The sequence below is a fragment of the Micromonospora sp. DT44 genome (assembly GCF_049841635.1).
Classification (GTDB): Bacteria; Actinomycetota; Actinomycetes; order Mycobacteriales; family Micromonosporaceae; genus Micromonospora.
The window spans coordinates 1-94,521 of sequence record NZ_JBNCKS010000027.1; the positions used below are offsets into that span (position 1 = coordinate 1).

Below are 94,521 nucleotides of genomic sequence, written 5' to 3' on the forward strand. Positions count from 1 at the left end.
AACTGGCACACCGGCCAACCGGTCATGCGATCCCTGACCGCCTACGACCACTGACCCCTTGGAATCGATCATCTAGGACTCAACAAGATCCAGGGGATGGGAGTGCTCACCCGCCTGCGGCTAGCAAGTACCGAGTTTGCCAACGGCTGACCCGGCAGCTCCCATTAGGGGCGTAGGTCGGACAGGAGGTTCTCCACCTCCTTGTATGCCTCTGGGGGGAGGGGGCCCAGCTTCAGGGTTTCCAGGTTCTCGTCGGCTTGGGTTACGGTGCGGAGGCCGGGGATCGGCACGGTCCGTGGGCTGCGGGCCAGCAGCCAGCCGAGCGCGCCCTGGGCGAGGGTCCGTCCGTCGGCGGTGAGCGCCGCACGGACCTGCTCGACCCGGGCCGCCCACTCCGGCGTCGGACGGCCGTCGGTGTACCACCGCAACCACTCGGGCGCGCGACCGCGTACGTCGTCCGCGCCGGGCGCCCGGGTCGAGCCGGTGAGCAGCCCCATCGCCAGTGGCCCCCGGTTGAGGCTCGCCAGGTCGTGGCGGTCGCAGACGGCGAGGACCGCCGCGTTGTCGTTCAGCACCGATTCGTCGTGCTGGATGGCGGCGCAGTGCGGTCCGCCGGCCGCGAACGCCTCCGCGGAGGCCGCGTTGTCGGTGCTCCAGCCGTACGCCCGGATCTCGCCCTGGTCGACGAGCCCTTCGAGGGTGTCGACCAGGTCGAGCGCGGCGGACGTCGGCAGTTCGTTGATGTGCAGTTGGTAGAGGTCGACGTGGTCGGTGCCGAGGCGGCGCAGCGACTCTTCCAGGCTGCGGACGGCGAACGTCGGACTGGCGTCGGTGCCGCGCCACCGTCGGGTGTCCTCGTCGCTGACGTTGCCGAACTTGGTGGCGATCACCGCCTCGGACCGGCGGCCCGCGAGGGCCCGGCCGAGGACGCGCTCGCTGTGCCCGGCGCCGTAGTTGCTGGCCGTGTCGAAGAGGGTCACGCCGAGGTCGAGAGCCCGGTGAATGGTACGGATCGACTCGTCGTCGTCGACCTGGCCCCAACCGAACGGCTGCCCGCCGCCACCCCAGAGCGGACCGCCGATCGCCCAGCATCCCATCCCGATCGCGCTCACCTCGATGCCGCTGCGTCCCAGCGTGCGTGTCGTCGTCATGCGGACCAGCCTCCAATCTGGAGTGCGCTCCAGGTCAAGGGCTGGCTAGCATCCGGGGCATGACCGGTTACGCCCCCGCCGAGGCCGCCCGGCGCAGCGGCTTCAGCCTGGACACACTGCGGTACTACGAGAAGATCGGCCTGCTGGCCGACGTGGGTCGTACGCCGGGTGGCCAGCGCGTCTTCACCGACGACGACCTGAGCTGGCTGCTGCTGTTCCGCTGCCTGCGGGACACCGGGATGCCGATCGCCCAGATGTGCCGGTACGCGTCGCTGGCCCGCGCCGGCGAGCACACCGTCGACGAGCGGCGTGAGCTGCTGCAACAGCACGCGGCGCAGGTGGAGGAGCAGATGCGCCTGCTGCGGCGTCAGTACGACCATCTGCGGGAGAAGATCCGCTTCTACGAGCGGCTGCCCGGCGCGCCCGCCCCCGACGGAGGCCGGTGATCGCGGGGGACCAGGTCGGCGCGTTCCGCCGACGTGCGGCTCAGCTCGGCGCGGTCAGGCCGAGCAACTGCTCGGCTGTCCCGGGCCGGCCGGCGAGCGCGTTCAACGCGCTGACCAGCCGCTTCTCCTCGTAGCGGAAGTGTGTCTCCAGTAGGGCGGCCAACCCGTCCAGCTCGGCGCGTACCTGAGCGGTCGGCAGCGGCCGGTCGTCGCCCAGCAGCTCCTCGACCCGGGCGAGGATCCCCGCCACCACCTCGTGGTCGACGATCAGGTTGGCCAGGACCGGGCGTAGCTCGGGCACCTCGTCGGCCAGGACCCGGAACGCGCCCGCGTCCTCGCGGGTGTGGTGGCGGCCGAGCGCGGCGCAGAAGCTCAGGCAGTGGGCCCGTAGGTCCCGCGAGGGGGTGTCGAGGTCGGTCCGGAGGCGGGCCAGTTCCGCGCGGAGCCAGAGGTGGATCTCGATCATCTGATTGCCGACGGCGGCGAGCCGGTCGGCCGGTGAACCGGTTGGGTGCACGTACATCCCATGCTGTCCCGCGCCTCCATGCCCTCGGCGGCCATCGTGCCGGGTACACCGCGACGCTGTGCGCAGTCTAGACGAGCGTCGTCAGGGCGTGGTCGGCTCGTCGGGCTCCCGGACGTCGTGCCAGCGCGCACGCCAGGCCGCCTCGTGCGCCTCGTGCGTCGTCCGTTCCTGAAAGACGGCGGCCCGCAACGCGTGCCGGGAGCCCGACATCGTCAGCACCTCGACGGCCACCAGCCCGACGCAGATCACGGTGGCCAGGGTGAGAACTCCCAGCGCCGGCAGGTGCAGGCCGATCGGCAGGGCCGCCGTGAGCGTCAGGATGACTCCCACGCGGGTCCAGGTGACGGTGTGCAGGGTCCGCATCTGGAACAGCATGTTGACGGCGAAGTAGGTGATCAGACCGCCGAAGAGCATCGGCACGGCCGGTCCCTCGATCTTCTCCGCGATACCGCCGGCCGGGTCGGTGATCTTGTGCAGGACCTCCTCGTTGCCGATCGAGAAGAGGATCACCCCGGCGATCATCGGCAGGTAGAGGTACGCGTACGCGTCGCGGGCCATCGCCACCCGGGGAGCGCCCTCCGCCGCGTGCAGGGCGATCCGGGCGGCGGGGCCGACGAAGTCGAAGTGTGCCCACCAGAGCGCGGCGGTGATGACGATGCCGAGCGCGGCGGCGGCCACCGCCGGCCAGGTGACCGGCTTGCCGAGCAGGTTGCCGCCCACTCCGGTGGAAATGATCGACTCGCCGAGCGCGATGATCAGAATGAGGTCGTAGCGCTCGGTCCAGTGCTCCGCGCTGGTCACCCCCCAACCCCAGGTGCCGACGATGAAGCCGGTGGCGTACTGCACCACCACCACGGTGATCCACAGCCCGTCGCGGACCAGGGCGGCCCGGTCGGGGTCGGTGATCTGCGGCGGGATCAACGCGGCGGCGAGCAGCAGCAGGATGCTCACCGCCAGCTCCGGGGCAAAGCGTCGGAGCTGGCGTCGCTCCTGCGGGCTGTCCCGCACCACGTGCTGGTACAGGATCCAGTGGATGCCTCGCACCACGACGTAACTGATGGCCACCAGCATCGGCCCGGCGGCGCTGCCCTTCGGGTCGCTGAACGCCTGCGGCAGCCCCAGCGCGAACGCGAACAGCGCGACCATCGAGATCACCATGAGCGCCGGCACGTAGCCCTCGCCGAGCCGGACCCGGGTGGCGACCAGGCTGTGCACCACCCAGATCCACCAGAGCACGGCGAGCACCAGGGCGGCGTGCAGCAGCTGGCGGCCGGAGATGTTCGCGGCCGTCGCGCGGGTGATGATGAAGAACGAGAAGACGAAGACCAGGTCGAAGAAGACCTCGAACTTGTCCACCCGGGCGCCGGGCGCGATGGGGACGGCGGGTCCCAGTTGTCCGCGCCCCCGGTTACCGCCCACGGTCCCACTCTGGCAGCGTCCGGCCTGGTCGGAGGACGGAACGGGTCAGCCCGCGTCGCGGGAGCGCAGCCCGTCCATCAGCAGGTCCAGCAGCCGGTCGGCCTGGGTGCGCTCGCCGGCGGCCAGGGAGATGCCACTGAGGCCCGCCAGCACGTCACCGGCGGCGACGTCGGCTCGGACGGTGCCCGCCGTGACCCCTGCGCCGAGCAACTGGCCGAGCGCCGCCAGCAGCAGGTCGCGGCTCTGCGCGTACGGGTTGGCGCCGGACGCGATGACGAGGCGCAGCGCGTCGGCCATGCCCCGCTTGGTGGTGAGGTAGTCGGTGAAACGGGACATCCACTCCCGCAGTGCCCGGTCGGGCGGCAACTGGTCGAGTAGCTGCGGCGCGGCGTCGCAGAGCCGGGCCAGCTCGTTGCGGTACGCCGCCTCGACCAGCGCCTCGCGGGTGGGGAAGTGGCGGTACAGGGTGCCGATGCCCACCCCTGCCTCGCGGGCGATGGCGTCGAGCGTTACCTCCGGCCCGGGGCGGGAAAAAGCCTGGACCGCGACCCGAAGCAGGCGTTCGCGGTTGCGCAGCGCGTCCGCCCGCAGTGGGCGGGGGCTGGACTCTGACACCCTCTCCTCCTCGCTGAGCGGGTGTAACGCACAGGACATGGCAAGCGGAGGGAACTCCGGTTAGTCTCGACCGCAGCGGAGGATCCTCCGCTTCCATCGTACCGGCGGGCCGACCGGCCCGCCCCAGCCTGGACAAGGATGGATCATGACGACGAGCAACCCGATAACCACGTCGTTCGCTCACGACTCCACCGCGATGGACGTGATCCGGGGCGTGGACCTGGTCGGCCGACGGGCCATCGTCACCGGCGGGTCGTCCGGCATCGGCGTGGAGACCGCCCGTGCCCTGGCCAGCGCCGGCGCAGAGGTCACCCTGGCCGTCCGGAACCCCGACGCCGGCCAGAAGGCCGCCGACGACATCACCGGCACCACCGGCAACGACCGCGTCCTGGTCGCCCCGCTCGACCTCGCCGACCAGAATTCGGTCGCCGACTTCGTCGCCAACTGGGACGGCCCGCTGCACATCCTGGTCAACAACGCCGGCATCATGGCCGCGCCCCTGAGCCGCACCCCGCAGGGCTGGGAGATGCAGTTCGCCACCAACCACCTCGGGCACTTCGCGCTCGCCACCGGGCTGCGCCCGGCGCTCGCCGCCGCCGACGGGGCCCGCATCGTCTCGGTCAGCTCCGCCGCCCACCTGCGCTCACCCGTCGTCTTCGAGGACATCCAGTACGACCGCCGCGAGTACGAGCCCTGGCAGGCGTACGGGCAGTCGAAGACGGCCAACGTGCTCTTCGCCGTGGAGGCGACCCGCCGCTGGGCCGACGACGGCATCTACACCAACTCGCTGATGCCCGGCGCGATCCGCACCAACCTTCAGCGCTACGTCAGCGAGGAGGGGCTGAACCGCCTGCGCGCCGGCAACGCGGCGGCGTGGAAGACCGTCGAGCAGGGCGCCGCCACGTCGGTGCTGGTGGCCGCGTCCCCGTTGCTCGACGAGGTCGGCGGACGCTACTTCGAGGACTGCCAGCAGGCCGCGCCCGCCCGACCCGACACGCGCACGGGCGTCGCGGACTACGCGCTGGACCCGGAGGCGGCCGAGCGGCTCTGGAAGGTCTCGACCGACCTGCTCAAGGGCTGACCCGTCAATACGGAAAGGGCGCCCCGGTCGACGACCGGGGCGCCCTTTCGGCGTTACGGAGGATCAGGCCAGGCCCAGCTCCGACTCGAAGTTGCCGGCCTCCAGCCGCTCCTTGACCGCGCTCAGGAAGCGGGCCGCGTCGGCGCCATCGATCAGTCGGTGGTCGTACGACATGGCCAGGTAGACCATCGACCGGACCGCGACGACCTCGCCCAGGTCCGGGTCGTTGACCACGACCGGCCGCTTGACCACGGCACCCGTGCCGAGCATCGCCGACTGCGGCTTCGGCACGATGGGGGTGTCGAAGAGCGCGCCCCGGCTGCCCGTGTTGGTGAGCGTGAAGGTCGCCCCGGCGATCTCGTCCGGGCTGATCTTGTTGGTCCGGGTCCGCTCGGCCAGGTCGGCGACCCGCTTCGCGATGCCACCGAGGTTGAGGTCACCGGCATTGTGGATGACCGGCACCACGAGGCCCCGCTCGGTGTCCACGGCGATGCCGAGGTGCTCGGCGGCCGGGTAGGTGATCGTGCCGCCGTCTAGGTCCAACTGGGCGTTGACGATCGGGTAGGTCTGCAGCGCCTCGACGGCGGCGAGAGCGAAGAACGGCAGGAAGGACAGCTTGACGCCGTGCCGCTGCACGAACGAGTCCTTCGCCTGCGCCCGCAACTTCGCGACCCGGGTGACGTCCACCTCGACCACAGTGGTGAGCTGCGCCATCTCGTGCAGCGACTCCTGCATCCGGTTGGCGATCGCCTTCCGGATCCGGGGGAGCTTCTCGGTGGTGCCCCGCTTGCCGCTCGGCTGCGGCTTCGCGGCCGGCTTGGCCGGGGTCGCCGCGCTGGCGGCGGGCTGTGCCGCCGGAGCCGGCGTGGCCGCCGCCGCCTTGGCCTTCTCGGCCGCGTCGAGGACGTCCTGCTTGCGGATCCGGCCACCCACGCCGGTGCCGTTGAGCGCGGCCAGGTCCACGCCGTGCTCGTTGGCCAGCTTGCGTACCAGCGGCGTGACGTACCCGGCCGCCTCCTCGCCACCCTGGGCCGGCGCGGACGGGCGCTGCGGCGCGGCGGTCGGCGCGGACGGCTGGGCGGCCTGCTCGGCCTTCGCCGGCTGCGCCGACGTCTCCGCCTCGGCGGACGGCTCGTTGTACGACATGCCCGGGGTGGGCTCCTCGACCTTCGGCTCCGGCTCCGGCTTCGGCTCGGCCTTGGGCGCGGGCGCCGCCTCCGCCTTCGGCTCGGGCTTCGGCTCGGGCTTGGCCTGGGCACCGCCGGCCGCGCCGATGACCACGAGGTCGGCGCCGACCGCGGCGGTCTCGTCCTCGGCGACCTTGATCTCCAGTACGGTGCCGGCGACCGGCGACGGGATCTCCGTGTCGACCTTGTCGGTGGAGACCTCCAGCAGCGGCTCGTCCACCTCGACGGTGTCGCCGACCTGCTTGAGCCAGCGGGTGACCGTACCCTCGGTGACGCTCTCGCCCAGGGCCGGCATCTTGACCGCGGTGCCCTCGCCCGACGACGCGGCGGCCGGAGCCGGCGTCTCGGCCGGGGCCTCGTCCTGCGCCACCTGGTCCGCGGTGCCCTCGGCGGCGGCGGTCGGCTCGGCGGCGGGCTCGACCGACTCGGCCGGCGCCTGCTGCTGCTCCTGCGGCGCGGCCTCGCCACCGCCGGTCGACTCGCCCTCACCGGCGATGACGGCCAGCTCGCTGCCGACCTCGGCGGTCTCGTCCTCGCCGACCACGATGCGGCTCAGCACGCCGGCCGCGGGCGACGGGATCTCGGTGTCGACCTTGTCGGTCGAGACCTCGAGCAGGGGCTCGTCGACCTCGACCGTGTCGCCCTCCTGCTTGAGCCAGCGCGTGACGGTGCCCTCGGTGACGCTCTCACCGAGCCGGGGCATGGTGACCGATACCGGCATGTTCTCCAGACTCCTTCATTCCCCTGGGGGATCTTCGCCCGTCGCCGGACGCCGCGATGTGGGTGATCAGGCGTGTACGTGCAGCGGCTTACCGGCGAGGGCCAGGTGCGCCTCGCCCAATGCCTCGTTCTGGGTCGGGTGGGCGTGCACGAGCTGGGCGACCTCGGCCGGGTAGGCCTCCCAGTTGTAGATGAGCTGCGCCTCACCGATCAGCTCACCCACCCGGGCGCCGATCATGTGGACACCGACCACCGGGCCGTCCTCCACCCGGACCAGCTTCACGAAGCCGGTGGTCTTGAGGATCTGGCTCTTGCCGTTGCCGCCCAGGTTGAAGTTGAAGGTCTTGACCTTGTCGGCGCCGTACTGCTCCTTGGCCTTCGCCTCGGTCAGGCCCACCGACGCCAACTCCGGGTCGCAGTAGGTGACCCGCGGGATGCCAACCTCGTCGATCACGGCCGGGGTCTGCCCGGCGATCTCCTCGGCGACGAAGATGCCCTGCTGGAAGCCCCGGTGCGCGAGCTGGAGGCCGGGCACGATGTCGCCGACCGCGTAGACGTTCGGCACGCTGGTGCGCAGCCGCTCATCGGTCAGCACGTAGCCGCGGTCCATCTTCACGCCCTGCTCCTCGTACCCGAGGTTGGCGGTGTTCGGGCCGCGACCGACGGCGACCAGCAGCAGCTCGGCCTCGACGGTCTCGCCACCGGAAATGGTCAGCTTGACGCCGTTCTCGGTCTTCTCGACCTTCTCGAACGGCTTGCCGACCTTGAAGTTGATCTTCCGCTTGCGGAACGCCCGCTCCAGCGCCTTCGACGACTCCTCGTCCTCGGCGGCGACCAGCCGGGGCAGCGCCTCGACGATCGTCACGTCCGCACCGAAGGACTTCCACACGCTGGCGAACTCGACGCCGATCACGCCGCCACCGAGCACGATCACCGACGACGGGACCCGGTCCAGGGTCAGCGCGTGGTCACTCGTGATGATCCGCTCACCGTCGACCTCCAGGCCGGGCAGGCTCTTGGCGTACGAGCCGGAGGCCAGGACGATGTTGCGGCCGGTGTAGCGCTTGCCGTCCACCTCGACGACGTTCTTGTCGATTAGCTTGCCGGCGCCCGCAACGAAGGTGATGTTCTTCGAGCCACCCACCAGGCCCTGCAGACCCTTGTACAGGCGGGAGATGACCCCGTCCTTGTACGAGTTGACCCCGGCCATGTCGACGCCGACCAGCTCGGCCTTCACGCCGAACTGCTCCGATTCGCGGGTCTGGTCGGCGATCTCGGCCGCGTGCAGCAGCGCCTTCGTCGGGATGCAGCCGTTGTGCAGGCAGGTGCCGCCGAGCTTGCCCTTTTCGATCAGCGCGACGGAGAGGTCGAGCTGGGCGGCGCGCAGCGCCGCCGCGTAGCCGCCGCTGCCACCTCCGAGGATGACAATGTCGAAGGTTGCGTCGTTCGGCTCGCTCACGCTCAACTCCCAGGTCGCGTCACTGCATCGGGGGTCACGGAGGGGTCAGACGGGCACACCCCACCTCGGTCATCTTGTCACCACCTGGCACAGGGTGCGTAGTGAGGTGCCCAACGACACGTCATCGACACGTACCCTTGGCACCGTTGTCGATGACGTCACGTGGGGGAGAAGTCCGGTGGGGTTGTTCCGGCGCCGCAAACAGGCGCGTGTGGCGAGCCACGACCGTGCGGCCGATCGTGGCGATCTGGCCCATCTGGAGAACTTTATCCGGAGCCGGCGAGGTGTCGAAGCGTTCATCGAGCCCCGGACGACGGTCACCGAGACCACCGTCATCCTGATCGCCGACGACGGGGAGTGGACCCGCCGGCGCATCGACGGTCCGGACGGCGCGCGTCGCTTCGCGTACCGGATGGGCATCCCGGTGTACGACGTCCGGCTGATGGGCTACCCGCAGCGGATGCGCGACTTCAACGAGCGCCGCAAACGCCGTCCCGAGCTCTACTGACGTGAAGAGAGGCTCCCGGCAGCCGGGAGCCCCTCTTTCAGCGTGTGCGGTCAGCCGTTGGCGGCGACGTCCTCGACGAGCTGCACCAGGGTACGGACCGGCACGCCGGTGCCGCCCTTGGTCCAGTAGCCGGTCGGCTCGCCCGAGTGGTAGCCCGGGCCGGCGATGTCGATGTGCGCCCACGCCACGTCGTCGGTCACGAACTCGCGCAGGAACACGCCGCCCTGCAGCATGTGCCCGGCCCGGTCCATCCCGGCGTTGACCTGCGAGATGTCCGCCACGTCGGAGTCCATGCCCTTGCGTACGTCGTCCGGCAGCGGCATCGGCCAGGCCGGCTCGCCGACCGAGTCGCCGACCGTGCGGACCCGCTCGCACAGCTCGGGGGTACCCATGACGCCGGCGACCCGCTTGCCCAACGCGATCACCTGACCGCCGGTCAGGGTGGACGTCTCGAACAGGTAGTCCGTGCCGTCGGCGCAGGCGCGGGCGATGGCGTCGGCCAGCACCATCCGGCCCTCGGCGTCGGTGTTGAGCACCTCCACCTTCTTGCCGCTGAACATGCTGATCACGTCGCCCGGCCGGTAGCTGGTGCCCGACGGCATGTTCTCGGCCATCGGCAGGTACGCGCTGACCGCCACGTTCGGCTTCAACGCGGCGATCGCCAGCATCGCCGCACCCACCGCGGCGGCGCCCGCCATGTCGGACTTCATCTCCCACATGCCCTGCGCCGGCTTGATCGAGATGCCGCCGGTGTCGAAGGTGATGCCCTTGCCGACCAGCGCGACCCGCTTGCCGTTGCCGGCGTCCTGCGGCGTGTAGGTGAGCTTCACCAGGCGCGGCGGGGCCTCGGAACCCTGCCCGACCGCGATGATGCCGCCGTACCCGCCGGCGGCCAGCGCCGCCTCGTCCAGCACCTCGACGCCGAGACCGGCGTCACGGGCGGCGGCGGCCACGGCGTCGGCGAACGACGGGGGACGCAGCTCGTTCGGGGCGGTGTTCACCCAGTCCCGGCTGGTCCGGACCGCGCCGGCGACCGCCTGCGCGCGGGTGATCTCCGCCTGGGCGCCCGTGTCGGCGGCGTCCGGAACGGCGATGAGCACCTCGGCCACCGGCTCCCGCCGGGCCGGCTGCGGCCGGGTCTTGTAACCGGCGAAGCGATAGCCGCCGAGCAGCGCGCCCTCGGCGACCGCGCGCAGCGCCGCCAGCGCGTCCGCGTCGTCGGGCAACGGCAGGCTGAGCGCCACCTTCGGCGCGCCCGCCAGGGCCCGCACCGCGGCGCCAGCCGCGCGACGCAGCGTCTCCGGCGCCGGGGCGGCGCCCGTCGGCTCCGGGCCGAGCCCGACCGCGACGACCAGTGGAGCCGTGACGGTACCCAGCGTGGCCAGCTTGATCACCTCGCCCGGGCCACCGGTCGCGCCGAGCAGCGCCAGCGTCTCGGTCAGCTTGCCGTCGAACGCGACGGCGATGCTCTCCGCGCCGCTGCCGAGCAGCAGGGTGCCGGCGAGGCCGCTGGTGGCGTCCCGCTCTCCGGTCTGGCTGTGCACGCCGATCACGATCGCGTCGACGGCGAGCTCCGCCGGGTCGGTGTCGACCAGGCTCAGGGTGGTCGTGCGGGGGGTTGTCACTGAAGCTACTCCGGGCGGGCCGGGCCGGTCGCGTCGTCGCGTACCAGCGGTGAAGGTCTCCGGCGGAACCTACCCGCCGGACATCAGGGCTGTCCCGTCGATCACGCAACGGGGTCCCGCCGATGCTAACCAGCGGCGTAACCCCCGGTAAGTTGCCACCCATGACCGACGTGACCTCCGCCGCCGCCGCGACCCGGCTGCGACGTTCCCCGCTGCACGAGCGGCACACCGCCGCCGGCGCCAAGTTCGCCCCCTTCGGGGGCTGGGAGATGCCGCTGGAGTACGCCGGCGGCGGGGTGCTCAAGGAGCACACGGCGGTGCGGACGGCGGTGGGCGTCTTCGACGTGTCGCACCTGGGCAAGGTCCGGGTGACCGGTCCCGGAGCGGCCGAGTTCGTCAACTCGTGCCTCAGCAACGACCTGGGCCGCATCGGGCCGGGCCGCGCGCAGTACACGCTGTGCTGCGACGACGCCACCGCCGGTGTGGTCGACGACATCATCGCCTACCTGTACGCCGACGACCACGTCTTCCTCATCCCGAACGCGTCGAACACCGCCGAGGTGGTACGCCGGTTGCGCGCCGCCGCGCCGGAGCGGATCACCGTCACCGACGAGCACGAGGCGTACGCGGTGCTGGCCGTGCAGGGCCCCCGCTCGGGCGACCTGCTCGCGGCCCTCGACCTGCCCACCGAGCACGGGTACATGAGCTTCGACGCCGCCAGCCTCGCCGCCGTGGAGTTGACCGTCTGCCGTACCGGCTACACCGGCGAGCTGGGCTACGAGTTGGTGGTGCCGGCGGAGCAGGCGGTGACCGTGTGGGACGCGCTCTTCGCCGCCGGCGAGGCGTTCGAGCTGCGCGCCTGCGGCCTCGCCGCCCGGGACACGTTGCGCACCGAGATGGGGTACCCGCTGCACGGGCAGGACCTCTCGTTGGACATCACCCCGGTGCAGGCCCGCTCCGGTTGGGCGGTCGGCTGGGACAAGCCGGCGTTCTGGGGCCGTGACGTGCTGCGCGCCGAGAAGGCCGCCGGCCCGCGTCGTACGCTGCGTGGCCTGGTGGCCGTCGACCGGGCCATTCCGCGCCCCGGCATGACCCTGCACGTGGGCGACCAGCAGGTCGGCGTGGTGACGAGCGGCACCTTCAGCCCCACGAGGAAGCAGGGCATCGCCCTGGCCCTGGTCGACACGGACGCCAACCTCCCCGAAGGCGCCGAGGTCGAGATCGACATCCGCGGCCGCCGCGCCCCCCTGACCGTAACCAAGCCCCCCTTCGTAACCCCCTCAACCCACTAACCCAACCCCACCCCACCCCGGACCCACCCCACCGCGCTGCCCCCACCCCACCCGCACTCGTTGATCAAGAGGTTCGCGTCAAAATCCCGCCGGAAAATGACGCGAATCTCTTGATCAACGGGGGTCGAGCGGGGGCCGGGTGGGTGGGTGGGTGGGGCAGGGGTTAGGGGGTTGGGGTGGGGGGTTCGCCGGAGTCCAGGACTGCCTGGGTCCAGCCGCCCTCGATGACTCCCGTCGCGTCCAGGACCGCCCAGTCGACGACGTCGGCGGACTCCACGACCACCGGTGCGCCGATCCGGACGCTCTCGTCGGTGTTCGCGTCGCTGGCGCTGACGCCGACGATCCGCTCCGGGGTCTCCCACGAGGTGACGCCCGCCCAGACGTACTCCGGGCCGTCGTCGCCCGGCAGGCCGTACTTGACGACGAGCTGCGACTCGGCCGGTAGGTGGCCGGCGACGAAGCGGGCCCGCGCGTCGTCCAGCGCGGCGCGGGCGGTGGCCACCGCCCGGCTCATGGCGTCACCGGAGCGGGCGTAGCGCACGTCCGGCTGGATGCCGGAGAACAGGGTCGCGCAGGCGGCGGCGTAGTAGCGACCGTCCGGGCCGGGGTGCCCGGCCGGTGGGCGCAGGCTCAGGAACGAGTCGGCCTCCGGGTCGGTCGCCGGGTCCAGCTCGAGGCGCAGCAGCACCGGGGCGGTCGCGCCGTGCTGCTCCGGGTTGCCGTACGCGACGGCGATGTCGTGCCCGGTGACCGTGGCGAGTACCGGTAGCTGCACGAAAGCGGGCACCTCCTCGCCGTTGAGGCCGTCGGTCCAGTCCCGCAGCAGCCGACGGGCCGCCCCGGTCATGACCGCGCCCCAGGCCCGGGTGAGGTGGTCGGGCACACCCTGGGTCTGCAACTCCAGCAGCCCGAAGCGTCGCAGCCCCTTCGTGGTGAACCACAACCCTTCGGCGTCCGACGAGTACGGGACCAGCACCCAGTCGACGAGCCGGATCCGGCCCTGCTCGTCGGGGAGGGAGCGCAGCGCGGTCGCCGGGTCGAGGAACTGGAGGCCGAAGACGTCCACCACGTCGCTGTCGACGGACTCGGCGACTGCCGCCGCGACCGCCCGTGCCGCCCACTCGTGTGCCGGCGGCCAACCGGGCCGGTACTCGGCCTGCACCACCACCAGGTGCGTCGCCGCCGCCAGCCGGGCCAACTGCTCCGGCGTGGCGCCGAACGCGGTGAGCAGATCCGGCGGAAGCGCGGGGAACTCGGCGATCGGCCGGGTGTCCACGCTCATCAGCGGGCTGTCCAGCATCTGTGTGGCGAGCCCGTGCACCGGTTCGGCGAGCCGCCCGGTCAGCGACGCCACCGCCGTCTTCGCGCTGACCTTCGGCAGCCCCGCCATCGGCACCAGGTAGGTCGCGCTGAGCGACTCCGGCACCGGTACGGGCAGGAAGTCGTCCGTGATGAGCATGTTCGTTTCCCCCGGTGGCCGCGCCGGTGTTGTCGAGCCGAACGCTACCCGGCCCGGCGTGCCGGCTTCAGCCGGACAGCACCACACCCAGGTAGACCAGCGTGGTGACCACCTCGACGGTCGCGCCGAGCACGTCGCCGGTGATCCCGCCGAGCCGGCGTACCACGTGGGTCAGCAGCGCCACCGCGACGGCCAGGGCGGCGACGACGGCGAGTGGCCCCTGCCACGGGCGGTCCGGCACCGCGGGCGCCGCCAGCAGCACGACGGCGACCGCGCCCACGGTCAGGGCCGCCGGGCCGACCGTGCCGGCCACCAGCGCGCCCAGGCCGTCCGGGCGGGCGGCGGGCACGCCCCGCCGGCACGCCACCGTGACGCCCAGGCGGCCGGCCGCCGTCGCGGCGACCACCGCCGCGAGGCACGCCGGCCACGACCGCCCGGCCAGGTCGGCGAGGGCCGCGGCCTGCACCAGGAGTACGACCACCAGCGCCACGACACCGAACGGTCCGACGTCCGGCTTCTTCATGATCGCCAGCGCGGCGGCGCCCCGGCGGTACGAGCCGAGCGCGTCCACCGTGTCGGCCAGCCCGTCCAGGTGCAGCCCTCGGGTCAGCAGGGCGGCGACCCCCACCGTCACGCCCGCCGCGACCAGCGGGGGAGCGAGCAGGCCGGCCAGGAGCAGGACACCACCCAGGAGTACGCCGAGCAGCGCGCCGACGGCCGGGGCGAGCGCCATCGCCGTACCCGCCACCGGGCGGTCGATCCGTCCGGCGCGTACCGGCAGCGTGCTGAAGGTGGTGACGGCGAGCCGGACGCCCGCGACGAACCGCGACTCAGCCGGCACGCCAGCCCGACGCCGGCTGCTCGTCGGCCCCGGTGCGGGTGGGGCCCGGCCCGGCCGGCTCCGGCTCGACGAACTCCGGCTCGGTGTAGTCGGGCTCGGTGTAGGCCGGCTCGGTGTAGGCCGGCTCGTCGTCGGCGTAGTCGGGCTCCGGCTCGTCGGTGCCGTCCGGGTCGGCGTCGCCGCCGAGCGACGGATGGACCGGCAGGGCGGCGGCCAGCGCCAGCACCGAGCGCAGCATCGGGAGCGCGACCAGGGCGTTCGCGCCCTCGCCGAGGTCCAGGCGGAGGTCGAGCAGGGGGGTTAGGCCGAGCACGTCGGCCGCCAGCCGCACCGCGGGGTGCTGGCCGTGGTCGGCCAGCAGGCACCAGTGCCGGGCCTGCCCGGCCAGGTCGCGGCTGATCATCCCGGCCGCCAGGCCGACCGGCCCGTCCAGCAGCACCGGCACCCGGCGGGCGGTCGCGCCCAGCAGCACGCCGGTGGCCACCGCCACATCGCCGCCACCCAACTCGGCCAGCACGTCCTTGGCGGAGCGCGGCGAGCGGCGGGTGCGGTGCAGGGCGTCCCGCACGGCGGCGCAGCGGACCATCCAGGCCGCGTCGTCGATCTCACCGGAATCGGTGATCACCCGACCCAGCACCGACGGCGGTTCCGCGCCCGCGGTGGCCGCCAGCACGGCCGCCGCCGCAGCTTCGGTGCCCGCGCCGCAGGCGCCCAGGACCAGCAGTTGTACGCCCGCGTCGGCCGCCTGCTCGGCCAGCCGCCAGCCGTAGCGCAGCGCCGACTCGACCTGCTCGCCGGCCAGCGCCGGCTGGGTCTCCATCGGGGCGGCGGCCGGCGTGTCCACGACCTGGAGGCTCGCGCCGGCCTCGGCGGCCAGCCGGGCCAGCGCGCCCCGGCCGGCGCGGGCCTGGGCGGCGCGGCGTGCCGACTCGCCGGCGACGGTGCCGGCGGACGCGCCGCCCGCGTGGTCGCCGTTGAGCAGCAGCACCCGTACCGAACCCCAGGCGGACGGGGTCGACGTGCCCTGCGTGGCGGCCGCGAAGCCGACCACCCGGTCCAGGACGCCCAGCCCGGCGCCCGGCACGTCGAGGCTGGCCAGCCGGTCCACCGCCTGCGGGCCCGCGTACTCGTCCGGCATCGGCAGCTCCATGCCCGGCTGGATGACCAGCCCGGTGGCCACCATCGGCAGCGCCATGGTCGGCGCGGCCCAGGGGTTGCCCGGCTCCTGGTTCGGCGCGACCGGCGGGGTGTGGGTCAGGACCTCGGGGAGCTGCACCTCGGGCGTGGGCTCGGTGTCACCCAGGCTCGGGGCGGCCGGGCCCGGGGTGCCCAGCCCGGTGGCGACGGAGTGCCTGCCGGTCGCGGCAACCGGCGTGGACGCAGCCGAGGTGGCGACCGCTGCCGGCTTCAACCAGGCCGGCTGGCCGGCGACCACCAGCACCACGGCGTCGCAGGCGTCCGCGACCGCGCGGTTGGCCGCGCCGAGCGCGTCGGCGAACGCCCGCCCCAGCGGGGTCGTCGGCACCAGCGACAGTCCCACCTCGGGGCTGACCAGCACCACCCGCGCCGTGCAGGTCCGGAGCGCCTCGGCCAGCTCGGCGATCGTGGCCAGGTCGTCGGCGGGCTGGTGCTCCGGGTCGAGCAGCACGGTCACCCAGCCGCCCAGGTCGTCGACGAGGAGCGTCTCGTTCGGCTCGGCGGACGCGAGCACGTCCGCCAACCGACGCGGCTCCCCGGCGGTCTCCTCGGTGGTCCAGCTACCGGGGCGCCGGGCGCGGTGCGTCGCCAGTCGGGTGGCCCACTCGGTGTCCTCCGGGTCGCCCTCGGGCGCGGTGGCGACGTAGCGGACCACCGGCGCGTCGGCGACCAGGGACTCGGCGAACTCGGACTTGCCGGACCGGATGCCGCCGAGCACCAGGACCGTGTTCCACCCGTCAACGGACATGCCCGTACCTTAAGGCCGCCCGGGGTGGCTCTGCCTGCCGGCCCGGCGCTCGCGCGACGGGTGAGGGGCCGTCGCTCGTCGGGCCGACTACGCTGGCGGGGGTTCGTCCCACCGGGACTTCAGCGGCGAGGGGAGACGCGGCATGGCGTGGAGCTGGCGGTACGAGGGCACGGACGGCCAGACGGTCGAGGGACCGGCGGAGTCGTTCGGCAGCCAGGCCGACGCCGAATCCTGGATCGGTCAGACCTGGCGTGAACTCGCGGCGTCCGGCGTCACCTCGGTCGCGCTCGTGGAGGACGACCGGGTGGAGTACCGGATGAGCCTGCTGCCCACGGCCGAGTGATGGCGTACGACCGGCCGGGCGACAAGCTGGTGCTCGGCGTGCCCAGCGCGGCGTTCCGACCCAGCCCGGTCTTCCTCGGCCTGGTCGCGCTCTTCGCGGTCAGCGGGGTGCTGGCCTGGAACGGCTACGGCAGCGTCCGCTTCGACGTGTTCCTGTTCGTGGTCTCCGGCTGGCTGGTGTCGCTCTGCCTGCACGAGTACGCCCACGCGGTCGTCGCCTACCGCGCCGGTGACCGGGACATCGCCCACCGTGGCTACCTGACACTCAACCCGTTCAAGTACACCCACCCGCTGCTGTCGATCGTGCTGCCGGTGGTGGTGGTGCTGCTCGGCGGCATCGGCCTGCCCGGCGGCGCGGTCTGGGTGGACCGGCACGCGATCCCGGGGCGGCTGCGGCACACCCTGGTGAGCCTCGCCGGCCCGGCGACGAACGTGCTGTTCACGTTGCTGCTGGTGCTCGCGGTACGACTCGGCGCGACCTCGGGCGGCCCGGTCGAGTTCTGGGCCGGGGTGGCGCTGCTGGCGTTCCTGCAACTCACCGCGAGCGTGCTCAACCTGCTGCCGGTGCCGGGCCTGGACGGCGGCAACATGATCCAGCCGTGGCTGAATCCACAGTGGCGCAGGATGTACGACCTGTTCGCCCCGTACGGCTTCATCCTGCTCTTCGCGCTGCTGTGGAACCCGCGCATCGGCGGCTGGTTCTTCGACGCGGTCTTCACGGTCGGTGACCTGCTCGGCCTGCCGTCCTGGCTGTACGCCGCCGGGCTCGACCTGATCCGGTTCTGGCAGAGCTGAGCTGCCGGGCCGGCCTGACGGCCGGCTGAGCTGACCGGCCCGGTCGGCGCGAACCTGTCGCGCCGACCGGGCCGGACCCGCGTCAGGGCCGCTGCGCGGGAGACTCGGTCTTCGCCGGGCTCCGCTCGACGACCGGTTCGACGATGTCGTCGATGGCCTTGAGCAGCTCGGCATCGAGCGTCACCCCGGCCGCCTTCACGTTGTCGTGCACCTGCTCGGGGCGGGACGCGCCGATGATCGCCGACGAGACGTTCGGGTTCTGCAGCACCCACGCGACGGCGAGCTGGGCCATGCTCAGGCCGGCCTGCTCGGCGAGCGGCTTGAGCTGCTGCACCCGGGTGAGCACGTCGTCGTTCATGAACCGGGCGATGAAGTTCGCGCCCGACTTCTCGTCCGTGGCGCGGGAGCCGGCGGGCGGCGGCTGCCCCGGCAGGTACTTGCCGGAGAGCACACCCTGCGCCATCGGCGACCAGACGATCTGACCGATGCCCAGCTCCTCGCTGGCCGGTACGACCTCGGCCTCGATGACCCGCCACAGCATCGAGTACTGCGGCTGGTTGGAGACCAGCGGCACGTGCAGCTCGCGGGCGAGCGGGTGGGCGGCGCGCAGTTGCTCGGCGGTCCACTCGGAGACACCGATGTAGTGGGCCTTGCCCGAGTGCACGACGTCGGCGAACGCCTCCATCGTCTCCTCCAGCGGCGTGCTGTGGTCGTACCGGTGGGCCTGGTAGAGGTCCACGTAGTCGGTACGCAGCCGGCGCAGCGAGCCGTTGATCGACTCCATGATGTGCTTGCGGGACAGGCCACGGTCGTTGCGACCCGGCCCGGTCGGCCAGTAGACCTTGGTGAAGATCTCCAGGCCCTCGCGACGCTCGCTCTCCAGCGCCCGGCCGAGCACGTCCTCGGCCCGGGTGCCGGCGTACACGTCGGCGGTGTCGAAGGTGGTGATCCCCGCGTCGAGGGCGGCCCGCACACATGCGAACGCCGCGTCCTCCTCGACCTGAGAACCGTGGGTGATCCAGTTGCCGTACGAGATTTCGCTGACGAGCAGGCCGGAACGGCCCAGGTGTCGGAATTCCATGTCCCGACCCTAACTCCGGTGGATCACGATCGCCGAGTGGCGACTCAGAGCACGGGATTGGCGTCGGTCAACAGTCGGTCGATCTCCTCCAGCACCGCCCCGCGATCGGGATGCACCAGGTCGATCAGGGACGCGCCACGACGGTCCAGCGCGCCCCACCGACCGCCGCCGCTGACGAGGAACGCCACCGGGTGGATGACCACCACCGGGTACGACGGTGGCACCAGCACCGTGCCGGTGCGATCCACCACACCGCGCCGGCCAGCCACGTCGACGACCGCGAGACCCTCCTCGGTGAAGCCGTCGACCGGCCCCGCGTCGGTCAACTCGGTGACGAAGGCGTGGTAGCGGGTCGGCACCACGATCCGTCCGGTCCGGTCGACCGCCCCCCAGCCCTCGCGCTTCACCGTGGCCAGTCCGCGGCGGAACGGTCGTACGTCGGCGAAGTTCGGTGGGACCTGCACCGCGCCCGTCGGGTCGATCGCCGTCCATCCGCCGTCGGTGACCACCCAGGCCAGACCGTCGCTGAACGGGCGCACCGCCCGGTACGTCGGCGGGATCACCGTCGTACCCAGCATGTTGATCAGCGACCACCGGTCGGTGTCCGGCCGCCGCACCCAGGCCAGCCCGTCGTGGAACGGCTGCGCCTCCGCGTACCGGGCGGGAACGGCAACGTCCCCGGCCTGGTCGGTGTAACCCCACAGAGGCCCGTCGCGGTCCGGCTGCGGGGGCCGGTCGCGGTCCAGCACCTCGTCCCGACCCCGGGGGTACGGCCCGAAGCCGTCCGCCGCGCGCACGGTGACCGCGTCGAGGGCCACCCGCACCCGGTCCAGCAGTTCGGCGTCGGCCGCGCCGCGCAGATCGAGCGCCCGCTCGAAGTGCTGGCAGGCCTCCATCAGGCGGCCCTGGTCGTAACAACAGCGTCCGGCGTGCTCGTGCAGGGCGGCGCGCAACCGGTCGGGCAGCTCGACCGAGTTGGCCTCGGCGAAGAGCTGGTCGGCCTCGGCGAAGTCACCCCGCCACCGCAGCACGTGCGCCAGCCGCGCCTGCGCGAGCGCGGTCCGGCGCAGCTCACCGGTGGCCTCCGCGTACGTGAGGGCGAGTCGTCCGTCGGCCAACGCGTCGTCGAGGTCGCCGAGGATCCGCGAGGCCACCGCCCGGAGGCTGAGCAGCCGCGCGCGGGCCCGGTTGTCGATGGACGTACCCAACTTCTCGGTCAGCCGCCGCCGGATGGCCCGCATGCCGTCCGGTTCGGTCAATTCCTCGCGCAGGGTCACCGGGTCCAGCCGCCAGCGGTATGCGGCCAGGACCTGCTCCGGGTCGCCCTCGTCGGACAGCGACGGACGCACCGGCCCCGTCGCCGTGTCCGGCGGCGAGGACACGGGCGCGTCCGCCTCGGACGGGTCACGCGGCCCCGGGATGACGACGGCCGGTACGGCGGAGGCGGCTTCTGCGGTGACGGTCTCTGGGGTGACGGTCTCTGCGGAGGCGGGTGGCGCGGGCGTGGGCGGGGACGCCGCCGGCGGCCCGGAGACGGGCTCGGTGGCGGCGGGCGCGGTAACCGGTTCGGTGGCGGCGGGTGGCGCGGAGACGGGTTCGGGGGTGGCGGGCACGGGTTCCGCCGCAGCCGGTGGCGGGGAAGTGGGCTCGGGGGCGGCCTGTGCTGTGGTGGGTTCGGGGGCGGCGGGTGGTCCGGAGGCCGGTTCGGGCGCGGGTGACGCGTAGGTGCGTTCCGGCGGGGCATCGAACGTGGAGGGTGCCGTGGTGGTGCCCGCCGCCGTGCCGTCCGGTGCGGGAACGGGTTCAGGCGCGGCGGCGGGTGGTGCGGAGGTGGGCGCCGCGAAGGCGGTCGTGGGCGCGGCCGGCGGTGCCGAAACGGACGCGGCCGGCGGTGCCGACACGGGCGCGGTCGGTGGTGCCGACGCAGGCGCGGTCGGTGTGCTTGCCGCGACGGAGTCCGCGTCGGCGGACCACGCCGTTGCGGGCTCGGGTGTCGTGCGATCCGCCTCGGTCGACGGCGCGGGCCCCGCGTCGGTGCCCCGCGTGGTGGTCGACGGGGCCGCGGCGTTCGGCCCCGGCGACGACGACGGCCGGTCCGACGATTGCGGGCCGGCGGCACCGTCGACGGACGGCGTGCTTCTCCGGACGGCCACCTCGTCAAAGTCGTCCGCAGTGGACTCGCTCTGCCACTCCGACGGCTCGCCGGAGACCGGTGGCGCGGAGACCGGGGGCGCGGAGACCGGTGCCGCGACGGCCTCGCCAGCGTCGGGTCGCTGGTCGGTGGCCGGGCGGTCGAGCAGCGGTTCGGTCGACGCGATCGTGTCGTGCGTGTCCCCGGTCCCGGGCGGTGACCCTGCCGGTACGTCGACGACGGCCCGGTCGTCGTCTGTGGCGGCGGCCGTCGACGCCTTGTCGGTTGCCGCCGGCGCGTCCTGATCCGGCTCGGTGGCGGGGCTGAACCAGGCATCGGGTCCCCGCACCGGTGTCGCCGCCGGCTCCGGGGTGGTTGGCGCGGACGTCTCGGTGGGCGTCGGAGGCACGTAGCGACGCGGCACCCCCGGGGCGACCGGAAGCGACGGCTCGGCGTCGGGTGTGGAGGACCTCGGCGTCGCCGGTGTGGCGGGCGGCTCCGGTCGCTGCCAGGTCGGTGGCGGCGCGACGGGCGGGCGGCTGTCCTGGCCGGGGTAACGCGGCGCAGTGGTGTGCCGGGCCTCAGCGGTCGGCGCGGCTTCGGTAGGCCGGTGCTCGGGCCGGGGCGGCGACCCCGACTGTTCGTCCGACGACGGGGGATCCACCGGGGCGGGCAGGAACTCCACCCGGAGCCGCGCGGCCGGCGGACCGGAGATCGGAGCGTCCACAGCCGGCGAGACCGGCAGGCCCGACACCGGCCGGTCGTACTCCGGCCGGCCGGACGAGGTGGGCGGTCGCCGCTCGTGGTCGGCGGGCGCGGGGGAGACGGGCGTCGCCGACAGCGGTTCCTCCCACCCGGCGGCGGGCGAGACAGGCCGGTCCCGCCCGCGAGCGGCGGGGGAGACGGGTGCGTCCCGCCCGGGGGCGGCGGGGGAGATGGGCGCGTCCCGTCCGGGGGCGGCGGGGGAGACGGGTGCGTCCCGTCCGGGAGCGGCGGGGGAGACGGGCCGGTCCGGAGGCACCCGGTCGGTGCCCGGCGCGGCCGGGGAGACGGGTGTGGGCGGGACCGGGGTGGCCCGACTGTAGGTGGGTGACGCGCTCGCGGCGGGGCGAACCGGCCGCTCGTCGTACCGGCCCGGCTCTGCCGGTGGCCGTGTGGGGGCGGTCGGCGGCCGTGTGGGGGCGGTCGGCGGCCGCGACAACACGCGCGGCTCGGTGTCGCGGTACGGCTCGGGCCGGTAGCCCGGCTCCCGGGTGCGGTCCGGATGCACCGGGCCGGGCGCCGGCCAGGGCAGGCCGCCACCCGAGCGGGGCTCGCGGTAGGCCTCGTCGCGGCGGCTCTCTTCGCGGTACGGCTCCGGTCGGGCCGTCTCGCGCGGACGACGGTCCGGGTACGCCTCGGCGCGCGCTGCCGCCTCGCGGGGTTGCTGGCGGTGCGGTTCGACGTCGGGACGGCGGCGGTCGTCGTCGCGGCGGGGCTGCTGCTGCGGCGCGTCCGTTTCGGGGCGGCGTCGCCGTCCGCCCTCGGATGTCTGGGGCGGCCCGTACATCTCGTCCGGGCGGCGCTGCCACTCGCTGGACCCGCCGGGGCCAGCCTCCACCCGGGACCGCTCGTCGGCAACGCCGCGCTCCGGCCGGCGGGCGTCGTCGGGCCGGCGCTCCGCACGGCGGGCGTCGTCGGTAAGGCCGCGCTCCGTACGGCGGGCGTCGTCGTCCGGCCAGCGATCCGACCGGCGGGCTTCGTCGGGGCGACGGTCGGGCTGGCCATCGGCCCGGTAGCGGTTGCGACCGTCGATGGGCGCCCACTGGCCGGCGCCCTCGGCGGCCCAGCCGTCAGTCGGGCGGCTCTCGGGGTTCCGGGTCGGCCGGACGCCGTACCCGTCCACGGGCTGCCGGTCGTGGGCGGCGGCCGGTCGCTCCGACGTGCCGCGTCGGCGCGGTGGCTCGTCGGGCTCGGACACCCAGCCCGAGTCACCGCGGGGCGCCGGGGAGTAGGGCCCGGGGGAGACCGGCGGTGACGTCGGGTACGCCCGGTCCCGGTCGGTCGGCTCGGGTCGGCGACGGCGGCTGTCGTACCCATCGAAAACGGGCTGCTCGCGGTGCCACGCGGCCTCGCGGCCGGGCGTCCGGTCGTCGCCGGGGCGTCGGTCGGACCAGGCGGTACGGCGGTCCGACTCGGGCGAGCGGCGCTCCTCGCGCCGGGGCGGCTCGGGGAGCGGGCGGCGGTACGGCTCATGGTCGTAGTACGCGGGTTCGGAGCGGCCTTGTCGCGACGCGTCGGGCGTCCGCTCGTCGCCGCGTGGCCAGCCGTAGGACTGGTCTGGCTCGTCGTCCGCCCGCCACCGGCCCTCGGGTTCGGCCGGAGGTTCGTCGGCCCAGGAGCGGCCGAGGTAGGTGCCGTCCGGGCGGGTGGGCGCGAGCGGGGGCACCTCGGCACGACCCACCGCGCTCGCCCGTCCGCGCGGTGGCGGGGACTGGTGGGTGGCGCCGATGTCACCGGGGTAGCGCTGGCCGGGGAACTGGGGTTGCCATTCGGTGGTCGGTTCGACCACCCAGGACGGTTCGTTCGGATCCCGCCACCGGTCGGTGTAGCGGCCGTTCATCCGTCGAGCCCGTCGCCACACCCGACCGCTCGGCCGCTCCCCGTCGACGGTGAGGTGGCGCTCGTGTCCCGCTGGCCGTTGGGCGTCCGGTCGCCGCCTGCCACGCTCCGGTGGCCGGCTCGCGTCCGCTCGCTCACGGCGTTGTCACCTCGTTGCACATTGTCGCGCTGGGGCCTCGCGTGCCGGTCGGGTCGCCCGTTCCGGCAGGGCGTGGCTGCGGATGGAGGGTAACGGCGCGGGCTCGTTCACCGCCACTGTGGCAGCGCCCACGAGCGCAAACGTTATCCGATGGTTCCGGACATTTAGGTCGATAACCGAATCTGACCTTCGACGATACCCCACCCGCCGCCCGAACGGACCGGAGCACCGGGTCAGGGATGCTCCATGACGAGGACGGCGAACGTCCCCGGGACCAGCGCCTCGTACCGGTGTGGCAGGTCGCCGGGGAACGTCGCGTAGTCACCCGGGCCGAGGTCGACCACGTCGCTCTCGGGGCCCACCCGCAGCCGTCCGGCGGCCACCACCACATGCTCCACGCTGTGCGGCGTGTGTCCGTCCGCCTCCCGGACCGCGCCTGGCTCCAGCTCGATCAGGTAGATGTCCCGGCGTACCCGCGACGTTCCGGCGCTGAGCAGCGTCCCGGTGAAGTCGGCCCGCTCGGAGCGGACCCGGGGGCCCTCGCCGGCACGAATCACCCGGAGGTTGTCGGCCGCCGGCTCCACGAGCCGGCTGAACGGCACGCCCAGCGCCACGCCGATCGCCCACAGCGTCTCCACGCTCGGGTCACCGGTCCCCGACTCCAGCGCCGACAGCGTGGACTCGGGCGTCCCCGCCCGGGCGGCCAGCTCGGTCAGCGAGACTCCGGCCCGCTCGCGTTCGCGGCGCAGGGCGGCGGCGACGCTGGCCGATGGTTCTCCGGGCATGCGTGTTCGCTCCACTGGATCATCGTTCGCGGTCACGAACAACGGGGACCTGTTCACCGTGCGGGACTACGCGCACGGTACAACGAACGGCAACCGCCCGACGTCCTTTGCCACCAACGCGGCCGGAGCGGGTGTCCCGGCGACGGGTCGCCGGGATCAGACCTTGTCGCCGAGCTTCACCGCGGGCGCCGGAGTGCGCATCCGCCGGAAGGTGATCGAGCGCATCACGGCGTACAGGTAGAGCGAGCCCATCCGCTGGTCGGTCTTCGGGAAACGCTGCCGGACCAACTTGCTGATCTTGCGGCAGATCAGCACCGAGTCGACGACCACGCCGAGGGCCAGGGCGCCCCAGAGCACGTTGGAGATCAGCCGGACCACCGGCGGCATCGCGGCGTTCGAGCCGATCAGCACGATCAGCGCGCCGCCGAAGAACCAGGTGCCGACGGTACGACGGGAGTCGACCACGTTGCGCGCCAGCAGCCGCTCCGGGCCCCGGTCGCGCGGGCCACCCTCGCGGCGGAAGTCGGCGGCGGCCTCGGTGCGCAGTTGACGACGCCGTTCCCGCTCCTCCTCCTTGGTGAGGGGGCGGCTCGGGCCGGCCGGACGCCGGCCGACCGTCGGCCGCTTCGGCGTCTCCCGGCCCTTGGCCGGGGTGTAGCCCCGGGGACGGTCGGCGGTCTCCTCGGGGGTCACCGAGGAGACGGCCTCGTCGACGAGGTCGGTGGACTTGCGGCGAAAGAGCGACGGCACGCGGCAAGGGTAGCCAACGGTTCGCGCCCGGTGCACATCGCGGTGCAACGGGCGACGGCTCCAGGTCGCAGCGCGACCTGGAGCCGTCGGAATCGAACAGTTGGTGAGGGAGGTTACGGGCGCTCGGCGTGCGCGCCCAGGTCGGCGAGCTTCGCCTCGAAGTCCTCGTAGCCCCGGTTGATCAGGTCGACGCCATACACGCGGGAGGTGCCCTCGGCCGCGAGCGCCGCGATCAGGTGGCTGAACCCGGCCCGCAGGTCCGGGATGACCAGGTCGGCGGCGTGCAGCTTGCTCGGCCCGGCGATCACCGCCGAGTGCTTGAAGTTGCGCCGGCCGAAGCGGCACGGGGTGCCGCCGAGGCAGTCCCGGTAGACCTGGATGTTGGCGCCCATCGAGTTCAGCGCCTCGGTGTAGCCGAGCCGCTGCTCGTAGACCGTCTCGTGGACGATCGACAGGCCACGGGCCTGGGTCAGCGCCACGACCAGCGGCTGCTGCCAGTCGGTCATGAAGCCCGGGTGCACGTCGGTCTCCAGCGCCACGGCGTTCAGCTCGCCGCCCGGGTGCCAGAAGCGGATGCCGCCCTCCTGGCCCGGGTCGCCCAGCTTCGGCGCGCGGGCGTCGGTGACCTCGTACTCGCCGCCGACGGACCGGAAGATGTTCAGGAAGGTCATCATGTCGGCCTGCTGGGCGCCGAGGACCTCGACGTGACCACGGGTGGCCAACGCGGCGGCGGCCCAGCTCGCGGCCTCGATCCGGTCCGGGATCGGCCGGTGGGTGTACCCGTGCAGCTTCGGCACGCCCTGGATCTCGATCACCCGGTCGGTGTGGACCTTGATGATCGCGCCCATCTTCTGCAGGATGCAGATCAGGTCGATGATCTCCGGCTCGACGGCGGCGTTGCGCAGCTCGGTGACGCCCTCGGCCATGACCGCGGTCAGCAGCACCTGCTCGGTGGCGCCGACGCTCGGGTACGGCAGGGCGAACTTGGTGCCGTGCAGCCCGTTCGGCGCGGACAGGTGCAGCCCCTCGGGCCGCTTGTCGACGGTCGCGCCGAACTCCCGCAGTGCCTGCAGGTGGAAGTCGATCGGACGCGGGCCGATGTGGCAGCCGCCCAGGTCCGGGATGAACGCGTGCCCGAGACGGTGCAGCAGCGGCCCGCAGAACAGGATCGGGATGCGGCTCGAACCGGCGTGCACGTTGATCTGGTCGGTGCTGGCGCTCTCCACGTTCGCGGGGTCGAAGACGAGTTCACCGTCCTCGGCGCCGTCGGTCACCTTGACGCCGTGCAGACCGAGCAGACCCCGGACCACCTCGACGTCGCGGATCTTCGGCACGTCGAACAGCCGGCTCGGGCTGTCGCCCAGCAGTGCGGCGACCATCGCCTTCGAAACCAGGTTCTTCGCGCCGCGCACGCGGATCCGCCCTTCGAGCGGAGTGCCTCCATGCACGACCAGGACGTCGTCGGTCAACGCAACCTCCAGCGCTTCGGTGCTGCTGTGTTGATGGTGGGGAGCGTGAACCTTGTCGCTACCCCGGATGCGGCCATCTCGAAACGGCCCGCTCGCGTCGTCGCTCCGGCAGCATAGCCCTCGGTGACGAAAAAGGACTCGGTCAGACCGGCGTGTGTGGCATTAATCGGTGATCCGGCACTTTTGTGTACCAGGGACGTCACGCATCGTGATCATGCGCCGGGCAGGGCGAGCATCTGGTCCAGCGCCACCCGCGCGTGGTGGGCGGTGTTGGCGTCCACCGTGATCTGGTTGACCACCCGGCCCGCGACCAGCTCCTCCAGCGCCCACACCAGGTGCGGCAGGTCGATCCGGTTCATCGTCGAGCAGTAACAGACCGCCTTGTCGAGGAACATGATCTGCTTGTCGGGGTGGGCCAGGGCCAGCCGGCGGACCAGGTTCAGCTCGGTGCCCAGCGCCCACGCCGAGCCGGCCGGCGCCGCCTCGATGGTCTTGATGATGTACTCGGTCGAGCCGACGTAGTCGGAGGCCGTGACCACCTCGTGCCGGCACTCCGGGTGGACCAGCACGTTGACGCCCGGCACCCGCTCCCGTACGTCGTTGACGCTGTCCAGCGTGAACCGGCCGTGCACCGAGCAGTGCCCCCGCCAGAGGATCATCTTGGCGTCGCGCAGCTGCTCCGGCGTGAGCCCGCCACCGGGCTTGTGCGGGTCGTAGAGCACGCAGTCGTCCAGCGACAGGCCCATCTCCAGTACCGCCGTGTTGCGGCCCAGGTGCTGGTCCGGAAGGAAGAGCACCTTCTGTCCCTGCTCGAACGCCCAGTCCAGGGCCCGCTTGGCGTTGGACGAGGTGCAGACCACGCCGCCGTTGCGCCCCACGAAGCCCTTGATGTCCGCCGAGGAGTTCATGTACGTCACCGGCACGGTGTCGCCCGCGATGCCCAGCTCGGTAAGCGTGTCCCAGGCGGCCTCGACCTGACCCAGCACGGCCATGTCCGCCATCGAGCAGCCGGCGGCCAGGTCGGGCAGGATCACCCGCTGGGTGCCGGTGGTGAGGATGTCGGCGCTCTCGGCCATGAAGTGCACGCCGCAGAAGACGATGTACTCCGCCTCCGGACGGGCCGCCGCCTCCCGGGCCAGCTTGAACGAGTCACCGGTCACGTCGGCGAACTGGATCACCTCGTCGCGCTGGTAGTGGTGCCCCAGCACGAAGACCTTGCTGCCCAGCTTCGCCTTCGCCGCCGTGGCGCGGGCCACCAGGTCGGGATCGCTGGGCGCCGGCAGGTCGCCCGGACACTCGACGCCGCGCTCGGTGTCGGGGTCGCTGCCCCGGCCGAGCAGCAGCAGAGCCGTCGCCGTGTTGGAGGGTTCCACCCAGGTCGAAGTCACGTAGCCCATGGTCCCACAGCGCGAGCGCGCCGCAGCTCCGCTCGGTGTGTGCTGCCACACTGCTCGCCATGCGCGTGCTGCTCTGCCCGGACAAGTTCGCCGGCACCCTGTCCGCACCGGAGGTGGCCGCCGCGGTCGCCGCCGGTTGGCGCACCGTCACCGACGAGGATGACCTGCTGATCCGGCCCCTCGCCGACGGCGGGCCGGGCTTCGTCCAGGTGCTCGCCGAAGCGCTCGGCGGCCGGCGGCTGCCGGTGTCGACGGTCGATCCGCTGGGCCGTCCGGCGGCGGGTGAGATCCTGCTCACCGCCGATGGCGCGACCGCCTACCTGGAGAGCGCCCAGGCGTGCGGACTGCACCTGCTCGCCGCCGACGAGCGCGACCCGAAGGCCGCCACGTCGTACGGGCTGGGTCTGCTGGTGGCCGCCGCCGTGGAGAGCGGGGCCCGGACGGTGGTGATCGGGCTGGGCGGCTCCGCCACCAACGACGCCGGCGCGGGCATGCTCGCCGCGCTGGGAGCGACTCCGCTGGACGGGACCGGCGCGGCGATGCCGTACGGCGGAGCCGCGCTGGCCGCGGTGGACGCGCTGGACGGCGTACCCCGGTTGCGGGACGCCCGGCTGGTCGCCGCCACCGACGTGGACAACCCGCTGCTCGGCCTGCACGGCGCGAGTAACGTCTTCGGTCCGCAGAAGGGCGCCGACCGGGCCGACGTGCTGCTGCTCGACGCCGCCCTGGAACGCTTCGCGGCGGTGCTGGAACGGGACCTGCCCGGCTGCCCGGCGGGCCTGGGCGCGCTGCCCGGCGGCGGGTCCGCCGGCGGCCTGGGCGCGGCGGTCCTCGCGCTCGGCGGCACCGTCGAGTCCGGTATCGGTCTGGTCACCCGCGCCAACCGGCTGGACGCCGCCCTGGACGCCGCCGACCTGGTGATCACCGGGGAGGGGTCCTTCGACCACCAGTCGCTGCGCGGCAAGGTCGTCGCCGGGGTGGCCGGGGCCGCCCGGGACCGTGGGGTGCCCTGCGTGGTGGTCGCCGGCCAGGTCAGCACCGGCCGGCGGGAGGCCGCCTCGGCCGGAGTGACCGACGCCTACAGCCTGGTGGAGCACTTCGGCGGCGAGGAGACCGGCGGGCTCGCCGCCGCGCTGAGCCGCCCCGCCGACGGGCTGCGCGAACTGGGCGCCCGGCTGGCCCGGCAGTGGAGCCGCTGAGCGCGCGCCACCGTCCCACCTGGGCCGGGGGCCCGCCACGCGGGTACGCCCGGCCGGGGCGGCGTACCATCGGAACTGGACCACAACCGGGAATCACTGGACGGCGCGCGACGTTGGCCAGTGCGTCCGGACCCAAAACCGCGCAGGGAGACTTCCACGTGACCACGCCAGCGCAGACCGAGTCGACCGAGGCCCAGGCCCCTACTTCCGTCGTCCTCACCGACGTCGCGGCGCAGAAGGTCAAGGCCCTGATCGAGCAGGAGGGCCGCGACGACCTGCGGCTCCGGGTCGCGGTGCAGCCGGGCGGCTGCTCCGGCCTGCGGTACCAGCTCTTTTTCGACGAGCGCTCGCTCGACGGTGACGTCGTCACCGACTTCGGTGGCGTCGAGGTCGTCGTCGACCGCATGAGCGCCCCCTACCTGGCCGGCGCGACGATCGACTTCGCCGACCGGATCGACGCCCAGGGCTTCACCATCGACAACCCCAACGCGGGCAACTCCTGCGCCTGCGGCGACTCGTTCAACTGAGTCACGCACCACACCAGCGAGAAAGGGGCCGTCCTTCGGGGCGGCCCCTTCGTCGTGACGAGCTGGTTTCCGTTGCCCGACGGACCGGGCACGCCCCGGTTACGGGGCCGGTAGGCTGACCGCGCCCCGCTCCCGACCCTGAGGTTGACATGAAGATCGCCGTGACCGGCTCGATCGCCACCGATCACCTGATGAGCTTCCCAGGTCGCTTCGCCGACCAGCTCATCGCCGATCAACTGCACAAGGTTTCGCTCTCCTTCCTGGTGGACGACCTGGTGCTCCGACGCGGTGGGGTGGCGGCGAACATCTCCTTCGGCATGGGGCAGCTCGGGCTGCGCCCGGTGCTGCTCGGGGCGGTCGGCGCGGACTTCGCCGACTACCGCTCCTGGCTGGAGCGGCACGGCGTGGACTGCGACTCCGTGCACGTCAGTGAGGTCGCGCACACCGCGCGGTTCGTCTGCACCACCGACACCGACATGTGCCAGATCGCCTCGTTCTACGCCGGCGCCATGAGCGAGGCGCGCAACATCGAACTGGCCCCGGTCGCCGACCGGCTCGGCGGGCTGGACCTGGTGCTGGTCAGCGCCAACGACCCGGCGGCGATGCTGCGGCACTCCGCCGAGTGCCGCACCCGCGGGTACGCGTTCGCCGCCGACCCCTCCCAGCAGCTCGCCCGCATGCCGGGCGAGGACGTGGTGGCGCTTATCGAAGGCGCCGAGTACCTCATGACCAACGACTACGAGAAGTCGCTGCTACAGAGCAAGGCGCAGCTGAGCGACGACCAGTTGCTGGACCTGGTGAAGGTGCGGGTCACCACGCTGGGCAAGGACGGCGTCGAGATCGCCGGTCGGGGTATCGACCCCATCCACGTACCCATCGCCCGGGAGATCCGGGCCGTCGACCCCACGGGTGTCGGCGACGGCTTCCGGGCCGGTTTCTTCACCGCGCTCTCCTGGGGTCTTGGCCTGGAGCGCGCCGCCCAGGTCGGCTCGCTGCTGGCCACGCTCGTCCTGGAGACGGTCGGCACCCAGGAGTACGACGTACGCCGCGACCTGTTCGTCAAGCGCCTCGCCGAGTCCTACGGCGACGTGGCAGCCGAAGAGATCCGCCCCCACCTCCTCCCGTAACCCCCACCCCGGTCCCCGCGCCGATCTTGCACTTTGTGGCGCCGTTTTGCGGCTGGTGTCCGCTCTTGTCGCCACCGAAAGTGCAAGATCGCGGGGGAGAGGGATGGCCGCGGGTCAGTGGGTGCGGCGGATGTCGTAGGCGGGGCCTTCTGGGCCGGTCACCGCGCCGAGGTACTCCTGGCCGCGCATGCGGCACCACGCTGGCAGGTCGACCGCCGCCGCCGGGTCGTCAGCGAGCACCCGGACGACCGTGCCGACCGGCACCTGCGGCATCCGCCGGGCCGCCGCGATCACCGGCAGCGGGCAGCGCTGACCCCGGCAGTCGATCACCTCGTCTGGCATCGTCACAGCCCGACCACCCCGGCGTCGGCCCGCAGGCCGGCGACGATCCCGGGCAGCTCGGTGAGGAACCGCTCGACGTCCTCCTCGGTGGTGTCTCGGTGCAGACTGACCCGCACGTTGCCGTGCGAGAGCACCCCCATCGCCTCCAGCACGTGCGACGGCCGCAGCGTGGACGACGTGCAGGACGAACCGGACGACACCGCGAACCCCCGCCGGTCCAGCGCGTGCAGCAGCGTCTCGCCGTCGACGTACAGGCAGGAGAACGTCACCAGGTGCGGCAGGCGAAGCACCGGATCGCCGACCACCTCCACGTCGGGCACCTCCGCCGCGACCCGCGTCCGGATCCGGTCCACCAGCGGGGACAGCCGGGCCGCCTCGGTGGCCGCGTCGGCCGCCGCCGCGCGCAGGCTCGCCGCCGCCGCCACCACCGCGGGCAGGTTCACCACCCCGGGGGTACGACCACCCTCCCGCTCGTCGGCCGGCCACGGTGACTCCCAGCGGGTGCCCTTGCGCACCGCCAGCAACCCCACCCCGGGTGGCCCGCCCCACTTGTGGGCGCTGGCGCTGAGCACCGACCAGCCGGCCGGCAGCGGCACCCGTCCGACCGACTGCGCCGCGTCGACGTACAGCGGCACCCCGACCTCCGCGCAGACGGCCGCCGCCTCGGCGACCGGCTGCACGGTGCCCACCTCGTGGCTGGCGCTGATCAGCGCCGCCAGCGCGACGCCGGGAGCACGGACGGCGTCCGACCAGCCGGCCAGGTCCAGCCGGCCCACCCGGTCGACCGGTACGGCGGTGGCGGCGCCGCCGGCCGCGACGTGCCGCTCGGCGGCGTGCAGGACGGCGGAGTGCTCGATCGCCGAGTGCACCAGGGTCGCCCCGACGCGACGCCGTCCGGCCAGCGCGCCGAGCACCGCGCCGTGGGCTGCCGTCGTACCGCTGGGGGTGAAGGACAGTTCGTCGGCGCGGACGCCGAGCGTCTGCGCGGCGGCCTCGCGGGCGGCGTCGAGCAGTTGTCGCGCGCGGCGTGCCTGGCTGTAGAGCTTCCCCGGGTCGGCCCAGCCGTCCTCCAGGGCCGCCAGCAGCGCCTGCCGGGCGACCGGATGCAGCGGCGCGGCCGTCGCCGCGTCCAGGTAGACCGGGGATGCGCTCACGGGTCCCCACGCTGATGCGCTCACGGGTCCCCACGCTATCGCGGCGTTATGCCCAGGATCCCCCCGATGGGGGCGGACAGTGACCCCACCACGGCCGAGTCCGTCATGGTCGAGTAATCTGCGACCGTCGGTGACGCCTTTGCCGTCGGTGCTGACGAACGACGCACCGCGGCGCGCTAGGGAGGCAGGACCAGGTGGTCGCAAGGAGTTCGGAGGTACGGCCGTCGGCCGTACGGCACGGTGCTGCCCCACGGGTCGGTGGACGCCGGGGACGTGGTGCCGGTCGGCTGGCCGGGCTCGGTCTCGGGGGCGTGGCGCTGCTGGTGCTGCTCACGGGCTGTGACGTCGGCAAGACGTTCGGCGGCTTCGGTTGGCCCCAGGGCGGCATCACGCCCGAGTCGCACCGGATGTACGACCTGTGGATCGCCTCCTGCGTCGCCGCCCTCGCGGTCGGCGTCTTCGTGTGGGGCCTGATCTTCTGGTGTGTCGTGCGGTACCGCAAGCGTGGCAACGCGCTGCCGGTGCAGACCCGCTACAACCTGCCGATGGAGTTCCTCTACACCATCGCGCCGATCCTGATCGTCTCCGTGCTCTTCTACTACACGGCGATCGTGCAGACCGACGTCGACAAGCTGTCGAAGAACCCGGACGTCACGGTCGAGGTCGTCGCGTTCAAGTGGAACTGGCAGTTCAACTACCGCGACGGTCAGGGCACGGAGGCCAAGACCACCGCGTCGACGCTGGGCACCAGCGAGGTCATCCCGGTGCTCGTGCTGCCGACCAACCGGTCCATCCGGTTCGAGGAGACGAGCCGCGACGTCATCCACTCCTTCTGGGTGCCGGAGCTGCTGTTCAAGCGGGACGTCATGCCGGGCAAGATCCGTAACGTCTTCGAGGTCTCCAGCCTGGACGCGGAGGGCGCGTACGTCGGCCGCTGCGCCGAGCTGTGCGGCAGCTACCACGCGTTCATGAACTTCGAGCTGCGGGTCGTCTCGCCGGAGAAGTACGACCAGTTCCTCGCGGCCAAGCAGGGCGGCAAGTCCACCCAGGAGGCGCTGGCCCAGATCGGCGAGGAGCCGTACGCCGAGACCACGAAGCCGTTCGACACCCGACGGACGCAGAGCAACTTCAGACCGGACAAAGCTCCGGCAGGAACGGGAAGCTGAGGCAGCCGCATGAAGACCGAGTGGCGTATCTTCCTGATCATCGCCGGGTTCCTCTTCGGCGCGACCATCCTCTACGGCGCCTGGACGCACGGTGAGTCCGGCAACATCGAGTGGGTGGGCACGGTTGCCCTGGCGCTGTCGTTCCTGCTCTGCTCGATGTGCGGTGGCTTCTTCTGGTTCGTCTCCCGCCGTATCGACCTGCGCCCCGAGGACCGGGCCGACGCCGAGATCGCCGACGGCGCCGGTGAGGTCGGCTTCTTCAGCCCGGGCAGCTACTGGCCGTTCGGTCTGGCGCTGGCCGCCGCGATCGCCGCGCTGGGCATGGTGTTCTGGCAGTTCTGGCTGATCGGTCTCGGCCTGGTGGCGGTCGTCTTCGCCGCCTGCGGCCTGCTGTTCGAGTACTACAGCGGCACCCGGCGCACCGCCGAGCACTGATCGTCCGACCGAACGAAGGCCCGCTCCCCCGGGGAGCGGGCCTTCGTCGTTCGGTGCGCTTGATCGACCCGGGTTCCTGGAATTCGGGGTGTCCCGGCGGCCCGGACACCGCGCCTTCGGTGATGTCGAGTGGATCTTGCAGCACGGGGGGCGGGCGCGGAGATTTGTCGGACCCGCGTGGGAAACTACAGGCGAGTAGTTCTCCGCTTCCGTTGTGCGTCGTTGTCACGCTCCGGGGGCGGTCGCCTGGAGTGAGAGGAGACGCCCGATGTCGCACCGCGATCTCTACTGCGACGTGTGCGAGGGCGTGACGCCGTTCGAGGCGCCACCCTGCGTCGACGGCCACGGCAGCGACTGTCCCGAACTGGTCTGCACCGGTTGCGGCGCGGCCGTGGTGATCACCACGTTCGTCGCGCCCGTCACCCGGCTGGCCGAGCGCCGCCGCCGCCAGCCCACCCGCCGCCACGCCGCCTGACCACGCCGCCTAACCCCCGCAGCACGCTTCGCGGCGCCTCGGGAGAGCGGATCAGGCGGTGGTCGCGGCCTCGGCCGTGGTGGTCGCGATCTCGATCCAGCGCTCCAGGACGCCCGCCGCCGCGCCCGAGTCGATCGACTCGGCGGCGCGGTCCAGGCCGGCGCGCAGCGCCTCGGTCAGGTCGCCGTCGAGTGGCCCCTGCGTCGCGAGCGCCGCCGCCGCGTTGACCAGGACCGCGTCGCGTACCGGGCCGGTCTCACCGGCCAGCAGGCGACGGGCGACACCGGCGTTGTACGCCGCGTCACCGCCGCGCAGGTCACTCAGGGTGGCCCGGGGTACGCCCAGGTCGCTCGCGTCCAGCACGGCCTCGCGTACGGTCCCGTTCTGCGCCGCCCAGACGCGGGTCGGCGCGGCGGTGGTGAACTCGTCCAGCCCGTCCTCGCCGCGCATGACGATGGCCGAGTCGCCGCGCGCGGCGAACACGCTTGCCATGACCGGCGCCATCCGGGAGTCGAAGCAGCCGACGGCGCCGGCCCGGGGGCGCGCCGGGTTGGTGAGCGGGCCGAGGAAGTTGAAGAAGGTGGGTACGCCCACCTCGCGGCGAACGGGTCCGGCGTGTCGCATCCCGGGGTGAAAGCGAGCCGCGAAGCAGAACCCGATGCCGGCCTCCTCGACGCAGCGGGCGACCTGCTCGGGGCCGAGATCCAGCGGGATGCCGAGGAACTCCAGCAGGTCGGCGGTGCCGCACAGGGATGAGGCGGCCCGGTTGCCGTGCTTGACGACGCGTACGCCCGCGCCGGCGACCACCAGCGCCGTCATCGTGGAGATGTTGACCGTGTGGGCGAGGTCACCGCCGGTGCCGACGACGTCGAGCGCAGTGCGGCGCAGCTCCTCCGGGAGGACGACCGGCACCGAGCGGCCCAGCATCGCCTCCACGAGACCCGCCAGTTCGGCAGGGGTCTCGCCCTTGGCCCGGAGCGCCACCGCGAACCCGGCGATCTGCACCGGGCTCGCTGAACCGGTCATGATCTCGTCCATGGCCCAGGCGGTGTCGGCGGTGGACAGCTCCTCGCCGCGCAGCAGCGAGTTGAGCAGGTGCGGCCAGGTCCGATCGCCCATGGCGGGCCTCCCGAGCGTACGAAGTGCGGGTGGGCTGGAACCGGCGCAGGCTCGGCCGGCGCCGTGTCGGTGCCGGTGACGCGGGGACGTCAGGCGGGTGCGTGCGTCCGCAGCAGCTCGGCGACCGTGCCGCCGGTGGTCACCGGGTCGAGCGGGTGCACCAGCGTCGCGTCGACCTCGGCGTACGCGGCGAGCCATCGGTCCGCGGCGCGGGCGATCACGAGGCAGGTGGGAGGCGCGTCGTCCCGGTCGTCCTTGATCTGCCGGGCGATGCCGATGCCGCCGCCGGGGCTGGCCTCGCCGTCGAGCAGCAGCAGGTCGATCTCGTAGTCGTCGACCAGCCGGATGGTCTCGGCGTAGGTCGACGCGTCGACGAACTCGATCCGCAGGCCGGGCGCGGGCCGGGTGCCCACGGCGAGCCGCATCCGGTCACGGACCTGCGGGTCGTCGCTGTAGAGCAGGACGGTGCACAGACGCTCACTCATGCCGACACTCCGCTTCCAACCTCGTAGCTGCCCGCCGATCGTACCGGCCGACGTGACGTACCTGACACGCCGCCCGCTTCCCGCACGTCGGGCGTGCCGTCTGCGCAGCTCAGGCCGTTGTGGCTTCGGCCGCGCGGTCGCGCGCCTCCTGGCGGTCCAGCTCGCGGTCGACGCGGCGGGCCTCCCGCTCGGACTGCTTGACCCACTGCACGACCAGCACCGCGAGCATGGTGACGCTGACGAACTCGCCGCCGGCCCAGAGGATGCCGCCGGCGACCACCTGGTCGGCCTTGGGGTCGGACCAGCTCAGGTTGAGCGACGGGTACCAGTCGCCACCGAAGAGCGTGGTGCTCTGCATGATGGTGAGCCCGAGCACGGTGTGGAACGGCACGGAGAGCAGCATCAGCAGCGCCCGCGCCGGATACGGCCAGCGGCCCGGCAGCGGGTCGAGGCCGAGCAGCGGCCAGAAGAACACGCAGCCGGTCATGATGAAGTGCGCGTGCACCAGCTCGTGCGCCCAGGCGTGCTCCAGCGTGAAGCGGTACAGGTCGCTGAAGTACAGCGCGAACGGGTTGACCACGAAGATGGCGAACGCGACCAGCGGGAAGCTGTAGACCCGGGCGATCCGGCTGTGCACGATGGCCAGGAGGCGTTTGCGTGGCCCGACCGGCAGGGTCCGCAGGGCCAGCGTCATCGGCGCGCCCAGCGCCAGGAAGATCGGCGACACCATGGAGAGCACCATGTGCTGGACCATGTGCACCGACAGCAGCGCGGTGTCGTAGGCGTGCAGCCCACTGACCGTGACGAGCGCGATGCCGCCGAGGCCGGGGCCGAGGAAGAAGACGGTACGGGCGACCGGCCAGCGGTCGCCTCGGATGCGCAGCCGGTGCACCCCGTACAGGTAGAGGCCGGCGGCGAGCACCAGGCCGAGGGCCAGCCAGCTGTCCAACCGGGTCTCGGTCAGGACCGCGCCGATGGTGAACGGTGGCGGGGTCGCCTCGGCCCCGGCGGCCAGCGTCGACGGGCCCGCCGAGGTGGCCGCGAGCACATCGGCCGGGACGACCGAGGTGGCGGCGAGGATGGGATCGACGTGCAGCACGCTTTTCAGGCTAGGCCAGGCGAACCGGACCCTGACGCCCGGGCCACGGAAGGCGCAGGTTTGCCACCCCGCTGATCGCCGGCCCCGGTCAGGGGCAATAATGACGGCGTGACTGCGGCCCCAGCCATTGACAAGAGCCGGATCCACTCTCTGACGCGACCCAACATGGTCAGCGTGGGGACGATCGTGTGGCTCTCCAGCGAACTCATGTTCTTCGCGGCGCTCTTCGCGATGTACTTCTCGATCCGCGCGGCTGCGCCGGAGCAGTGGGAGAAGCACACCGAGTCGCTGAACATCCCGTACGCGACCACCTTCACGGTGATCCTGGTGCTGTCCTCGGTGACCTGCCAGCTCGGCGTCTTCGCGGCGGAGAAGGGTGACGTGCACGCGCTGCGCCGCTGGTTCACCGTCACCTTCGTGATGGGCCTGATCTTCGTGCTCGGCCAGGTGAACGAGTACCGCCACCTGGTGGAGGACGGCGTCAGGATCAACGCCGACGGCTACGGCTCGATGTTCTACCTGACGACCGGCTTCCACGGCCTGCACGTGACCGGCGGTCTCATCGCCTTCATCATCTTCATGGTCCGCACGACCATGGGCCGGTTCACCCCGGCGCAGGCGACCTCGGCGATCGTCGTGTCGTACTACTGGCACTTCGTCGACGTCGTGTGGATCGGCCTGTACGCCATGATCTACTGGCTTCAGTGATCTTGGCGCGTCACGAACCGCGCCGCTGCTCCGTCCCCTGAGACAAGGTCCAACCGGTTAAGGACACAGCTCATGACTTCTGACAACGACCGCCGACGCGGCCTGCTCGCGCGGTTGCGCGGGCGGCCCGCCGCGCGCAGCAGGGGCCGCCGCCGGCTGGGCGCCGCGGTCCGGCTGATCGCGGCGCTGATGCTCGCCGGCGGCGCCTACACCGTCTTCGCGCCCGGTGCGCAGGCGCAGGACAATCCGCCGCTCACCGGCGCCGCCGCCGAGGGCAAGGCGCTGTTCGACGTGAGCTGTGTGACCTGCCACGGACGCAACGCCCAGGGCGTCGAGGGCCGCGGGCCGAGCCTGATCGGCGTCGGCGCGGCCTCGGTCGAATTCCAGGTCAGCTCGGGCCGTATGCCGCTGGCCCGCCAGGAGGCCCAGGCGCACCGCAAGCCCCCGGTCTTCACCGACGAGCAGACCCGGCAGCTCGCCCAGTACATCCAGGAACTCGGCGGCGGTCCGGTCGTCCCGGGCACCGAAGAGGACCTGCACGAGAACGGCAACGTCGCGGCCGGCGGCGAGCTGTTCCGGATCAACTGCTCGCAGTGCCACGCCTTCGGCGGTGGCGGCGGTGCGCTCTCCTCGGGCAAGTTCGCCCCGAGCCTGCACCCCGCGACGGACCGGCAGATCTACGCGGCGATGCTGAGCGGCCCGCAGAACATGCCGGTGTTCGGCGACAACCAGATCACTCCGGAGCAGAAGGCCGACATCATCGCCTACATCCAGGAGACGCTGAAGACCGACCAGGACCCGGGCGGGTTCAACCTCGGTCGGTACGGGCCGTCCACCGAGGGCCTGGCGATCTTCCTGGTTGGCATCGTGGCGCTCGTGTTCGCTAGCCTGTGGATTGCGGGTAAGTCGTGACCGAGCGGATCTTCAGTTCCACCGCCGTGGTGCCGCTCGGCGCCACCCGTAGCGAGGTGACGGCATGAGCACGCACACCGAGCACCAGGCCTCGCAGGGCCCGGAGCCGCTCGACGTGAACGACCCCAGGCTGAGCCGGTTCGACATCGTCCGCGAGGGCGCGCGCCGGGACGACATCGAGATCGTCCACTACGAGCCGCAGGTGCTGCCGGGCACCAAGGCGGAGCGTCGGCTGACCCGCGTGGTGGCCGGGTTCTTCCTGATCACCGGTCTGGCGGCGACCGCCTTCCTGGCCATCTACATCTGGTGGCCGTGGCAGTACGAGCCGGGTCGCGGCGGCGACAAGTTCTACACGCCGCTGCTGGGCGCCACCCTCGGCGTGGCCCTGCTCGCCGTCGGCTTCGGCATCCTGACCTGGGGCAAGAAGTTGTTGCCCAAGGAGGTCTCGATCCAGGACCGGCACGAGGGTCAGGTCGACTCCGAGGGTCGCACCATCACCGGCCAGACCATGCTCTACCTGGCCGATGAGATGGGCATCAAGCGTCGTCCGCTGCTCGGCATCTCGCTGCTGGCCGGTCTCGCGCCGGTCGCCGCGGTCGCTGCGGCGCCGCTGGTCGGTGGCCTGATCTCCCAGCCGCACAAGAACAACCAGATGTTCACCACCGGGTTCGCCCCGACGGAGAACGGGCAGAAGATCCGGCTGGTCCGCGAGGACGGCCGCCCGGTCCGCCCGGCGGACATCAGCGCCGGTGGTCAGCTGACCGTCTTCCCCGGCATCGAGCACGGTGTGAGCAACCGGCACGCCGACTCGCCGACGTTGCTGATCCACCTGCGCGACGCGGACGCCCAGAAGTCCCGCGAGGCCAACTCGCGCCCCGGCGTGAAGCACCACAAGGACTACATGTGGGGCAACTACGCGGCGTTCTCCAAGATCTGCACGCACGCCGGCTGCCCCGCCAGCCTCTACGAGCAGCAGACCAACCGGCTGCTCTGCCCGTGCCACCAGTCCCAGTTCCTGATCACCGACAACGCCCGGCCCGTGTTCGGCCCGGCCAGCCGGTCGCTGCCGCAGCTGCCGATCGAGTTGGACTCCGAGGGTTTCTTCGTGGCGAAGTCCGACTACACCGAGACCGTCGGGCCTGACTTCTGGGAGCGGCCATGAAGCGTCGAAAGTTTGACCTGGCGGCCACGCCGGGCAAGGCCGCGGCGGGGGTGGACGACCGCTTCGCGGTGGCCACGCCGCTGCGCAAGCTGCTGAACAAGGTCTTCCCGGACCACTGGTCGTTCCTGCTGGGCGAGATCGCGCTGTTCTCGTTCATCGTGCTGCTGCTCACCGGTGTGTTCCTGACCTTCTTCTACGAGCCGGCGATGACCGAGGTGGTCTACGACGGCAGCTACGCGCCGTTGCAGGGCACCCCGATGTCCGCCGCGTACGCCTCCAGCCTGGACCTGTCGTTCGACGTCCGGGGCGGTCTGGTGATGCGGCAGATGCACCACTGGGCGGCGCTGCTGTTCATGGCCGCGATCGTCGTGCACATGCTGCGGGTGTTCTTCACCGGCGCCTTCCGCAAGCCGCGCGAGACCAACTGGATCATCGGTTCGCTGCTGTTCTGGGTCGGCTTCCTGGCCGGCTTCACCGGCTACTCGCTGCCGGACGACGGCCTGTCCGGCACCGGTCTGCGGATCGCCTCCGCGATCATGCTGTCCATCCCGGTGGTGGGCTCGTGGGTGACGTCGTCGGTCTTCGGTGGCGAGTTCCCCGGCACGATCATCATCAGCCGGTTCTTCATCGCCCACGTCCTGTTGATCCCGGGCCTGCTGCTCGCGCTGATCAGCGCCCACCTGGGTCTGGTCTTCAAGCAGAAGCACACCCAGTGGCCCGGCCCCGGCCGGACCAACAACAACGTGGTCGGCGAGCGGATGTTCCCCCGCTACGCGCTGAAGCAGGGCGGCTTCTTCATGGTCGTCTTCGGCGTCATCGCGCTGCTGGGCGGTCTGTTCCAGATCAACCCGATCTGGCTGTTCGGGCCGTACGAGGCGTGGGTGGTCTCGGCCGCAAGCCAGCCCGACTGGTACGTCATGTTCCTCGACGGCTCGACGCGACTCATGCCGGCGTGGGAGATCAACATCCCGATCGGCGACGGGTACGTCATCCCGCCGCTGTTCTGGCCCACTGTCGTGCTGCCCGGCATCCTGGTCGGCCTGTCGACGATGTACCCGTTCCTGGAGGCCCGGCACCTCAAGGACCGCAAGAGCCACAACCTGCTCCAGCGGCCCCGCGACGTTCCGGCCCGTACGGCCGTGGGCGCCATGGCCGTCGCCTTCTACATCGTGCTGACGCTCTCGGGCGCCAACGACGTGATCGCCGACAAGTTCCAGATCAGCCTGAACGCGATGACGTGGGCGGGCCGGGTCGGTCTGCTCCTGGTTCCGCCGCTGGCGTACTACGTCACCTACCGGCTCTGCCTGGGTCTGCAGCAGCACGACCGGGAGGTGCTCGCGCACGGCGTCGAGACCGGCATCATCCGGCGTCTGCCGGACGGTCGGTTCGTCGAGGTCCACCAGCCGCTCAGCGCGTCGAACGGGCACGCGGACGGCCACGGTGAGCTCGAGTACGTCGGCTGGGTGGTACCGAAGAAGATGAACCGGCTCGGGGCCCTCGGCCCGGCGGTCCGGGGCTTCTTCTACCCGATCGAGAAGCCGGTCGAGGCGCCGGTCTCGCCGGGTCACCCGCCGGTCGAGCCCCGGGGAGATCGTGCGGAGATCGGCAGCGGCGAGAGCCGCCGCTGACCTCCCGACAGCACCGTCACGTGACGCCCGCCGGACTTCCGGCGGGCGTCACGCCGTTTCCGGTGTCCGGTCGCCCAACCGAGGAGGAGTCGGACGGGCACGGCGGGACCGGCCGACCCCGCGCGCCGGGCGATCGCAGGAATAACCCCCGTGAGTCGGGTATCCGTGCGATCCAACGTCTCTAGGGGGGGAAGCATGTTGGGTCTCAAACGCCTCGGCCTGTTGGCCGCGCTGGTGCTGGTGGGTGTCGCGCCGGCAGCAGCCGCCCAGGCAGCGGCACAGCCGTCGACGCAGGACACCCAGTATCTGCAGGCGGTGCACCAGGTCAACCTTTTCGAGATCACCGCCGGTGACCTGGCTCAGCAGAAGGGCCAGAACCAGGGGGTCAAGGACCTGGGCGCGATGTTCAAGACCGACCACACCCAGCTGGACCAGACGGTGCAGCAGACCGCGTCGCAGCTCAACGTCCAGCTGCCGAACGAGCCCACGACCGATCAGCAGGCGGTCATCGACAAGCTGAACAACGTCAGTGGCGCGGAGTTCGACCGGCTCTGGGTGACCAGTGAGCTGGCCGGTCACGTCCAGGCCATCCAGGCCACCCAGACGGAGATCTCGCAGGGCTCCGAGCAGTCGGTGGTCCAGTTGGCCCAGACCGCCCTGCCGACGCTGCAGGCGCACTACGACGAGCTGGTCCAGCTGGCCAACCAGTTGGGCATCCCGGTCCCGCAGACCAGCGCCAGCGGCACGCCCAGCCCGGGCACCTCGTCGCCGGCTCCGGGTGGCGTCACCGAGTCGCCGGCTCCGAGTGGTGGGATCACCGAGTCGCCGGAACCGGGCCTCGGCACCACCGAGCGGCCCGCTCCCAGCGAGAGCTGATCTCGCGGTAGCGCGACGGCCGGTCCACCCGTGCGGGGTGGGCCGGCCGCGGCACGTTCCGCCCTGGCCGCGCACGCGGCCCGCGCGTCAGTCGGCGTCGGCGAGGCCGATCGCGAACGTCTCCTCAAGGTCGAGCTTCGAGTACGCCCGGAACGCGATGTGCGACTCGGTGTTCAGCACGCCCGGCACCTTGGAGATGCTGCCCGCGATGACCTGCGCGATCTGGTCGAACTCGCGGACCCGGACGATGGCGATGAGGTCGACGTGCCCCGCCACCGAGTAGACCTCGCTGACGCCGGGGACGTTGGCCAGGGCATCGGCCACCTCGGGGATCGCGTCGGTGGCGCAGTCGATCAGCACGATCGCGGTGATCACGGGGCATTTCTCCGTTCGTCGGCGTCGTCGCCCATGCTAGACCTGCACCGTCCCGTCGTCGCCGAAGCGGATCACGTTCCGCAGACGCTCGTCCTCTCGTACGGTCGCGCCCGGCCAGATCACGCTGCGCCGGACGTCGCCGTCCACTCGGGCGTGGGCGCCGACCACCGATTCGACGCAGTTCCCGGGCACTGTGGCGGACTCGTCGACGAGCACGCCGCCGGCCGCCGCGTGCAGGTTGGCCGCCAGGTAGTCGGCCGGCGTCCCGGTGTCGTAGAAGGTGCCCGCGTACGGCACCACGTCGAGCGCCCCGGCCGCCTCCGCCGGACGCCACACCGCGCGCACCAGGTCGGACATGACCACCGGCAGGTCGCGGACCAGTCGCCACGGCAGCAGCGAGAAGCCGGTGAAGCAGTGCCCGGCGAAGGTACCCGGCGCGTGCGGGTCGGCGGCGGGCTGCCCGAGCAGGCGTACGGAGTCCCGGTCCCAACCGTCGAGCAGCGCGGCCACGTCGGGGCCCGGCGCGGTGGCCGGATCGGCCAGGTACGCGTCGGCGTTGCCGACCAGGACCGGTCGGCCGTCGATCCAGTCCCGCAGGTTCGCCACCCCGCCCGCCGTGCCGAGCGGGTCGCCGGGCTCCACCGACAGGTGGGCGCGGTCGCCGACGTGCGCGACCACCTGGTCGGCGAGGTAGCAGGCGTTCACCGCGACCCGTGCGGGACTCCTCAGGCCCAGACCGGCCAACCGATCCAGGGCCCGATCCAGGAGCGGCACGTTACCGACCGGGCAGAGCGCCTTGGGCACCCGTTCGGTGAGTGGGCGCAGCCGGGTGCCCTCGCCCGCGGCGAGCACGACCGCGCAGACGTCCACCGGCCAGCTCGCCCTGGTCATGGCGCGGTGTCGGGCACCGGCGGCGGGAACTGCCCGGCCAGCGGCCCGATGTCGTAGTAGGCGAGCAGCCGCGCGGTCGGCCAGGTGAGCTTGGGCAGGTCGTCCAACCGATGCCAGGCGGCCTCGAAGACCTCCCCGCCGTCCACCACCAGTTCGGTGCTGGACGCCGGCACCTCCGCCTCGAAGACCATGTCCACCCAGCCCTTGGCGTGCACGATCGCGTTCGGCACGGCGGGGCGCAGCCGGGACGGCGGCAGCCGTACGCCGGACTCCTCGAACAGTTCGCGGGCCGCGCCCACGACCGGGGGCTCACCCCGGTTCAGCAGGCCGGCGGGGAGCGACCAGCCCTTGCCGGGAGGCTGGCGCAGCATCAGCAACCGACCCGCGCCCGTCGCCTCGGTGTCGCGGACCAACGTGACCGCGCCGACGATGTACTTCGGTACGGCGAGCCGGACCAGACGCCGGCGCACCGGCAGCGGCAGCCGGTAGAAGGCCTGGTAGAAGACGGCCCGACCGGTGGCACGGGAACGGGGGATCATTCCTTGAGGCTAGTGGTCACGAATGTCCCTCGGACGAGCTGGGGCACGCCGGAGTCACTGTCGATGGTCGACCAGTTCGATGAGCTGGCGTACCACGGCGTCCGGTTCGATCACCCGGTCGAAGACCGCGACGAGCAGGGTCTCCAGGTCGGGGTAGCCCAACTCCTCGGAGAGCCGCAGCAGCGGCAGGTCGCTGGCGAGGCCCCGGTTGTGCTGGCGCAGGGCGAGACCGATGGTGGCCCGACCGAGGCGCACCTTGTCGCTGATCGTGATGCCCGGCTCGGTGTGCTCGGCGAACCACCTGTTGATCTGCATCTGCGCGTGCGGCGACTTGACGAAGTCCAGCCACTCCTTGCGCGGGCCGCGCGGGGCGGCGGCCTCGAAGCCGTTGTCGGCGTCGTTCTCGGTGAAGATCTCCACCACGTCGCCCTCGTCCAGTTCCGAGCTCAGCGGCGCGAGCCGGCCGTTGATGCGGGCCGCGAGGCAGTGGTCGCCGCGATGATTGCCCAGCTCGTACGCCAGGTCGACGGGTGTGGCGCCGGCCGGCAGCACCACCTGACGGCTGTCGGCGAAGACCTGGATCTGGCCCTCGGCGAGGTCGCAGCGCAGCGACTCGTAGAACTGCGCCGGGTCGGCGGCCTCCGGCTCCCAGTCGAGCACGCGGCGTAGCCAGTCCAACTGCTCGGCTCGGGCCGCCGCGCTGCGGCTGCCCGAGCGCGGGAAGCGGAAGTCGGCGGCGATGCCGTACTCGGCCGCGCGGTGCATCTCCTGGGTACGGATCAGCACCTCCACCGTACGGTCCTGCGGGCCGCAGACGCTGGTGTGTAGCGAGCGGTAGAGGTTGTTCTTCGGCGAGGCGATGAAGTCCTTGAAACGGCCCGGTACCGGCCGCCACGTGCCGTGGATCGCGCCCAGCGCCGCGTAACAGTCGGTGGCCGGGCCGTCGACCACCACCGAGATGCGGGGCAGGTCGTACGGCGCGGTGTGGCCGCCGGCGACGGTGTCCTTCCAGATGGAGTAGAGATGCCGGGGACGGGGGCTCACCTCGGCGTCGACCCGGCTGCGCTTGAGCGCGGCCCGGGCGCGGTTGACCACGGCGTCGAGGTAGGCCTCCCAGCCGGGCCGGTCGTGCACGTGCCGGGCCAGCCGGGCGTGCTCGTCGGGCTCCAGGTGCAGCAGCACCACGTCGTCCAGCTCACGTTTGAGGGTCTGGATGCCCAACCGGTCGCAGAGCGGGACCAGGACCTCCTGCGTCTTGCGGGCGATCCGCTCCCGGGACGCCGCCGAGCGCACCCCGAGCGTACGCATGTTGTGCAGACGGTCGGCCAGCTTGATGATCAGCACCCGGACGTCCTTGGCCGCCGCGACGATCATCTTGCGGACCGTCTCCGCCTCGGCGGCCTTGCCGTAGAACGCCTTGTCGAACTTGGTCACCCCGTCGACCAGGTGGGCCACCTCGTGGCCGAAGTCCTCCGAGAGCGCCTGGAGGGTGTAGCGGGTGTCCTCGACCGTGTCGTGCAGCAGCGCCGCGACCAGGGTGGTGGTGTCCATGCCCAGCTCGGCGCAGATCTGCGCCACCGCGAGGGGATGGGTGATGTACGGCTCGCCGCTCTTGCGGAACTGCCCGCGGTGCATGTTCTCCGCGATCGTGTACGCCCGGCGCAGCACCGCCGGATCGGTGCCGGCGTGGATGCCCCGATGGGTGCGGACCAGGTGGGTGACCGGGTCGGAGTCGGTGGTCGGCCAGGTGAGCAACGACCGCAGTCGGCGGGTCAGGGGCAGCTCGCCCGACTGGGTCGGCAGGGCGCCCCCCAGGGCGGCGCCGTGTCCGGCGTCGACGTCCACGAGGGACACCTCCTCACCCCGGCTCCGCGATCACCGGACCCGGTGAACGGAGCAGGCCCACGAAACGGGCAGGACTGCACTTCCTTAACAGCCTAAGCGAGTCGACGTAGTCCGATCGGTCAGTTGGTCATGAGCGTTCGGTCGAGAGTTGGTGCGACGCCCCGCTCTCGGCCTTCGCCAGCAGGTCACGGAAGCGGCCCGCGCCGCCCGCCGGTGAGGACCAACCGGACGACATCTCGACCAACCGGGTCTCCGGCCGCTCCAACCAGGACAGGATGCGCTCGGACTCCTCGGCGGTGGCCGACGGCACCGGCCCGTGCCCACCCGACACCGTCTCGGCGGTGGCCCGGATGGCGTTCAGCGTGGGTCTCGGGTGGACGCCCGGCGGGGACACCCCGGCGCCGGCCAGCCGACCGTGGCGTACCAGGGCCAGCTCCCAGCCGCCCTGGGCGGTCGGTCGGGCCGCCGCCAGCTCGGCGATCCCGGTCAGCGCCGCCAACCGCTGCATCCGCACCGTGGCGCGCAGCACTGCGGCCAGCCGGTACCGCACCACGGCGGCCTCCTCGTAGCGCTGGTCGGCCGCGAGCACGTCGATCCAAGCGAGCAGCGCGTCCACCACCGGCTGCGGGTCGCTCGTGGTGGCCGTCCGGAATGGCTCGACGGCTCTGTCGTCGTACTCCTCGGGGGTGATCCGGTGCTCGCAGGGCGCCGGGCAGCGACCCAGCTCGGCCAGCGCGCAGGCCGGCGTGACGGTGCGCAGCGAGAGCCGGTGCGTGCACTGGCGCAGCGGGACCGCGTCGTGGAAGCCGGCGGCGGCCAGCTCGGCGGCCCGCCGGGAGGTGAACGGCCCGAGGTAGGCGGTGTCGGTGGGGGAGATGTCGCGCACGATCGACAACCGGGGGTACGGCCCGTCGGTCAGCTTGAGCCAGACCATCCGCTCCGGGTACTTCGACCGCCTGTTGTACGGAGGGGCGTGCGCGGCGATCAGCCGCAGCTCGCGGACCTCCGCCTCCAACGAGTGCGCGCACTCCACCGCCTCGACCCGCTCGGCCGCGGCCAGCATCTCGGAGATCCGGGCGCGCTTCTCGCCGGCGGTGAAGTAGCTGCGCACCCGGGTGGCGATGTCGCCCGAGGTGCCGACGTAGAGCGGCCGGTCGTCGGCGGCCCGGAAGATGTAGACCCCTGGGACCCTGGGCAGCCCTTCGGCCAGGTGACGCTTGCGGCGCTGCGTCGGGGTGACCGCGCGGGCGAACTCGATGGCGTCGCCGACGGTGTCGACGCGGTGCCCGCCGAGGCGGCCGATCAGACCGTGCAGCACGTCGACGGTGGCCTTGGCGTCGTCCAACGCCCGGTGGGTGGGTTGGGTGGCGGTGCGGAAGTACGCCGCGAGGGTGCCGAGCTTGCGGTTGGGCACCTCGTCGCGGGTCAGCACCCGCCGGGCCAGCGCCGCCGTGTCCAGCACGCGGGGGTTGGGCCAGCGGTAGCCGTGCCGGGCGCAGGCGGCCTTGAGGAAACCCACGTCGTACGGAGCGTTGTGGGCCACCAGCACGGCGTCGGCGATGAACTCCAGAAAGCTGGGCAGCACCTCCTCGATCGGCGGGGCCGGCAGCAGCATGGCCTGGGTGATCCCGGTCAGCACGGTGATGAACGGCGGGATCGGCTGCCCCGGGTTGACCAGGGTGGCCAGCACCCCCAGCTCCTCGCCGCCGCGCACCTTGACCGCGCCGATCTCGGTGATCCCGCCGCCGTCCGGCGCGCCGCCGGTGGTCTCCAGGTCGACGACCACGAAGGTGGTCGCGTACAGCGGCAGGGCCGGGTCCACCCCGCCCACCGCCGGGTCGAGACCGGCCAGTGACTCCTGGACGTACTCTGCCTGTGCCATCGGCGGCACGCTAGCGCCCCGGTCCGACACTCCCGTCGCAGAGGTCCCAGCAGTCACGATGGGGCTAGGATGAGAGATCGGCTCACTCACCAGGCGGTGGGCCCGCCAGCGGTGGGAGACTTGCCACATGCCCCTCGCCGAGCCGCACGACGACCACCTCCCGCAGGAGGATCCGGTCGCCCGCGACGGCGCGGTGAGCGATCCGGACGCCGGTGACAATCGCGCCGATTCGAGCGGTGATCCGACGATCGAGCCGGAGCCGACGCTGCCCGAGCCGGTCCGGCAACGGATCGTGGCGCTGACCGCCGCCGTGCTGCCCAGCCTCCCCGGCGACGAGGTGCCGGTGCCGTTGCGGCGGGTGGCCAAGTTCGCTCCCAACCGGCGGGCCCGTCTCGGCGCTCCGGCCATCGCCGCCCAGCTCGCCGCCGACCCGCTGTTCCGGCAGCGGGTCACCGCCCGGGTGCTGGCCGACGCCGGTGACCTCGGGGCGGCCGTGGTCGAGGGCACCGCGCCGGCCGCCGCCGACCCGGTCGAGGTGGCCGCACTGGCGTATCTGGTCCGGCCGCGCGGCTGGCGGGAGCTGATCGACGCCAGCGGCGCCGCGGTCCGCGCCGAGGCGGACAGCGCCGTCGTCGCCGAACTGGTCCGCGAGGCCGAGCAGCGGGCCACCCGTGCCGAACACGACCGTGCGGTGGCCCGGGTCGAGGCCGACAAGCTCCGCGACGAGCTGGCCCGCGTCCGCGAGGAGCTCGGCCAGCTCCGTGAGGAGTCCCGTCAGCTGGCCCGTACCCTTCGCGAGACGCAGGCCCGCGAGCGCAAGGCCAGCGAACTTCTCGCCACCGAACGCGGCCGGGCCGCGCGCGCCAGCGCAGACGTTGACGCCGAGCTGCGCCGCGCCCGCGCCCGGCTCGCCGAGGCGGAGGCCGCCGCCGGTGTGGCCCGGGCCAGCGCCAAGGAGGCCCGCTCGGTCGACGACGCCCGCCTCTGGCTGCTGCTGGAGACCATCGGTCAGGCCGCCGTCGGGCTGCGCCGGGAGCTGGCGCTCGACCCGGTCGACAAGCTCCCCGCCGACTTCGTCGCCGACGCGTTCGCCGAGCAGCCCGGTACCGCCCCGGCGGGCCCGGCCGCGCGCGCCCGCGACACCGACGACCCGGCCCGGCTCGACCAGCTGCTCGCCCTGCCCCGGGCGCACCTCGTGGTGGACGGCTACAACGTCACCAAGCGCGGCTTCGGCGAGATGTCGCTGGAGCAGCAGCGCAAGCGCCTCATCACCGGGCTGGGCGGTATCGCCGCGCAGACCGGCGACGAGGTCACCGTCGTGTTCGACGGCGCTGAGCGGATGCACGGGCTGCCGCCCGCCCCACGCGGCGTACGGGTGCTCTTCTCCCGCAAGGGCGAGACCGCCGACGAGCTGATCCGACGCCTGGTCCGCGCCGAGCCGTCGGGCCGTCCGGTCGTCGTGGTCTCGTCCGACCGCGAGGTCGCCGACGGCGTACGCCGGCACGGCGCGTACCCCCTGGGGGCCGACTCGCTGCTGCGCCGCCTCGCCCGCTCCTGACCGCACGTCCGGGCCGAGCTGTCGGGGCGGGCTGTCGGGGCGGGCTGTCGAGGCGAGCAAGAATCCGGCGAGGTTTTGGCAGGTCCTGTCGGCGACGGTGTCCGCATCCGCCCGGCACCGCCGGGCACCGGACGAAGGCAGGCGAACGACATGGGAAAGAGACTGCTGGGCACCATCCTCGGCACGGTGGTCACACTGGCGGCGCTCCTGGTCGCCCCGACAGCGGCCCAGGCGGCCTCGGGTGGCGGCTGCACCGGGGCCTACCCGATCAGCTCGTGCATCTCGTACCAGGGCTCGAACCAGACGGTGGTGGGTGACTTCTACATGAACGCCACCCCGGACGGGTCCCGGTGCACGGCGTATCTCCAGCTGCGGACCAGCAACAACGGCAACAGCTCCTGGATCTACTACGACCTCAACCGGACCGGCCGGTTCGGGCCGATCAGCCGCAACGTCAACGTGATGAACAACTTCAAGGGCTCCGCCGTGGCGGTGGTCGAGGTCTACACGTGCAGCGGAGCGTTTCACGGCACCTACACCAGCCCTCGGGTCTACTACCCGTGACGTACGGATCCGGCCGTTGGCGCGTCAGCGCCAGCGGCCGGATCGGCGTGTCAGACGCAGCGGGAGACGGCGGGGTTCGGGTCGTGGCCGGTGTACATGTAGTCACCGGCGAGCATGCCGCTCGCGTTGCCGTAGAAGGCGTTGTACCAGACGGTGTCGCCGTTGACCGACGATCCGGTCGCCCAGCAGTTCAGGTAGACCGACTGGCCCTTCGGGATCGTGAGGATGACCGAGCACTGCGAGTTGTTCAGCCACTGGCAGTAGCGCAGATTCAGGTCCGTCTTCGTCGTGAAGTACCCACCGGCGAACGCCGGGGTGGCGACCAGGCCGACCGCTGCGGTCACCGCGACGGCGCAGGCGGCCAGGAGACGTCGTGGATTCATGTCGTCAACCTCCAGCGCGGAGTCAGTAGGAGCAGTACGGGGAGTCCATGATGTCGATGGCGACCGCGTAGCCGTACGGCTCGAGGTAGGCCAGCTCGTCCGGCGCGATGCAGACCCAGTCGCCGTTGGAGTAGATGATCTTCGCGCCGTCGTCGTTGCGGCTGTTGTAGACCCAGTCCGCGCCCCTGCTGCGGGACCCGAGGGTCTGGTAGTAGGTGTCCTGGAACGACGCGGTCGGCGGATTGCCGTTGTACGGGTTCCCGGTCACCCAGAAGCAGACGCGGGGGTAGTTGCAGCCGAGATCCGAGGTGGCCTGCGCCGGTGTGGCGACGAGCCCGCCCGCGGCCGTCGTGACGCCCGCGAGGAGCGCGACGGCGGTGAGCCGGGAGCGTGTGGTCGCAGATGGTCCGCGCATGTCGAAGCCTTTCGTTGCGTCAGGGTGGTGCGACCCGTTCCGTTCGGCCCGGACCGATGGCCAGGGCTGGGGCCTCGCCCGGCGTGGCCCGGACGTAGAACCACGATCGCAGTGACCTGGATCGACGAAACAGGCGCTTGGCCGGCAGTTGACCGGCGATTCGCGTGGTGCGCCCCCGCAAGGTCGGCGATGTCGGGCTGTCCGACCGTTCGGGATACCCCGATTTCGCTGATCTGGAGTCGATCTAGCCCTCAACGGGCGGTTCTGTCGTACCCGGTGGATAGCGTCGATGTGACCGACGGTGCTCGGGTGGCGACGACAGGGTGTCGGCCGCGCATCGCGAGCGATCAGGAGGCGTGATGCTCATCGACTGCGACGGGTGCGCGAAGCGGGCCGATGGCTGCCCCGGCTGCCCGCTGACCGCCCTGTTCGACGACACGTCCCCGGCGGCCGGGCTGGTCGCCGCCGAGGTCGAGGCGATCGAGGTGTTCGCCCGGGCCGGCTTCGACATCGAGGTGCTGACCGCGCCCGCCCGGCCCGACGCCCCCGCCCGGCCCGACGCCCCCGCCCGACCCGACGCGCCCGCCCGGCCCGGTGCGCCCGCCCGACCCGGTGCGCCCGCGCGCCGGGTCCGCCGGGTGGCCTGAGGCGCCTGTAGCGGGCCGTCCGCGCCGGGGTGGCACGGGGCCCGCCGCCCGGCCATTCGCCGGCCGAGGGCAGCGGAGCAAATGGCATGGGCCCTGGCCCGGTCGTTCGCCGGCCGGGTCAGCGGAGCGGGTGGCAGGGGCCCTCGCCCGGCCGTTCGTCGGCCGGGGTGGCGGAGCGCGACACCGCGCCCGAAGCGGACTTTTCGCGGGCCATAGGATGGGCGGTCACGGCGGGAGGAGCGGCGGGATGAGCGGGGTACGACGCGAGCATGACGGGCCCGTCGGCGCCCCGCGGCAGGCGGTGCCCCGGTGAGCCCGCGCGGCTGGGCGTTGTTGACGTTGGCCGGGTTGACGGTGGCCCTGCTGGTGACCGTCGCCGTATTCGTCCCCTGGCACCGGCCCCCGGCCCCCCGTGCCGACCAGCTCGCCGCTCTGCGGGATCTCCCGGCCGACCAGGTGGCCAGGGGGCGTGAGTTCCGCGCCGCGCTGCGCCCCGGCGGGTACGCCGCGCTCGCCGTGGGGCTGCTGATCGCCGTCGCGCTGGGGCTCACCCCGCTGGGCAGTCGCCTGGTCGAGCTGGTGGGCCGGCCCTTCGGTGGGCACTGGATCGCCCAGGCGGTGCTCGGCGGCCTCGCCGTGGTGCTCGTCGCCGACCTGCTCACCCTCCCGTTCTCCGCCTGGCGGCAGACCGTCCTGACCCGCTACGGGCTCAGCACCAACTCCTGGAGCGGCTGGGCCGTCGACCTGCTCAAGTCGTACGCGGTGAGCGCCGTGATCGGTGCGGTGGCGCTCTTCGGCTTCTACCTGGTCATCCGGCTCGCGCCGCGCTGGTGGTGGGCGTTCGGCGCGGCGGGCGCGGCCCTGCTGGTGGTGCTGCTGTCGTTCGTGCTGCCGGTGCTCGTGGAGCCGGTGTTCAACAAGTTCACCCCGATGGAGCAGGGGCCGCTGCGCACCGAGCTGATGAGCATGGCCGCCCGTGACGGGGTGCCGGTGCGCGACGTGCTCGTCGCCGACGCCTCCCGGCGGACCACGGCGGTCAACGCGTACGTCTCCGGCCTCGGCCCGACCCGCCGGGTGGTCGTCTACGACACGCTGCTGCGCGAGGCCGAGCCCGCCGAGGTGACGGCCGTGGTGGCGCACGAGCTGGGCCATGCGAAGGACTCCGACGTGGCGGTCGGCACGCTGACCGGGGCGCTGGGCGTCGCCGCCACGGTGGTGGCCCTCTACCTGCTCGGCTCGTGGGGGCTGCTCCTGCGGTTGGCCGGCGTCGACTCGATCGCCCATCCACGCGCGTTTCCACTGGTAATTGCCCTGGTCACGGTGGCCGGTCTGGTCGCCACCCCGGTGCAGGCGCTGGTGTCGCGGCGGGTGGAGGCGCGGGCCGACGCGCACGCGCTCGCGCTCACCGGCGACCCGGCGGCCTTCGAGTCGATGCAGCGCCGTCTCGGCACGGTGAACCTGGGCGACCCCGACCCGCCGCGGTGGGAATACCTCTACTCGGCCTCGCATCCGTCCACCGTGGAGCGGATGGCCGCCGCCCGCGCGTACGCCCGGGAGGCACGCCGATGAGCCGCACGTTGCTGATCACGAACGACTTTCCGCCCCGCCCGGGCGGCATCCAGTCCTTCGTGCACAACCTCGCCGTGCGTCAGCCGGCGGGGTCGGTGGTCGTCTACGCGTCGAGCTGGCGTGGTGCGGAGAAGTTCGACGCCGACCAGCCGTTCGAGGTGATCCGGGAACGCACCCGGGTGCTCCTTCCCACCCCGCTGATCGCCCGGCGCGCGGCCCGGCTCGCCCGCACGTACGACTGCGACACGGTGTGGTTCGGCGCGGCGGCCCCGCTGGGGTTGCTCGCCGCCGGTCTGCGCAAGCGGGCGGGCGTACGCCGGGTGGTGGCGCAGACCCACGGCCACGAGGTCGGCTGGGCGGCGTTGCCGGCCGCGCGACCGGCGCTGCGGCGCATCGGGCGTGGCGTCGACGTGACCACCTACCTCGGCGAGTACACGCGCGTCCGGCTCGCCCGGGTGCTGGCCGGGGTGACCGACCTGCGGCGGCTCGCGCCGGGCGTGGACGTGGACGCCTACCACCCGTCGGTGGACGGCGAGTCGGTCCGGGCCCGCTTGGGGCTGACCGACCGGCCGGTGGTGGTCTGCGTGTCGCGCCTCGTGCCGCGCAAGGGCCAGGACATGCTGATCCGGGCACTGCCGGAGATCCGCCGCCGGGTGCCCGACGCGGCGCTGCTGATCGTCGGCGGCGGGCCGTACCGGGCCACCCTGGAGAAGCTGGCCCGCCAGACCGGCGTCGAGCGGGATGTCGTCTTCACCGGCTCGGTGCCGGCGGCCGACCTGCCCGCGCACTACGCGGCCGGCGACGTCTACGCCATGCCCTGCCGTACCCGCAACCGCGGCCTGGACGTGGAGGGGCTGGGCATCGTCTACCTGGAGGCGTCCGCGACCGGCCTGCCGGTGGTGGCCGGCGACTCCGGCGGCGCGCCCGACGCGGTCCGGGAGGGCGAGACCGGGTACGTGGTCCGTGGCCGGGACGTCGCGCAGCTCGCCGACCGGGTCGCCCGGCTGCTCGGCGACCGCGACCTGGCCCGCCAACTCGGGGCGGCCGGCCGGGCGTGGGTGGAGCGGGAGTGGCGCTGGGAGGCACAGGCGCAGCGGATGGCGGCTCTGCTGGCCGGCTGACCGTCGCCGCCGCTCAGGCGCGGGGTTGCCGGGGCGGGGCGTAGCTGGGGACGTACTCCTGGTCGGTGAGCCCTTGGATCGCGGCCATCACCTCGTCGGTGATGGCCCGGATGTCGCGCGGCCCGGTGATGCGGTCGGCGACCGGGATCGCCGGGCCGAAGCGCAGGGCGACCGGGTGTCGGCGGGGGATCCGCGCGTCGACCGGCAACACCTCGGCGGTGCCGAGTACGCCGACCGGGATGATCGGCACCTCGGCGTCGCGGGCCAACCGGGTCATTCCGGTGCGACCGCGGTAGAGCCGGCCGTCGGGGGACCGGGTGCCCTCCGGGAAGATGGCGACGAGACCGCCGGCGCGCAACACCGGCACGGCCGCGTCGAAGGCCGTGAGAGCGGCCCGGCCGCCGGCGCGCTCGACGCGGATGGCGCCCATGCCGGCCACGACGTTCCGGCTGAGCCAGCTGCCGGTGAAGTACTCGGCCTTGGCCCAGAACGTCACGTGTCGGGGTGTCAGGCAGGCGAGGACCACCTGGTCGGCGACGGACAGGTGGTTGCTGGCGAGGATCGCCCCGCCTCGGCGGGGCAGGTGCTCCAGCCCTTGGACGCGGGGTCGCCAGCCCAGTCGCAGGGCTGCGCCGACGGTCAGTTTGCTGAGGTCGTACAGCAGGGGCACGTCTTCTCCCGTTCAGTTCCGCGTGGGGCCGAGGTGCGCGTCGAGCGCGGCCCGCAGCACGGTGTCGTCGTCGCGGTCGCCGGTGGCCAGCGGCAGGCTGCCCCAGGCCCAGAGCTGGGCGATGCCGTGCAGGTTGGCCCAGAGCGCACCGGCCACCACCGGCGCGGGCGGGGCGGTCGGTCGGCGTGTCTGGGCAACCAGGTCGGTCAGGAGGGTGAACAGCGGCAGGCTCGTCTCGCGCAGCCGCAGACGACTGCTGGCCAGCAGGTCGTGGCGGAACATCAGCTCGAACATGCCGCGGTGCCCGGCGGCGAAGTCCAGGTACGTCCGGGCCAGCGCGACCAGTCGGGTACGCGGCTCCGCGCCGGCCGCGTGGATGGTCCGCTCCACCCGGGCGGTGAGGTCGGCGAAGCCCTCCCGGGCGATCGCCGAGAGCAGGTCGACGTGGGTGGGGAAGTAGCGGCGCGGGGCGCCGTGCGACACGCCGGCCCGACGGGCGATCTCCCGCAGGGACACCGCGGACTGGCCCTCACGCAACACGAGGTCGACTCCGGCCGCCACCAGCCGGGCCCGCACCCCGACCTCCTCCATGGTCATAGACACTGTCTACCAGTTCGCCGTAGACATTGTCTACGCCCGTGGGCGACGGTGCGGGTGCCCGTGGAGGCTCAGCGGATGCGGGCCAGGATGCGGTCGGCAGGGGCCGGTCGGCCGAAGTGCCAGCCCTGGGCGGCGTCGCAGCCGATCGCCCGCAGCCGCTCGGCCTGCCCGGCGGTCTCCACCCCCTCGGCGGTCACCGTGAGGTCGAGCGCGTGCGCCAGCGACACCAGCGAGGCGAGGATCCGCTCGTCGGTACGCCCCACCGTCGGCGACCGCAGGCCAGCCACGAACTCGCCGGCCACCTTCAGCTCGGTGACGGGCAGATCCCGCAGGTACGCCAGGTTGCTGTAGCCGGTGCCGAAGTCGTCGATGGCGATGCGGACGCCCAGGTCGGCCAGCAGCCGTAGCGCCCGGACGGGCTCCTTGGCGCTGCTCATCATCGTGCTCTCGGTGATCTCCAACTGGAGTCGTTCGGGCGGCAGGCCGGTCTGGCGCAGCAGCGTACGGACCTCCCGTACCAGGCCGGGCCGGTGCACCTGCCGGACGGCCAGGTTGACGCTCACGAACGGCGCCGGCGCTCCGTCCTTCGACCACGCCTCCGCCTCCCGGCACGCCTCGGCGAGCACCCACCCGCCCAGTTGCACGATCGAACCGGTCTCCTCGGCCAGCGCGATGAAGCTGTCCGGCCGCAGGACGCCCAGCTCCGGGTGGCGCCAGCGGACCAGCGCCTCCACGCCGAGCAGTCGGCCGTCGCGTAGCGAGGTCAGAGGCTGGTAGTCGAGATAGAACTCGCCCCGCTCCAGCGCGGCCGGGATGGCCGCCGACAAGGCGTACCGGGCCAGTTCGCGGCGGTTGCGCTCGGCGTCGTAGAGCGCCCAGCGTGCCCCTCCGGCCGACTTCGCCCAGTGCAGGGTGCTGTCGGCGGCCCGCATCAGGTCACTCGGGTTGGAGCCGGCCACCTGCCGCTCGACGATGCCGATGCTCGCCGTGACCTGGAGTTCGTGCCCGTCGACCACCGCGGGTGTCCGGACCGCGGCCAGAGCGCTCTCGGCGACCTCCACGACCGCGTCGGTGCCGCCCGCGCCCTCGATCAGGATGACGAACTCGTCCCCACCGAGTCGGGCCACCAGATGCTCACCGAGGGACTGGCGCAGCCGGTCGGCCACCGTGGTCAGCAACCGGTCGCCGACCTGGTGTCCCAGCGTGTCGTTGATCACCTTGAAGCGGTCCAGGTCGAGGAAGCACACCCCGACGCGCTGGGCGCCCCGGCCCGGCTCGTTGAGCGCGGCGGTGAGCCGCTCGGTGAACAGCGTCCGGTTGGGCAGACCGGTGAGCGGGTCGTGGGTGGCCTGGTGGCGGAACCGCGCCTCGCTGGCCCGCAGCGCTCGTTCGGCCTGCGTGCGCGCCATCATGGCGGCCCGGCGGATGGACTCCTGCTCGTCGAGCGTGCGGTCCCGCAGCGCGCGGGCGTAACCGGTCGCCACGGCGGCCAGGAGTCGGGCCATCCGGTCCTCGACGTCCTCGGCCACCAGTCCCAGGTCCCGCACGAGCCGAAGCTGGATCACCTCGACGGTACGGCCCAGTCCCTCGGCGGAGGCGATGTGCGCGGCGACCAACTCCGCACCGACCCGGTGCCCGGCCCGCAGGTCGAACGGCTCGGCGAGCAGCGCCTGGGCCAACTGACCGGCGAGCCTCTGCAACAGGGCCTCGAGCTGGGCCTGTGTCATCGGTAGGTAGCTCGTGCCGGAGACCGCCTTGGCCCAGGCGCGGGCGAAGGTGCCGGGGCGGGTGACCGCCGAGGGCGGCTCAGTCACCGAGTTGCCCGACGCCGCCCATGAAGACCGCCCGCTCGGCGTCCTCCGCGCTCTCGGGGGTGTCCGGTCGCCACTGGGGCACCCAGACGACGCCCGGATCGACCAGCTCGAACCCGTCGAAGAGGGCGGTCAACTCGGCCCGGTTGCGAATGGTGAGCGGGCTGTCGGTACGCCGGTAGACGCGCTCGGCCTCGGCGCGCTCCTCCCCGGCGCGGCCGTCGTCGCTGGCCTGCGACAGCACCAGGTAGCTGCCGGGCGCCAACGCGTCCCGAAGTGTCGCCAGCAACTCGGCCGGCCGGTCGTCGTCGGGGACGAAGTGCAGGACGGCCACGATCATCACCGCCACCGGCTGGCTGAGGTCGAGCAGCCTGCGCGTGTCGGGGTGCGCCAGGATCTCCTCCGGGTGCCGCAGGTCCTCCTGGACGATCGTCGCCCGGTCGTTGCCGGCCAGGATCTCCCGGCTGTGCGCCACCGCGACCGGGTCGACGTCCACGTAGACCACGCGCGACGCCGGGTCGATCCGCTGGGCGATCTCGTGCACGTTGCCGACCGTGGGGATGCCCGAACCGATGTCCAGGAACTGGCGGACGCCGGCCTCGGCGAGGTGGTGGACCGCCCGGCGCAGGAACGCCCGGTTGGCCTGCGCGGCCAGCGGCGCCTCCGGTACGGCCGCCACCATCGCCTGCGCGGCGGCCCGGTCGGCGGCGAAGTTGTGCGATCCGCCGAGGTAGTAGTCGTACATCCGGGCGACGCTCGGGCGCTCGATGTCGATGGTGTCGGGCGCCCAGTCCGGCCGCTGCATGCGCTCACCCCTTGAGTCCACGACGCGGACGTGATCGCCCGCGCGGGTATTCTGCCCCCGCGGTACCCGCCAGACCATAGCGTGCCCGTCCACCCGTCGCGGACGTCGGTCGATACGCGAAGGTCCGCGCCGGCGGCGAGCCGGCGCGGACCTTCGGTTACGGAATTCCGCTCGACGAACGCGCGCGGGTCAGAACTTCGGCGCGTCCGGTGCTTCGAGCAGGCCGAGTCGCAGCGCGGTCATCAGGGCCTGTGCCCGGTTGGCGGCGCCGAGCTTCTCGTAGAGCTTGGAGATGTGCGTCTTCGCCGTGGACTCGCTGACGAACAGCTGCTTGGCGATGCCCGCCACGCTCATGCCGTCGGCGAGCAGCCGCAGCACCTGACCCTCGCGGGGGGAGAGCTGCGGGCCGGAGGGGGCGAGCCGACGCTTCATCGCCTCGGCCAGGTCGGCGGCGGTGAACGCGCTCGGCGACGAGGCGGCGTGCCGCGCGGCGGCCACGACCTCGTCGGCCGGGGCGGTCTTGGGCACGAAGGCGCTCGCCCCGGCCTCCAGGGCACCGAAGAGCTGGTCGTCGCCGGCGTACATGGTCAGCACCACGATGCCCATCGACGCGCTGGACTTGCGCAGCGCGCGGGTGGCCTCCAGGCCGCTGCCGTCGGGCAGCCGCAGATCCATGATCACCACGTCCGGCTGAAGGGCGCCGGCCTGGCGTACCCCCTCTGCTGCGGTCGCGGCCTCGCCGACGACCTCGAACTGGCGGTCGCGCTCGAAGGCGTGCCGCAGGCCCTTACGAATCAGGTCATGATCGTCAACAAGGAGGACCTTGGTGCGGGTGGCCGGTGTCGGACTTGTGGTCATCCTCGGGTTACTCCCCTTCTGGTGCTGCGCTGTCACGCACGTTATCGCGCCGGGCCGAGGTGCCGAGAACCACCGCCACGGTCGTGCCGCTGGGTTGCCGCGGCCTGATCTCCAACCGGCCCCGGATACGTTCCGCCCTCTCGGCCATGATCGCAAGACCGTACCGCCCGTCGGGGCGCTGGTCAGCCATCCCCTGACCGTCATCCGACACTTCTATTTGCGCGTACGGGGGGTCGACCTCACACGTGACCCACAAATTGGACGCTCCGGCATGCTTGCGGGCGTTGGTCACGGCCTCCTGCGCGATGCGCAGCAACTCAGCCTCGGTGGCGGCCGGCAGGCGGGCCGTGGACTCGTCCAGCGACAGGTGCACCCGCAACCCGCCCGACGCGCCCACGGTGCGGGCGTACTCGGCGATCGCCGCGGCCAGGCCGCCCTGCCGGTCCACCTCGCTGCGCAGCTCGAAGAGGCTCAGCCGCAGCTCCTGGATCACCCGGGTCACCTCGGCGCGCAGCGTCCGCAGGGCCTCGGCCGTCTCGTCCGCGTCGTCGAAGACGGTGGCCAGGGCGTTGTCGATGCCGTAGCCGACCATCACCAGTTCCTGCGCCACCCCGTCGTGGATCTCCCGGGCCAGCCGCTGACGCTCCTCGTTGGTGGCCAGCGACCGGACCTCGTCGAACAGTAGCGCCGCCTCCAGCCGCAGCGCGGCGGGCCGGGTCAACTCGGTCACCCGGGACACCACCGGCGGCGGGTACGCCTGCGCGACATCGGCCTCCAGCACCACCAGCCCCACCGTGCGTACCCCCGCGACCAGCGGGACGATCAGCGCGGACACGTCCGGACCCCGGTGCGAGCGGGACTGCGAGCGGGCGGCGGTGGTGGCCTGCTGACTGGCCCAGGCGTCGGCGATGGCCGAGTCCGCGTCCAGCGTCGTCTCCCAGTCCACGCGGTCCGCCCCGGCCTGGGCGAGGACCACGAGCCGGCCGCCGCCGCTGGCGGACAGCACCGCACCCCGGTCCGCCCGGGCCACCGTGCGCAGCTCGTCGATCAGGTGCTCGGAGATGCCCCCCGGGTCCAGGGTCGCCCCGGGCAGTTGGCGGGCCACCGTCCGCAGTTGGGTCAACAGCCGGGTGGCCTCGGCGTACGGCTGGGGCTTGCTGTCGGCGCGTACGGCCATCACCCGGTGCAGGGTGCCGGCGGCGTAGAGCCCGAGCGCGGCCAGGATCAACCACTGCGCGCAGACCGCGAGGTAGCCCACCTGGCCGAGTTGACGTTCCCCGTCGACCTCGGTCAGCGCGCCGCTGACCAGCAGCGTGCCGGCGGTCACCGCGAGCAGCGCCGCGCCCTCGCGGAAGCGGCGGCGCAGCGCGGTGACGGTCACCGGCACCGCCAGGTAGGGCAGCACGGCGGAGGCGCCGAGCCCGTCGACCGTCCCGCCGATCGACGCGACCGCGGCGACCTGGCTCGCGGCGAGCCCCAGCACCACCACCTCGGCGACCCGGCTCAGCGGCCCGACCAGCCGGTGCTGCGGAGCGAGCAGGGAGGGCAGCCCGGCGACCGCCAGCAGCGCGATCCACCACAGCTGGGTGACGTCGCGGGTGGCGAACAGGGTCAGGATCGCGACCAGCGCCAGCATCACCAGGCGGGCGGCCGCGGCGAGAGGATGCGGGTGTGGTGCGGCGGTTGTGGATGCGGGCACGTGACGGATCGTAGTCAGCCGCGGTAGATGTCGGCGATCTCCGCCGCGTACGTCTTGTGGACGACCTGGCGTTTCACCTTGAGCGACGGGGTCAGCTCGCCGGTGACCTCGGCGAAGTCGCGGGGCAGGATCCGGAAGACCTTGATCGCCTCGGCCTTCGACACGGTCTGGTTCGCGGCGTCGACGGCGGACTGCACCTCGGCGCGCAGGCCCTCGTGCTCGCGCAGCGTCTCGACCGAGGTCTCCGGGGGGAGTCCGGCGTTCGCCAGGAAGGTCGGCAGCGCCTCCTCGTCGATGGTGACCAGCGCCGCGATGAACGGCTTCGCGTCTCCGACGACGACGCACTGACTGATCAACGGGTGCGCCCGGACCTGGTCCTCCAGCACCGCCGGGGCGACGTTCTTGCCGCCGGCGGTCACGATCAGCTCCTTCTTGCGGCCGGTGATGCTCAGGTAGCCGTCGGCGTCGAGCTGGCCCAGGTCACCGGTGCGGAACCAGCCGTCGGGGCTGAGCGCCTCCGCGGTCGCCGCCTCGTTGTGCCAGTAACCCTGGAAGATCAGCTCGCCGGAGATCAGGATCTCGCCGTCGTCCTCGATCCGAACGGTCACGCCGGGCAGCGGCCGGCCGACGGTTCCGATCCGGGTGCCGGTGGGCAGGTTCGCGGCGGCGGCGGGGGACGTCTCGGTCAACCCGTACCCCTCCAGGACCGTCACGCCGACGCCGCGGAAGAAGTGGCCGAGCCGCGCGCCCAGGGGCGCGCCACCGGAGATGGCGTCGCGGCACCGCCCGCCGAGCGCGGCGCGCAGCTTGCGGTAGACGAGCCGGTCGAAGACCGCGTGCTGCGCGCGCAGCGCCAGGCCCGGCCCGCGCGAGGTCTCCAGCGCCTCGCTGTACGAGATGGCGACCTGCTCGGCGCGGGCGAAGACGCCGCCCTTGCCGTCGGCCTCGGCCTTCTGCTTGGCCGCGTTGTAGACCTTCTCGAACACCCGGGGTACGGACAGCACGAAGGTCGGGCGGAACTCCTGCAACTCGCCGACCAGGTTCTTGGTGTCGGCGCAGTGGGCGAGGGTGGCCCGTGCCTGCACCACGCCGATCTGGATGAGCCGGGCGAACGCGTGCGCCAGCGGCAGGAAGAGCAGGGTGCTTGCGCCGGCGTTGAACAGGTTCGGCAGCACGGGCACCGCGTTGGCGATGTCGGCGTACATGTTGCGGTGGGTCAGCATGCAGCCCTTGGGGCGGCCGGTGGTGCCACTGGTGTAGATGATGGTGGCCAGGTCGTCGGCGCGGACCGCCTTGCGACGCTGCTCCACCTGGGCCAGCTCGACCGCCGCGCCGGCGGTTACCAGCTCGTCGACCGCACCCCGATCGATCTGCCAGATGTTCGTCAGCTCGGGGAGGCGGTCGTGGACACCGGCGACCAGGTCGGCGTGGGCGTCCGTTTCGACAAGCGCGGCGACCGCGCCGGAGTCGGCGATGATCCAGGCGGCCTGCTCGGCGCTGGAGGTCTCGTAGATCGGTACGGTGACCCCGCCGGCCGCCCAGATGGCGTAGTCGAGCAGGGTCCACTCGTAGCGCGTCCGGCTCATCAGGGCGACCCGCGCGCCCGGCTGGACGCCGGCGGCGATCAGGCCCCGGGCCACGGCCGTCACCTCGTCGCGGAACTGCAGGCAGGTCACTTCGGCCCAGGTGGTGGTGTCGCCGTCGGCGGAGCGGGTGGCGCGGGCGAACTGCACGGTGTCCGGCGCGATTTCGGCGTTGTCCCAGACCGGATCGGTGAGGTTGGCCGCCTCGCCAACGGTGACGATCGGCGGAACGGAGAACTCGCGCACTTGCACTCCTTCGTGCTCGCACTGGCCTGGGCCGGACTCTGCCCGAGAGCATCGGCTCTGTCGAAACCTACCCGGCGGGCGGTTGGGGTGGGGTAGGCAGGGCGCGGCGGGGGCGGCGCGGGGTGTGGGCGACGTGAGCCGGGTAGCCTCCCCCCATGGCGGACTCCTCCACCCAGTCGATCATCATCGGCGCGTCACCCGACCGGGTGGCGACGGTCATTTGCGACTTCCCGAGTTACCCGGAATGGACCGAGGCGGTCCGCCGTGCCGAGGTGATCGAGGAGTACGAGGACGGCTACGCCAGCCAGGTGCGGTTCACCATCGACGCCGGGGTGATGGCCGACGAGTACGTGCTCGCCTACGAGTACGCCGAGGACCTGTCCCGCGTCGAGTGGCACCTGGTCGCCCCCTCGAAGATGCAGAAGAGCCAGCGTGGCTCGTACGACCTGGTGGGGAACCCGGACGGGACCACCACGGTGACCTACACGCTGGAGGTCGAGCTGTCCGTGGGGATGCTCGGCATGTTTCGGCGCAAAGCCGAGAAAATGATCATGGATACGGCGTTGAAGCAGCTCAAGCGCCGGGTAGAAGCACCCGGTGTGGCGCAGTGACGCGTCCGGCGGTGGGGTAGAGGAGCCGAGGGTGGGCGGAACGGACCCGGGTTCGGCCCGGGAAGAAGCGGAGCGTCTGGTGGCGGCCCTGCTCGCGGGGGCGCGTCTGGCGTCCAGCGGGTCGGCGGGCGGCGCGTTCAGCCCGTTGGGCGGGATGTTGGCCGGTGTCCTCGGTCACAGTGCCGCTCCGGACGGCGGCGATCGCGCCCGTGGTGGTTTCGCCACCGGTTCGGCCGAATGCTGCGTCTGCCCGGTCTGTCGGGGCATCGCCGCGTTGCGCGATCCGAGTCCGGAATTCGCCGAACGCCTCGCCACCGGCGCGGGCGACCTCGCCGCCGGCGTGGCCAGCCTGCTCCGCGCGTTCGCGCCGCCGGAGCCGTCCACGACGACAGTGCCGGAGTGGGCCGCGTCGTCGCAGGCGGCGGCCGGTGCGGGCGACGACGGCGAGCCGGTGCGGCCCGCCTCGACCGCGCGGTCGGCCGAGGCCGTCGATGAGCACGTGTGGCGCGATGCCACCCGCACCGGGCATGATTCCCAACCGGCGCCGGAGCGGGATGTCTGGTCGGTCGCCACCCGGTCGGCGGACACACCCGCCCCGGCCACCGCGGCACCCGTCGATGACGCCGGGGCAGTGGCCGCGCCGGTGCCGACCAGCCGACCCGTGGTGCCCGCTTCGCGGGCGTCCGACGACACCGGCGCGGACGCGCCGGGCGGCGGCGCCTGAGCGCGGGACATCGCGATCCGGACCGGCGTGCCCCGTGGCGCGCGCGAGCCGGACAGCACAGCAGAGGGGAGCGGCGGCGGTGACGCTGACCATCGGAGTCGACGTGGGTGGCACGAAGGTGGCCGGCGGTGTCGTGGACGACACCGGCAAGGTCCTCGTGCAGAGCCGACGGGACACCCCCGCCGACGACGTCGCGAAGACCCGCGACGTCATCATCGAGCTGGTCGACGAGCTGGCCGCCGAGCGGACGATCGAGGCGGTCGGCATCGGCGCGGCCGGCTGGATCGACGCCACCCGCTCGACCGTGCTCTTCGCCCCCAACCTGGCCTGGCGCGACGAGCCGCTGCGCGAGTACGTGAGCGCCGCCGTCGGCCTGCCGGTGATCGTGGAGAACGACGCCAACGTGGCCGCGTGGGCCGAGTTCCGCTACGGCGCGGCCCGCGCCGCCGACGACTCGATGATCATGTTCACGATCGGCACCGGCGTCGGCGGTGGCATCGTCCTCGGCGGCGAGCTGATGCGCGGCGCGCACGGCATCGCCGCGGAGCTGGGTCACATGCTGGCCGTGCCGGACGGACACCAGTGCGGCTGCGGGCGGCTCGGCTGCATCGAGCAGTACGCCAGCGGCAGCGCCCTGGTCCGCTTCGCCCGTGCGGGCGCCCGACAGGAGCCGCAGCGGGCCACCGCCCTGCTGGCGTTGGCCGGCGGCGAGCCCGAGGCGATCACCGGTCACATGGTGACCGCCGCCGCGCAGGGCGGCGACCCGGTCTCCGCCGAGGCGTTCGCGCAGATCGGCCGGTGGCTGGGCACCAGCCTCGCCGACATGGCGCAGATCCTCGACCCGCAGACCCTGGTCGTCGGCGGCGGCGTGATTGACGCCGGTGACCTGCTGCTCGGCCCGACGCGTCGCTCGTACCTCGACGCGCTGGCCCAGCGGGGACGCCTGCCGGTGGCCGAGGTCCTCCCCGCCGAGCTGGGCAACAGCGCCGGGGTCATCGGCGCGGCCGACCTGGCCCGCCGGATCTGAGGGCGGCCAGGAGATGGGCGTACCACTGCGCGTGGTGTCGTACAACATCCACAGCCAGCGCGACGACACCGCCGCGCTGGCGGCGGTCGTCCGGGCCGCGAAGCCGGACGTCGTGATCGTGCAGGAGGGTCCGCGCCGGTTCCGGTGGCGGCAGAAGTCGGCCACGCTGGCCGAGTCGTTCGGCCTGGTGGTGGCCGCCGGAGGCCTGCCCGCCCTGGGCAACCTGCTGCTCACCAGCCTGCGGGTGCAGGTGCGCGGCGCCCGGTGCCAGCGGTTCCCACTGACCCCGGGCCGGCACCTGCGCGGCGCGGCGTACGCCGACTGCCGGGTCGGCGACGCCCGGTTCACCCTCGCCGGCTCGCACCTGTCCACCGACCCGGCGGAGCGGCCCACGCAGGCCGCCGAGTTCCGACGCGGCCTGGACGCCGCGAATGCTCCGGTGGTGGCGGGCGCCGACCTGAACGAGGGCCCGGACGGGCCCGCTTGGGCGACGGTGGCGCGCGGCCTGACCGACGCGGCGGTCGCGGCCGACCGCGCGGAACGACTCACCTACTCGTGCGCCGACCCGCGCCGGCGCATCGACGCGCTCTTCGTCGACCCCCGGATCACCGTGGTCGACTACGACGTGGTGGACACTCCACAGACCCGCCGGGCCAGTGACCACTTCCCGGTGCTCGTCGACCTGCTGCTGCCCACCACGGCCTGACCCCCCATCGGTCGAGACCCGCCGATCGGTCCACGCCGGGGCTGGACATCCGGCTCCGATGTGGAGAGGATTTCGCGGCGAACCGGCACCCGTGCCGCACAAAAGGAGATGTCCCGGTGTCCACCTCCACCGACCAGGGCCGGCCCGACCCGGATGCGATCCCGTCCGCGCAGAGCCGCGACGGCCGCTCGCTCTCCGACCGGGGCGACACGGTCTGCGTCATCGGCGCCGGGGCCAGCGGCCTCACGGCCATCAAAAATTTGCGCGAGCACGGGTTCGGGGTGGACTGCTACGAACGCGAGACCGGCGTCGGCGGGGCCTGGAACTGGCGGCACGACCGCAGCCCGGTGTACGCCAGCACCCATCTGATCTCGTCGAAGCCGTTCACCCAGTTCCCCGACTTCCCGATGCCGGACTCCTGGCCGGACTACCCCCACCACGGCCAGCTCCTGTCGTACTTCGAGCGGTACGCCGAGCACTTCGACCTGCGCTCGCACATCTGGTTCGGCACCGAGGTCGTCCGGGTCGAACCCGCGCCGGGGGAGCGGTGGGACGTGACGACCCGATCCACCGGCGGGTACGGCCCGGAGCGCACCTCCCGCTACGCCGCCGTGGTGATCGCCAACGGGCACAACTGGTCGCCGAAGCTGCCCCGCTACGAGGGCCTGGAGGAGTTCCGCGGCGAGATCATGCACGCGTCGTCCTACAAGGACCCGGCGCAGTTGCGCGGCAAGCGGGTGCTCGTGGTCGGTGCCGGCAACACCGGTTGTGACATCGCCGTCGAGGCCGCCCAGCAGGCGTCGCGCTGCTGGCACTCCACCCGGCGTGGCTACTGGTACGCCCCGAAGTACGTGCTGGGCCGTCCGGCCGACCAGATCAACGACGCGCTGCTGTCACTGCGGGTGCCGCTGCGGGTCCGCCAGTGGCTCTACCACTGGACGATGCGGTTGACCGTCGGCAACCTGACCCGCTTCGGGCTGCCCAAGCCGGACCACCGGGTGTACGAGACGCACCCGATCGCCAACAGCCAGCTCGTCTACTACGTGGGCCACGGCGGGATCGGCCCGGTGCCCGACATCGCCCGGTTCCGCCCGTACGCCGTGGAGCTGGCTGACGGCCGCGAGATCGACCCCGAGCTGGTCATCTTCGCCACCGGCTACCTGCCGCGCTTCGAGTTCCTCGACGCGTCGGTGTTCGGCGACAGCGCCGGCACCGGCCGTCCCACGCTCTGGCTCAACGCCTTCACGCCGGGGCACCCCACGCTGGCCGTCGCCGGTCTGGTGCAGCCGGACTCCGGCCTGTTCACCCTGTCCCACTGGCAGACGGTGCTCTTCGCGCGGCTGCTGCGGGCCCGACGGGACCGACCCGAGCGGGCCGCCGCGTTCGCGCAGCGGGTCCGGGACCGGGCCGGGGAGCGCTACGCGGGCCAGGTCAAGGACAGCAGCCGGCACTGGTTCGAGGTCGGGCACGCCGACTACCTGCGCGCCGTCCAGCGCGCCCTGGTCGAACTGGAGGGCAAGTGAGCCGCCAGCCGCACCGTCGCGAACGAGAGGCAGACCAGTGACCGAGCTGCGGATCATGCGGGGCCGGGAGTGGGCTCGTCCGGTCCGGTCGGCGCGCCGTGAGGTGCTCAGCGCCATACCCGAGTTGGAACAGGGGCGTCCGCCGCTGCTGTTCGTACCCGGGTTCGGGCACGGCGCGTGGGCGTTCGCCGAGCACTGGCTGGGCCATGCCGCGTCGCGGGGCTTCCCGGCGTACGCGCTGAGCCTGCGGGGGCACGGCGGCAGTGAGCCGGCGCCGGAGGCGACGCTGCGCGCGTACACCCATGATGTGACCCAGGTGGCCGCGAGCCTGCCGCGCCAGGCGGTCCTGGTGGGGCACGGCGCCGGGGCGCTCGTGGTGGCCCACGCGATGGCGCGCTATCCGGCGCGCGGCGCGGTGCTGGTGGCGCCGGTCTTCGGCGGCTGGGGCCTCTTCGGTACGGCGGTGCGCCGCAACCCGGCCGGGACGCTGCCGGCGGTGTTCGGCGGACCGCTGCGGCTCAGCCGCGCGCAGCTGTTCAGCCGGGAGTTGCCCGACGAGGACGCCCGACGGTACGTGGCACGACTGGGCCGGGCCGGTCGGCGCGCGCAGTGGGCGCTGCTGGGCGAGCCGCAGGCCGAGCCGGCTGTGGGCGAGCCCCCGGTCCTGGTGCTGGGCAGCCCGGACGACCGGGTGGTGCCGGCGTCGACGTTGACGCGGGTCGCCCGCCGGTACGGGTCGGCGCCGCTGCTGTTCCCCGGCATGGGGCACGACCTGATGCTCGACGCGCGCTGGGCCGAGCCGATCGACGCGATCCTGGACTGGTTGGAGAAGGAGCCGGCCGGCCGGTGACCATGCGCCCCGGTCAGCCGCCGGCGTGCTGGGTCGCCCGGGTCGCCGGCTGTGGTACCCGGGCGGCGCCGTCGGTGCTGGTGAGGCGGCTGACCAGCGCGCCCGTCTCGTCGAGGGCGCTCAGGTAGGAGCGGGCCCAGGCCCGGATGTCGTGCTCGTGCAGGTGGGCGCGCATCGCCCGCATACGGGCGGTGACGTCGGCGGGGTCGGCCCGCAGCGCCGTGCGCAGCGCCTGCTTGAGCCCTTCCAGGTCGTGCGGGTTCACCTGGTACGCCTGGGACAGCTCGGCGGCGGTGCCGGCGAACTCGCTGAGCAGCAACGCTCCGGTGTCGTCCACCCGGGCGGCGACGTACTCCTTGGCGACCAGGTTCATCCCGTCGCGCAGCGGGGTCACCGCCATCACGTCGGCGACCCGGTAGAGCGCCGCCAGCTCGGCCCGGTCGAAGGGCTGGGTGAGGTAGTGGATGGCCGGCTCGCCGACCCGCCCGAACTCGCCGTTGATCCGGCCCACCTCGCGCTCGATGCGTTCGCGCAGGATCTGGTACTGACCGACGCGTTCCCGGCTCGGCATGGCGACCTGGACGAGCACCGTGTCGCGGACCTTGACGTCGCCGCTGGCCAGCAGCTCGCTGTACGCCTTGAGCCGCTGCTCGATGCCCTTGGTGTAGTCCATCCGGTCCACGCTGAGGATGACGTGCCGGGGGTCGCCGAGATCCTGCCGCAGGCGGCGGGCCCGGGCGGCCACGTCGGGGCGGGCGGCCAGGGCGGCCATCTCGGCCGTGTCGATCGAGACGGGGAACGCGCCGATGCGGACCACCCGGTCGTCGATCCCGATCCGACGGTCGGTGGCCGGCAGCTCCAGCACCCGGGTCACCAGCTGGGCGAAGTTGTGCGCCGCCTGGGCGCGCTGGAAGCCCACCAGGTCGGCCCCGAGCATGCCGCGCAGCAGCTCGGCGCGGCGCGGCAACTGCATGAACAGCTCCGGCGGCGGGAACGGCACGTGCAGGAAGAAGCCGATGCGCAGGTCGGGGCGGAGCGCGCGCAGCAGCCCGGGTACGAGTTGCAGGTGGTAGTCCTGTATCCAGACCACGCCACCCGGCTCGGCCACCTCGGCGGTCGCCTCCGCGAATCGCTGGTTGACCCGCTGGTACGCCTCCCACCAGCGCCGGTGGTGCTCGGGTTGCTCGACGGCGTCGTGGTAGAGCGGCCAGAGGGTCGCGTTGGCGAAGCCTTCGTAGTGGTCGCGCAGGTCCTCGTGGCTGAGAGCGACGGTGTGCATGTGGACGCCGTCCACGTCCGGCAGGGCGGGTGCCGGGCCGGTGCCGCCGGCCCAGCCGACCCAGATCGCCGGGGTGTGTCGCAGCAGCGGGTGTAGCGCGCTGACCAGCCCTCCGGGGCTGCGTCGCCACTCGCAGGCGCCGTCCGGGGCCTGGCTGTCGTCGATGGGGAGGCGGTTGGCCACCACCACGAGGGAACTCTGTCGCATCTCGGGCATTCCGATCAGCAGAGGACTGACCGCCACGAGCAAGGGAAAACCGGTCAGTCAGCGGGGGAAGTGACGTACAGCGGTATTCCTACTGACAGTAAGTTACACCACTGTTACGCCCCGAGTGAGGGCGGTCTCGTCCCGCGATGCGGGCCGGGGTAGGACCTGTTTCATGCCGGCCAGCTCTTATGAAACAGGCCCCTTAGACGACGGCGCCGTTGTCCGGGTCGTCGTCCTCCTCGTCACCGGGACGCAGCCGCCAGATCAGCGTGACGAAACCGGCCAGGATGCCCGTGAACCCGAACAGGGTGACCGCCGAGCGGTCGATCGGGAGTAGCGACGGGAAGAGGAAGAGCACGAACCCGACGACCACGGCGAGCGCGCCGACCAACGCGTACTTGGAGACGCGGGGCAGCGGCGGCGGCGGGGGCGGGTGGTAGGTGTCCTCGTCGTCGTCCGGCAGGTCGGCGCCGAAGGTGTCCAGACCGTCCAGCAGTGAGGGCTCGTCGTCCCGGCTGTTCCGGCCGACCGAGATCCCGGAGAAGTCGGTCGCCGACGGCAGCCGACGGACGTCGGTCGCGGTGGGCCCGGCCTCGTCAACGCCGGAGCGGGCCAGCGGACCGGCCGTCGGCTCGTCCCGCGTGTCCCGGTCGTCCCGCTCGTCCACGTCCTCCGCGGCCGGCCAGGGCCGCTCGTCGGTGGTCGAGGGGGTGCTGTGGAAGCCGGCCACGATCCGGGCCCACTCCGCGTCGATGTCCGGCTCGTCGCGGGCCGGGGGCTGCTCCGGGGCGCTCTCGTCGGCGAGCTGCGTCAGGTAGTCACGGGCGGTCCGTAGGTGCGAACGGTCGACGTAGAGCCGGTCGACCGGGCGGGCCGGGACGGTGGTGGTACGGGTGACCGGGTTGAGGTCGGCCGACGGTTGCAGGTAGGCGGCGATCCCGCCGGCGGCCAGCACGTCGAGCAGGTGCTCGCCGACGCGCGGATCGACATCGCCCACGACGGCGTACTCGCTCGCGTCGAGCCCGTTGTCCCGCCGTCCCCGGCGGGCCCCACCCGCTGACACCCGGCCATCCTCCTCAACGCGCCCTGCGGCGCGGCCACCCCTGCCCCCTCGACGCCCGTGCGCACGCCGTGCTCTGAATCGTGACACGTCAGGGGCCGGTTCCGGGAGTGCGTTGTGTCGCGTCTTGGAAAGTCGGGGGCGCTGCCGCTGGTCACGGCGGTGGCTCTTTGTCCGTTGTTGCGCGAGACGTGCGATCTCGGTGATCGTCGTCGGCCGGGTGGGGCGCGGGTGAGCTGCGGCAATCGCGCCCATGCGGCAGAACAGCCCCGCGTCGCGCGCCAAGATCCGAACAATTTCCCTGTTGTTGCTGCCTGCCCCGTGTGGGAAGCAGCAACAACACTGATGTTGCGCGGATCTCCGTGCCCTTCCGGTCCGCTGGCCTGCCTGGTCCATCCAGCCGTCCTGGCGACCGCCTGCCCCGCGTGGCGGTGGTGGGTGTCCGTCTGTTGTGGTGCGAGCGCTCGCTTCGTAGGCTCGGGCGACGCGCCCGGCACGGTGCTGTCGCGGGCACCCCACGGGAGCGGGCACACCACGGGAAAGGACGCCGGTGCTCTACTGGCTGTTGAAGCACGTGATCCTCGGTCCGCTGCTCAAGCTGATCTTCCGCCCGCGGGTGGAGGGGCTGCGCCACGTGCCGGCGACCGGCCCGGTGATCCTGGCCAGCAATCACCTCTCCTTCTTCGACTCGATCTTCATCCCGTTGATCGTCTCGCGGAGGGTCACCTTCGTGGCCAAGGCCGAGTACTTCACCGGCAAGGGGATCAAGGGCTGGTTGACGAAGATGTTCTTCGTCGGCACCGGCACCATCCCGGTGGACCGCTCCGGTGGCCAGGCCGCCCGCGCCGCGCTGGACACCCAGTTGCGGGTGCTGCGCGCCCAGGGGGTGGCCGGCATCTACCCCGAGGGCACCCGCTCCCCGGACGGGCGGCTCTACCGCGGTAAAACCGGGGTGGCCCGGCTGGCCCTGGAGAGCGGTGCGGTGGTGGTCCCGGTGGCGATGCTCAACGCCGACGAGCTCCAGCCGCCCGGCCGGCTGATTCCCCGGATCGGCCAGGTGCGGGTCCGCTTCGGCGCGCCCCTGGACTTCTCCCGCTACGCGGGCCTGGCCGGCGACCGGTTCGTCGAGCGCGCGGTCACCGACGAGATCATGTACGAGGTGATGGAGCTCTCCGGCGGCGAGTACGTCGACATCTACGCGCAGAAGCTCAAGACGCCGGTGGCCGCCTGAGTCTCAGCAGGCGACCGCCGGTCCGGTCGGGCTGATCGGCCGGCCGGTCAGCGCCAGCAGGCCCGGCGCGTCGTTGCGCAGGGCGAAGGTGCGCACCTCGGCGCGGGGCACCCGGGCGCCGGACGGGTCACCCGCCCGGGTCAGCTCCGCGGCAGCCAGCGCCAGCGCCAGCACCCGGTCGCTCGCGTCCGGGATCCGCCCGTACGTCTCGGCGGCGGCCAGGTGCAGCTCGGCCGCGCGCCGGTGGTCGCCGTCGGCCGCCGCCACCGCCGCCGTCACCGTCCGCAACGCCGCCTCCGACCACGGCGTCCGATGTCCCACCCGGTCCAGCATCGCCCGGACCCGCACCGCGGCGTCCCGGCCGGCCAGTGCGCCGGCGTACGCGGCCGCGGCGATCCACTCCCCGCTGGCCAGCGCCGGCACCGCCGACCAGGACCGTTCCAGCTCGTCGATCAGCTCCGCAGCCTCGGCGTGGCGCTCCTGCAACGCCCGACACAGCGCGGCCATGCCCAGCATCGTCCAGCGCAGCCGGTGGAAGCCGCTGCGCCGGGCGGTGGCCAGCGCGTGCGCCAGGTCGGCCGGGTCCTCGTCGTCGCGCAGCACGAGCAGGCAGCAGCGCAGCCCCCGCACCTGCATGTCCCAGCTACCGGTCGGCGTGTCCACGAACGCCTCCGCCGCGGCGAGCAGCCGGCCGAAGTCACCCTCGAACCAGGCCCGCATCGCCTCGGCCGAATAGCTGGTGGTCAGCGTCTGCCCGCTGGCCGTACGCGCCGGAGCAGCCGAGAGCAGGGCGTTCGAGCGCAGCCAGTCGCCCTCCTCGCGGATGGCCCAGGCCAGGTTCTGCGTGGCCCGGGGCAGCGCGAGCAGCTGACCGGCCCGGCTGAACTCGACGATGGCGTGCAACTCGTCCAGGCCGATCCGGTCGCCGGCCTGGTAGCGCGCGGTGGCCGCGGTGATCCGCGCGTTGGTCCGCGTCTCGGTCAGGCCCAGCCGCTCCGCGATCTCCGCCGCGGTGTCCGCCGCCGACACCGCCGGGTCGCGTTCGTAGTTGAGCATGTGCAGGCGGCCCAGCTCGGCGTACGCGTCGGCCTTCTGCGGGCTGTCCGGTAGCTGGTCGAACAGTTGGACCGCGCGATCCAGGCAGGCCAACGCCTCACCCCGGTCGGCGCGCAGCCACGCCGCCTGGCCGAGCAGCGTCCACGCCCGCGCGGCGCACGCGTCGTCGCCGTGCGCCGCCAGCCGGTCGGCCAGCGCGTGCGCCTGCTCCGGCCCGCCGCCGGAGAGGAACGCGTTGCCGTCCCGGTAGAACGAGATCTCCGTGCTCAGCAGCTCCAGTTGCAGCCGGCCCACCGGGTCGCTGTTGTCGGCCAGGCCGAGCGCCCGGCTGGCGTGGCTCGCCGCCGCCTCCAGCCCGTGCAGGGCGTACGCCCGGCGGGCCGCCCGGTGCAGCGCCTGTCGCGCGGGTCCCGCGTACCGCTGCATCTGCATGCCGAGGGACCGCGCGATCTCGTGGGCCGCCCAGCGGTGGTGGGCGAGGACCTCGGCCAGGTCGGTGTCGCGGCTCTGCGACAGCGCGTCGAGCCAGTCGGCGGCCCGCTCGTGCCGTGCCACCCGCTCGGTGCGGGGCAGCCGCTGGTAGCAGACGTCGCGTACCAGCACGTGCCGGAACCGGAACTCGGCCTGCCCGGCCATCGTCGACGCGGCCTGCTCGTGCACGAAGTCGCGCTGTTCGAGGCGGCGCAACGCGCGCTCGACCGACTCGACCGGCTGCCCCAGCGCGGCGGCCACCGCGCCCGGCCAGAACTGCACCCCGACCACCGAGGCGGCGAGCAGCACCGCCCGGTCCTTGGCGTCCAGCAGGTCCACCCGGTTGGCGATGACCGAGTGCACGCTCTCCGGCATGGTCAGTTCGAGCTGCTTGTCCAGCGACCAGCCCCGCCCCGACTGGCGCAGCGCGCCCTGCTCGATCAGCATGCGGACGTACTCGTGCGCGTAGAGGGGGTTGCCGCCGGCCACCTCGATGAGCGGCGTCAGCATCTCGGCGGAGAACGCCGCCTGGCCGAAGAGGTGCGCGTACAGGGCGGCGATGCCGGTGTCGCGCAGCGGCGGCAGGGTGATGGTCACCGAACCCGTGATCGTCCCGGCCCAGCTCGGGTCCCGGTCGACCAGCTCCGGACGGGCGGTGCACAGCAGCAGGAGGGGCACCTCCCGAGCCGCCGCCCCGAGCAGCTCCACGAAGCGCAGCATCGCGTCGTCGGCCCAGTGCAGGTCCTCGAAGACCAGCACGGTGGGGCGCCGGGCCGCCAACGCCAGCAGGAACCGCCGCCACGCCGACTCCGCCTCCTCCGCCGGCAGCGGCGTGCCGGGAAGCCCGACCAGCGGACGCAGCGCGTCGACCACCCGGTCGCGCTCACCCGGCCCGATCAGCTCCCCGACGGCGGTGCCCAGCCGCTGGGCCGCGCTGGCGGCCGGGTCGGTGTCCAGGATGCCGGCCTCGGACTTGACGATGTCGGCGAGCGCGGCGAACGTGACGTTCTCGCCGAACGGCGGGCAGCGTCCCGTCCGCCACGTCAGCGGCTCGTCTACCAGCCGGCCGGTGTGCCGGTACAGCTCGCGCAGCAGCCGGCTCTTGCCGATCCCGGCCCGGCCGAAGATCGTCACCACCTGGGGCAGCCGGTCGCGCAGCGACCGGTGCAGGGCGTTGACCAGCATCCCCAGCTCGTGCTCGCGGTCCACCAGGGGCGTGGTGTCCGGCTCGCGGTCGGTGGGCTGACGGCGCAGCGGGGACAGGGCGAGCCACACCTCGGTGGGTGAGGAGCGCCCGCGCAGGGTGACCGGGGGCTGCTCCTCGTAGCGGATCGCGTCCTTGGTCAGGGCGTGCGTGGTGCCACAGACCAGCACCCCGCCGGGCGGCGCGACCGACTGCATCCGCGAGGCGGTGTTCACCACGTCACCGGCCACGATGGCCTGCCCACCGTCGCGGGCGGCGGCCACGTCGACGAGGGCCTCACCGGTGGCCACCCCCACCCGGAAGCGCATCTCGGTGCTGCCCGTCGGCGCGAACCGGGTGAGCACCCGTTGCAGCTCCAGCCCCGCCCGTACGCAGCGCAGCGCGTCGGTCTCGGTGGCGATCGGCGCGCCGAAGAGCGCCATCACGGCGTCACCGATGTACTTCTCAACCACCCCGCCGTACTGGCCGACCACCCGTCGGGCCGCCGAGAAGAAGCCCGTCTGCATGCCGCGGACCTGCTCCGGATCGGCGCGCTCGACGTACGGGGTGAAGTCGATGAGGTCGACGAAGAGCACGCTCACCCGTCGGCGATCCTCCTGGGGCGCGACCGCGGCCGTCCGGTCGGTGCCCGGCCGGGGCGACCCGCACGAGGTGCAGAACGCGACGTCGGTGGCGAGCGGACGCAGGCAGTGCGGGCAGACAGCACCCAGCTCGGCGCCGCAGCCACCGCAGAAGCGGTCCCCGTCGGCGGCCGTGCGTCCACAGCGCCCACACTGCGCGGCGATGACACACCCTCCACTGGCGATACCGGCCACGCCCCCAGCGCCGCCGCCCGCAAGGAGTATCGCCGCCGGAAGGGCTGTCAGGTAGCGGCCTGTTGGTTTGTGGACAGTCCACCAACGGCTTGAGCGACTACATTCAGTCCGCCACATCTTCGATCAGCGACCAGAGGGGGACAGGTCAATGGTGTACGTAAAGCTGGAGAGTGACTGGACCGACGGCAAGGGCGTCAGTCACTCGGCGGGCGACTCCGTGGACGTCGACGCCGCCACGCTCGCCACGCTGCAGGCCGAGGGGATCGTCAGCGAGCAGTCCACCGGCTCGGGCGGCGACAGCAAGGGCCCGAACAAGTGGGCCGGCCCGGGCAGCCCCGGAGTCTGAACCACGCGTCGGTGACACGACGGAACGGCCGGGCCGCCCACGGGCGACCCGGCCGTTTCAGATGTAGGTAGGTGCCCCGCGTCGGGGCGGCGGGTCAACTCAGCGGTCGTTCATGCCCGCCCGACGGCGCAGCGCGGCGACGTCCGTGACGACGATCCGGCGCCCCTCGGTCCGCAGCCAGCCGCGGCTGGCGAAGGAACCGATGGCCTGGTTGACGCTCTGCCGGGAACCGCCGGCCATCTCGGCCAACTGGCTCTGGTTCAACTCGATTGTGATCATCGGCGCCTGGCTCTCGCCGGCCAGCCGGACCAGCGTCTTGGCGACCCGACCCGGCAGGTCGAGGAAGACGTGGTCGGCGTTCTGCTCGGTGAGCCGGCGGATCAACCCGCCCAGCGACCGCATCACCGCGTCCAGGATGCGTGGGTTGGAGTGCACCAGCTCCATGAACGCGCCCCGGGAGAGCGCGAGCGCCGCGCAGTCCTCGATGGCCTCGGCCGACGCGGAGCGCGTGGAGGCGTCCAGCAGGGAGACCTCGCCCAGCACGTCCGGCGGACGGATCACCGACAGAACCGCCCGCTCGCCGGTCGGCGCGGTGCGGAACACGGCGACCGCGCCCCGGCGCAGCACGATGAGCGACTCGCCCGGGTCGTTCTCGACGAACAGCAGCTGACCCTTGCGGTAGGTGCGCGGAACGGCGGCCGCGATGACACGCTGCCGCACCTCGGGCTCCAGGCCAGCGAACATCTCGACACCCGTGAGCGCGTCACCCGGCTCCGGCAGGCGCATCTCCACGGCCCAACCCCTCCCCGGTCATGGACCACACAATCGCTCACCGGGTGAACCTGATGGCCCTGACGAGGTGAACTGACACCGGTTCGGCATCCGGTAGCGGTACACATCAGATCATGACGGTCCGGTCGCTTGCTGTACACCCCTCGAAGCACTTCCGTGACCGTCGCGAGCTGCGGCGTACCCCCTGGGGCGTCGCCAAAGCGGCGTCGGCGGCCCGGGTCGCCGCCAGCCCACGGCGGACCGGCCGGGCTCGCACCCGGCCCCGCCGCGCGCCGACGGATGGCGGTGGGTGAGGATGTCCGGAATGGTCTACCGCTACTTCTACGACTGCGAGTTCATCGAGGACGGCCGGACCGTCGACCTCGTCTCGATCGGTGTCGTCGACGAGAACGGCCGCGAGTTCTACGCGGTCTCCACCGAGTTCGACGACTCCCGAGCCGTGCCCTGGGTCCGACGTAACGTCCTGGACCGGCTGCCGTCGCCGGCCGACCGGGCCTGGCGCTCGCGGGAGCGCATCCGCGACGACCTGTACGACTTCCTCATGGAGCCCGTCCGGGACCGGCCGGCCGAGCAGTTGGAGCTGTGGGCCTGGTACGCGGCGTACGACCATGTGGTCCTCGCCCAGCTCTGGGGGGCGATGCCGGCGTTGCCCCGGGAGATTCCCCGCTTCACGAAGGATCTGCGACAGCTCTGGGACGACCGGGGCCGGCCGGCCCTGCCGGACGCGGACGCGGCCCGGCACGACGCCCTGGTCGACGCCCGGCACAACCTGGCCCGTTGGCGGGCGATGACGGCGCGCTGAACGTTGGTCATACGTCTGTAGGTTTGACCGGTTCTGTCCCGGGCAACGGTTCGTCAGCCGAGCCGAGGGAGATTGCCATGAGCAACGATCCGACCAGCGTCGCCGACGCCCGGGCGCGGGTCACCGAACTGATCCGCGCCGCGCGGATCTGCATGCTCACCACCATCGCGCTGGACGGGCGGCAGGTGAGCCGGCCGATGGGGCTGCAGGAGGCCGAGTTCGACGGGGACCTCTGGTTCTTCGCCTACACCGACTCGGCCAAACTGCGCCAGATCCGGGTGAATCCGGAGGTCAACGTCGCCTTCTCCGACCAGCGGCACAACTCCTGGGTCTCGGTCTCGGGGACCGCCAGTGAGAGTTCCGACACCGAGCGCGCGAAGCGGCTCTGGAACCCGCTGCTCAGGACCTGGTTCCCGGACGGGCTGGACACTCCCGGCCTGACCCTGATCAAGGTGCACGCCAGTTCCGCCGAGTACTGGGACTCGCCGAGCAGCACCGTGGTCAATCTCCTCGGCTTCGCCAAGGCCGCCGTCACCGGCCGTCCGCCGTCAACGGGGGAGAACCGTGAGGTGACCTACTGAGCCGCCGCCCCCGGGGCGCGCTGTCGTCGCGCGCGCAGGCCGACTACAGTGCGCAGTGACGGCCCGCCCCGGGCCGGCAACGGCGCCGATGGTCTGACCTGACACATACCCTGGGGCATATCGGGCTTTACCTGATGCTCCAGGAGGATGAGCGGATCATGCGTATCGGCGTGCTCACCGGCGGCGGCGACTGCCCGGGTCTCAACGCGGTCATCCGGGCGGTGGTCCGCAAGGGCGTCGCCACTTACAGTCACGAGTTCGTGGGCTTCCGGGACGGCTGGAAGGGCCCGCTGGAGGGTCTGTCCCGCCCGCTGGGCATCGCCGACGTGCGCGGCATCCTGCCCCGGGGCGGCACCATCCTCGGCTCGTCCCGGACCAACCCGTTCAAGATCGAGAACGGCGTCGAGCGGATCAAGGACAACCTCGCCGAGCAGGGCGTGGACGCGTTGATCGCGATCGGCGGCGAGGACACCCTCGGCGTGGCCACCAAGCTGCACGAGCTGGGCGTGAACGTCATCGGCGTGCCGAAGACGATCGACAACGACCTCGGCGCGACCGACTACACCTTCGGCTTCGACACCGCGGTCAACATCGCGATGGAGGCCATCGACCGCCTGCACACGACCGCGGAGAGCCACCACCGCACCCTGGTCGTCGAGGTCATGGGCCGGCACGCCGGCTGGATCGCCCTGCACGCCGGCCTGGCCGGTGGCGCCAACGTGATCCTGCTGCCCGAGCGTCAGTTCGACGTCGACCAGGTGGCCGGCTACGTCGAGAAGCGCTTCCAGCACCAGTACGCCCCGATCGTCGTGGTCGCTGAGGGCGCCCAGCCGCTCGACGGCCAGATGGTGCTCGCCAACCAGGAGCTCGACTCGTTCGGCCACGTCCGCCTCGGCGGCATCGGCCAGTGGCTCGCCGAGCAGCTGGAGGCCAAGACCGGCAAGGAGGCCCGCACCGTGGTGCTGGGTCACATCCAGCGCGGTGGCACCCCGACTGCGTTCGACCGGGTCCTCGCCACCCGCCTCGGCCTGCAGGCCATCGACGCCGCCAACGACGGCGACTGGGGCAAGATGGTCGCGATGCAGAGCACCGACATCGTCCGGGTGCCCCTCGCCGAGGCCACCCGCGAGCTGAAGACCGTGCCCCTGGAGCGGTACCAGGAGGCCGAGGTCTTCTTCGGCAGCTGATCGACGGTAGGCGGCGCGGCGGGCACACACGGTCCGCCGCGCCGCGACCCAATTTCGAGGGGGTACGGCGCAGTTGTCAGCCGGGGTGCACACGGTCGCGGTGATCGGCGCGGGCAAGATTGGGGAGCTGATGCTCTCCGGACTGCTGCGCTCCGGATGGCCGGTGGAGCGGCTGCTCGCCACCGCCCGCCGACCGGCCCGCGCCGAGGAGCTGACCGCCCGCTACGGCGTCCGGGTGGTCGACAACCTGACCGCCGTCGACGAGGCGGCCGTACTCGCCGTCTCGGTCAAGCCCCAGGACGCCGCCGCGCTCCTGGACGAGATCGGCCCGAAGGTGCCCGCCGACAAGCTGGTCATCTCGCTCTGCGCCGGGCTGCCCACCAGCTTCTTCAACCGTCGGCTGCCCGACGGTACCCCCGTGGTCCGGGTCATGACCAACACCCCGGCGCTGGTCGACGAGGCGATGACGGCCATCTCCGCCGGCGCGTACGCCACCGGGGCGCATCTAGGCCTCGCCGAGGAGATGTTCAAGCCCCTCGGTCAGACCATCCGGGTGCCCGAGTCGCAGCAGGACGCGGTCACCGCGCTCTCCGGCTCCGGACCGGCCTACTTCTACCTGCTGGTGGAAGCCATGATCGACGCCGGGATCCTGCTCGGTCTGCCGCGCCAGGTGGCGCACGAGCTGATCGTGCAGACCGCCATCGGGTCCGCCGTGATGCTGCGCGACTCCGGCGAGCACCCGGTCAAGCTGCGTGAGGCGGTCACCTCGCCCGCCGGTACCACCATCTCCGCGATCCGCGAGCTGGAGAAGCACGGGGTCCGCGCGGCGCTGCTCGCCGCGCTGGAAGCGGCCCGGGACCGCGCCCGCGAGCTGGCCGCCCAGGCCGACTGACCACGCCGCGCGGGGGGTCACCGCGGCGCGGTAGGTGGCGCATACTGGCGGCGTGTTCACTCTCGCCCAGGCCCGGCACCTGGTGGCCACCCTGCAGCCGCGCGTCGACGAGCTGATCCGTGTCCGCGCCGACCTGGCCGAGCTGCGCGTCGACCTGGCCGACCACGGGGTCAGCGCGCTCGGCGGGCTGGCCGAGGTCAAGGGGCTGGAGGCCCGGCTGCACGCCGTCGTCGACGAGCTGCACCAGCACGAGATCCAGGTCAAGGGCATCGCGCCGGTGCTGCTCGACTTCCCGGGCGAGCGCGAGGGCCGCGCCGTGCTCTGGTGCTGGCTGGAGGGCGATTCCGACGTGCGGTGGTACCACCGCGCCGAGTGCGGCTTCGCCGGTCGTCGCCCGCTCTGACCCTCCCGCGCCGCCGCGCCGCCGGGGTGTTGATCCACTCGGGTTCATGGAAACCGCGGTGTCCGCTTGCGTCGGATGCCACGATTTCCTGAAACCCGAGTCGATCAAGCCCTCAGCCCGCCGCGGACGTCGGCAGGACCGGCCCGGGGGCGTCGAGGACCGCGAACACCACCACGTTGTCCCGGTAGTGCCCGCGCCGCCGATCGAAGTCGCCACCGCAGGTGACGAGGCGCAGCTCCGGCCCGGGTGTCGGGCCGTAGACCGTGGCCGTCGGGAACCGGTCCTTGCGGGTACGCAGCGACCCGGTCACCCGGAACGACAGCCACTGCCCGCCGCGCCACACCTGAACGCGGTCGCCGGTGCGCAGCTCGCCGAGCCGGGCGAAGACCGCCGGGCCGCGCCGCGAGTCCAGATGCCCGGCGAGCACGGCCGGACCGGTGTCGCCGGGGGCGGGGCCGCCCCCGTACCAGCCGGCCGTGTCGAAGTCGGCCGGCGGGACGAGCGCGCCCGCGAGGTCCAGGCCCAGCACCGTGAGCGCCGAGTCGACGTCGATGCGCGGCACCCGTACCCGGGTGGGTGGACCCTGTGGTCGCGGCGACGCGGCCGCCGACGCGCAACCGTCGGCGCAGCCAGGGTGCCAGGTCGCGACCGGCGGCGGTCCGGTTGTCGCGAGCCCGACGCCGCTGCCGGCGGCCAGGCAGACCGCCGCGCCGGCCGCGACCAGCGCGGCCAGCGGCGCCCGACGGTCGCGGTGCCGTCGGATGGCGGGCCCGATGCTCACCAGGTGGTGCGCCGCCGCCGACGCCAGAGCAGCAGGCCCGCCGCGACGGCCGCGGCGGCCAAGGCGCCGGCCACCAGGGGGTACGCCCCGAGCCCGCGCCCGGCCGTGCCACCCGCGCCGGTCTCCACCCCACCCGCCGGTACGACGGTGCCGCCCTCGGCGTCCTGACGCAGCTCGGCGCTGAGCCCACCCTGCTTGTCGTCGAGGACCAGCAGCGAGTAGACCGCGCCGCCGGTGAGCCGCACCTCGGCGTCGGTGCTCGGACCGCCCGCGCCGGTCAGCCGCAGCTTCCAGGTGCCCGGCTCCACCTGTTCGTAGTCGGTGGTGGTGGCGAACTGCACGCCGTCGGCGATCCTCGGGCCGTCGGGGTCGGCCACGTCGAGGACGGGCGTGCGCACCGACGCCTGCACGACGCGCACCTTGGCCCGGCCCTGCGTGGGGGCGCTCAGGTCGTCGGTGAGCACCCGCAGCCCCAGGTCGGCGTGCCGCCCGACACCGGCCACCGTGTACGCGCCGCCACTTCGTACCGCGACCTCGGTGGTCAGCACCGGCGGCTCGCTGGCGGGCGTGCCGGCTTCGCGCATCGCCACCGCGTACCGGCCCGGAGGCAACTGGAGATAGTCGGAGACCACGCCGTAGCCGACGCCGGGAAACACTCTCGGCTTCGCGGCGTCGGGGGCGGCGAGGTAGACGTCCACCGCCGGTGTGTCGGGGGAGAGGTGGGCGAGTCGGACGTACCCGACGCCGGCCGCGCCGGCGGACGCCGGGATCGCGGCAGCGAGGGAGGTGCCGAGCAGGAGCGCGCCGACGCCGGCCAGCAGCCGGCGGGACGCGGTACGGAGCGTGTGCATGTCGCCTCCGAGGCACGTTCGGTGAGCGGGCGGCAACCCACCGACAGAGTCCCGTGCGTGAGACTCTCGCGCAAGTTGTACACGCGATGTTTCTCCCCGCCGGACCCCGCCGATCGCCGCCGTGCCAGGGGATTGACAAGCAAGATCCGCGCAAGTTCGGGGAAACTGCTGCCTCAGGCCGGGCCGAGACAGCAACTACAGAGAAGTTGCGCGGATCTTGACGGCAGGAGGGCCGTCGCTCGTCTCGCGTTCGCCTATTCTCGGGCGATGCGGGATCGACGCGTGGCGCTGGTCTGGGCGGCCTTCGTCGTCGTCGGGACGGTGTCCTGTGTGCTCGTCGCGACCCGCGACGACCGGCTCTCCGACCTGCACATCTACTACGGCGCACTGTCCGATCTGCACGCCGGCCGGCCGCTGTACGAGTACCGCGCCGCGAACGGCGGGCCGTTCACCTACCCGCCGTTCGCCGCTCTCGTGCTGGGGCCGATCACCCTCGTGGGTGAGGGCGTACTCCAGGGGATCTGGCTGGTCGCGACGTGCGCGGCGGTCGTCGCCGTCGCCGCGATGGTCGGTGTCGCGCTGAGCGACGATCGGTCCCGCCGCCCGTTGGTCGTCGCGGTGGCCGCCACGGTCCTGATGCTCTCGGCGCCGGTGCAGAGCAACCTGCGTTTCGGGCAGGTCAGCATCTTCATCGTGCTGCTGGCGCTGCTGGACGGCATGGGTCTCGTCCCGCCACGGCTGCGGGGAGTGCTCGTCGGGTTGGCGGCGGCGATCAAGCTGACCCCGCTGCTGTTCGTCGTCTACTTCCTCGCCACCGGGCGCTACCGCGACGCCGGGCGTGCGGTGGCGACCTTCGTGGCCTGCGCCGGGCTGGCGGCGCTCGTGCTGCCCGGCGAGAGTTGGATCTACTGGACCGAGGCCGTCCGGCAGACCTCGCGGATCGGCAACCTGGCCTCGCTGGGCAACCAGTCGGTGCACGGGATGCTGCTGCGCGTCGGGGTCGACGAGGCGACCCTGCCCGTGCTCTGGGCCGCTCTGGTCGCGGCGATCTGCGGGGTGGCGCTCCTTCGCGCCCGCCAGTTGGCCGCGCGGGCCCGCCCCGGCCACGCCGCCGTGCTCGTCGGCTGCGCCACGGTGGCCGCGTCCCCGGTGTCCTGGACCCACCACCAGGTGTGGCCGGTGCTCGCCGCGATGCTGCTGGTCGGCGCGTCCGGCATCACCCAGCGGGTGGCCGGCGCGGCGCTGCTCGCCGCCATGGTCGTCTCGCTGGGCGCGGTACTCGGACCCGTGTCAGCGCGGCCGGGCGTGCAGTTCCTGTTCGAGAACGCCCGTACCGTCGGGACGTGCCTGCTGTGCCTGGCCGGCTTCGGCGGTGTCGCGGTCGCCGCCGCCCGGGGCAGCCGTCGCCCTGCCGCGCGACGGGCCTGGCTGCGGGTGGGCGTGACGGCCGCGGTGGCTCTCGCCTTCTTCGCCGTACAACCGCTGCCCGCCGGGGCGGACCCGACGTTCAAGGCGTACGCCCTCGACGACGTGGCCAACCCGCGATACTTCTTCGTCTGCCGGGGTCCGGCAGAGTGCGCGGCCTACGCCACCGACGCGCCGGTCACGTTCGGCACCCGGGCGGAGAAGACCAAGGTACGGGTCAACGGTGTGGTTTCCGATCGGGTGGCCCGACTGGAGTACTACTCCGCCCCGGGCGGCGCCCCCCGCAGCATCCCCCTGCTGGCGGCCTATCCGGGCACGCGGACGTTCTCGTTCCGGTCGGCCAGCATGGCGCAGGGGCGGCTGGTGGCGTACGACGTCGACGGTCAGCCGGTCGCCAGTTACGACGACGAACTGGCCGCCGCCCTCCGGAGGGCCACCCGGTAGGCGGTCACCGGAGGGCGGCGGGTGTTCAGCGGGTGGCGGCGGCCAGGGCCGCGCGCAGCTTCTCGGCGTCGCCCGGCGCCGGGTGCTGCCAGTCGGTCGGGGTGGCGGAGTAGAGCGTGCCGTACGCCGGGGTGTCCGGCTGGTAGCGCCAGCCCTCCGCGAGCGGGCCGACGTCGACCGCGTCGTACCCGATCCGGTCGAGGAAGGCCGTGACCTCGGCCTTCGCCGGCGGCGTCGTCGCCGGCGATCGCGAGAGCGCTGCGGTCGGCGGCGCCGGACGGCCGGGCGAGCGCGGCCAGGCCCGCGAAGTAGATGTTGTTGAAGACCTTCACCACCCGCGACTCCGGCAGGTGCCGCTGGAGGAGTTCGCTGCTGGTGGTCTCGCCCGAGTCCAGCTCGGGGAAGTTGCCGTCACGCTGCGGGTAGTAGTTGTTGGTGTCGATGACGACCTTGCCGGCCAGTGGCTGGACGGGGACCGCCCGGTACGCCTTGAGCGGCACCGTGACCACCACCAGGTCGCCGACCTGCGCCGCGTCCTGCGACGTGCCGGCGCTGGCCCGCTCGCCCAGTTCGTCGACCAGGTCGGTGAGCGTCTCCGGCCCGCGCGAGTTGCTCAGCACCACGTCGTAGCCGGCGGCCACGGCCAGCCGGGCCACGGTGCCGCCGATGTTGCCACTGCCGATCAGTCCCACAGTTGTCATGTTTCTTCCCAACTCCGTCCACCCACGACGCATTCCGGCCGATGCGCGAAGTTGTCCCGGTTACCGCACAACGTACTGCGGACGGACGTCGCCCGACCGGTTCCCACCCACGTACCCCCCTCAGGTGACCACCCTGCCCCGGTGATCAAGAGGTTCGCGTCACCGATCGGCCGATTCCTGACGCGAACCTCTTGATCGCCGGACCGAGGGCGGGGTGGCCGGACCAGGCCGGACCAAAGGGCCTCAGGCGGGGAGGATTTTTTCGATGGGGGTGCGGAGGTCGTCGGGCTCGACCGTCGGGGCGAAGCGGCCGGCGACCGTGCCGTCCGGCGCCACCAGGAACTTCTCGAAGTTCCAGCGGACGTCCCCGGTGTGCCCGTCGGCGTCCGTGGTGTCCACCAGCGCCGCGTAGAGCGGGTGCCGGTCGGGCCCGTTGACGTCGACCTTCTCGGTCAGCGGAAACGTCACGCCGTAGTTGACCTGGCAGAAGTCGCTGATCTCGTCGGCACTGCCCGGCTCCTGCCCGGCGAACTGGTTGCACGGCACGCCCAGCACGACGAGGCCGCGCTCGGCGTACGTGTCGGCGAGGCGCTGGAGGCCGGCGTACTGCGGGGTGAGGCCGCAGCGGGAGGCGACGTTGACGACCAGCAGCGCCTTGCCGCGGTAGCGGGCGAGGTCCGCGGGGTCGCCGTTGAGGGCGCCGATCGGGATGTCGAGGACGGTCATGGGCCCGAGGCTACGCGCCAGGTGTGGGGTCGCCCGGGGCTGGGCGTGACCGGCCCGTTCCGCGCACCAGGGGAAATCGAAACATGGACATCTTGACGGAGTGATGACGGTGTGAGTACCGTCTCACCATCTCTTTTGGAAAGTTTCCTAACAGTGCGGGAGACGCCTCATGAAAAGATCGCTCCGCCGGGCCCTCTGGGCCGGCGCCGTGGTCGCCGTGACCGTCGCGGCGGTGCCGATGACGACCGCGTTCGGCGCCGGCACGGTCACCACCACGTTCGCCAAGGCGCAGGACTGGGGGACCGGTCACGAGGCGAAGGTGACCGTGACCAACGGCACCAGCGCCACGGTCGCCACCTGGCGCATTGAGTTCGACCTGCCGTCGGGCACCACCATCAGCAGCGCGTGGGACGCCGACGTCACCAGCAGCGGCAACCACTACGTCGCGGTCAAGAAGAGCTGGGCCGGCGGGCTCGCGCCCGGCGCCTCGTTCAGCTGGGGCTACAACGGCACCGGCGCGTACAAGGCGCCACTGAACTGCACCGTCAACGGCGCTCCCTGCGGCGGCGGCACCCCGACGACCCCGCCGACCACGACCGCGCCGCCGACCACGGCACCCCCGACCACGGCGCCGCCCACCACCGCTCCGCCGACCACCGCGCCCCCGACCACCACCCCGCCCCCCAACACGGGCGGTAAGAAGGTCGTCGGCTACTTCGCCGAGTGGGGCGTCTACGGGCGCAACTACCACGTCAAGAACATCCAGACCAGCGGCTCGGCCGCCAAGCTGACCCACATCCTGTACGCCTTCGGCAACACCACCGGTGGTCGTTGCGCCATCGGCGACCCGTACGCCGACTACGACAAGGCGTACACGGCGGCGGAGAGCGTGGACGGCGTCGCCGACACCTGGGACCAGCCGCTGCGCGGCAGCTTCAACCAGCTGCGCAAGCTCAAGGCGCTCAACCCGCACCTGAAGGTGATCTGGTCGTTCGGTGGCTGGACGTGGTCCGGCGGCTTCACCCAGGCCGCGCAGAACCCGGCCGCGTTCGCCGAGAGCTGCTACAACCTGGTCGAGGACCCCCGCTGGGCGGACGTGTTCGACGGCATCGACGTCGACTGGGAGTACCCCAACGCCTGCGGTCTGAGCTGTGACACCAGCGGCCCGAACGCGTTCAAGAACGTGATCGGCGCGCTGCGGTCGAAGTTCGGCTCCAGCGCCCTGGTCACCGCCGCCATCACGGCGGACGGCAGCAACGGCGGCAAGATCGACGCCACCGACTACGCCGGCGCGATCGGCAACCTCAACTGGCTCATGCCGATGACGTACGACTACTTCGGCGCGTTCAACGCCCAGGGCCCCACCGCCCCGCACTCGCCGCTGACCTCGTACACCGGGATCCCGCAGCAGGGCTTCAACTCCGACGCGGCCATCCAGAAGCTCAAGAGCAAGGGCATCCCGTCCAACAAGCTGCTGCTCGGCATCGGCTTCTACGGCCGAGGCTGGACCGGCGTCACCCAGGCCGCGCCGGGTGGCAGCGCCACCGGTGCCGCGCCGGGCACCTACGAGGCGGGCATCGAGGACTACAAGGTCCTCAAGAACACCTGCCCGGCCACCGGCACGATCGCCGGCACCGCGTACGCCAAGTGCGGCAGCAACTGGTGGAGCTACGACACCCCGTCGACCATCAACGGCAAGATGACGTACGCGAAGAACCAGGGCCTCGGTGGCGCGTTCTTCTGGGAACTCTCCGGTGACACCAGCAACGGTGAGCTCATCGGCGCCATCAAGGGCGGTCTCGGCTGAGCCGAGGGCCGACGCACCACCCACACGGCGGGAAGGGGCCCGCACCGCCCCTTCCCGCCCGTGCCGTAGCGGCCCGGTCGACGCCACGCGTCGGCCGGGCCGCCGGCCTTGGGCGGGTCGGGTCCGATATGGCAGACTCGCGGCTCGGCAGGTCTCGATTTCCCGTTCGACGGAGGTGGTCATGCGCGCGACCCACCGTGGGCTGGCGATGACCGCCGCCGCGTTTGTGCTGCTCCCGGCCGCCCTTGCCGGCTGCGCAAGCGGCGACGACGCCGACAAGCAGGCCGACAAGCAGACCGCCACGCCCCAGCGGGCACCCGCGGAGGAGGCCGCCACGCGGTCCCGCGAGCGCGTGCAGGCGTACCTCGACGCGATGACCGCCAAGGACGTCGCCGCCGGTCGCAGTCAGCTCTGCGCGGTGTTGCACGCCGGGTTCAACGCCGCGGCCACGGGTCCCAACGGCGACTTCGCCGATCACTTCAAGGTGCCCCAGGCGACCATCACCGACGTCCGGTCCGGTCAGCGCGGCCAGAAGGTCAGCGTCTCGGTCTCGGTCACCGCCGGCAAGAGCAAGGTCACCCGCCCGCTGGTGTTCACCGTCACGCGGGACGGCGGCGACTGGTGCATCGCGAGTGAGGCGCCGGGCGGCAACCCGGCCACCAGCCCATCACTTGCGTCCCCGTCACCCGCGTCCTGACCGAGGTGGGTGGGATCGACCTCCCACTTGCCGGAACCGTCCACCTCGCCGCCCGGTCACACGCACGGTCGCCGTACGCTTTCTCTCATGCGCCATGAGTGGCATCAGCTGAGCCATCCCGCGGTGGGTAGCCCGGGCCTGCAGACCAGCCGTCCGACCGTCGACTCCGCCGAGGACGCGGCCCTCGGCCTGGACCGCTGGCGGGAGCTGCCCCGCGAGCAGGTCCCACCGTGGTCCGACCCGGCCGCCGTCGCCGAGGTCTGCAAGGTGCTCGACACCGTGCCGTCGGTCGTCGCGCCCTACGAGGTGGACCAGCTCCGGCAGAAGCTGGCGCTGGTCTGCGAGGGCAAGGCGTTCCTGCTCCAGGGCGGTGACTGCGCCGAGACCTTCGCCGACAACACCGAGAGCCACCTGCTGGCCAACGCCCGCACCCTGTTGCAGATGGCGATCGTGCTCACCTACGGCGCGTCGCTGCCGGTGGTCAAGGTCGCCCGGGTCGCCGGCCAGTACACCAAGCCCCGCTCACTGCCGACCGACGCGCGGGGCCTGCCCGCGTACCGCGGCGACATGATCAACTCGCTGGAGGCCGATCCCGCCGCCCGCGTCGCCGACCCGCAGCGCATGATCCGGGCGTACGCCAACTCGGCCGCCGCGATGAACATGCTGCGGGCGTACCTCGCCGGTGGGCTCGCCGACCTGCACGCCGTGCACGACTGGAACAAGGGCTTCGTGCGGACCTCCCCGGCGGGGGAGCGCTACGAGGCGATCGCCCGGGAGATCGACCGGGCGTTGGCCTTCATCCGGGCCTGCGGGATGACCGACGACGAGGCGCTGCGGACCGTCACCCTCTACTGCTCCCACGAGGCCCTGGCCCTGGAGTACGACCGGGCGCTCACCCGGGTCTCCGACCGCCGGGCGTACGGGCTGTCCGGGCACTTCCTCTGGGTCGGCGAGCGCACCCGGCAGATCACCGGCGCGCACATCGACTTCATCTCCCGGATCGCCAACCCGATCGGCGTCAAGCTCGGCCCGACGACCTCACCGGACGAGGCGATCGAGCTGTGCGAGAAGCTCAATCCGGACAATGTCCCCGGCCGGCTCACGCTGATCAGCCGGATGGGCAACCACCGGGTCCGCGACGCCCTGCCGCCGATCGTGTCCAAGGTCACCGCCTCCGGCGCCAAGGTGGTCTGGCAGTGCGACCCGATGCACGGCAACACCCACGAGTCGTCCAACGGCTACAAGACCCGGCACTTCGACCGGATCGTCGACGAGGTGCTCGGCTACTTCGAGGTGCACCGGAGCCTGGACACCCACCCCGGTGGCATCCACGTCGAGTTGACCGGTGAGGACGTCACCGAGTGCCTCGGCGGCGCCCAGGGCATCGAGGACCTCGACCTGCCCGACCGGTACGAGACCGCCTGCGACCCGCGGCTGAACACCCAGCAGTCGCTGGAGCTGGCCTTCCTGGTAGCGGAGATGCTCCGTGGCTGACGCGAGGAGTGAGCTTGCGAGCCCCGCAGTCGGCAGCCGAAAAGGATGGCGCCGTGGCTGACGCGTTTGTGGACCTGCGTTCCGACACGGTGACCCGGCCGACCGCCGGGATGCGCGAGGCGATGGCCGCCGCTGAGGTCGGTGACGACGTCTACGGCGAGGACCCCACCGTCAACGCGCTGGAGGCGGAGGTCGCCGCGCTGTTCGGCCACGAGGCCGCGCTGTTCGCCCCGAGCGGGTCGATGGCCAACCAGATCGCCCTGCAACTGCTCGTGCCGCCCGGCGAGGAGCTGTTGTGCGACGCGGACGCGCACGTCGTCACGTACGAGATCGGGGCCGCCGCCGCGTACGGCGGAATCTCCTCGCGGACCTGGCCGACCGTCGGCGCGGACATCGACCCGGAGGTGGTCGCCCGGATGATCCGTCCGGACGGCTTCTTCGCCGTGCCCACCCGTGCGATCGCGGTCGAGCAGACCCACAACCGGGGTGGCGGCGGCGTGATCCCGCTGGACACCCTGCGGGAGCTGCGCGGCGTCGCCGACGACGCGGGGGTTGCGCTGCACTGCGACGGTGCCCGGATCTGGCACGCGCACGTTGCCGACGGGGTGTCGCTGACCGAGTACGGCCGGCTCTTCGACACGCTGTCCGTCTGCCTCTCCAAGGGGCTCGGCGCGCCGGTCGGCTCGCTGGTGGTGGGCAGCGCGGAGAAGATCGCTCGGGCCCGGATGATCCGCAAGCGGATGGGTGGCGGCATGCGCCAGGCCGGCATTCTCGCCGCCGCCGGCCGGTACGCGCTCGCGCACCACGTCGACCGGCTCGCCGAGGACCACGCGAGGGCGGCCCGGCTCGCCGAGGCGGTCGCGCCGTTCGGGGTGCTCGCCACCACGGTCCGCACCAACCTCGTTCCGCTGGACCTGACCAAGCACGCGCTGGACGCCCGCGCCCTGGCCGCCGCCGCGCGCCAGGAGGGCGTACTGATCTCGGTGCTCGGCCCCCGGGCCGCTCGTCTGGTCACCCACCTGGGTCTGGACGACGAGGGCCTGGACCACGCGCTGCGGGCCCTACCCCGGATCCTGGCAGCAGCCTGACCCCGAGGCGGTGATTGAGAGGCCCGGGGTCTGGCCGGCCGGCACCAGCGTAACGGATAACTAATCCGCTTATGCTACGTTGGAACGGATGACCCATCCATTTCAGGGGGCTCCGCATGCGCGACAGCATCACGGTGAACGGCACCCGGCGGACGTACGAGATCATCGGGTCCGCGGACGGTAACCCCGGACGCAGTCTCGTGCTCGTCTTCCACGGATCGAAACAGACCGGGGCCAAGCACCGAAAGTTCGTCGGCCGGGCCTACGACGCGTTCGCCGAGAGCGGCGCGGCGGTGGTGGTCTACCTCGACGGCCACAAGGGCAACTGGAACGACGCGCGGCGGGAGAGTTCCTTCCCGGCCCGCACCGACAACAGCGACGACGTCGGTTTTGTTCGGGCGCTGATCGAGAAGGTGGCCCTCAGCCACGGCATCGACCCCGCGCTGGTGTACGCGATCGGCTACTCCAACGGCGGCCAGATGGTGATCCGCCTGGCCCACGAAACTCCGGTGCTGATCGCCGGTGCGGCGGTGATCGCCGCGACCATGCCGGCACCCGAGAGCTTCCTGCTCGGCGACGCGTCACCCGCGCCCATGCCGGTCCTGTTGATCAACGGCACGAAGGACCGGATCGTCACGTACGCCGGTGGTGCGTACAGCTGGTGGGCACGCTTGGTCTTTAAGGTCGGCGGCCGCAACCTCTCCGCGCCCGAGTCCGCAGCCTATTTCGCCGCCCGTAACGGCATCACGGCGCAGCCCGAAGTCACAAAATTGCCGGCCGCGAACGCCGCGACCTCGATCGAACGCACCGAGTACCGGCAGCCCGGGCACCCGTCGGTGGCGCTCTACACCGTGCACGGTGGCGGGCACACCATCCCAGGGCCGGCCAAAGCGCCTGCCGTGCTGGGCAGGACCAACCAGGACGTGCAGACGGCCGGGCTCATCGACGAGTTCTTCGCCATCTCCACCCCGGCGCACCGCTGAGGGCGACCGGCCGGACCCGTGGGTTGATCTTAGGAAGGACGGCGGCCCAGGCGGCTGAGGATGGCGATGTCAGCGGCGTGGCCCAGCTGCTTCTCGCTCGGGGTCTCCACCACCACGGGGACGCCGGCGGTGGCCGGATGGGCCATCAGCTCGGCGAACGCCGGCTCGCCGATGGTGCCCTTGCCGATGTTCTCGTGCCGGTCCCGGGTGGAACCGCACAGATCCTTGGAATCGTTGGCGTGCACCAGCCGCAGCCGGTCGGCTCCCACGGTGGCCACCAGCGTGTCGAGGGTCGCGGTCATGCCGCCCTCGGCGGCCAGATCATGCCCCGCCGCCCAGGCGTGGCAGGTGTCGAAGCAGACGCCGAGCATCGGATGCCGGTCCACCGCGTCGAGGTAGGGCCCGAGCTGCTCGACCCGCGAGGCGAGGGAACGGCCGCCACCGGCGCTCGGCTCGACCAGCAGCATCGGTCCGCCGGCCTCGGCCGTCCAGTCGAGCAGGGGCAGCAGCTCCCGACGGACCTGCCGCATCGCCTCCTCGGCGTACCCCTCGTCGACCGCGCTGCCGGCGTGGAACACCACCGCCCGCGCGCCGATGGCCACGCCCCGGCGCAGCGCGTGCGCCAGTGTCAGCGCCGACTTCTCGACGGTTGCCGGGGTGGGTGAGCCCAGGTTGACCAGCAGCGAGGCGTGGATGAACGCCGGGATGCCCCGCTCGGCGCAGCCGTCGCGGAACAGCGCGTCCTGCGCCGGGTCACCCGGTGGCAGCGCCCAGCCCCGCGAGTTGGAGACGTACACCTGCACGGCTGCGGCGCCGGTCGCGTCCAGGTACGGCAGGGCGGCCCTGGCCAGCCCGCCGGAGGTCGGGGTGTGCGCGCCCACCGGCCGCGCCGAGACCGCCGTCATCAGAAGCACGTGATGACGACCGGGGTGCCCGGAGGCACCTGCGAATTCTCCCCGGGGGCCTGGATGCGGACCACGGCGTTCGGGTTGACGGCGACCGTCACCGGGAAGCTCTGGCTCTCCAACACCTGCTTGGCCTGCTGGCAGGGCAGGTCGATCACCCGGGGCACCACGACCAGCGGCGGACCCTTGCTGATCTCCAGCTTGACCTCGGTGCCCTTTTCCACGCCCCCACCGTCGGCCGGGCTCTGGCTGAGAATCTCGTCCTTGGGCTTGTCGGAGTCCTTGAAACTCTCCACCGGGACCAGGCCGAGCTGGCCCAGTTTGGTGCGCGCCTCAGTCAGGCTCTTGCCCACCAGGTTCGGCACCGTCACCGGCGCCCGGCCACGGCTCAGGATCAGCGTGATCTTCGTGCCCGGCTTGACCTCGGCGCCCACCTTCGGGTTGCTGTCCAGGACGACGCCGGCCGGCAGGGTGTCGTCATAGCGGGCGGTGCCCTTGGCGACCACCAGTTGGGCGTTGACCAGATCCGCCTCGGCCAGCTCGTACTCCTTGCCGATCACGTCCGGCACGGGGAAACGCTCCGGGCCCAGCGAGAGGGTCAGGGTGATCGTGCCGCCCTTGACGATCTTGCTCGACGACGCCGGGCTCTGCCCCAGCACGCTGTCCTTCGGGGCCTTCTCGTCGAAGCGCGGCTCCCCGTACGCCAGGGTCAGACCGGCGCGCTCGGCCTGGGCCTGCGCCTCGGCCTTGTTCAGGCTGACCAGTTGCGGGGCGGACGTGTAGCGGCCGACGCCGAACCACCAGCCACCGAGCGCGGCCACCAGGCCCAGCGCCACGACCACGGCCGCGAAGGCCAGGCGACCCTGGGAAGTGCCCAGGATCCTGGTGCGCAACTCGGCGAACCGCGCGGCCAGACCCTCGGCGGGCTCCGGGGCGGCCCGCCGGCGACCCGGGCCCTGCGCGCCGCCCTCGGGCAACCGCGCCCAGGTCGGCCGTTGCGCCGGGCGGATCGCGGCGACCATCATCGTCGGCTGGGAGGCCGGCGGCTCGTCGGTGATCCGCCGCAGGACAGCGGTGCTGGTGCTGTTGACGTTGCCCAACTGGTCCCGGGCCACCTGGACCTCGGCCAGCAGCGCGCCGGCGTCGGCGGGCCGGGCGGACGGGTCACGCCGGGTGGCGCGCTGCACCAGGGTGTCGAGGGCCGGTGGCAGGCCGGGCACCAGCGTCGAGGGCGCCGGCACGTCCCGGTCGACGTGCTGCCAGGCGACGTCCACGGGACGGCCCCCGTCGTACGGCACCCGACCGGTGAGCATCTCGAACAGCACGATGCCGGCGGAGTAGACGTCGGTACGCGGATCGGCCCGACCCTCGGTGACCAGCTCCGGGGCGACGTACGCCACGGTGGCCATCAGTTGGTTGCCCTGCTCGTCGTCGGCGCTGGCCTCGACCGCGCGGGCGAGCCCGAAGTCGGCCACCTTGACGACGCTGTCCACCAGGTTGGCGACACCTCCGGTGGGCGCTTCGGCGACCAGGACGTTCTCGGGCTTGACGTCGCGGTGCACGAGGCCGGCCCGGTGCGCGGCGGCGATCGCGGCGAGCATCTGCTCGGCGATGGCCAGCGCCTCGTCCGGGTTGAGTCGGCGTCGTTCGGCCAGCACGTCGCGCAGCGTGCGGCCACGGACGTACTCCATCACCAGGTACGGCAGGCCGGCGTGGGTGCCCTGGTCGTAGACCGCGACCACGTTCGGGTGGGTCAGCCGGGCGATGGTCTTGGCCTCGTCGGTGAACCGGGCCACGAAGTTGGCGACCCGGGCCCGCGCCTCGGGCGCCTGGGTCGGGTGAATGATCTTGACTGCGACGGTGCGCTCGAGGCGCTCGTCGGTGGCGGTGTACACGGTCGCCATGCCACCACGGGCCACGCGACCGCGAATGCGGTAGCGCCCGTCGATCAGCGAGCCCAGCAACGTGTCGGCGACCTGTGTGTCCATCGGCAGGGAGTCTATGTGTCTAGGGGGTGGGAGTTGAACAGGATGCTACAGCCCGAGGACGTACCGGTCCGTCCCGTCATGGGCCGGCATCCCGGCGCCAGCCCTGATCCGCTGGTCACCGAGGGTCGTGCGGGGTGCCGATGGTTCCCGCCCCCGACGGCGTGGCAGGGTAATCGGGTGACCGAATCCGTACCCGACCCCGAGCTCGCCGGCCCCACCGACCCGTCCGGCTGGCTCACCCTGCCCGACGTCGCCGAGCGGCTCGACGTGTCGATCAGCAAGGTCCACCAGATGATCCGCGACCGGGAGCTGTTGGCGGTCCGCCGCGACGGCGTACGCCGGATACCCGCGGACCTGGTGGCCAACGCGACAGTCCTCAAACACCTGCCCGGTGTGCTCAACCTGCTGGCCGACAACGGCTACGACGACGAGGCAGCGCTGCGCTGGCTCTACGAGCGGGACGACACGCTCCCCGGCGACACCCCCGCCGCGGCCCTCTCCGGCGACCAGGCCCGCGAGATCAAACGCCGCGCCCAAGCCCTGGGCTTCTAACTCGAAAATCGAACCGTGCGTAGACACGCGGCAGCATCCCGCGTCGCGAAGCGGCGTGGGATGGGTTGTGGTG

At 72.5% G+C, this 94,521-nt stretch carries 86 protein-coding genes and 1 pseudogene; 42 read left to right on the plus strand and 45 right to left on the minus strand.

Annotation, left to right across the window (positions count from 1 at the left end; genetic code table 11):
* Positions 1–164: 164 nt before the first annotated feature.
* Positions 165–1,151 (minus strand): aldo/keto reductase, encoded by a 987-nt coding sequence (locus ACLQ25_RS17025; RefSeq protein WP_425731846.1) that lies wholly within the window; start codon positions 1,149–1,151, stop codon positions 165–167.
* Positions 1,152–1,210: 59 nt separating this feature from the next.
* Here ACLQ25_RS17025 and ACLQ25_RS17030 point away from each other — a divergent pair, with 59 nt between their 5' ends.
* Positions 1,211–1,597 (plus strand): MerR family transcriptional regulator, encoded by a 387-nt coding sequence (locus tag ACLQ25_RS17030; RefSeq protein WP_425731847.1) that lies wholly within the window; start codon positions 1,211–1,213, stop codon positions 1,595–1,597.
* 40 nt (positions 1,598–1,637) lie between these two features.
* On the opposite strand, the gene ACLQ25_RS17035 is transcribed toward ACLQ25_RS17030, so the two are convergent.
* From ACLQ25_RS17035 to ACLQ25_RS17045, 3 genes are all read right to left on the minus strand, one after another.
* Positions 1,638–2,120, minus strand: coding sequence for a hemerythrin domain-containing protein (locus ACLQ25_RS17035; RefSeq protein WP_425731848.1), 483 nt, complete (start codon positions 2,118–2,120; stop codon positions 1,638–1,640).
* Positions 2,121–2,204: 84 nt separating this feature from the next.
* Positions 2,205–3,542 (minus strand): low temperature requirement protein A, encoded by a 1,338-nt coding sequence (locus ACLQ25_RS17040; RefSeq protein WP_425731849.1) that lies wholly within the window; start codon positions 3,540–3,542, stop codon positions 2,205–2,207.
* Positions 3,543–3,587: 45 nt separating this feature from the next.
* A complete protein-coding gene (locus tag ACLQ25_RS17045) occupies positions 3,588–4,157 on the minus strand; it encodes a TetR/AcrR family transcriptional regulator (protein ID WP_425731850.1) in 570 nt (189 codons plus the stop codon).
* Between the two features lie 145 nt (positions 4,158–4,302).
* Between ACLQ25_RS17045 and ACLQ25_RS17050 the strand changes: the two genes are divergently transcribed.
* Positions 4,303–5,238: an SDR family NAD(P)-dependent oxidoreductase gene (locus ACLQ25_RS17050; RefSeq protein WP_425731851.1), complete on the plus strand. Its 936-nt coding sequence runs from the start codon at positions 4,303–4,305 to the stop codon at positions 5,236–5,238.
* A 63-nt stretch (positions 5,239–5,301) separates the two neighbouring features.
* On the opposite strand, the gene sucB is transcribed toward ACLQ25_RS17050, so the two are convergent.
* Together sucB and lpdA are read right to left on the minus strand one after the other, a co-directional pair.
* Positions 5,302–7,146: a 2-oxoglutarate dehydrogenase, E2 component, dihydrolipoamide succinyltransferase gene (gene sucB, locus ACLQ25_RS17055; protein WP_425731852.1), complete on the minus strand. Its 1,845-nt coding sequence runs from the start codon at positions 7,144–7,146 to the stop codon at positions 5,302–5,304.
* Between the two features lie 66 nt (positions 7,147–7,212).
* Entirely contained in the window at positions 7,213–8,604 is a 1,392-nt protein-coding gene (lpdA, locus tag ACLQ25_RS17060) for a dihydrolipoyl dehydrogenase (protein ID WP_425731853.1), read from the minus strand.
* Between the two features lie 178 nt (positions 8,605–8,782).
* On the opposite strand from lpdA, the gene ACLQ25_RS17065 reads away from it, so the two are divergent.
* Positions 8,783–9,112, plus strand: coding sequence for a hypothetical protein (locus tag ACLQ25_RS17065; protein ID WP_396799101.1), 330 nt, complete (start codon positions 8,783–8,785; stop codon positions 9,110–9,112).
* 50 nt (positions 9,113–9,162) lie between these two features.
* Here the strand turns inward: ACLQ25_RS17065 and ACLQ25_RS17070 are convergent, their stop codons facing one another.
* On the minus strand, positions 9,163–10,737 hold the full coding sequence (locus ACLQ25_RS17070) for a leucyl aminopeptidase (protein WP_425731854.1): 1,575 nt from the start codon (positions 10,735–10,737) through the stop codon (positions 9,163–9,165).
* 161 nt (positions 10,738–10,898) lie between these two features.
* Between ACLQ25_RS17070 and gcvT the strand changes: the two genes are divergently transcribed.
* The gene (gcvT, locus tag ACLQ25_RS17075; protein ID WP_425731855.1) at positions 10,899–12,029 is read left to right on the plus strand and encodes a glycine cleavage system aminomethyltransferase GcvT; all 1,131 of its coding nucleotides are present in this window, start codon (positions 10,899–10,901) and stop codon (positions 12,027–12,029) included.
* Between the two features lie 163 nt (positions 12,030–12,192).
* On the opposite strand, the gene ACLQ25_RS17080 is transcribed toward gcvT, so the two are convergent.
* The 3 genes from ACLQ25_RS17080 to ACLQ25_RS17090 form a co-directional block, all read right to left on the minus strand.
* A complete protein-coding gene (locus tag ACLQ25_RS17080) occupies positions 12,193–13,488 on the minus strand; it encodes a DUF2314 domain-containing protein (RefSeq protein WP_425731856.1) in 1,296 nt (431 codons plus the stop codon).
* 67 nt (positions 13,489–13,555) lie between these two features.
* Entirely contained in the window at positions 13,556–14,329 is a 774-nt protein-coding gene (locus tag ACLQ25_RS17085; protein WP_425731857.1) for an adenosylcobinamide-GDP ribazoletransferase, read from the minus strand.
* The gene (locus ACLQ25_RS17090; protein WP_425731858.1) at positions 14,319–16,274 is read right to left on the minus strand and encodes a bifunctional adenosylcobinamide kinase/adenosylcobinamide-phosphate guanylyltransferase; all 1,956 of its coding nucleotides are present in this window, start codon (positions 16,272–16,274) and stop codon (positions 14,319–14,321) included. Before ACLQ25_RS17090 ends, ACLQ25_RS17085 begins: the two co-directional genes overlap by 11 nt.
* A 142-nt stretch (positions 16,275–16,416) precedes the next feature.
* On the opposite strand from ACLQ25_RS17090, the gene ACLQ25_RS17095 reads away from it, so the two are divergent.
* Together ACLQ25_RS17095 and ACLQ25_RS17100 are read left to right on the plus strand one after the other, a co-directional pair.
* Positions 16,417–16,617 carry a hypothetical protein gene (locus ACLQ25_RS17095; RefSeq protein ID WP_030337978.1) on the plus strand — a complete coding sequence of 67 codons (201 nt, stop codon included), beginning with the start codon at positions 16,417–16,419 and terminating at the stop codon, positions 16,615–16,617.
* Positions 16,617–17,411 carry a site-2 protease family protein gene (locus ACLQ25_RS17100; RefSeq protein ID WP_425731859.1) on the plus strand — a complete coding sequence of 265 codons (795 nt, stop codon included), beginning with the start codon at positions 16,617–16,619 and terminating at the stop codon, positions 17,409–17,411. Before ACLQ25_RS17095 ends, ACLQ25_RS17100 begins: the two co-directional genes overlap by 1 nt.
* 82 nt (positions 17,412–17,493) lie before the next feature.
* On the opposite strand, the gene ACLQ25_RS17105 is transcribed toward ACLQ25_RS17100, so the two are convergent.
* The 6 genes from ACLQ25_RS17105 to nadA form a co-directional block, all read right to left on the minus strand.
* On the minus strand, positions 17,494–18,492 hold the full coding sequence (locus ACLQ25_RS17105; RefSeq protein WP_425731860.1) for an aldo/keto reductase family protein: 999 nt from the start codon (positions 18,490–18,492) through the stop codon (positions 17,494–17,496).
* Between the two features lie 44 nt (positions 18,493–18,536).
* Complete coding sequence (locus tag ACLQ25_RS17110; RefSeq protein WP_425731861.1) at positions 18,537–23,225, minus strand: WG repeat-containing protein; 4,689 nt, start codon at positions 23,223–23,225, stop codon at positions 18,537–18,539.
* A 371-nt stretch (positions 23,226–23,596) separates the two neighbouring features.
* On the minus strand, positions 23,597–24,148 hold the full coding sequence (locus tag ACLQ25_RS17115; RefSeq protein ID WP_425731862.1) for a helix-turn-helix domain-containing protein: 552 nt from the start codon (positions 24,146–24,148) through the stop codon (positions 23,597–23,599).
* Between the two features lie 156 nt (positions 24,149–24,304).
* A complete protein-coding gene (locus ACLQ25_RS17120) occupies positions 24,305–24,898 on the minus strand; it encodes a DUF3043 domain-containing protein (RefSeq protein WP_425731863.1) in 594 nt (197 codons plus the stop codon).
* Positions 24,899–25,011: 113 nt separating this feature from the next.
* Positions 25,012–26,367, minus strand: a complete 1,356-nt coding sequence (gene murA, locus ACLQ25_RS17125) for a UDP-N-acetylglucosamine 1-carboxyvinyltransferase (RefSeq protein WP_203177790.1) — start codon at positions 26,365–26,367, stop codon at positions 25,012–25,014.
* A gap of 212 nt (positions 26,368–26,579) precedes the next feature.
* The gene (nadA, locus tag ACLQ25_RS17130) at positions 26,580–27,755 is read right to left on the minus strand and encodes a quinolinate synthase NadA (RefSeq protein ID WP_425731864.1); all 1,176 of its coding nucleotides are present in this window, start codon (positions 27,753–27,755) and stop codon (positions 26,580–26,582) included.
* A gap of 68 nt (positions 27,756–27,823) precedes the next feature.
* Between nadA and ACLQ25_RS17135 the strand changes: the two genes are divergently transcribed.
* From ACLQ25_RS17135 to ACLQ25_RS17145, 3 genes are all read left to right on the plus strand, one after another.
* Complete coding sequence (locus ACLQ25_RS17135) at positions 27,824–28,963, plus strand: glycerate kinase (RefSeq protein WP_425731865.1); 1,140 nt, start codon at positions 27,824–27,826, stop codon at positions 28,961–28,963.
* 158 nt (positions 28,964–29,121) lie between these two features.
* Entirely contained in the window at positions 29,122–29,490 is a 369-nt protein-coding gene (gene erpA / locus ACLQ25_RS17140) for an iron-sulfur cluster insertion protein ErpA (RefSeq protein ID WP_282257478.1), read from the plus strand.
* Between the two features lie 149 nt (positions 29,491–29,639).
* Positions 29,640–30,617, plus strand: a complete 978-nt coding sequence (locus ACLQ25_RS17145; RefSeq protein ID WP_425731866.1) for a carbohydrate kinase family protein — start codon at positions 29,640–29,642, stop codon at positions 30,615–30,617.
* A 114-nt stretch (positions 30,618–30,731) separates the two neighbouring features.
* Here ACLQ25_RS17145 and ACLQ25_RS17150 read toward each other — a convergent pair whose 3' ends face one another.
* Both ACLQ25_RS17150 and ACLQ25_RS17155 read right to left on the minus strand, forming a co-directional pair.
* The gene (locus ACLQ25_RS17150; RefSeq protein WP_425731867.1) at positions 30,732–30,965 is read right to left on the minus strand and encodes a sulfurtransferase TusA family protein; all 234 of its coding nucleotides are present in this window, start codon (positions 30,963–30,965) and stop codon (positions 30,732–30,734) included.
* Entirely contained in the window at positions 30,962–32,113 is a 1,152-nt protein-coding gene (locus ACLQ25_RS17155; RefSeq protein ID WP_425731868.1) for a cysteine desulfurase family protein, read from the minus strand. The genes ACLQ25_RS17150 and ACLQ25_RS17155 overlap by 4 nt, the downstream gene beginning before the upstream one ends.
* Positions 32,114–32,307: 194 nt before the next feature.
* On the opposite strand from ACLQ25_RS17155, the gene coxB reads away from it, so the two are divergent.
* The 3 genes from coxB (at position 32,308) to ACLQ25_RS17170 (ending at position 34,189) form a co-directional block, all read left to right on the plus strand.
* Positions 32,308–33,279 (plus strand): cytochrome c oxidase subunit II, encoded by a 972-nt coding sequence (gene coxB, locus ACLQ25_RS17160; protein WP_425731869.1) that lies wholly within the window; start codon positions 32,308–32,310, stop codon positions 33,277–33,279.
* A gap of 9 nt (positions 33,280–33,288) precedes the next feature.
* Positions 33,289–33,714 carry a cytochrome c oxidase subunit 4 gene (locus ACLQ25_RS17165; protein ID WP_355049377.1) on the plus strand — a complete coding sequence of 142 codons (426 nt, stop codon included), beginning with the start codon at positions 33,289–33,291 and terminating at the stop codon, positions 33,712–33,714.
* A gap of 268 nt (positions 33,715–33,982) precedes the next feature.
* Positions 33,983–34,189: a hypothetical protein gene (locus tag ACLQ25_RS17170; protein WP_425731870.1), complete on the plus strand. Its 207-nt coding sequence runs from the start codon at positions 33,983–33,985 to the stop codon at positions 34,187–34,189.
* A gap of 51 nt (positions 34,190–34,240) precedes the next feature.
* Here the strand turns inward: ACLQ25_RS17170 and trpD are convergent, their stop codons facing one another.
* The 3 genes from trpD to ACLQ25_RS17185 form a co-directional block, all read right to left on the minus strand.
* A complete protein-coding gene (gene trpD / locus ACLQ25_RS17175) occupies positions 34,241–35,308 on the minus strand; it encodes an anthranilate phosphoribosyltransferase (protein ID WP_425731871.1) in 1,068 nt (355 codons plus the stop codon).
* A gap of 89 nt (positions 35,309–35,397) precedes the next feature.
* The gene (locus ACLQ25_RS17180) at positions 35,398–35,793 is read right to left on the minus strand and encodes a hypothetical protein (protein WP_425731872.1); all 396 of its coding nucleotides are present in this window, start codon (positions 35,791–35,793) and stop codon (positions 35,398–35,400) included.
* A gap of 109 nt (positions 35,794–35,902) precedes the next feature.
* The gene (locus ACLQ25_RS17185) at positions 35,903–36,892 is read right to left on the minus strand and encodes a cytochrome c oxidase assembly protein (RefSeq protein WP_425731873.1); all 990 of its coding nucleotides are present in this window, start codon (positions 36,890–36,892) and stop codon (positions 35,903–35,905) included.
* 108 nt (positions 36,893–37,000) lie between these two features.
* Here ACLQ25_RS17185 and ACLQ25_RS17190 point away from each other — a divergent pair, with 108 nt between their 5' ends.
* From ACLQ25_RS17190 to ACLQ25_RS17210, 5 genes are all read left to right on the plus strand, one after another.
* Complete coding sequence (locus ACLQ25_RS17190) at positions 37,001–37,600, plus strand: aa3-type cytochrome oxidase subunit III (protein WP_357126727.1); 600 nt, start codon at positions 37,001–37,003, stop codon at positions 37,598–37,600.
* Between the two features lie 72 nt (positions 37,601–37,672).
* Positions 37,673–38,512 carry a cytochrome c gene (locus tag ACLQ25_RS17195; protein WP_425731874.1) on the plus strand — a complete coding sequence of 280 codons (840 nt, stop codon included), beginning with the start codon at positions 37,673–37,675 and terminating at the stop codon, positions 38,510–38,512.
* A 64-nt stretch (positions 38,513–38,576) separates the two neighbouring features.
* On the plus strand, positions 38,577–39,674 hold the full coding sequence (locus tag ACLQ25_RS17200) for a cytochrome bc1 complex Rieske iron-sulfur subunit (protein WP_396799125.1): 1,098 nt from the start codon (positions 38,577–38,579) through the stop codon (positions 39,672–39,674).
* A complete protein-coding gene (locus ACLQ25_RS17205) occupies positions 39,671–41,302 on the plus strand; it encodes a cytochrome b N-terminal domain-containing protein (RefSeq protein WP_425731875.1) in 1,632 nt (543 codons plus the stop codon). Before ACLQ25_RS17200 ends, ACLQ25_RS17205 begins: the two co-directional genes overlap by 4 nt.
* A gap of 195 nt (positions 41,303–41,497) precedes the next feature.
* Entirely contained in the window at positions 41,498–42,178 is a 681-nt protein-coding gene (locus tag ACLQ25_RS17210) for a DUF4142 domain-containing protein (protein WP_355049386.1), read from the plus strand.
* A gap of 87 nt (positions 42,179–42,265) precedes the next feature.
* Here the strand turns inward: ACLQ25_RS17210 and ACLQ25_RS17215 are convergent, their stop codons facing one another.
* The 5 genes from ACLQ25_RS17215 to ACLQ25_RS17235 all read right to left on the minus strand — a co-directional run bounded on the left by ACLQ25_RS17215 (position 42,266) and on the right by ACLQ25_RS17235 (position 47,710).
* Positions 42,266–42,553: an Lrp/AsnC family transcriptional regulator gene (locus ACLQ25_RS17215; protein ID WP_355049387.1), complete on the minus strand. Its 288-nt coding sequence runs from the start codon at positions 42,551–42,553 to the stop codon at positions 42,266–42,268.
* 36 nt (positions 42,554–42,589) lie between these two features.
* Entirely contained in the window at positions 42,590–43,444 is an 855-nt protein-coding gene (locus ACLQ25_RS17220) for a sugar phosphate nucleotidyltransferase (RefSeq protein WP_425731876.1), read from the minus strand.
* Complete coding sequence (locus tag ACLQ25_RS17225; RefSeq protein WP_396799128.1) at positions 43,441–43,983, minus strand: NUDIX hydrolase; 543 nt, start codon at positions 43,981–43,983, stop codon at positions 43,441–43,443. Before ACLQ25_RS17225 ends, ACLQ25_RS17220 begins: the two co-directional genes overlap by 4 nt.
* Positions 43,984–44,037: 54 nt before the next feature.
* Positions 44,038–45,828, minus strand: coding sequence for a RelA/SpoT family protein (locus ACLQ25_RS17230; RefSeq protein WP_425731911.1), 1,791 nt, complete (start codon positions 45,826–45,828; stop codon positions 44,038–44,040).
* Between the two features lie 127 nt (positions 45,829–45,955).
* Positions 45,956–47,710: a DEDD exonuclease domain-containing protein gene (locus ACLQ25_RS17235; protein ID WP_425731877.1), complete on the minus strand. Its 1,755-nt coding sequence runs from the start codon at positions 47,708–47,710 to the stop codon at positions 45,956–45,958.
* 127 nt (positions 47,711–47,837) lie between these two features.
* On the opposite strand from ACLQ25_RS17235, the gene ACLQ25_RS17240 reads away from it, so the two are divergent.
* Positions 47,838–49,268, plus strand: a complete 1,431-nt coding sequence (locus ACLQ25_RS17240) for an NYN domain-containing protein (RefSeq protein ID WP_425731878.1) — start codon at positions 47,838–47,840, stop codon at positions 49,266–49,268.
* Positions 49,269–49,418: 150 nt separating this feature from the next.
* Entirely contained in the window at positions 49,419–49,832 is a 414-nt protein-coding gene (locus tag ACLQ25_RS17245) for a hypothetical protein (protein WP_425731879.1), read from the plus strand.
* A 50-nt stretch (positions 49,833–49,882) separates the two neighbouring features.
* On the opposite strand, the gene ACLQ25_RS17250 is transcribed toward ACLQ25_RS17245, so the two are convergent.
* Positions 49,883–50,215 carry a hypothetical protein gene (locus tag ACLQ25_RS17250; protein ID WP_425731880.1) on the minus strand — a complete coding sequence of 111 codons (333 nt, stop codon included), beginning with the start codon at positions 50,213–50,215 and terminating at the stop codon, positions 49,883–49,885.
* A 22-nt stretch (positions 50,216–50,237) separates the two neighbouring features.
* Positions 50,238–50,630: a hypothetical protein gene (locus ACLQ25_RS17255; protein WP_425731881.1), complete on the minus strand. Its 393-nt coding sequence runs from the start codon at positions 50,628–50,630 to the stop codon at positions 50,238–50,240.
* Between the two features lie 359 nt (positions 50,631–50,989).
* On the opposite strand from ACLQ25_RS17255, the gene ACLQ25_RS17260 reads away from it, so the two are divergent.
* The 3 genes from ACLQ25_RS17260 to ACLQ25_RS17270 all read left to right on the plus strand — a co-directional run bounded on the left by ACLQ25_RS17260 (position 50,990) and on the right by ACLQ25_RS17270 (position 53,967).
* The gene (locus tag ACLQ25_RS17260; protein WP_425731882.1) at positions 50,990–51,277 is read left to right on the plus strand and encodes a hypothetical protein; all 288 of its coding nucleotides are present in this window, start codon (positions 50,990–50,992) and stop codon (positions 51,275–51,277) included.
* A gap of 309 nt (positions 51,278–51,586) precedes the next feature.
* Positions 51,587–52,846 (plus strand): M48 family metallopeptidase, encoded by a 1,260-nt coding sequence (locus ACLQ25_RS17265; protein ID WP_425731883.1) that lies wholly within the window; start codon positions 51,587–51,589, stop codon positions 52,844–52,846.
* Positions 52,843–53,967 (plus strand): glycosyltransferase family 4 protein, encoded by a 1,125-nt coding sequence (locus ACLQ25_RS17270; protein WP_425731884.1) that lies wholly within the window; start codon positions 52,843–52,845, stop codon positions 53,965–53,967. Before ACLQ25_RS17265 ends, ACLQ25_RS17270 begins: the two co-directional genes overlap by 4 nt.
* A gap of 13 nt (positions 53,968–53,980) precedes the next feature.
* Here ACLQ25_RS17270 and ACLQ25_RS17275 read toward each other — a convergent pair whose 3' ends face one another.
* The 7 genes from ACLQ25_RS17275 to ACLQ25_RS17305 form a co-directional block, all read right to left on the minus strand.
* Positions 53,981–54,637, minus strand: coding sequence for a lysophospholipid acyltransferase family protein (locus ACLQ25_RS17275; RefSeq protein ID WP_425731885.1), 657 nt, complete (start codon positions 54,635–54,637; stop codon positions 53,981–53,983).
* 12 nt (positions 54,638–54,649) lie between these two features.
* Positions 54,650–55,234 (minus strand): TetR/AcrR family transcriptional regulator, encoded by a 585-nt coding sequence (locus ACLQ25_RS17280; RefSeq protein ID WP_425731886.1) that lies wholly within the window; start codon positions 55,232–55,234, stop codon positions 54,650–54,652.
* Positions 55,235–55,305: 71 nt separating this feature from the next.
* Complete coding sequence (locus ACLQ25_RS17285) at positions 55,306–56,964, minus strand: putative bifunctional diguanylate cyclase/phosphodiesterase (RefSeq protein WP_425731912.1); 1,659 nt, start codon at positions 56,962–56,964, stop codon at positions 55,306–55,308.
* A gap of 79 nt (positions 56,965–57,043) precedes the next feature.
* Complete coding sequence (locus ACLQ25_RS17290) at positions 57,044–57,853, minus strand: SAM-dependent methyltransferase (RefSeq protein WP_425731887.1); 810 nt, start codon at positions 57,851–57,853, stop codon at positions 57,044–57,046.
* 189 nt (positions 57,854–58,042) lie between these two features.
* Positions 58,043–58,711 (minus strand): response regulator transcription factor, encoded by a 669-nt coding sequence (locus ACLQ25_RS17295; protein ID WP_007072219.1) that lies wholly within the window; start codon positions 58,709–58,711, stop codon positions 58,043–58,045.
* Between the two features lie 7 nt (positions 58,712–58,718).
* Positions 58,719–60,410, minus strand: a complete 1,692-nt coding sequence (locus tag ACLQ25_RS17300) for a GAF domain-containing sensor histidine kinase (RefSeq protein ID WP_425731888.1) — start codon at positions 60,408–60,410, stop codon at positions 58,719–58,721.
* Between the two features lie 14 nt (positions 60,411–60,424).
* Positions 60,425–62,239: an AMP-dependent synthetase/ligase gene (locus tag ACLQ25_RS17305; RefSeq protein ID WP_425731889.1), complete on the minus strand. Its 1,815-nt coding sequence runs from the start codon at positions 62,237–62,239 to the stop codon at positions 60,425–60,427.
* A 155-nt stretch (positions 62,240–62,394) separates the two neighbouring features.
* On the opposite strand from ACLQ25_RS17305, the gene ACLQ25_RS17310 reads away from it, so the two are divergent.
* From ACLQ25_RS17310 to ACLQ25_RS17335, 6 genes are all read left to right on the plus strand, one after another.
* Complete coding sequence (locus ACLQ25_RS17310) at positions 62,395–62,850, plus strand: SRPBCC family protein (protein WP_355049405.1); 456 nt, start codon at positions 62,395–62,397, stop codon at positions 62,848–62,850.
* A gap of 31 nt (positions 62,851–62,881) precedes the next feature.
* Positions 62,882–63,574 carry a hypothetical protein gene (locus ACLQ25_RS17315; protein WP_425731890.1) on the plus strand — a complete coding sequence of 231 codons (693 nt, stop codon included), beginning with the start codon at positions 62,882–62,884 and terminating at the stop codon, positions 63,572–63,574.
* Between the two features lie 79 nt (positions 63,575–63,653).
* On the plus strand, positions 63,654–64,601 hold the full coding sequence (locus ACLQ25_RS17320) for an ROK family glucokinase (protein ID WP_425731891.1): 948 nt from the start codon (positions 63,654–63,656) through the stop codon (positions 64,599–64,601).
* A gap of 13 nt (positions 64,602–64,614) precedes the next feature.
* A complete protein-coding gene (locus tag ACLQ25_RS17325; RefSeq protein WP_425731892.1) occupies positions 64,615–65,307 on the plus strand; it encodes an endonuclease/exonuclease/phosphatase family protein in 693 nt (230 codons plus the stop codon).
* A gap of 116 nt (positions 65,308–65,423) precedes the next feature.
* Positions 65,424–66,830, plus strand: coding sequence for a flavin-containing monooxygenase (locus tag ACLQ25_RS17330; protein ID WP_425731893.1), 1,407 nt, complete (start codon positions 65,424–65,426; stop codon positions 66,828–66,830).
* Positions 66,831–66,885: 55 nt separating this feature from the next.
* Positions 66,886–67,680, plus strand: a complete 795-nt coding sequence (locus ACLQ25_RS17335; RefSeq protein WP_425731913.1) for an alpha/beta hydrolase — start codon at positions 66,886–66,888, stop codon at positions 67,678–67,680.
* A 13-nt stretch (positions 67,681–67,693) separates the two neighbouring features.
* Here ACLQ25_RS17335 and ACLQ25_RS17340 read toward each other — a convergent pair whose 3' ends face one another.
* Entirely contained in the window at positions 67,694–69,166 is a 1,473-nt protein-coding gene (locus tag ACLQ25_RS17340) for an alpha,alpha-trehalose-phosphate synthase (UDP-forming) (RefSeq protein WP_425731914.1), read from the minus strand.
* A gap of 202 nt (positions 69,167–69,368) precedes the next feature.
* A complete protein-coding gene (locus ACLQ25_RS17345; RefSeq protein ID WP_425731894.1) occupies positions 69,369–70,229 on the minus strand; it encodes a DUF308 domain-containing protein in 861 nt (286 codons plus the stop codon).
* 547 nt (positions 70,230–70,776) lie between these two features.
* Between ACLQ25_RS17345 and ACLQ25_RS17350 the strand changes: the two genes are divergently transcribed.
* The gene (locus ACLQ25_RS17350; protein WP_425731895.1) at positions 70,777–71,457 is read left to right on the plus strand and encodes a lysophospholipid acyltransferase family protein; all 681 of its coding nucleotides are present in this window, start codon (positions 70,777–70,779) and stop codon (positions 71,455–71,457) included.
* Between the two features lie 3 nt (positions 71,458–71,460).
* Here ACLQ25_RS17350 and ACLQ25_RS17355 read toward each other — a convergent pair whose 3' ends face one another.
* Positions 71,461–75,003 (minus strand): ATP-binding protein, encoded by a 3,543-nt coding sequence (locus ACLQ25_RS17355; RefSeq protein ID WP_425731896.1) that lies wholly within the window; start codon positions 75,001–75,003, stop codon positions 71,461–71,463.
* Positions 75,004–75,151: 148 nt separating this feature from the next.
* Between ACLQ25_RS17355 and ACLQ25_RS17360 the strand changes: the two genes are divergently transcribed.
* Positions 75,152–75,349 carry a hypothetical protein gene (locus tag ACLQ25_RS17360; protein WP_425731897.1) on the plus strand — a complete coding sequence of 66 codons (198 nt, stop codon included), beginning with the start codon at positions 75,152–75,154 and terminating at the stop codon, positions 75,347–75,349.
* A gap of 99 nt (positions 75,350–75,448) precedes the next feature.
* Here ACLQ25_RS17360 and ACLQ25_RS17365 read toward each other — a convergent pair whose 3' ends face one another.
* Entirely contained in the window at positions 75,449–76,141 is a 693-nt protein-coding gene (locus ACLQ25_RS17365; RefSeq protein WP_007463121.1) for a Crp/Fnr family transcriptional regulator, read from the minus strand.
* A gap of 304 nt (positions 76,142–76,445) precedes the next feature.
* Between ACLQ25_RS17365 and ACLQ25_RS17370 the strand changes: the two genes are divergently transcribed.
* The 5 genes from ACLQ25_RS17370 (at position 76,446) to ACLQ25_RS17390 (ending at position 80,006) form a co-directional block, all read left to right on the plus strand.
* Positions 76,446–76,943: a polyadenylate-specific 3'-exoribonuclease AS gene (locus ACLQ25_RS17370; RefSeq protein WP_425731915.1), complete on the plus strand. Its 498-nt coding sequence runs from the start codon at positions 76,446–76,448 to the stop codon at positions 76,941–76,943.
* A gap of 77 nt (positions 76,944–77,020) precedes the next feature.
* Positions 77,021–77,524: a pyridoxamine 5'-phosphate oxidase family protein gene (locus ACLQ25_RS17375; protein ID WP_425731898.1), complete on the plus strand. Its 504-nt coding sequence runs from the start codon at positions 77,021–77,023 to the stop codon at positions 77,522–77,524.
* A gap of 158 nt (positions 77,525–77,682) precedes the next feature.
* A complete protein-coding gene (locus tag ACLQ25_RS17380; protein WP_357127318.1) occupies positions 77,683–78,711 on the plus strand; it encodes a 6-phosphofructokinase in 1,029 nt (342 codons plus the stop codon).
* Between the two features lie 73 nt (positions 78,712–78,784).
* Positions 78,785–79,603 carry a pyrroline-5-carboxylate reductase gene (gene proC, locus ACLQ25_RS17385; protein ID WP_425731899.1) on the plus strand — a complete coding sequence of 273 codons (819 nt, stop codon included), beginning with the start codon at positions 78,785–78,787 and terminating at the stop codon, positions 79,601–79,603.
* Positions 79,604–79,655: 52 nt separating this feature from the next.
* Complete coding sequence (locus ACLQ25_RS17390) at positions 79,656–80,006, plus strand: DUF2203 domain-containing protein (RefSeq protein ID WP_355049422.1); 351 nt, start codon at positions 79,656–79,658, stop codon at positions 80,004–80,006.
* Positions 80,007–80,118: 112 nt separating this feature from the next.
* On the opposite strand, the gene ACLQ25_RS17395 is transcribed toward ACLQ25_RS17390, so the two are convergent.
* Together ACLQ25_RS17395 and ACLQ25_RS17400 are read right to left on the minus strand one after the other, a co-directional pair.
* Complete coding sequence (locus ACLQ25_RS17395) at positions 80,119–80,787, minus strand: class F sortase (protein WP_425731900.1); 669 nt, start codon at positions 80,785–80,787, stop codon at positions 80,119–80,121.
* Entirely contained in the window at positions 80,784–81,638 is an 855-nt protein-coding gene (locus tag ACLQ25_RS17400) for a DUF4397 domain-containing protein (RefSeq protein ID WP_425731901.1), read from the minus strand. Before ACLQ25_RS17400 ends, ACLQ25_RS17395 begins: the two co-directional genes overlap by 4 nt.
* Positions 81,639–81,905: 267 nt before the next feature.
* Here ACLQ25_RS17400 and ACLQ25_RS17405 point away from each other — a divergent pair, with 267 nt between their 5' ends.
* Entirely contained in the window at positions 81,906–83,507 is a 1,602-nt protein-coding gene (locus tag ACLQ25_RS17405) for a glycosyltransferase 87 family protein (protein WP_425731902.1), read from the plus strand.
* 25 nt (positions 83,508–83,532) lie between these two features.
* On the opposite strand, the pseudogene ACLQ25_RS17410 reads toward ACLQ25_RS17405, so the two are convergent.
* Positions 83,533–84,208, minus strand: a pseudogene (locus ACLQ25_RS17410) (NADPH-dependent F420 reductase).
* Positions 84,209–84,451: 243 nt separating this feature from the next.
* On the minus strand, positions 84,452–84,934 hold the full coding sequence (locus ACLQ25_RS17415; RefSeq protein WP_425731903.1) for a glutathione peroxidase: 483 nt from the start codon (positions 84,932–84,934) through the stop codon (positions 84,452–84,454).
* Positions 84,935–85,103: 169 nt separating this feature from the next.
* On the opposite strand from ACLQ25_RS17415, the gene ACLQ25_RS17420 reads away from it, so the two are divergent.
* The 5 genes from ACLQ25_RS17420 (at position 85,104) to ACLQ25_RS17440 (ending at position 91,003) form a co-directional block, all read left to right on the plus strand.
* Positions 85,104–86,741 carry a glycosyl hydrolase family 18 protein gene (locus ACLQ25_RS17420; protein WP_425731904.1) on the plus strand — a complete coding sequence of 546 codons (1,638 nt, stop codon included), beginning with the start codon at positions 85,104–85,106 and terminating at the stop codon, positions 86,739–86,741.
* 181 nt (positions 86,742–86,922) lie between these two features.
* Positions 86,923–87,438 (plus strand): hypothetical protein, encoded by a 516-nt coding sequence (locus tag ACLQ25_RS17425; protein WP_425731905.1) that lies wholly within the window; start codon positions 86,923–86,925, stop codon positions 87,436–87,438.
* Between the two features lie 87 nt (positions 87,439–87,525).
* The gene (locus ACLQ25_RS17430; protein WP_355049430.1) at positions 87,526–88,932 is read left to right on the plus strand and encodes a class II 3-deoxy-7-phosphoheptulonate synthase; all 1,407 of its coding nucleotides are present in this window, start codon (positions 87,526–87,528) and stop codon (positions 88,930–88,932) included.
* A 53-nt stretch (positions 88,933–88,985) separates the two neighbouring features.
* Entirely contained in the window at positions 88,986–90,020 is a 1,035-nt protein-coding gene (locus tag ACLQ25_RS17435; protein WP_425731906.1) for a threonine aldolase family protein, read from the plus strand.
* 116 nt (positions 90,021–90,136) lie between these two features.
* A complete protein-coding gene (locus ACLQ25_RS17440) occupies positions 90,137–91,003 on the plus strand; it encodes an alpha/beta hydrolase family esterase (protein WP_425731907.1) in 867 nt (288 codons plus the stop codon).
* 29 nt (positions 91,004–91,032) lie between these two features.
* Here ACLQ25_RS17440 and ACLQ25_RS17445 read toward each other — a convergent pair whose 3' ends face one another.
* Positions 91,033–91,908: a deoxyribonuclease IV gene (locus tag ACLQ25_RS17445; protein ID WP_425731908.1), complete on the minus strand. Its 876-nt coding sequence runs from the start codon at positions 91,906–91,908 to the stop codon at positions 91,033–91,035.
* Positions 91,908–93,896: a Stk1 family PASTA domain-containing Ser/Thr kinase gene (gene pknB / locus ACLQ25_RS17450; RefSeq protein ID WP_425731909.1), complete on the minus strand. Its 1,989-nt coding sequence runs from the start codon at positions 93,894–93,896 to the stop codon at positions 91,908–91,910. Before pknB ends, ACLQ25_RS17445 begins: the two co-directional genes overlap by 1 nt.
* 177 nt (positions 93,897–94,073) lie before the next feature.
* Between pknB and ACLQ25_RS17455 the strand changes: the two genes are divergently transcribed.
* Positions 94,074–94,448: an Rv2175c family DNA-binding protein gene (locus tag ACLQ25_RS17455; RefSeq protein ID WP_425731910.1), complete on the plus strand. Its 375-nt coding sequence runs from the start codon at positions 94,074–94,076 to the stop codon at positions 94,446–94,448.
* Positions 94,449–94,521: the final 73 nt, after the last annotated feature.

Coding starts and splice junctions, on each gene's coding strand:
- ACLQ25_RS17405 (WP_425731902.1), top strand. CDS start 81,906: ATGCGGGATCGACGCGTGGCGCTGGTCTGGGCGGCCTTCGTCGTCGTC.
- ACLQ25_RS17100 (WP_425731859.1), top strand. CDS start 16,617: ATGGCGTACGACCGGCCGGGCGACAAGCTGGTGCTCGGCGTGCCCAGC.
- ACLQ25_RS17205 (WP_425731875.1), top strand. CDS start 39,671: ATGAAGCGTCGAAAGTTTGACCTGGCGGCCACGCCGGGCAAGGCCGCG.
- ACLQ25_RS17310 (WP_355049405.1), top strand. CDS start 62,395: ATGGCGGACTCCTCCACCCAGTCGATCATCATCGGCGCGTCACCCGAC.
- ACLQ25_RS17285 (WP_425731912.1), bottom strand. CDS start 56,964: ATGACACAGGCCCAGCTCGAGGCCCTGTTGCAGAGGCTCGCCGGTCAG.
- ACLQ25_RS17115 (WP_425731862.1), bottom strand. CDS start 24,148: ATGCCCGGAGAACCATCGGCCAGCGTCGCCGCCGCCCTGCGCCGCGAA.
- ACLQ25_RS17445 (WP_425731908.1), bottom strand. CDS start 91,908: ATGACGGCGGTCTCGGCGCGGCCGGTGGGCGCGCACACCCCGACCTCC.
- ACLQ25_RS17335 (WP_425731913.1), top strand. CDS start 66,886: ATGCGGGGCCGGGAGTGGGCTCGTCCGGTCCGGTCGGCGCGCCGTGAG.
- ACLQ25_RS17430 (WP_355049430.1), top strand. CDS start 87,526: ATGCGCCATGAGTGGCATCAGCTGAGCCATCCCGCGGTGGGTAGCCCG.
- ACLQ25_RS17360 (WP_425731897.1), top strand. CDS start 75,152: ATGGTGTACGTAAAGCTGGAGAGTGACTGGACCGACGGCAAGGGCGTC.
- ACLQ25_RS17280 (WP_425731886.1), bottom strand. CDS start 55,234: ATGACCATGGAGGAGGTCGGGGTGCGGGCCCGGCTGGTGGCGGCCGGA.
- ACLQ25_RS17420 (WP_425731904.1), top strand. CDS start 85,104: ATGAAAAGATCGCTCCGCCGGGCCCTCTGGGCCGGCGCCGTGGTCGCC.
- ACLQ25_RS17245 (WP_425731879.1), top strand. CDS start 49,419: ATGGGAAAGAGACTGCTGGGCACCATCCTCGGCACGGTGGTCACACTG.
- ACLQ25_RS17425 (WP_425731905.1), top strand. CDS start 86,923: ATGCGCGCGACCCACCGTGGGCTGGCGATGACCGCCGCCGCGTTTGTG.
- ACLQ25_RS17225 (WP_396799128.1), bottom strand. CDS start 43,983: ATGATCCCCCGTTCCCGTGCCACCGGTCGGGCCGTCTTCTACCAGGCC.
- ACLQ25_RS17255 (WP_425731881.1), bottom strand. CDS start 50,630: ATGCGCGGACCATCTGCGACCACACGCTCCCGGCTCACCGCCGTCGCG.
- sucB (WP_425731852.1), bottom strand. CDS start 7,146: ATGCCGGTATCGGTCACCATGCCCCGGCTCGGTGAGAGCGTCACCGAG.
- ACLQ25_RS17105 (WP_425731860.1), bottom strand. CDS start 18,492: ATGGAATTCCGACACCTGGGCCGTTCCGGCCTGCTCGTCAGCGAAATC.
- ACLQ25_RS17170 (WP_425731870.1), top strand. CDS start 33,983: ATGTCGCACCGCGATCTCTACTGCGACGTGTGCGAGGGCGTGACGCCG.
- ACLQ25_RS17200 (WP_396799125.1), top strand. CDS start 38,577: ATGAGCACGCACACCGAGCACCAGGCCTCGCAGGGCCCGGAGCCGCTC.
- ACLQ25_RS17080 (WP_425731856.1), bottom strand. CDS start 13,488: ATGCTCATCACGGACGACTTCCTGCCCGTACCGGTGCCGGAGTCGCTC.
- pknB (WP_425731909.1), bottom strand. CDS start 93,896: ATGGACACACAGGTCGCCGACACGTTGCTGGGCTCGCTGATCGACGGG.
- ACLQ25_RS17380 (WP_357127318.1), top strand. CDS start 77,683: ATGCGTATCGGCGTGCTCACCGGCGGCGGCGACTGCCCGGGTCTCAAC.
- trpD (WP_425731871.1), bottom strand. CDS start 35,308: ATGGGCGATCGGACCTGGCCGCACCTGCTCAACTCGCTGCTGCGCGGC.
- ACLQ25_RS17415 (WP_425731903.1), bottom strand. CDS start 84,934: ATGACCGTCCTCGACATCCCGATCGGCGCCCTCAACGGCGACCCCGCG.
- ACLQ25_RS17295 (WP_007072219.1), bottom strand. CDS start 58,711: ATGACCACAAGTCCGACACCGGCCACCCGCACCAAGGTCCTCCTTGTT.
- ACLQ25_RS17370 (WP_425731915.1), top strand. CDS start 76,446: ATGGTCTACCGCTACTTCTACGACTGCGAGTTCATCGAGGACGGCCGG.
- ACLQ25_RS17440 (WP_425731907.1), top strand. CDS start 90,137: ATGCGCGACAGCATCACGGTGAACGGCACCCGGCGGACGTACGAGATC.
- ACLQ25_RS17030 (WP_425731847.1), top strand. CDS start 1,211: ATGACCGGTTACGCCCCCGCCGAGGCCGCCCGGCGCAGCGGCTTCAGC.
- ACLQ25_RS17050 (WP_425731851.1), top strand. CDS start 4,303: ATGACGACGAGCAACCCGATAACCACGTCGTTCGCTCACGACTCCACC.
- gcvT (WP_425731855.1), top strand. CDS start 10,899: ATGACCGACGTGACCTCCGCCGCCGCCGCGACCCGGCTGCGACGTTCC.
- ACLQ25_RS17270 (WP_425731884.1), top strand. CDS start 52,843: ATGAGCCGCACGTTGCTGATCACGAACGACTTTCCGCCCCGCCCGGGC.
- ACLQ25_RS17195 (WP_425731874.1), top strand. CDS start 37,673: ATGACTTCTGACAACGACCGCCGACGCGGCCTGCTCGCGCGGTTGCGC.
- ACLQ25_RS17290 (WP_425731887.1), bottom strand. CDS start 57,853: ATGCAGCGGCCGGACTGGGCGCCCGACACCATCGACATCGAGCGCCCG.
- ACLQ25_RS17325 (WP_425731892.1), top strand. CDS start 64,615: ATGGGCGTACCACTGCGCGTGGTGTCGTACAACATCCACAGCCAGCGC.
- ACLQ25_RS17260 (WP_425731882.1), top strand. CDS start 50,990: ATGCTCATCGACTGCGACGGGTGCGCGAAGCGGGCCGATGGCTGCCCC.
- ACLQ25_RS17220 (WP_425731876.1), bottom strand. CDS start 43,444: ATGACCAGGGCGAGCTGGCCGGTGGACGTCTGCGCGGTCGTGCTCGCC.
- ACLQ25_RS17165 (WP_355049377.1), top strand. CDS start 33,289: ATGAAGACCGAGTGGCGTATCTTCCTGATCATCGCCGGGTTCCTCTTC.
- ACLQ25_RS17250 (WP_425731880.1), bottom strand. CDS start 50,215: ATGAATCCACGACGTCTCCTGGCCGCCTGCGCCGTCGCGGTGACCGCA.
- ACLQ25_RS17095 (WP_030337978.1), top strand. CDS start 16,417: ATGGCGTGGAGCTGGCGGTACGAGGGCACGGACGGCCAGACGGTCGAG.
- ACLQ25_RS17145 (WP_425731866.1), top strand. CDS start 29,640: ATGAAGATCGCCGTGACCGGCTCGATCGCCACCGATCACCTGATGAGC.
- ACLQ25_RS17110 (WP_425731861.1), bottom strand. CDS start 23,225: ATGAACGGCCGCTACACCGACCGGTGGCGGGATCCGAACGAACCGTCC.
- ACLQ25_RS17025 (WP_425731846.1), bottom strand. CDS start 1,151: ATGACGACGACACGCACGCTGGGACGCAGCGGCATCGAGGTGAGCGCG.
- ACLQ25_RS17180 (WP_425731872.1), bottom strand. CDS start 35,793: ATGAGTGAGCGTCTGTGCACCGTCCTGCTCTACAGCGACGACCCGCAG.
- ACLQ25_RS17340 (WP_425731914.1), bottom strand. CDS start 69,166: ATGCGACAGAGTTCCCTCGTGGTGGTGGCCAACCGCCTCCCCATCGAC.
- ACLQ25_RS17210 (WP_355049386.1), top strand. CDS start 41,498: ATGTTGGGTCTCAAACGCCTCGGCCTGTTGGCCGCGCTGGTGCTGGTG.
- ACLQ25_RS17240 (WP_425731878.1), top strand. CDS start 47,838: ATGCCCCTCGCCGAGCCGCACGACGACCACCTCCCGCAGGAGGATCCG.
- ACLQ25_RS17135 (WP_425731865.1), top strand. CDS start 27,824: ATGCGCGTGCTGCTCTGCCCGGACAAGTTCGCCGGCACCCTGTCCGCA.
- ACLQ25_RS17375 (WP_425731898.1), top strand. CDS start 77,021: ATGAGCAACGATCCGACCAGCGTCGCCGACGCCCGGGCGCGGGTCACC.
- ACLQ25_RS17090 (WP_425731858.1), bottom strand. CDS start 16,274: ATGTCCGTTGACGGGTGGAACACGGTCCTGGTGCTCGGCGGCATCCGG.
- ACLQ25_RS17235 (WP_425731877.1), bottom strand. CDS start 47,710: ATGGCACAGGCAGAGTACGTCCAGGAGTCACTGGCCGGTCTCGACCCG.
- ACLQ25_RS17400 (WP_425731901.1), bottom strand. CDS start 81,638: ATGCACACGCTCCGTACCGCGTCCCGCCGGCTGCTGGCCGGCGTCGGC.
- ACLQ25_RS17035 (WP_425731848.1), bottom strand. CDS start 2,120: ATGTACGTGCACCCAACCGGTTCACCGGCCGACCGGCTCGCCGCCGTC.